We start from the raw sequence: 114,593 nt of genomic DNA, 5'->3' as shown, positions 1-114,593 counted from the left end.
GGACGAAAGCATATACTGCAAAATGCTCTGCACCAAACGCTGTAGATGAGACAGCTCGTGCGAAAAAATATTGCGAAATATATGGACTTGAACACATTGTCGTTGATGTGGATTGGGATGACTATATAGCTTGTATGGATGAATTGATGCTAAATGATGGTTGCCCTGTATTTGCGAATGAGCCCCAAGTATATGCATTAGTGAAGAGGATGCAACAGGATGGCATTAAAAAGATAATTTATGGTGATAATGCAGATATGGCATTTGGCGGAATGGATCGATTACTCTCTCGGGATTGGACATATGAGGAATGGAAAGAAAGATATACATTTGTACAGCCGCAAAAAGTATTAAAAGAACATGAAGATATGGATGCTGTGTATAGAAGATACCAGGTGGGTGATTATGTAGACTATATAAAGTTTTTAAATGAAGTATTTGCAAGTTCGTCCTCTGCAGCATATATTAATAGTTTTGAATATGCGAATATAAAATATTTTGACCCATATGCAAAATTAAAGATGGGAAAACCATTAGATTTGGAAAGAGTGCGCAATGGAGAGAGTAAGTATTTGATAAGAGCACTTTTTAAAGAGAAGTATCCACAGTTAGAAATTCCGGAAAAAATTGCTATGGCTCGTGCAACGGATTATTGGCTAAGGGATTGGGGTGGACCAAAACGCAGTGAATTTAAGGAAAATTGTATTGAGGGAATGACAGGAGAACAGAAATTCTTGATATATAGTCTAGAACGTTTTTTGAATCTGATAGATAACCACGATGGAGATAGTATGCGATGAAAAAAGTATATACATGTTTTTGCGTAGAAGTAATACATGAAGGACATCTTAATATTATAAACGAAGCTGCTAAATTAGGGGAGGTCACAGTGGGCGTTCTATGTGACGCTGAAATGATCCGATACAATCTATTTCCTATCAAATCGTTGGAAGAAAGAATGGAAATGATTAGTAAAGTTCCTAATGTAAAAAGAGTGATCGTGCAAAAATCCATTATGTATGATGATATATTTGAACAAGAGCGACCGGATATTGTTGTTCATGGAGATGATTGGAGAAAAGAACCCAAAAACTCTATTAGGGAAAACGTGCTTGAGAATATAGAAAAATATGGTGGAGAATTAGTAGAAATACCATATACATACAATGATAGGGTTGCTAAGATTGACAGACAAATTCAACAAAAATTGGCGATGCCAGAATTTAGAAGAGCGCGATTAAAGAAATTGTTGCATTTGGTTCCTGTTGTAAAAACCATAGAGGCACACAGTGGATTAACAGGTCTTATTGCAGAAAAAACGATTGTGGCATCTGAGCAAGGATTAGATCAATTTGATGCAATGTGGGTATCGAGTTTGTGCGATTCAACAGAAAAAGGAAAACCTGATATAGAGGTTGTTGATATAACATCTAGATTGCGTACAATCAATGATATTATGGAGGTGACAACAAAACCAATTATTTTTGATGGTGACACAGGCGGTCTGATTGACCATTTTGTATATACTGTCAGATCACTGGAACGAATGGGTGTATCTGCCATAATTATTGAAGATAAAATAGGTTTGAAGAGAAATTCACTGTTTGGGACTGAAGTGGAACAGGAACAAGATACGATAGAACATTTTTGCGAAAAAATAAGAGCTGGAAAAAAAGTTCAACTAACATCTGATTTTATGATAATTGCAAGAGTGGAAAGTCTGATACTTGAAAAAGGGATGGAGGATGCGCTGGACAGAGCGAAGGCGTATGTAGAAGCCGGTGCAGATGGTATCATGATTCACAGTAGAAAGAAAGATCCTACAGAGATTCTTGAATTTTGCACGAAGTTTAGAGAGATATATAAGGACATTCCGTTAGTTGTAGTCCCTACATCGTATAACAGTGTAACGGAAAAAGAACTTGGCGAATATGGTGTAAATGTTGTTATTTACGCAAATCAACTAATTAGAAGTGCATTTCCAGCAATGCAGCAGACAGCAATAGACATATTGAAAAACCATAGAGCGTTAGAGGTGGATGAGCGAATTATGCCAATCAAAGAAGTAATATCGCTGATTGATACATTATAGGGCAAAACCAGATAGTGCAAATTGAAATCTTCCCAGAACCATTATATAATGATTACAAAGGAGGTAAGCGATATGAACGGAATTTCAAATATTTCTACACAATCGGATTACAGAAATCTTGCGAGTGGAAAAAGAATAAATACGGCAGCTGATGGTGCAGCTGATTTGAGTATAATTGAAGAGCAGACGAAACAAATCAAGGGCTATGATGCTGGTTCGCGCAATATTGAATCAGGGAAAGATGCACTAAATATTTCTGATGCAGCGCTTGGCAACATCACAGATTATCTCCAGAGAATGCGCGAACTCGCAGTGCAGGCGAAAAATGGCTTTTTGAGTGATAGCGGTCGAAGCGCTATTCAAAAAGAAGTTGATCAATTAAAGCAGGGGATTGCAAATATTGCGGATCAGACGGACTACAATGGCAAAAAATTGCTAGATGGTTCTAATACAGCTTTTTCTATGGTGACAAGTTCAAAGGGGAATGAAGTTTCGATTAGTGCAGGCGATGCGACACTTGCTGCACTTGGCATAAAGGATTTTGATGTTACTGGGAATTTTAATTTGGATACGATAGATCGCGCATTAGATAAAGTAACCGAACAGAGAAGTAAAGGCGGAGCCGAGTATAATAGACTTGATTATGCGGCTAGATACAATGCGAATGTTTCTTATAATACAACAGCGTCAAAGAGCAAACTGGAAGATCTTGACTATGCAAAAGCTGTTTCGGAGCAAAAGAAGAAGCAAGCACTTCAGTCATATCAATTTATGATTCAGAAGAAAAAGCAGGAAAATGAAGCGAAAAGAATAAATAACTTTTTTATTTAATGATGTGTTCATGTTTTCGCCTTGCATTTTTAGAAAAATGAGAGTACAATCAATGGCACATAAGGCGGTGATTCTTCGGAGGGCGTGCTGATGAGCAGTTCACGTTTCAATTTTATCTTAGAGTAGTGTCATTTAGTTCATGAATTCTTGCCTTATACAATGTTCCCAAAGGAAATATGTATGAAAGGAGGAAGAAGTTATGACGAATGAGGAATTGCTGGTAGCGATGTCTAACATGATGGACCAGAGATTAGATGAAAAACTTGAGCCGTTGAAGAAAGATATGTCGGAAGTGAAAGATCGAGTAACGAACATCGAGCTTAACATCGAAAACGATATTCGACCAGGAATTATTACGTTATGTGATGCATATGGAACGCAGTTTGATAGATATAGCATTTCTATTGAGAGTCATGAAAAAATGAAGACAGATATAGAAGTGTTGAAGTCAATTGTGTCACGACATTTTGATCTTTTGCCGGAAGAACGGTGTGCTATAGGCCAATAGATATGAAATCGAGAGAAATACGCTAGATGTGTTAAGCGCTTTTCTCTCGTTTTTTCTATGCTTTATGCTAATTTATGGTAGAATTACAAAGTGGAAAATATAAAACAGAATGGAGCGTATTTATGACATATACATTGGCAAAAGATTTTTTTGTAGAAGACTTTATTGGAGATCGTGAAGATGTGTTGCGAAGCATCGAACTGCTGCAAATGGAATTAGACAATTTCGTAAATCAGCATACCGATGAGGATTTGCAGGAGGCAGCACCGGAAGTGCAAAATGAAGTTGGCTATCTGCTCTATACACTTGGAAAAAGTTTCTATATTATAGAGGATTATGCGACGGCTGCACAGTATTTTGAGACGGGCTTAGCATTCAACTTAAATACAGAGGACGAATTTGTTATTGAGATGGTGAAGGGCTACGGCTTATCTTTACTTAACAGTGGTCAGGGGAAGGAAGGCATCGTTCTCGAGGCTGTATATGACGATTTTAGTAAATATGCCGATTTTTGCATGATTATGGGATTGGTTTATTTTGAACAGAACCAATTTGAACAGGCCGTGATCGAGTTTGCAAAGGCCACAAATGAGCGCCCGGATGCGATTGAGGGAAGCAATGCTTTTCTTTCGTATTATTATGCCGGTCAGTGTCGTGAAAAGCAGCACCGTATGGATGAAGCAAAAGAATTTTACAGAAAAGCGGGTCATTATGAGCCGGCGAAGGAGCGATTGGAGCGTATTGGATGATTAGGGTTTGATTTTTGTTTAAAACATGAAGAAGAACGTAAAAAAATCGCCCGACGTGGGTATGAATGTGTAAAAACAGATCATACCTACATCGAGCGAATGAGGAAGATGTGTAACATTCTGAAAGAAGAGAATGTCTTATAGAGCCTGGTCAATGAGCATTCCGGCATAAGCACTTGGGGCATATGGTGCCACAAAGGTTTTGCCGGGATTTTTATATTCTACAATTACTTTGTTGATGTAGCGCATCGGATCAATAGAGATGCGGTTGACTTCACCGGACAACGCACTCTTAAACTGATTCAACGTGTTAAAATGCTCGGAAGCATCATTTCCTGAGATGGCAGCAGAGAACTGCTCTTGATTCAGCTGTAAATGTTTGCTTTCATTAGAGGAAATGCCAACAGCAGCAAGTGCATCAGAAAAATGGTTGCTGATGGCAGAAACCTCGTTTAACAGGCGGTGGCTGCCATGTAATGTGGCATATTTGCTTCCTACATCATATAACTTATTGTATGCGCTCAGTAAATTGTCAATGCCTTCTGTGATGGCAGCAGTGCTTGCCTGAAAGCCGATATGGACTGGCTTACCTGCATCAGCGGAAGTCTTATGCATTGTTACTTCAAAAGAGCGGTTGATGGTAAAGGTATTTGACAAAGACGAGTGTTCCTGTCCGTTTAAACGGAAAACAGAGTTGGTTGCAGGCGTCGTAATATGTGAAATACCAAGGGTATTGATTTCGTTCCAAGAACTTCCGGACTGAATGGAGAAAATGGATGTTTCATCTGCAGAAAGTCCGGTTTGTTTGGATTGGATGCTAAGGGCACTCTCGCCTCGGCGATTTAACTTTACTTCTGCAATCAGACCGATGTCGGACTGGTTGATCAAACGGGCGATTTTGCTCTGGACGTCAAAGTTGTTATCACCAGGATTGACATTGAACTGGAATTCATAGGAATTCGTTGGCATGTCCAAATCAAAGGAATAAGTTCCCTCTTCAAAGCTATAATCATTGCGGCGCAGATAATGACCTTCGTTGGTCTGTGGTCCGGCCAGAGAAATGACTTCCATGTCAAAGCCGCTTTGATCCGTATCATTATCATCTCCGACATAATGAACGGAAACGGTTGACTCGTCAGAGGAAACCGCCACTTTTTTGCGGAGCATAGAAGAAATGTCGTTGCCGTCGGCATTCAGTGAAGCAATGACATTTTGCATGCGATGGGCATTGGCCTTGATATCAATGGCAAATTCTTTGACATCCCCCGTCTGCGTAATCTTATATAGAGGGGATTCCTTGTTTGTCTTTATGATGTTGTTGTAAAGTGAGCGCAATTCACTCTTCTTATGGGAATCATAACGAGAACCTGTGGCCTTGCCATAGGTAGACAATAGATAATTGTAAGCGGCATCAATGCGTGCCATAAGACATCCCCTCCTTTCTTCCTTGAAATACGCTACAAAACAATAAGAGAAACAATCCATGTTTCTATGGCGTTTTGTAGGCAGGGTATAAAAATCCATTTATTCACTTATATTATAGTACGGAAATGCCGGCTTGTCATCCACAAAATATGGAAACTTCTTATTTATAATGCGGATATAAAGTGTTATGATCACATTACGAAGCCAAAGGAGTGATGGCGCGGATTTTTACGGAAAAAGCTTTCTGTGAAAAAACGCTTATGAAAAACAAAAAATATATTGACGGAAAAGCAAGGGCTATGGTATAGTTGTTAAGCGACGGAAGTAGGTCTTTTTTTTATGCCTAAATTTCTGGCATAGAAAAACACAAGAAAAATTTAAGTGGAGGTGGAAGTTGTGCGCACGAAAATAACATTGGCATGCACAGAATGTCAGCAGCGTAACTACAATACGACAAAAGACAAGAAAACTCATCCAGATCGTATGGAAACGAGCAAGTACTGCAAGTTCTGTAAGAAACACACTTTACACAAAGAAACCAAGTAATTGGGGTAAAGGAGAGTTGATATGGCAGACACAGAAAAGAAAAGCATGTCCCAGCGCTTTGCAGGTCTGAAGACAGAGTTCTCAAAGATCATCTGGCCGGACGGCTCATCGGTTGGGAGGCAGACGGTAGCAGTTGTTGCTACGTCAGTTGTAGTTGCATTTATCATCGTAATCCTGGATTACGTGATTCAGTATGGCGTTGATTTTCTAGTGAAATTATAATGGAGGCAGAAGTATTATGGCAGAGGCACACTGGTATGTAGTCCATACCTACTCAGGTTATGAGAATAAAGTCAAAGCGAATATTGACAAGACCATCGAGAATCGTCATTTGGAAGATCAGATTATTGAGGTTCGTGTTCCTATGCAGGATGTCACAGAATTGAAAGATGGTGTTAGAAAAACATCTTCCAAGAAGATGTTCCCGGGATATGTTCTGATCAATATGGTCATGAACGATGACACATGGTATGTGGTCAGAAATACCAGAGGCGTGACAGGGTTCGTTGGACCAGGAAGCAAGCCTGTACCACTTACAGATGCTGAAATGAGACCACTGGGGATCAAGACAGACAATGTGGTCGTTGACTTTGATGAAGGTGATACCGTTGCTGTTATCGGCGGCGTTTGGAAAGATACCGTTGGTGTTATTCAGACAATGAATCACAACAAGCAGAGCGTGACGATCAATGTAGAACTGTTCGGTCGTGAAACACCGGTCGAGATCAGTTTTGCGGATGTTAAGAAAATGAATTAAGGAGGAACAATCCAATGGCAAAGAAAATCGAAGGATATATTAAGTTGCAGATTCCTGCTGGTAAAGCTACACCTGCACCACCAGTTGGCCCTGCACTTGGACAGCATGGTGTAAACATTGTAGAGTTTACAAAGCAGTTTAACGCAAAGACAGCTGATATGGGAGATACTGTTATCCCTGTTGTAATCACTGTTTATGCAGACAGAAGTTTTAGTTTCATCACTAAGACACCGCCAGCAGCAGTTATGATCAAGAAGGCTGCTAAGATCCAGTCCGGATCAGGCGAACCGAACAAGAAAAAGGTTGCTAAGATCACAAAGGCTCAGGTAAAGGAAATTGCTGAGACAAAACTTCCTGACCTGAACGCAGCAACAGTTGAGGCTGCTATGAGCATGATCGAAGGAACAGCGCGCAGTATGGGCGTTGAGGTGACCGAATAGGCCGAAAGCAACTTAATGAGAGCGGGCGTAAGCACAGCTCGAATTTAGTGCGAGGTCGTTCTTTGAGATTAACGAGAGCGAGCGTAAGCGATGCTCGAGTTTAGCGAAAAGAACTTCCTTATTTGCGCGATTTAAAACAAGTTGAAACAGTGGGAGGGACCTCTCCCGATACTACCACAGGAGGTAAATAGAATGAAAAGAGGAAAGAAATACGTTGAGGCTGCAAAGTCATACGACAAGTCAGCTCAATTTGAAACAGCAGAAGCAATCGCTCAGGTAAAGAAGAATGCTACTGCTAAGTTTGATGAGACAATCGAGGCTCATATCAGAACCGGTTGTGACGGACGTCATGCAGAACAGCAGATCCGTGGTGCTGTAGTTTTACCACATGGTACAGGTAAGGCTGTCAAGGTTTTAGTATTCGCTAAGGGTGCTAAGGCTGATGAGGCTACTGCAGCAGGCGCAGATTTCGTTGGAGCAGATGAACTGATCCCAAGAATCCAGAACGATGGATGGTTGGACTTTGATGTAGTTGTTGCTACACCTGACATGATGGGTGTTGTAGGTCGTTTGGGACGTGTACTTGGACCTAAGGGCTTAATGCCAAACCCAAAGGCAGGAACAGTTACTATGGATGTAACCAAGGCTGTCAACGATATCAAGGCTGGTAAGATTGAGTACAGATTGGATAAGACCAATATTATCCATGTGCCAATTGGAAAAGCTTCCTTTACAGAGGAACAATTAGCGGACAACTTCCAGACCCTTATGGATGCCATTAACAAGGCTAAGCCAAGCAGTCTTAAGGGCCAGTACATTAAGAGCATTTCTTTGGCTCCTACAATGGGACCTGGCGTTAAGGTAAATGTTGCAAAAGTTGCACAGTAGTTATTGACATTCGTATAATACAATGATATAATGCGAAAGCATGTTGCCGAAGACAGTAGGTGCCGCAAGGCATAACGTATACGACCTACCGAGGACAGTCGATCGTTTTTAAACGATGTGATTATGATTTTTTGAGCCTCTTTGTCTAGCGCAGAGAGGCTTTTGTTTTGCCTGTTGGCAGGACATCAGATAAAATCTCCAAAGTCTAAGCAAGATGAAATAAAATAAGGAGGTACACGAAACGTGGCAAAAGTTGAATTAAAGCAGCCGGTCATTGACGAGATCTCAGCAAACATCAAAGACGCACAGTCTGTAGTTGTTGTTGATTATCGTGGATTGACGGTGGCAGAAGACACACAGTTACGTAAGGAATTAAGAGAAGCAGGCGTTACTTACAAGGTATACAAGAACACAATGATGAACTTTGCTTTCAAGGGAACTGACTATGAAAGCCTGGCTCCAGTGTTAGAAGGACCTAGCGCTATTGCTATTTCTACAGAAGATGCGACAGCTCCTGCACGTATCCTTGCTAAGTTTGCAAAGACAGCACCTGCACTTGAAATCAAGGCTGGTGTCGTAGAAGGTACATTCTATGATGCAAACGGAATGCAGGCAGTAGCAGCAGTTCCGTCAAGAGACGAATTGTTGTCCAAGTTACTTGGAAGCTTGCAGTCACCTATCACAAATCTGGCTAGAGTTCTTAACCAGATCGCTGAGCAGGGCGGCGAAGCACCGGCAACAGAAGAGTAATCACTTCATTAAAAAGAAATTATTAAATCAAATTTAAAACGGAGGAAATTATCATGGCAAAGATGACAACAGAAGAATTTATCGAAGCTATCAAAGAGTTAAGCGTATTAGAGTTAAATGACTTAGTAAAGGCTTGTGAAGAAGAGTTTGGCGTATCTGCAGCAGCAGGCGTTGTAGTAGCAGCAGCAGGCGGAGACGCAGCAGCAGCTGAAGAGAAGGACGAGTTCGATGTAGAACTTACAGAAGTAGGTCCTAACAAGGTTAAGGTTATCAAGGTTGTTCGTGAAGCAACTGGTCTTGGCTTGAAGGAAGCTAAGGAATTAGTTGATGGCGCTCCTAAGATCGTTAAGGAAGCAGCTGACAAGGCTACAGCAGAAGACATCAAGACTAAGTTAGAAGCAGAAGGCGCTAAGGTTACATTAAAGTAATTCCCGCCTGATGGCATAATTAGTATTGCAAGCAGAGACACCAGGGTTATTCGTGATCCTGGTGTCTTTTTGTGTAATGGGATTTTTCCGTGGGATACCCTATTACACAAAAGGCCCTAACGTGCCAAAAATCCGCGCAATGCAAAAAAATGGCAATTTGTCAAGTGAAAAGTGAAAAAAGTTCTTGCATCCTGAGAGAAATTGTTGTATAGTATAGGATGCTTTATTGTGGTGCAATGGGAATTTTATGCCCATTTTTCAATAGACTTAAAATATAAACGAGAGGTGAAACGTCAATGGAGAAAAACAGAATACGTCCAGTCAAGTCTGGAAAAAGCATGCGTATGAGTTACTCGAGACAAAAAGAGGTATTGGAGATGCCTAACCTGATTGAGATCCAAAGGGATTCTTATCAGTGGTTCCTCGATGAGGGATTAAAAGAAGTCTTCGATGATATCTCTCCGATCGCTGATTACAGCGGTCAGTTAAGCTTGGAGTTTGTTGATTTTACATTATGCAAAGATGATGTGAAATATACAATTCCACAGTGTAAGGAAAGAGACGCGACATATGCTGCTCCTTTGAAAGTAAAGGTTCGTCTTTACAACAAAGAGACCGACGAGATCAACGAGCACGAGATCTTTATGGGAGATCTGCCTTTGATGACAGAGACAGGTACCTTTGTGATCAATGGTGCAGAGCGTGTCATCGTCAGCCAGTTAGTTCGTTCCCCGGGAATCTATTATGCAATCGGACACGACAAGGTAGGTAAAGAATTGTATTCTTGTACCGTGATCCCGAATCGTGGTGCTTGGCTCGAGTATGAGACAGACTCTAATGACGTTTTCTATGTTCGTGTTGATAGAACCAGAAAAGTGCCGATCTCTGTATTGATCCGTGCACTTGGTGTTGGTACCAACCAGCAGATCATCGATCTGTTCGGTGAGGAGCCAAAACTCCTTGCATCTTTTGGCAAGGATCCATCTATTACGGAAAAAGAACCAAACGGTTCTTACGAAGGCGGTCTTTTGGAATTATACCGCAAGATCCGTCCGGGCGAACCGCTTACCGTGGAAAGTGCAGAAAGCCTGATTTCTGCTATGTTCTTTGACCCAAGACGTTATGACCTTGCAAAGGTAGGACGTTACAAGTTCAACAAGAAATTAGCACTCCGCAACCGTATCAACGGACAGATTCTCGCAGAGGACGTAGTGGACGAGACTACAGGCGAGATTCTTGCAGAGGCAGGTAAGGTCGTAAACCGTGAACTGGCAGATGCTATCCAGAATGCAGCCGTACCATATGTATGGGTACAGGCTGAGGAGAGAAATGTCAAAGTTCTTTCCAATATGATGGTAGATATCAGCAATTATGTTGACTTCGATACCAAGGCATTGGGCGTAAACGAACTCGTTTACTATCCGGTTTTGGCACAGATCTTAGAAGAGAATGAGACAGCAGAAGACCTTGCTGATGCAATCAAGAAGAATATCCATGACCTGATCCCGAAGCATATTACAAGAGAGGATATCTTCGCATCCATCAACTACAATATGCACTTAGAGTATGGCGTTGGTCATGATGACGATATCGACCATTTGGGCAACCGTCGTATCCGCGCGGTCGGCGAATTGTTACAGAACCAGTATCGTATCGGTCTTTCCCGTCTGGAAAGAGTGGTACGTGAACGTATGACAACACAGGATCTGGAAGGCATTTCACCACAGAGCCTGATCAACATCAAGCCGGTAACGGCAGCAGTGAAGGAGTTCTTCGGATCTTCCCAGTTGTCACAGTTCATGGATCAGAACAACCCACTTGGCGAGTTGACCCACAAGAGACGTTTATCCGCATTGGGACCTGGTGGTCTGTCAAGAGACCGTGCCGGATTCGAGGTTCGAGACGTACACTATTCTCACTACGGTAGAATGTGCCCTATCGAGACCCCTGAAGGACCAAACATCGGTTTGATCAACTCTCTGGCTAGTTATGCACGTATCAACGAGTATGGTTTCATCGAGGCACCATATCGTAAGATCGACAAGAGCGACCCACAGAATCCGCGTGTTACGGATGAAGTTGTATATATGACAGCAGACGAAGAAGACAATTACCATGTAGCACAGGCGAACGAGAAACTGGATGAGGAAGGACATTTTGTACGTAATTCCGTTTCCGGTCGTTTCCGCGAGGAGACCCAGGAGTACGATAAGCACATGTTTGATTACATGGACGTATCTCCTAAGATGGTATTCTCTGTCGCTACAGCATTGATCCCGTTCCTGCAGAACGATGATGCTAACCGTGCGCTGATGGGATCCAACATGCAGCGTCAGGCAGTGCCACTTCTTACTACAGAAGCACCTGTTGTCGGAACCGGTATGGAGCCAAAGGCAGCAGTCGATTCCGGTGTCTGCGTTGTTGCAAAGCACGCAGGTGTGGTAGAGCGTTCTGAGTCCAATCGCATCATCATCCGCACAGAAGATGGTGACAAGGATGAGTATATCCTGACAAAGTTCTCTCGAAGCAACCAGTCAAACTGCTACAACCAGCGTCCGATCGTATTCAAGGGCGATCATGTCGAAGAAGGCGAGGTTATCGCAGACGGACCTTCTACATCCAAGGGCGAACTTGCACTTGGTAAGAACCCTCTGATTGGTTTCATGACTTGGGAAGGTTACAACTACGAGGATGCGGTTCTTCTTTCAGAGAGATTGGTACAGGATGATGTTTACACATCTATCCATATGGAAGAATACGAAGTAGAAGCCAGAGATACCAAACTTGGACCGGAAGAGATCACAAGAGACGTTCCGGGTGTCGGTGATGACGCACTCAAGGATCTGGATGAAAATGGTATCATCCGTATCGGTGCAGAAGTCCGTGCCGGAGATATCCTGGTCGGAAAGGTTACTCCAAAGGGAGAGACAGAACTGACCGCAGAGGAAAGATTGCTCCGTGCCATCTTTGGTGAAAAAGCAAGAGAAGTCCGTGATACATCCCTTAAGGTGCCACACGGCGAATACGGTATTATCGTAGATGCCAAGGTCTTTACCCGTGAAAACGGTGATGAACTGTCACCGGGCGTAAACAAGGCAGTCCGCATCTATATCGCACAGAAGAGAAAGATCTCTGTCGGTGATAAGATGGCTGGTCGTCATGGTAACAAGGGTGTCGTTTCCCGCGTGCTTCCTGTAGAAGATATGCCATTCTTGCCAAACGGTCGTCCGCTTGACATCGTGCTGAACCCACTGGGTGTACCTTCTCGTATGAATATCGGTCAGGTCCTGGAGATCCATCTTAGCCTTGCAGCAAAGGCACTGGGCTTCAATATCGAGACACCGGTATTTGATGGCGCAAAGGAAATCGATATTCAGGATACTTTGGAACTTTCCAACGACTATGTAAACATGGAGTGGGATGAGTTCGAAGCAAAATATAAAGATCAGTTGCGTGATGATGTCATGCAGTATTTATCTGATAACAGAGAACACAGAGAACTGTGGAAGGGCGTTAAGTTAGGACGCGACGGAAAGGTACAGTTGCGTGATGGACGTACAGGTGAGGAATTTGATTCACCGGTAACCATCGGACACATGCATTACCTGAAGTTGCACCACTTGGTAGACGATAAGATCCATGCTCGTTCTACCGGTCCTTACTCATTGGTTACACAGCAGCCACTTGGTGGTAAGGCACAGTTCGGTGGACAGCGTTTCGGAGAAATGGAAGTTTGGGCACTCGAGGCTTATGGTGCTTCTTACACATTGCAGGAGATTCTGACAATGAAGTCCGATGACGTTGTAGGACGTGTTAAGACATATGAAGCCATTATCAAGGGCGAGAATATCCCTGAACCGGGTATTCCAGAGTCATTCAAGGTGCTCCTCAAGGAATTACAGGCTCTGGGTCTGGATGTCAAAGTCTTAGACGAAGACAGAAACGAAGTACAGTTGATGGAGACCAGCGAATATGGCAATACAGACATCAATGCTATCATTGCCGGAGATAAGAACTTCGCATTTGAAAGCAGCGAATCTTTTGCAAAGAGTGGATTTACCAAGCAGGAATTCGATGCAGACAGCGAAGAGTTAGTCAACATTGAGGATGAGGAAGAAGAGCCGGATATGGATGCTTTTTCTGATGATTTCGATGGAGACGATCTTGGCGACGAATAGTAAGAAGGGAGATTAGCAATGCCAGAAGCAATGAATAAAGAAGCAACAAATCAGCCAATAGAATTTGATGCAATTCAGATTGGCTTGGCATCACCGGAAAAGATCAGAGAGTGGTCCAGAGGCGAAGTAAAGAAGCCTGAGACGATCAACTACAGAACTTTGAAGCCGGAAAAGGACGGATTATTCTGTGAAAAGATCTTCGGACCGAGCAAGGACTGGGAATGCCATTGTGGTAAATACAAGAAGATTCGCTATAAGGGCGTAGTCTGCGACCGTTGTGGTGTTGAGATCACAAAGGCAAGTGTTCGTAGAGAGCGTATGGGACATATCGAACTGGCAGCTCCTGTATCTCATATCTGGTACTTCAAGGGTATCCCATCCCGTATGGGACTGATCCTTGATCTGTCACCAAGAACACTGGAAAAGGTATTGTATTTTGCATCTTATATCGTACTTGATGCAGGAGACACACCTCTTATGTATAAACAGGTATTGTCAGAGCAGGAATATCAGGATGCCAGAGAACAGTACGGCTCAACCTTCAAGGTAGGTATGGGTGCTGAGGCGATCCAGAAATTGCTCCGCGATATCGATCTGGAAAAAGATGCGGCTGAACTGAAAGCAGAACTCAAGACTGCTACCGGTCAGAAGCGCGCCAGAGTCATCAAGAGACTGGAAGTTGTAGAAGCATTCCGCGAGTCAGGCAACAAGCCGGAGTGGATGATCCTTACCGTTATCCCGGTTATCCCACCGGATCTTCGTCCGATGGTACAGTTGGATGGTGGACGTTTCGCGACATCCGATCTGAACGACTTGTATCGTCGTATCATTAACCGTAACAACCGTTTGAGAAGACTGCTTGAACTGGGCGCACCAGACATCATCGTTCGTAATGAAAAGCGTATGTTACAGGAAGCGGTTGACGGACTGATCGACAATGGTCGTAGAGGCCGTCCGGTTACAGGCCCTGGAAACAGAGCCCTCAAGTCTTTGTCAGATATGTTAAAGGGTAAATCAGGACGTTTCCGTCAGAACCTGCTCGGAAAGCGTGTTGACTATTCTGGACGTTCCGTTATCGTCGTAGGACCGGAACTTAAGATTTATCAGTGTGGTCTTCCGAAAGAGATGGCGATCGAACTTTTCAAGCCTTTCGTTATGAAAGAGTTGGTTGCTAACGGAACTGCACACAACATCAAGAATGCAAAGAAGATGGTCGAGAAGTTACAGCCAGAGGTCTGGGATGTACTCGAGGAAGTGATCAAAGAGCACCCAGTTATGTTAAACCGTGCTCCTACACTGCATAGACTTGGTATTCAGGCGTTTGAGCCAATCCTTGTAGAAGGCAAGGCAATCAAGTTACATCCACTGGTATGTACTGCATTCAACGCCGATTTCGATGGTGACCAGATGGCTGTCCATCTTCCACTTACTGCGGAGGCACAGGCAGAATGTCGTTTCATGCTCCTGTCTCCGAACAACCTGCTGAAACCATCTGATGGTGGTCCGGTAGCCGTTCCTTCACAGGATATGGTACTTGGTATCTACTATCTGACCATGGATCGTCTGGCAGATCATTCCAAGGAAGAGGGCATTACGACTGTTTCTGATAAGGTATATACTGACGCAGAGGACATCAAGGCAGACATTAATGCAGATGTCATCGACATTGATGATATGATCCATTTTGAGGATGTGACAGACGGTAACCGTCATGTCATCTGTAGAGCAAGAGACATACTTGGACATTATTACCCAAGTATGAACCAGGCACTGTTGGCATATGAAAATAAAGAGATCACATTGCATCAGGTCATTTACGTTCATAAGAGCGTGACACTTGCAGACGGAAGCGTTGTAGAAGGCAATGTAAAGACAACCTTGGGGCGTTTGATCTTTAATGAGATCATTCCACAGGATCTGGGATTTGTTGACCGCAGCAAGCCGGAAAATGCACTCCGTTATGAGATTGAGTTCCATGTTGGTAAGAAGGGATTAAAGCAGATCCTGGAAAAGGTTATCAATACACATGGAGCAACCAAGACGGCAGAAGTATTGGATGATATCAAGGCTATGGGTTACAAGTACTCTACAAGAGCAGCCATGACCGTATCTATTTCCGATATGACCGTGCCGCCACAGAAACCACAGATGATCGCTGATACAGAAAAGACAGTTGACCGTATCACGATGAAATATAAGAGGGGTCTTTTGACAGAAGAAGAACGTTACAGAGACGTTGTTGAGACATGGAAAAAGACTGATGATGAGTTGACAGAAGCCCTGCTTTCCGGATTGGATAAGTACAACAACATCTTTATGATGGCTGATTCCGGAGCCCGTGGTTCTGACAAGCAGATCAAACAGCTTGCCGGTATGCGTGGTTTGATGGCTGATACAACCGGTCGTACGATCGAACTTCCTATCAAGTCAAACTTCCGTGAAGGTCTGGACGTATTGGAGTACTTCATGTCAGCGCATGGTGCTAGAAAGGGTATGTCCGATACAGCCCTTCGTACCGCCGATTCCGGATACCTGACCAGACGTATGGTTGACGTATCACAGGAACTTATCGTTCGTGAATCTGATTGTAATGCCGGAAAAGATCGTGAGATCCCTGGTACTTACATCACAGCATTCATGGATGGTCGTGAAGAGATCGAGAGTCTGGAAGAACGTATCACAGGCAGATTTTCGTGCGAGACGATCTGCGATGCTGATGGCAATGTGATCGTTAAGGCAAACCACATGATCACACCAAAGCGTGCACATGCGATCGTTACAGTTGGTGTGGATGAGAACGGAAAAGAGATCACACGCGTGAAGATCCGTAACATCCTTACCTGCCGTTCACATGTCGGCGTTTGCGCTAAGTGTTACGGTGCCAACATGGCAACCGGTCAGGCAGTACAGGTCGGTGAAGCAATCGGTATCATCGCAGCACAGTCTATCGGTGAACCTGGTACACAGCTTACCATGAGAACCTTCCATAGTGGTGGTGTTGCCGGAAACGATATCACACAGGGTCTTCCTCGTGTCGAAGAATTGTTTGAGGCAAGAAAGCCAAAGGGACTTGCAATCATCACAGAATTTGCCGGTACAGCAGAGATCAAAGATACGAAGAAGAAGCGTGAAGTTATCGTTACCAATAAGGAGACCGGAGAAAGCAAGGCTTATCTGATCCCTTATGGTTCACGTATCAAGATCGTAGACGGACAGGAACTGGAAGCCGGTGACGAACTGACAGAAGGTTCTATCAACCCACATGATCTCTTAAAGATCAAGGGCGTGCGTGCCGTTCAGGATTACATGCTTCAGGAAGTACAGCGTGTATATCGCTTACAGGGTGTTGAAATCAGTGATAAGCATATCGAAGTTATCGTGCGTCAGATGTTAAAGAAGGTACGCATCGAGAACAACGGTGATTCTGAGTTCTTACCGGGAACACTTGTTGATGTTCTTGACTTTGAAGAAATGAATGAGAAACTTGCAGAAGAAGGCAAGGAAGTGGCAGAAGGAAAGCAGGTACTGCTTGGTATCACAAAGGCTTCCCTTGCAACCAACTCTTTCTTGTCAGCAGCATCCTTCCAGGAGACAACAAAGGTTCTGACAGAAGCAGCCATCAAGGGCAAGATCGACCCATTGATCGGTCTGAAGGAAAATGTCATCCTTGGTAAGTTGATCCCAGCCGGAACAGGTATGAAACGTTATGGCAACATCAAGTTGAATACCGATTACAATCAGGAGATCGAAGAACAGACAGAAGACTTCGGAGATCTTTATGATGATACGCCGGTCGAAGAAGCCGAGGCAGAAACAGAAGCAGAAGATACTGTTTCTATCGACTAAGGATAATAAATCATAATACAAGGCACCACGGAAAACAGATCATGCTTTCCGTGGTGCTTTTTGCTTGAGAAATCTCTTGACAGATGACGAGAATGTTTATATAATATTTTAGCGTGCATAAAACTGTGCACACTTATAAACTATACTACAGGAGGTGAAAATAATGCCAACATTTAACCAGTTAGTAAGAAAGGGACGTCAGACATCTGTAAAGAAGTCTACAGCACCAGCTCTTCAGAGAGGTTACAATTCTCTTAAGAAGAAGCCTACTGAGACATCTTCTCCACAGAAGCGTGGTGTATGTACAGCTGTTAAGACAGCTACCCCTAAGAAGCCTAACTCAGCGCTGAGAAAGATCGCCAGAGTTCGTCTTTCAAACGGAATCGAAGTAACATCTTACATTCCGGGTGAAGGTCACAACTTGCAGGAGCATAGCGTTGTATTGATTCGTGGTGGTAGAGTAAAGGATTTACCTGGTACTCGTTATCACGTAATCAGAGGTACACTTGATACAGCAGGTGTAGCTAACAGAAAGCAGGGTCGTTCTAAGTATGGTGCTAAGAGACCAAAGGACGCTAAATAAGACCTAGCAGACAATTGTATTTTCACAAAGAAATATGGTTAGTGTTGAAATTTATTTTCATTTGTCAGAATAAATTTAGCACGAACACATAACATGTGAGTACCGTTGAGTTAATCGAAAAAATAATATGATTAAGGAGGGAAGTAACGTGCCACGTAAAGGACATACTCAAAAAAGAGACGTTTTGGCGGATCCAATTTACAATAGCAAGGTAGTAACCAAGCTTGTCAATAACGTCATGTTAGATGGTAAGAAAGGTGTTGCCCAGAAGATTGTATACGGCGCATTTGCCAGAGTAGAAGAAAAAGCAGGAAAGCCTGCTCTTGAGGTATTCGAAGAAGCCATGAATAACGTTATGCCTGTACTTGAGGTAAAGGCTAGACGTATTGGTGGTGCAACATACCAGGTACCGATCGAAGTAAGACCAGACCGTCGTCAGGCGCTCGGACTTCGTTGGTTGACCATGTTCTCTCGTAAGAGAAGCGAGAAGACTATGGAAGAAAGACTCGCAAACGAGATCTTAGATGCAGCAAACAATACTGGTGCATCTGTTAAGAGAAAAGAAGATATGCACAAGATGGCAGAAGCAAACAAGGCTTTCGCACACTACAGATTCTAGTAGTTACTTATTACTTGTGTACAATAATATTAGGAGGAAAAAATCTTGGCTGGAAGACAATATCCACTGGATAGAACCAGAAATATTGGTATCATGGCTCATATCGATGCTGGTAAGACCACATTGACAGAGCGTATCCTTTATTATACTGGTGTAAACTACAAGATTGGTGAGACTCATGACGGTGCATCTACGATGGACTGGATGGAGCAGGAAAAAGAACGTGGTATCACGATCACATCTGCTGCAACCACATGTCACTGGACACTTGAGGATCATCATAAGCCAAAGGCTGGTGCATTGGAGCATCGTATCAATATCATCGATACCCCGGGACACGTTGACTTTACTGTAGAAGTAGAGCGTTCACTTCGTGTACTGGACGGTGCCGTAGGTGTATTTGATGCTAAGGCCGGTGTTGAGCCACAGTCAGAAAACGTATGGCGTCAGGCTGACACTTACAACGTACCTCGTATGGCATTTATCAACAAGATGGATAAGATGGGTGCAGACTTCTTCATGTCAGTACAGACTATCATTGATCGTCTTGGCAAGAATGCGATCCCGGTACAGATTCCAATCGGAGCAGAGGATGACTTCAAGGGTCTGATCGATCTGTTCGAGATGGATGCTTACTATTACAATGACGACAAGGGTGAAGACATTGAAATCAAAGAGATCCCGGATGATTTGAAGGATCTTGCTGATGAATGGCACACCAACCTTGTTGAAAAGATCTGTGACCTTGATGATGATCTGATGATGATCTACTTAGAGGGTGAAGAACCATCTGTAGAAGATATGAAGAAGGCACTTCGTAAGGCTACGATCGCATGTGAAGCAGTACCTGTTTACTGTGGATCAGCATACAAGAACAAGGGTGTTCAGAAGTTATTGGACGGCGTTATTGAGTACATGCCGGCTCCAACAGACATTCCTGACATCAAGGGTACTGACTTAGAAGGCAACGAGATCACAAAGCCATCATCTGATGATGAGCCATTTGCTGCTCTTGCATTCAAGATCATGACAGACCCATTCGTAGGAAAACTTGCATTCTTCCGTGTTTACTCAGGAACATTGAACTCAGGTTCTTATATCCTGAATGCAACAAAGGATAAGAAGGAACGTGTTGGACGTATCCTTCAGATGCATGCTAACAGCAGAACTGAGATTGACAAGGTTTACTCCGGAGATATCGCAGCAGCTGTTGGTCTTAAGATCACAACAACAGGTGATACAATCTGTGATGAACAGCATCCGGTTATTCTGGAGTCCATGGAATTCCCAGAACCTGTTATTGAGTTGGCTATTGAGCCTAAGACAAAGAATGATCAGGGTAAGATGGGCGAAGCTCTTGCAAAACTTGCAGAAGAAGATCCTACTTTCCGTGCTCATACAAACCAGGAAACAGGACAGACAATCATCGCCGGAATGGGCGAACTTCACTTGGAAGTTATCGTAGATCGTCTGCTTCGTGAATTCAAGGTAGAAGCAAATGTTGGTGCACCTCAGGTAGCATACAAGGAAACAATCACCAAGCCTGTTGATATCGACAGCAAGTACGCTAAGCAGTCCGGTGGTCGTGGACAGTATGGTCACTGTAAGGTTAAGTTCGAGCCAATGGATCCAAACGGAGAAGAGACATTCAAGTTCGAATCTACCGTTGTTGGTGGTGCTATTCCTAAGGAATACATCCCGGCAGTTGGAGAAGGTATCGAAGAAGCAGCACAGGCTGGTATCTTAGCAGGATTCCCTGTAATCGGTATTTCTGCTAACGTATACGATGGTTCTTACCATGAAGTCGATTCTTCCGAAATGGCATTCCACATCGCTGGTTCTATGGCATTCAAGGATGCTATGAAGCAGGGCGGTGCAGTTCTTCTTGAGCCGATTATGAAGGTTGAAGTTACTATGCCGGAAGAATACATGGGTGATGTTATCGGAAGTCTGAACGCTAAGCGTGGTCAGATCGAAGGTATGGATGACCTCGGCGGCGGTAAGATCGTACGTGCATTTGTTCCGCTTTCAGAGATGTTCGGTTACTCTACAGAACTTCGTTCTTCTACTCAGGGACGTGGAAATTACTCTATGTTCTTTGATAGATATGAGCCGGCTCCAAAGAGCGTTATGGACAAGGTTATCAGCGAGCATGCTAACTAATATTATTTCTTCGGAAATAGTTGAAAAAACCATCATTTCCATATATAATTGGAAATAGTTGAATTAAGAAATGACATCCCAAAGGATGTAAATTTAAGGAGGAAATTAAAATGGCAAAGGCTAAATTTGACAGAAGCAAACCACATTGTAACATCGGTACAATCGGACACGTTGACCACGGTAAAACAACTCTTACCGCTGCAATCACAAAGGTTCTTTCTGAAAGAGTAGAAGGTAACGCAAAGGTTGACTTCGAGAACATCGATAAGGCTCCAGAAGAGAGAGAAAGAGGTATCACTATCTCTACTGCTCACGTTGAGTATCAGACAGAGAAGAGACATTATGCACACGTTGACTGCCCAGGACATGCTGACTACGTTAAGAACATGATCACTGGTGCTGCTCAGATGGACGGCGCTATCCTTGTAGTAGCTGCTACTGATGGTGTTATGGCTCAGACAAAGGAGCATATCCTTCTTTCTCGTCAGGTAGGTGTACCTTACATCGTAGTATTCATGAACAAGTGCGATATGGTAGACGATGAAGAATTATTAGAGTTAGTTGAGATGGAAATCACAGAGCAGTTAGAGGAATATGACTTCACAGACTGCCCAATCGTTAAGGGTTCTGCTCTTAAGGCTCTTGAAGATCCAATGGGACCTTGGGGCGACAAGATCATGGAACTTATGGATACTGTTGATTCTTATATCCCAGATCCACAGCGTGATACAGACAAGCCATTCCTTATGCCAGTAGAGGACGTATTCACAATCACAGGTCGTGGTACTGTTGCAACTGGTAGAGTAGAGCGTGGTACACTTCATCTTAACGACGAAGTTGAAATCATCGGTATCAAGGAAGACGTTCAGAAGACTGTTATTACTGGTATCGAAATGTTCCGTAAACTTCTTGATGAGGCTCAGGCTGGTGATAACATCGGTGCCCTCCTTCGTGGTATTAACCGTGACCAGATCCAGAGAGGACAGGTTCTTGCTAAGCCAGGTTCTGTAACTTGCCATACAAAGTTCACAGCACAGGTTTACGTTTTGACAAAGGATGAAGGTGGTCGTCATACACCTTTCTTCAACAACTATCGTCCACAGTTCTACTTCAGAACAACTGACGTAACTGGTGTATGTAACCTTCCAGAAGGAACAGAAATGTGTATGCCTGGAGATAACGTAGAGATGACAATCGAATTGATTCATCCAATCGCTATGGAGCAGGGTCTTACATTCGCTATCCGTGAAGGTGGACGTACTGTAGGATCAGGACGTGTTGCTACAATCATCGAGTAATCAAATACTTTAAGAGTATCAATTGACTTGATTGGCTCAACCCTTTGTTGACAAGGGGTTGAGCCTTTTTATGTGCGTTCGGCGAAGCCGACGCATGGGCTTAAGTCATTCTTGTGGACTTGCTGTGGGCTTATTTTGTCCTTTGGACTTACGACTTTGAACCTTGTGTTCTGTGGTTGTGGGTCCTTTTCTGGCTTATCTGAGGTTTTAGATGCACCGGCAGTTACTGTTTCCAACTTGTGCTGGCTCTGCATCATATCCACCACTTCCTGATGCTTGTTTGGATACAGGTGGGAGTAGGTGCTTAAAGTAGTTTGTACCTTTTCGTGTCCTAACCGTTCCGATATGAGCAGTGGTGCGCATCCCAAGTTGATAAGATAGCTGGCGTGAGTTTCACGTTCTAAAGGATACTTCTAGAACACACAACAGTTTATCAATACAACCGGCTTATCTGTAAAAACGATGAAAGGACAAAAATGCTATGAAACTTATATATGCTACATATAATCAATACTGCAATAGTATTGATATAACCACCTTTGATAATATGATTTTACGCATTGACTGTAATAAGGCAGAGGATGGTTTAAAGACCACACCAAATTCACAATGTGCATTGAATGCACTTGCTATTGACAATCCTGTGGAATATGCTCGATTGGCTTTAGCGGGTGAGTTGCAGGCATGGGTGGATGCTGAGGATTGTTTAGATGTGTGGTAAATTAACAGTGAAAATTTCAGATGAATTAAGGATGAATATGTGGTAGAATAACGCATATGGTAGCCTTGTTCAAAAGACCATGTGGAGTGTATTTCTGTGGAGAAAACGATTGAACGGATGAAGGAGTAAGTACAGAATGGAAGAGGTTATTAGAAAATATTTTCAGTGCTGGCTGGATAAAGATATTGATGCTGTAAAGGGGATTTTTAGCGACGATATTATTTACAGCGAGTGTTACGGTCCGGTGTATAAAGGAATTGGACAGATAATCAGATGGTTTGAGGATTGGAACCGGAAAGGTACTGTTTTGCAGTGGGATATAAAACGTGTGGTTGTTTCTGGGAATACGGCTGTTGTGGAATGGTTTTTCCAGTGTGACTACGAGGGCAATGTGGATGGCTTTGATGGAGTGACCGTTGCTGAGTTTGATGCGGATATGAAGATTTGTGATTTGAAGGAGTTTCAGTCGAAGACAGAGCATTATTATCCGTATGAGAATGAGTAAATTCCTATGTAAAAGGGAGCGAGAATGTGAAAGAATTTGAGAATTTAGTTAGTATTAAGGAATTACAGCAACAGATTAATGCATCTAAGTTTTTTAGCATGTTTTTAAGCAAAGAGCAGCGAAAACAAAAGATATTGAAGAGCAATTGAACAGTTTGCTTAACCAAATGAGGTTGTTTTCTGAAAGATTTTCGCCATTGGGATGGTGTATGTATGATAGTATGAGTATGCCTCTGATTGAAAAAACTAATCAGGTTTATGAGGCAGAGGGAGCAGAAGTTGCTGAGTGTGTTTTAATAGACTATTACAAAGGGGAAGCAAAAGATAGGATACACCAAATACACCATAAGTCAAAAGAGTTGCTGTTACGTTACGAACAGATTAAAAATGCATTACTACTGTATATTTTCATTCAAATGATGCGAAGAATGAGCAAATTGCAAAGTTGAGATTGTTTGGGTTATGATAAAATTTATAGTATGCAGTTGACACAGCCAGTTAATTGTCATATTATGATGATAGAGAGGTCTCCATTAACCTTATGGTCTTGAACCATAGAAGAGATGAACATTAAAGAAGGTCTCCATTAACCTTCGGTAATCAATCCGTAAAGAGATGAACATTAACGAGTGGGAAGTTTAGTCTTCCCACATTTTTTAACTCAAAATACAAAGGATTAGTATTATGTTTACACTAGAGGGAAAGTTGACATTTATCAACATTGACCCGAGTTACCTCAAAAAGCTGCATGATGCATGCTCAGAGGTGTATTACAAGCCAAGCGGTTACGAGAATAAGCCATCCGCTTACAACTATATGGAGTACTGAATTTAGAAAGGTTCCAAACTATCCTCCGCATCCGTCCATGCCTGCATCTCGCCATCGAGCACAAGCCGGGCATATTCCAGTGGATTGTCAATCGCAAGAGCATTCAGGCACCGCTGTGAATTAGGAGTGGTCCGTATCCCGGATTCTGCCAGGTTGCAGTCAATCCGGAGGATGTAGCCGTCATAGTGGTTAATGGCGATACTGTTGTGCATCGGGTTATATTCCGCGTGTATCAATTTCATTGTTATCAGTCCTTTCATTTAAATTGGAGGTAAAAAGCCCATGGGCTTATTTGGGACTTGAAAAACTTTCGAAATAGATATAATAATCACAAAATGTACCATTATATAAAACAAAATATCATTAAAAATATTTAGAACAATACAAGTTGTGATATTAACAGTCGTGTTGCTACAATCATTGAGTAATCATAACTGATTATTTAAAAATGCAATAAAATCAAGGCTCTCGAGATTTTTTCTCAGGAGCCTTTTTGCATGTGTGAATAGAAAGAATGTCGAACAAAAATCTAATGCCATTAATATGTCCTTAAAATAGGAATTATTTTTCTACCAGAATAAAGCGATGTATTCGACATTTCATAAAAGCCCTCCCAATACACATTTTTATGTCATGGCGGGAATATTGATGCTCGGAAGAAATGAATCCACCCGATCGTTTTAAAGGTCAATAATATATGAGAGACCATTGTGACATTGATCTGGGCGAATGAAAAATTCTATATATTTCCCTTATTGCAGAGGCAGTTCTATTCTAGTACCATATAGACAAGCTGTTTTATATGAAAAAACAGTAGATATGCCGTAAAAATGAAAAAATATAGAAAAAGACTTGACCTTCCACTGGGTGGAAGTTGTATAAAGAGGTCACCAGACAGGAAGGGCGGAAACATGAAGATTAAACAAGTGGAAGAGTTGGTTGGAATTACCAGCAAAAATATCCGGTTTTATGAGGAACAGGGCTTGTTGCAACCGAGAAGAACAGAAAACGGATATCGCGATTACCGAACAGAGGATGTGGAACTGTTGAAAAAGATAAAATTGTTCCGCAAACTGGGCGTTCCGGTGGAACAAATTCATAGACTCTTTCAGGGACAGATCTCGGTGGACGAATGCCTTGAAAATCAGAAAGCAGTATTGCAAAAAGAGCAGGACAACATCGAAAAGATGTGTACGCTGTCGCAGGCCATGCTTGCCGGATCTCTTTCCATTGAAAAACTTGATTCTGATTACTGGCTGGACAAAGTAGAAAAAATGGAGAAGGAGGGAATAGATTTTGTGAATGTAAGCAAAGTCGATATTCATATGAAGAAGAAACTGGGTGTATTTGGTGGCGCAGGTATTATGCTCATCCTTATGTTACTTGTGATTGGGGTGTTGATTTATGGATATGTGGTAGATGCTGATATGCCATTATGGGCATTGACACTCGTCATAGTGCCGATCGTGGCCGTCATAGTAGGAACGATTGTCGCGATGGTAAGCAGAATAAAAGAAATTGACAAAGGAGAAGAAGATGAAGCTGCTAAGTATTAACTATATTCCTGGCTGTGAAATAGAAGCCTTGGGGATGGTAAAAGGAACGATTGTACAAACGAAGAATATTGGACGTGATTTTATGGCAGGCATGAAAACTCTTGTGGGTGGTGAGATTGTCGGCTATACGGAAATGTTAAATGAAGCAAGACAGATCGCAGTTAAGCGCATGGTGGATGAAGCTAAGGAACTGGGCGCCGATGCAGTGATCGATGTAAAATATGGTTCATCTCAGGTTATGCAGGGAGCAGCCGAGGTGATCGCCTATGGCACTGCAGTAAAAATCATTGAAAAATGATGCGGGAAATATGGGGAGTAATTATGTGTAAATGTCCTTCTATTGACAAACTTTTATCTCCATATTAAACTATATGTATATAGTTAGTAACAACTAACCGCACGAGAAAATGTAATTTACAAGTTTTACAAAACACTAAGTATCAGCCTACATATAGAAAGCGCAAACATATGAACACAAATCTTATCACAGGTATACTAATACCATTTGCAGGCACATCGCTTGGTGCAGCATGTGTTCTGTTCATGAAAAAAGGTCTGAATGAACGAATTCAGCGTGTGTTGACGGGATTTGCCGCAGGTGTCATGGTTGCAGCCTCAATCTGGAGTCTGCTGCTTCCGGCAATCGAGCAATCAGAAAGCATGGGAAAATTGTCCTTTTTTCCGGCGGTAGTCGGTTTCTGGATCGGTATTCTGTTTCTATTGCTTTTAGATCACATCATCCCACATCTGCACATGAATAGCACAAGTGCAGAAGGCCCACAAACAAACCTTGGGAAAAGTGCCATGATGGTTCTGGCAGTCGTATTACATAACATTCCGGAAGGCATGGCAGTAGGCGTCGTTTATGCCGGTTGGAATGCAGGAAACAGCGGCATCACATTGACTGGCGCACTGGCATTGTCTATCGGCATTGCGATACAAAATTTACCGGAAGGAGCAATCATTTCCATGCCCCTTCATGCAGAGGGAATGAGTAAAAGAAAAGCTTTTATCTACGGTGTTTTGTCTGGCCTTGTGGAACCGATCGGCGCGATCATCACGATTTTAGCCGCAGGTGTTATTATACCGGTACTACCATATTTATTGAGTTTCGCGGCCGGAGCCATGATATATGTTGTCGTGGAAGAACTGATTCCGGAAATGTCTGCTGGCGAACATTCCAACATAGGAACGATTATGTTTGCGGTCGGTTTTACGGTGATGATGATGCTTGACGTTGCGCTGGGGTAGAAAAATCGTTGATGAGTGCAACAAATATGAAGTGAGAAAAGAACCATAAAAGATGAAGTACAGGGCAAGGAATTTGCCCCTTTTTTCGTTGACATAAAGTGTATTTGAGCGTATCATTATATACAAGATCTAGTATGATTATTTGTGCAGTCATATATAATATTTCATTCACGACAAGGGGAAAAGTATGTTAGAGAAACTAGAGAAAATGAGGATTCAAAAAAGGTTGACAGTGAGTTCGCTGATCACTGTTTTGATTGCCAGTGTGGCAGCGATCATCGCAGCAATTCTCTTATTTGTGGTTGCATCGCAGTACAATAAAGTATTGACGAATTATGCATTCCCCCAGGGAGATATCGGACAGGCGATGGCAGATCTGGCAGATGTTCGAAGTGCAACACGAGGCGCGATCGGTTACAGCGACCAGAGTCAGATTGATCAGATGGTAGAGATTCATGATCAGGCAGTGGAGGACTTACAGGCCGCATTGCCGGAAATCAAGAAATCAATTGTTGCCAAGGCTGGCGAGAAAGATTACAATAATATTGTCGCAACATTGGATAATTACTTAGAAGTGGATGCCAAGATTCTGAAAATGGGTGCAACAACTGACGCAGAACAGTCAAAGAAGGCACAGGATGCTGCTTTTGATGAACTAGCACCTGCATATGCAACAGCCTCAGAGGCATTTCAGGGTTTGATGGATGATAACATCAGTTTAGGTGATAAGACACATTCATCTTTGCAAAAGATGGAACTTATCATGTTGTTGCTGATCATTGTGATCATTGTTGCAGCATGTATCCTTGCAACCAAGATCGGCGGCAAGATTGCCAAGGATATCGCACAGCCGATGGATGATCTGGCAAGGAGATTAGAGACATTCGCACAGGGTGATCTGACATCCCCATTCCCAGAGTATCGCAACGATGATGAACTGGGCGAAATGGTACAGTCTGTTACAGATACAACGACTAAGTTGTCTGTTATCTTCGCAGATATGGAGAACTTGCTGGGACAAATGAGCAATGGTAACTTCAATATCCAAACTTCCTGCGAAGAAGAATATACCGGAGACTTCCGTCCACTTCTGGATTCTATCCGTGAGATGAAGATCCAGATCGATGGAACTTTGAAGGAAGTCCGTGAGGCTTCTGAAATGGTATCTGCCGGAGCATTGAACCTGGCAGAGGCATCACAGGCTTTGGCTGAAGGTGCTACAGATCAGGCTGCTTCTGCACAGCAGATGCAGGCTACCATTGATGAGATTACCAATGGATTGAACAATACAGTAGATCAGACCAATGACGCATATGCAGAAGCAGAGCGTGTTGCCGGTGAGGCAGAGAGCAGCCGCAACGAAATGAGCGTCATGGTAGAGGCTATGAACCGCATCAGTGAGACATCTGAGAAGATCGGTTCTGTCATTACAGAAATCGAAGATATAGCAAGCCAGACAAACCTTCTGTCTTTGAATGCTTCTATTGAGGCTGCAAGAGCAGGTGAAGCAGGTAAAGGATTTGCAGTCGTTGCAGATCAGATCCGTACCTTGGCTGAGCAGAGTGCTAAGTCCGCTGTCAATACCAGAGAACTGATCGAGGAATCTATCCGTGAGATCGAAGTTGGTAACAAGGCAGCAGAGAGAACAGAAAAAGTCTTGGTTGAAGTAGTAGAGGCTATTCATCAATTGGCAGATAACTCTAAGGGCATCAGTGAGACATCCGTACAGCAGGCTGAGTCAATGGGACAGGCAGATGCAGGTGTTACACGTATTGCAGATATTATCCAGTCCAACTCAGCAACCGCAGAAGAGACTTCTGCAACCAGTGAGGAGTTGTCAGCACAGGCAACCAGCATGGATGAGATTGTTGCAAGATTTAGTTTGACAGAAGAATAAAAGAGTTACTATAATAACTGTTGGTGCATAAGCGCCAGCAGTTATTTTTTTGTGCGCAAAACTGCACATACTATATCTATGAAGTATAAGGAAGAAGAAATGAAATTTTTAAAACAATTTTTGATCATCTTAGTGATCACTTTTATGGGGGAAGGTCTCAAGTATCTCTTGCCCCTGCCAATCCCGGCAAGTATCTATGGCATGGTTCTCCTGTTTCTTGCTTTGATGACGAGAATCGTCAAATTGGAATCGGTGCGTGACGCAGGCAAGTTCCTGATTGAAATCATGCCGGTCATGTTTATCCCGGCGGGAGTCGGATTGATGGTGTCCTGGGGTGTGCTCAAGCCTATGTTGCTCCCGGTCAGCCTGATTACAGTCGTCAGTCTGATCACTGCTGCTGCGGCGACAGGATTGGTATCACAAACTGTGATCCGAAAAGAGCAGAAAAAGACCGAAAAAGCAGAAGGAAAGGAGCAGGCAGATGAATAGTTTTTTTCAGGAGTCTTTATTTGCGGGCGTGACTATCAGCCTGCTTGCTTATCTGGCAGGATCCTTTTTAAAGAAAAAGTTTAAACTCGGCATTCTAAATCCACTCTTGATCTCCATTGTGATCACGATCTTGGTCTTGGTGGTCGCGGATGTAGACTATGACACTTATGATGCAGGTGCCAAATATCTGAGTTGGTTTTTGACCCCGGCAACAGTCTGTCTTGCTATTCCTTTATATGAGCAGTGGCAGCTTTTAAAAAGGCATTGGCGGGCAGTACTTCTGGGTATCCTGGCAGGTGTTTTTACCAGCATGGGAACCGTATTTGTCCTGTCTCTTTTGCTTGGGTTGTCCCACCAGGAATATGTTACACTCTTGCCAAAGTCGATCACGACAGCGATCGGTATGGGACTATCGGAGGAGTTGGGCGGCTATGTGACGATCACGGTTGCTGTTATCGTGGTGACCGGAGTCTTGGGAAATATCATGGGCGAAGCCATTTGCAAGATCTTTCGCATTACAGATCCTATCGCAAAGGGATTGTCCTTTGGAGCATCTGCGCATGCCATTGGTACAGCCAAGGCAATGGAACTCGGAGAGGTCGAAGGTGCCATGAGCAGTCTTGCCATTGCAGTCACAGGTCTGCTTACCGTGGTATTTTCATCGGTATTTGCCGGATTATTATAGGAGGGAAAACGTATGATTATAACATTAGCGCGCGAGTGCGGCTGTCAGGGAGATTTGATCGGACAGGAACTTGCAAAAATGTATCAACTCCCGTTTTATGATCGGAAAAAAGTGAGCGATTTGATCCGTAGCAAGGGTACACTTGATCGTTTCCCGGATTTCTATGGTGAAAATCCGGTGGATACCTTGTCGTATAGTATTTTGTTGGCTGAGGATGATCAGGCACTTTACAAACGACCAAAGCAGGCGTTGAGTGAGATTATGCCTGAGGACGACTTTATTTTGTTGGGGAGATGTGGCAACTATGCCTATTGTGATAGAGAGGATGCGCTTCGCATTTTCCTGATGGGGCAAGTCGAGCAACGTGTAGAAACCATTGCAAAAAAACACGGTGTTTCTGTGCGCAAGGCAAAAGAAACGGTCAAAGAAACGGATGAGAGAAGACGTGCATATCATTTGCGCTATACCGGACAAGATTGGGGATACGCCGGTAACTACGACCTGTGCTTAAATGTTAGTCGCCTTGGCACCCAGGGGGTAATGGAAGCCATCCAGACGGCAGTTAGGACGATCACAGATCATTAGGATAGAGGCGCACTTGTGCGATTATGAAGTCTGTCACAAACGATCGCATCTGACATAAGCATGTGTCTGGGGTCATTCTTTATTTTTGTGCTTGCTGACAAAGTAGGCGCCAAGCCCTGCGGCGATCACAATGATGGCAAAACTAATAACCGCGATATGGTACTGGGCATTGCTCAGAGCATGTCCGCTGAGGACGGACAGGATAATGGCGGGCAGTCTGCCGACAAAACAAATAAAGAGCCAGTGGGAAACGGAGATATCCGTAAGCCCTACAAAGTAGGAGAGCAGATCTTTGGGCGTTCCTGGAATGAGGAACAAGAGAAAGAGGATGCTCTCCATTTTTTTGTGATCTTTTAAGAAAGTCAATTTTTCCAATTCTGTATCTTCAACGAACAGATGCAGGAATTTGTGTCCGAAACGGCGGACGAGGAAAAAGACAACCATACTGCCAAGGGTGGTACCGATGGCGCAGATCAGACTTCCCTTTACAATGCCGAAAGCATAGCCTGCTGCGATCTCAAAAGGACCACCCGGAATGATGGCGGCAAAGACCTGCAAGACCAGCATACCAAGAAAGAGGAGAACGCCGACAAAACCCTGTGCATCTACCCATGCCTGAAAGGCTCCCGGCTCGGATACAAAGGCAACCAGCGGTCGTCCCATGTAGTATGTGATAACGAAGAATAATATAATAGCCAGTATGGAAAAAAATCTTTGTACGTGTTTTTTCATGATGCCTCCCGTATAAACGTCTTATTATGGTATATTTTAGCACAGATTATGGGAAGTGTATGGCGAAATGAAATTCTTAATAAAGATTTTAGAAACACAAAACCCAAAGGCAATTGATGACAATATAAAGGTGTAAGGGAATCTTACATCGATGTGAGAAATAGACAAAAAGGATAATCAATATGAAGCAAGCAGAATTTGAGCAGTTTGTCGAGGCAGAGGGAAAAGATATCCTCCGCTTCTGCCGGATCTTGACAGCAAGCCAAAGACAGGCTTTGGAGGAGATCCTGAGTCAGGTTGTGATCGATTGCAGCGTAGAATATACGGATGGCTCCAGCGCATCCATGAGTGTATCACCTTCTGTAAGAATCGCGTTGAATACGCAGACAGCAGAAGATAGCGGAAGCGATTTCGAGAATGAATATCTGGAGGTAACCATACAAAAGCAGTAAAATAGTTCATAAAAATGCACGGGAAAACCTGGAAAAACTTTAAATTATTCACAAAATTGCAGATATCGTGGAATAATTATAAGAAAATTTGTTGACATTGAAAAAAACCGGTGGTAATTTAAGAACAAACAAAGAGTAAATGCAAGGAACAGAACAAGATCATGAGGACATCTCATACAGTGCAGAGACTTGTCGGTTGGTGCGAGACAAGGTATGGTTCTTTTGATTATCCTCTGCGAGCAGTGCGCTGAATACCTTCCTGGTCAGTAGGTGCCACCGGTTTCCACCGTTATATGGAGACTTATTTCTGCAAGATGGATTGCGGTGATGAGGTTGAGAGGTCACATTTTGTGGCAATTAAAGTGGTAACGCGGAAGCATAGAGCCTTCGTCTTTAGTGAGTGCTAAAGACGGAGGCTTTTTTAGTACATAGACTCTTTGCTAGAAATTTTTAGAAGGGAGCCGCGTGAGCGCGGAAAAAGACATGAATGGATTAGTTATTGTTTTAATCGGAATTGTAGCACTTGGCGCCGGCTATCTGTTTTATGGAAGATGGCTTGCAAACAAATGGGGGATCGATCCAAAGGCAAAGACCCCGGCGTACACACATGAGGATGGAGAGGACTATGTACCGTCATCTAAGTTTACGGTATTTTCCCATCAATTTTCATCCATTGCAGGTGCAGGTCCTGTCACCGGACCGATCTTAGCATCTGTATTCGGCTGGGTGCCGGTACTCCTTTGGTTGATTATCGGAGGACTCTTTTTCGGAGCAGTACAGGACTTTGGAGCCTTATATGCCTCTGTTAAAAATGAAGGAAAGTCCATGGGAATGATCATTGAAAAGTATATCGGCAAGACAGGAAGAAAGTTGTTTATGCTTTTCTGCTGGCTCTTTACCCTCCTCGTTATCGCAGCCTTTACCGATATGGTTGCCGGTACCTTTGTAGGCAAGGGTGTGGCTGACATGAGCGAAACGACAGCATATGCAGATTCTGCTGCCGCTTCTATTTCTATGTTGTTTATCGTAGTTGCCATCATTTTTGGCGTTATTCAAAAATGCGTCGGACAGATGAAAGAGTGGGTCAGAGCCGTTCTTGCTATCGCACTTTTGGTCGGCATGTTTGCACTGGGTATGCATTTCCCGATCTATGCAACCAAGACAGCATGGATCTACATCATCATGGCTTACCTCTTTTTAGCATCGGTTATGCCAATGTGGCTTTTGATGCAGCCGAGAGATTATATGACAACCTTTATGCTATTGGGCATGATCATCGGTGCGGTTGTTGGTGTCCTCGTCGCACATCCGACTATGCAGCTCAATGCTTTTAATGGCTTTAATGTAGACGGAAGTTATCTCTTCCCGACCTTGTTTGTAACGATCGCCTGTGGTGCTGTTTCCGGATTCCACAGCCTGGTATCTTCCGGTACATCTTCTAAGACGATCAGCAATGAAAAAGATATGCCGATGGTTGGCTATGGCGCCATGGTCGTAGAGTCACTGCTTGGTATTGTTGCGCTGGTTGTTGTAGGTGCCGTTGCCGTCAATGGTACAAAGCCGGAGGGAACACCATTTTCCATCTTTTCTACCGGCGTTGCAGGTTTCTTGGAAAAATTGGGATTGCCGGTACAGGTGGCAACCGTATTTATGACCATGTGCGTATCTGCACTGGCTTTGACATCTCTGGATTCAGTCGCAAGAATCGGTCGTATGTCCTTCCAGGAACTTTTCCTTGGAGATACCACAGATACGTCTAAGATGCCGGGATGGCAGAAAGTGCTCACCAATAAATATTTTGCAACCGTCATCACCTTATTCTTTGGTTATCTTTTGACACTGGGCGGATACAACAATGTATGGCCACTCTTTGGTTCTGCCAACCAGTTGTTAGCAGCCTTGGTTTTGATCGCGCTTTCTGTATTCTTAAAGACAACAGGAAGAACAGGCTGGACATTATACGCACCAATGTTTATTATGTTAGCAGTTACATTTACAGCACTGATCCAGAAGACCATTGCTCTGGTTCGTAATATCGCAAGTGGTCAGGCAACCTTCTTAGTAGATGGTCTGCAATTTATCGTTGCCCTCCTTTTGATGGTCTTAGGTGTCTGTGTTGCATTTTCTTGTTTGAAAAAATTATTTGGCGCAAAGGAAGAAGCGCAGGCATAATCCTTTGCAAAAGGAGACTGGTAATGAAAAAAAAGTGGTATCAGGCAGATTCTTCGGTCATGACAGGCGATGTATCGGTGGCAGAGGGTGTCAGCATATGGCATAATGCGACGCTTCGGGCGGATACGGCGCCGATCAGGATCGGGCGGAACAGCAATGTGCAGGATAATGTCTGCATACATGCAGGAGACGGGTACCCGGTAGAAATCGGAGAAAATGTTTCCATTGGACACGGTGCCATTCTGCATGGTTGCACGATCGCGGATAATACGATTATTGGTATGGGTGCAATTGTTCTGAATGGAGCACACATTGGTATGGATTGTATGGTGGGAGCCGGCGCATTGGTTACCCAGGGAATGCAGGTGGCGGATGGGAGTCTTGTGTTGGGAAGTCCTGCAAAACGACACCGGATGTTGACAGCAGAAGAAATAGAACACCAGCATGAAAATGCCTTGCATTATGTAAAGGCAGGTGAAGAACAATTGAGAGAAAAAGATGTGACGCAAAGAAATACCGGCAAAATGCAAGCAGGCTATGAACGCCTTGCAAAAAATCTCATGGACTTTATCTGGGAAGAACAGATCAAACTGGGCTATCGGCGGGAGGTCATCCGCCTCTATTTCCCCCTGACATCCCTTTGCCATTTCTTTGGCAGGCAGATGAGCGAGGAAGAAATGCTGGATGTCCTGCATGCCTTGCCGGAAACGGTGACCCGGACACTGGGAAATGTCCGTTGCAGCAGCAAACAGGGACGCTTTTGTATCGAGATCCCGGAAGAAGGTGTGGCATATGTGCATGCGAATATGCACGATGACGGATTTTTAGAGGAACTGGTCGCTCTGGTGCAGACGCATGATTGCAGTAGGGAGAAACTCTTGACTTTGTTTGGCAAATATAGTCAGGCGGTTGAGCTCCAGGATATGCAGGATGCAGACTTTGATTATGCCATCCATTGCAAAGACCGCGAGAACGATCCTTATTATTATTGTTTTCATGAGGAAGGCTGTCATATCATTTATCATCGTTTTACACCGGAAGACTATGCAGATCTGATTTCGTAAATGATCAATTGAGATTTGATGATCTGAATTCTATACAACACAACGCAATTCTTATAACTGCTCTTGTATCTTCACAAAAACAAGGGCAGTTAAATTTTCTCCCACTATTCCTATTGACACGATAGGAATAGTGGGATATAATCGGAAACATCGAAAAGAAAAGGAGGCAAAAACATGAAAGTGTTACATGAAAAAACAACGCGATGTATGTGCTACGCACGAATGCAGAACTCTCAAGCAGAATCAGAAATGGAGAGATGCGACTGTTGTTGTTGCTCTATTTTGATGTAAGACTTTTGCGGTTTTGCAAATTCGGTTTGAGAGGAAATACGCCGGCGCTTGAGACAGTCTGATAAGTTACGAGTCACAAGGCCAAAAATCGTGCGTAGTATAAGATATAGGAAGATAAAAGAGAAATTTACTAATTACAAAAAGGAGAACTTAAAATGAAGAATTTGAAAATAAAGAAATTATTAGCAGTGGCAGTAGCCAGTATCCTGACCGTAGGATTGGTAGCATGCGGAAGTTCCAATTCCGACAGTGCAAAATCAGATACAGCAAGCGGATCTGATGCAGCATCAGGAAGTTATCGTACCTTAGACGAGATCAAGGAAGATGGAACTATCAACATTGGTGTATTTTCCGACAAAAACCCATTTGGTTATGTGGATGAGAACGGCGACTATCAGGGATATGATGTTTACTTTGCAAACCGTCTGGCAAAGGATCTTGGCGTAAAAGTCAATTTCGTATCTACAGAGGCTGCAAACCGTATCGAATATTTGCAGACAGGCAAGGTTGACATTATCTTAGCCAACTTTACCGTTACCGAAGAAAGAGCACAGGAAGTTGATTTTGCACTTCCATACATGAATGTAGCACTTGGTGTTGTTTCCAGAGAAGACAATGTGATTAAGAGTCTGGATAACTGGAACAAAGATGATTCCATCATTGTTATTTCAGGAACAACCGCTGAGACATATCTGACAGAGAATTATCCGGATATCCCATTACAGAAATTTGATTCCTATGCAACTGCAAAAGAAGCCTTCCAGAACGGAACATCTGTTGCATGGGCAAATGACAACACAGAAGTTATCGCATTTGCACTTCAGAACAAGGGTTATACCGTAGGTATTTCTGAACTTGGCAACAAGGATACGATCGCTCCTGCAGTGACAAAGGGAAATGACAGCCTTCGTGAGTGGATCAACAGCGAGATCGAGACATTGGGACAGGAAAACTTCTTCCACAAAGATTACGAAGAGACATTAGTAGATACTTACGGAACAGATTATGAAGACAGCCTTGTAGTAGAAGGTGGCAAAACAGAGTAAGTAAGAATTTGAAAAATACAGGAAAGGAGAACGCGATACCATGGATATAGCATTTATGACAAAGTATTTACCAATGTATGAAAGAGCGGCAGTGCTGACAGTCAAGATCGGTCTGATCGGTATCGCATTCGCTATCCTGCTAGGTCTGATCTGTGCCATGATTCAGTATCATAAGGTGCCGGTCGCAAGACAGATCGTGGCCGTTTATATTGAGATCAGCCGAAATACACCGCTTTTGGTGCAGTTATTCTTTATTTATTATGGCTTTCCAAAGATCGGTATCATGATGCAGCCGGAGACTTGCGGTGTCGTTGGTCTGGCATTCCTTGGTGGATCTTATATGGCAGAGGCTTTCCGCAGTGGTCTGGAATCTGTAGCAAAGATTCAGAGCGAAAGCGCCCTCAGTCTTGGCATGAACCGTGCGCAGGTTATGCGTTATATCGTTCTGCCACAGGCAGTTTCCATCAGTATTCCGGCATTTGTGGCAAATGTTATCTTCTTATTAAAAGAGACAAGTGTATTCAGTGCCATCAGTTTGATGGATCTCATGTTTACGGCAAAGGATCTGATCGGACTTTACTATAAGACGACAGAGAGCCTTTTCCTCTTGGTAGTATTCTACCTGATCATCTTATTGCCGGTTTCTTTGCTTGGAACCTGGCTGGAAAGGAGAGTGCGCTATGCTGGATTTGGGGATTGATGTCCTTTTTAAGGGAAGCAATATGTTGCGCCTCCTGTCCGGTCTTTGGGTGGCAATGAAGATCAGTCTGGTTTCCATTTTGATCAGCCTGCCTCTGGGCGTCTTGGTTGGTGCGCTGATGACAGTAAAAAACCGTGTGGTAAAAGTAATTTTCCGTGTCTATCTGGAGATCATCCGTATCATGCCACAGTTGGTCTTGTTATTTATTGTATATTTCGGTACGACACGAGCCTTGGGCTGGAATTTATCCGGCGAGGTTGCATCCGTGATCGTATTTGTTCTGTGGGGAACGGCGGAGATGGGAGACCTCGTGCGTGGGGCGCTCATCAGTATTCCAAAGCATCAGTTTGAAAGCAGTGAAGCCTTGGGACTTACCAAACGTCAGACCTATATTTACATTATCATTCCGCAGACGATCCAGCGTTTGATCCCCTTGTCGATCAACCTGATCACGCGTATGATAAAGACGACCAGTCTGGTGCTGATGATCGGTGTTGTGGAAATGTTAAAAGTGGCACAGCAGATCATCGAAGCAAATCGTATGACCAGCCCGAATGCGGCATTTGGTGTCTTTTTGATCGTTTTCATTTTGTACTTTTTGGTGTGCTGGCCGATCAGTATGCTGGCGAGATACCTTGAGAAAAAATGGAACATAGCCTAGGCGTAAAGGAGGAAGTAAAGTGGCAGAAACATTACTTCAGGTAAAAGATCTGATAAAAGAATATGAGGGCAACCGCATTTTGGACGGTGTGAATTTAGAGATCGAACAGGGGCAGGTTGTCGTTGTGGTCGGACCGAGTGGTTGTGGAAAAAGTACCCTGCTGCGCTGCATCAATGCATTGGAACCGATCCAGGGAGGCCAGGTCATCTTAGAGGGCAAGACCGTAGGAAAAGACAATCTGGAAGAGTTGCGTCAAAAGATCGGCATGGTGTTCCAGAGTTACGATCTCTTTCCCCATTTGAGTGTTTTAGACAATATCACGATCGCACCGATCAAGGTGCAGAAAAGAAAAAAAGAAGAAGTACAGGCGGAAGCAAGAGAATTGCTCAAGCGTGTCGGTTTGGAAGATAAGGCAAACAGTTACCCAAGACAGTTGTCCGGTGGACAAAAGCAGAGAGTTGCCATTGTGCGTGCGCTCTGTATGCACCCGGAAATCCTGCTTTTTGACGAGGTGACAGCGGCTCTGGATCCGGAAATGGTACGCGAGGTCTTGGATGTTATGCTGGATCTGGCAAAGCAGGGCAGGACGATGATCATCGTGACACACGAGATGCAGTTTGCCAAGGCAGTTGCGGATAAAGTTGTATTTATCGACCAGGGAAAGATCTTAGAAGAAGCAGCGCCGGAAGAATTTTTCACCAATCCAAAGACGGAACGTGCAAAGCAGTTTTTGAATGTCTTCCAGTTTGATTAAATAGAAATTAAAATATTATGTATGCCAATAAAAAAGAGTTACAGGTTGGCAGATATCTTGTGAAAGAATCTGACTAGAACCGATAACTCTTTTTGCATATGAAGATTTTATTTCAGGACGTTAATTCCGACTGCGGAGAGCACTCCGATGATGACGCCGGCAAGAAGAACGCCGCCCATAACGGAGATCGTGCTTTTTTTGAAATCCATATCAAGGAAAGAGGCTGCCAGTGTACCTGTCCATGCGCCTGTGCCCGGAAGTGGGATACCTACGAACAAAAGCAGGGCAACATAGAGTCCGCGTCCGGCTTTTGCCTGTAACTTTGCACCACCCTTGTGGCCTTTTTTCAGACACCAGGTAAAGAAGCCGCCGATGATCGGCTTATCTGCGCCCCACTCCAGCACCTTTCTTGCAAAGAAGAAAATGATCGGAACCGGGAGCATATTACCGATGATCGAGATAATGTATGCCTGAAGAAGCGGAACCGGTGGGTTACATAACAGTGTACCATAGGGAATCGCGCCTCTGAGTTCCACGATCGGAACCATGGAAATAAAAAATGTGATCAGATAACTTTTTAACATTGTATCCTCCTAAAAATGCTTAACTATGTAAATGATATATGATAAGAGGAAAGTTTGCAATGGTTTTTATCTTGGATTTGAAGCATAGATCTAGCTATAATTACGCCCGATCGTGCTTCCACCATCCACTAATACATCGACACCGGCAAGATAGCCGTTACGTTCATCAGCAACAGAAGCGATCGCAAAGCCGAGTTCTTCCGGCGTACCCATGCGTTTTTCTGCAGCCGTTTCTAGGAGTGAGCCGCCTTCTTTGGCTTCCAGATTTCCCATATCCGTAGCAATTAGTCCCGGACTCAAAGAGCAGACACGGATGCCTTTTGATCCGTAATCAAAAGCGCATTTGGCAGCATACCAGATGACGAATTTCTTGGACAGACCGTAAGCCAGACCGGAAGACTTGTAATCATCTTTTAGCATCTTAGGTAGTTTCAGACATTTTTTTAAGAAGAGATCTTCGTCGGTATCAGCCAGAGTGAAAGTCTTTTTATTTGCCAGAAATCCCGGGATCATATAGGCGGAATTGGAGGAAATGTCAACGATCACGCTACCTGCTTTCATATATTTTGAAAACTCCTGATTGATATAGACGGTGCCAAGTGCATTGACGCGGAGCAGTTTCTCAGGATCTGCCATGGCAGGGGAAAGCCCGGCGGCATGGATCACATTTTTGATTTCGCCCAGTTCGGCGGCATATGCTGCTAACTCCTGCACCTGAGAACGAACTGAGGTGTCGCAGGTCTTGGCATAGGCTTCGTATCCTGCTTCCTGTAATTCTGTTACGGCACGTTCCAATTTTGCCAATGTTCGCCCTGTTACAAGGATGATCTTTTCCTTAGGCATATATTTTGCAGCAGCCAGTCCCATGCCACTGCCCCCACCGGTGATCACACATACTTCTTTTTTCATGATAAATTCTCCTTATAATACGGCATGCGGTATGCCGTTTGTTATCTTTCTATGCCCTAGCATAGAACTTTTATGTTTAAAAAATGTTAAACAGATTTTTTATATTATGAGATTTTTTCCGCAATCTGCTGTCTAATATATGTAAGGCGAAAACGAAGGACGCTTCGCACACGCTTTATAGAAGCGCGCGAAAGGACTGTGAAATGTCAAAGATAGAAAATGGATATTTAATTGACCAGGCAAAGGGACGAGACCCGGATGCATTCGCGGAATTGATGCAATTATACATGCAGGATATGTACCGCGTCGCACTTGCGATCCTGATGAATGATGAGGATGCGGCAGATGCCATACAAGATACGATCCTTGCCTGCTGGGAGAAGATACATACCTTGCGAAAACGGGAATTTTTTAAAACATGGCTGACGCGGATCTTGATCAACAAATGTTATGACATCCGAAAGAAAAGGCGAAATTGCGTGGAACTGGAAGAATACGCAGAGCCCATCACAGAAGATAAAGGTGATCTGGAATTTCGGGAGGCACTGGAATCTTTGGATGAAAAATACCGCATCATCATGACCCTGTTTTACAGTCAGGGCTACCGGATCGATGAGATCGCGGATATGTTAAAACTCCCAAAGAGTACCGTACAGACAAGGCTGCAAAGAGGCAGAGAACGACTGGCGGTCTACTATCGCAAATATGGATAAGGGCAGCAATGGAGTGAAAAGAAAGGAGTCCGGAATGGAGAGAAAGATAGAAGAAATCTTTAAGGCGGATGTGGAACTACCGGAAGTAGTACAAAAAAAAGCCGAGGATGCCTTTTGCCAGATCAGGGCGAAAGGAGAAAGGAAAATGCCAAAGAATCATAAAGTCGTACCATTTCAAAAGAAGAAAAAAATGCATAAAAAGGCAGCTGCTGTGGCATGCATCTGTCTGCTGGCAGTAGGAGGCACCACTGTGGCGGCAGCAGCACATCATTATTGGAGCCGTGGCATGGAAGGACTCTTGCAGGCGACGGATGAGCAGCAGGCGAAACTGACCGATCAGGGCTTGGCAACCAGTGTGGAGGAGGAGCCAAACCTTAAGGCTATGGCGGTGACAAATAATGGCGTGACGGTGACACCGACGCAGATGATTGTAGATAAGTATGTTGCCTTTATCACGTTTTCCGTGACAGGTTATGATCTGGAGGACGGAAAAGAGCCGGGCTTTGAAGATGTGCGCATAGATAACACGGAATTTAATGCCAGCAGTGGTTTTTATGATGGCTTGATCGCGGGCGAGGATGGCTTTGTAGTATATGCAGACGGCTCGCCTTATGAAGAAGATGCGGACGGCAATATCATCGGTCGCTATAAGGCGGACGATGGATCTCTGACTTATCAGATGCAGTTACAGTTGAATGATCCAAGCGATACGATCAAGGGCAAGGAATTGAAAGTTTCCTTTAAAAATCTGGGAACCCTCTATAAGACAGAGTACACCGGTGTCCTGACCGGAGAATGGGATTTCACCATTCCGCTGACTGGTAAGGATGTGGCAAAGACCTATCAGACCGCCCAGAAGATCGGCGATACCGGTATTGTGGTAGACTCAGTTGAAATTTCCCCGATCTCTATTCATCTGACCTATGATCTGAGCAAGAAGGATAGCAAGGCGGATCTGGGAGAGGCAAATGAAGACAATGCGGTACCGACCTTCTTTGGGGTAAAATTAAAAGATGGCAGTCTCTTATACCCATTGGCAAATGGCGGAAATTACGGCTATACGGATGACAGTCAGACTGCCTATGAAAGCCTGTTTGCTTTGGATCGGGTGATCGAAGCAGATCAGGTGGAGGCAATCCTTTTACAAAAGAATTATCCGAAGACAGATGCCGATGGCGGGGCGCATTATGAAGAAAGTGATTTCTTCGTGATTCCGCTACAATAACAGAAGAAAGGAAATCTTTACAAACATTGCAATTTCAGGCGCTTTCGTATATCATAAAACTAGATTTTTATGGTATGCGGAGGCGTTCTTTTTATGGCAGATAATAAGTGGGATGATTTGGGCGAAGAATTAAAAGATGCGGTCAATGATGCGATCAACAGTGGAGACTTTGGAGATTTGGCGGGTTCCATCGGTGATATGGTCAATGGCGCACTCTACTCATTTAGCAAAGGGGTATCTTCCTCTATGCGCGATGCCTCCCAAAGAGCAAATGACAGAAATCGTATGGCGGGTGATATGGGACGCATGGCTGGAGATATGGGACGTATGGCAGGCAATATGGGGCGCATGGCTGGTGGCATGGGCAGAGCCTTTGGGCAAGCCGCAGCCCAGATGGCAGGCGGTGTGGCGCAGATGGCAAATGACATGAGCGCACGTCAGCGCGCGGATATGGCAGCAAGTCAGGGACTTCCTCTTTATGACAAGAGCCCGGCAAAGGCATCCTGTGTCCTGATGATGGCGATCGGTTATCCCCTCATGGGTCTTGGTATTTTCTTTTCAGCCGTGATGGCATTCGCATTTGGCGTTGCCGGATCCTATTTCCTGGCACCGCTGATCTTATTCCTTGCCATGGCAGTCGGCGGTACGGCATTGGGGATCGGTGGCACCAACAGGTTTAAAATGCTCAGCCGTTTTTCAAAATATACCTATCGTTTGGAGGAACATGCTTACATATCCGTGGAGGAACTGGCAAAAAAGGTTGGCAAATCCGTAGACTATACCATGAAGGATCTGGAGAAGATGATCGGACAACATCTTTTCTATCAGGCACATCTGGACTATGATAATAAATATCTGATCTTATCAGACCGTACTTATGAGCAGTACCAGATGGCGCGTGAGGACTTCAAAAAAGAGCAGGCAGAGAAGAAAGCAAAAGAGGCAGAAGAAGACAAGTTGCCGGAAGAATGTCGCAAACTCATTGCGGAGGGACAGCGTTATGTTGCCCATATCAGAGAGTGCAACGATGCCATTCCGGGTGAGGAGATCTCCCGCAAACTGGATAAGATGGAGCAACTGGTACAGCGTATTTTTGAAGAAGTCAAGATCCATCCGGAGGTGGCAGGAGATCTGCACAAGATGATGGAATACTATCTGCCGATGACGGAGAAGTTATTAGACTCTTACCGCGAACTGGATGCACAGCCGGTAGCCGGTGAGAATGTGACCAAGACCAAGCATGAGATTGAAGATGCCGTAGATTCATTGAACGTGGCATTTGAAAAATTGCTGGACTCTTTATTTGCAGACCGTGCATGGGATATTTCTTCCGATATCTCGGTGCTCAACACTATGTTGGCGCAGGAAGGTCTGAAAGAAGACGATTTTTCAGCAAAGAAATAGATCATAAATAAAAAGGACAAGGAGAAGAGACATGGGAGAAGAATTTAAGGATTTTACGACAACGCCTACACTGACATTTGGAGAGACACCGGACACGCAGGAATTGCCGAGCACAGTCGCAGAGGAGACAGAACTTGTGGCAGATTCTGCATTTAACGAGAACAATCTGACAGCAGAAGAAAAGAAGATGGTCGAGGACTTTTCACAGAAGATCGATCTGCACAACTCACAGGCTATCTTACAGTATGGCGCAGGAACCCAGAAGAAGATGGCTGATTTTTCCGAAAATGCACTGAAAAATGTACGCACCAAGGACATGGGCGAAGTCGGAGATATGTTATCCGGTCTGGTCGTGGAACTCAAGAGTTTTGAGATCACAGAGGAGGACAAGGGAATTTTAGGACTCTTTAAAAAGTCTGCCAACAAAGTGACCGGACTCAAGGCAAAGTATGACAAGACAGAGACCAATGTCAACAATGTATGTCAGGCATTGGAGAAGCATCAGGTAACACTGATGAAGGATATTGCACTTTTGGATAAGATGTATGATGCCAACCTTTCCTATTTCAAGGAATTATCCATGTATATCATTGCCGGCAAGCAGAAACTGGAAGAAGTCAGAAATGGGGAACTTGCAGAAGCCAAGGCAAAGGCACAGGCAAGCAATCTGCCGGAGGATGCACAGGCAGCCAAGGATATCGAGGCTATGTGCGATCGTTTCGAGAAGAAACTGCATGATCTGGAACTGACTCGTATGATCTCGATCCAGACAGCACCGCAGATCCGCTTGGTACAGAACAATGACACCATGATGGCAGAAAAGATCCAGTCAACATTGGTCAACACGATTCCTCTTTGGAAGAGCCAGATGGTACTTGCCCTTGGTATCGAACATTCCAATCAGGCAGCCAAGGCACAACGCGAAGTAACCGATGTTACCAACGAACTGCTCAAGAAGAATGCAGACCTCTTAAAGACGGCATCTGTTGAGACAGCCAAGGAGTCCGAACGTGGTATCGTGGATATGGAGACTTTACAGCATACCAATGAGACCCTGATCTCAACCTTTGATGAAGTCATGAAGATTCAGGAGGATGGACGTGCAAAGAGACAGGCGGCTGAGCAGGAAATGCAGCGTCTGGAGACCGAACTCAAGAACAAGATGTTGGAAGTTCGCGGATAATATAGTATAGGATGTAAATGCCATGCGCAAGACTTTTTGCGCGTGGCATTCTTGTTTGTCTAAAACGAAAAAACAGGCATAGTTTTTACAAATGACAAGAAAGAAGGGACACAAGATGCTTACTGTTTTAAAAGTGATAGGAATTATCATCTTAGTTATTGTTGTACTTTATTTACTCATGATCATGCCGCGCATGATAAACCGTCCGGATTTTACACCTTTTCAAGGGCGCTTGTATGCCCACCGTGGTTTACATGACAATGAGACCAACGCACCGGAAAATTCCCTGAATGCTTTTCAAAAAGCAGTGGATGCCGGATACGGGATCGAACTGGATGTGCAGTTGACCAAGGATGAGAAGATGGTCGTATGCCATGATTTTGACTTGAAGCGTATCTGTGGGGCAGATGTCAAGGTGCGCGACCTGACTTTTGAGGAGTTGCAGGGCTATCATATCTGCAAGTCTGATCAGACCATTCCGACCTTTGAGGAAGTTCTGCGCCTGATTGACGGCAAGGTGCCGCTCATTATTGAATACAAGGTGCCTGGCATGAGCGCCAAGGTATGCGAGATGGCAGATGCTCTGTTACAGGACTATAAGGGGCTTTACTGCGTCGAGTCTTTTCACCCTTTAGCCGTGCTCTGGTATCGCCGCAATCGCAAGGAGATCGTGCGTGGTATCTTATCCGACTCCTATATAAAGGAGGGCATGACTGACATGCCAAAGGTTGTTTATGGCATTACCCATCATATGCTGGTCAATTTCCTGATCAGCCCGGATTTTATTGCCTACCATCATAAGTATTATAAGGATCTGTCGCGCACTTTATGTCGCAAACTCTATCACGCACCGGCAGTGGCATGGACGATCAAGAGCCAGCAGCAGTTGGAAGATCGTAAGGATGATTTCGACATCTTTATTTTCGACTCTTTCCTGCCAAAAGACGGACCGGTCTTTAAAAATTAGGCAAAGATAAGCAATATTCCGACAGAAAAACAAAATATCTAAAAGCACAGGACTTGTGGACTCCTATAATAAACTTATCGTATCAGAAAAATGACGAGTTTCGTTAGAGATAAGCAAAAAAGGAGACAAGTATGAAAGCAATCAGATTACGTTGTGAACAAATGGAAAATCCATTGGGGATTGATGTGCAAAAGCCATGTCTTTCCTGGATCTGTCAGGATGGTATTCATCAGACTGCCTATGAGATCGAGGCAAAGACCGGTGAAGATGTCATATACAACAGCGGCAAGGTAGCAAGTGACAGCATGAATGTCATGCTGGATGCAGATCTTGCAAGCAAGCAGCAGGTTGTCTGGCATGTGCGCCTGTGGGACGAAAAGGATGTCTGCGGCGAGTGGAGTCAGGATGCTCATTTTGAGATGGGGATTATCAAGGCAGATCAGTTTGTGGCAAAATGGATCAACCCGGAGGGACAGATCAATACGGACGAGATGCAGCCGGTATCTTATCTGCGCAAGACCTTTACTTTTGACGGAAATGCCAAAGATGCAAGAGCCTATGTCAGCGCACATGGTATTTATGAGGTCGGGATTAACGGCAAGCGAGTGGGCGATTTTGTCCTTGCTCCGGGAACATCTTCTTATGACAAGCAGATGCCATATCAGACCTATGATGTGACAGAACTTTTGGAAAACGGAGAAAATACCATTACAGCAGAAGTGGCAGATGGCTGGTATCGCAGTTATTCCGGCGTTGATGGAGACAGAAATCTTTTCGGTACCGAGCTTGCCTTTTTCTTCCAGTTGGAAAATGCCGGACAGGTCATCTGTATTTCGGATGAGACATGGGAGGTTTCCCAGGCAGGACCGCTTCGTCAGGCAGATATGCAGATGGGCGAGGTCTATGATGCAAATAAGGAAGACATTACGGATTGGCATGGCGTAAGTGTAGTGGATGCAGACAATAGTCTATTTAAGGCGACCAACAGTGTCCCGGTGCAGGAACATGAGCATTTTGAAGGAAAGATCATGACAACTCCAAATGGCGAGACCGTGATCGATTACGGACAGAATTTGGCAGGTTATATCTGCTTTACCTTAGAGGCGCATGAAGGCGATCGTCTTGTCCTGACACACGGCGAGGCACTGGATGAGAACGGCAACTTTACGGCAGAGAATTTTCAGGATCGCAAGCGTCATAAGGGCGGCGGAACCGAGCAGAAGGTTACCTTCATTTGTAAAGAGGGAACGAATACCTATCATACCAAGTTTTCTATCTGGGGATTCCAGTATGCTAAGGTGGAGACTGATATCGACCTGAGTACCGCACATTTTGAATCCATTGCCGTGTATTCCGCTATGGAGCAGATCGGACATTTCTCCTGTGGCAATGCAGATGTCAACCAGTTGGTGCACAACAGTATCTGGAGCCAGAAGTCCAACTTCTGTGATGTGCCGACGGATTGTCCGACCAGAGAGCGTGCCGCATGGACGGGGGATGCCGGCGTATTCGTAGATACCGGTATTTTCCTTGAGGACTGTTACAGTATCTTCCGCAAGTGGCTGGGCGAGTGCCGCCTTATGCAGTACGATGACGGAAAGATTGCAAACATTGCACCGCTGAACAGTAAGCCAAGTTTCTTCTCAGGACTTTTGTCAGGTTCGACAGGCTGGGGCGATGCTTGTATCATCGTGCCATATGCTCTTTACAAGCGTTATGATGATGTGCGTATTTTGGAAGAAAATTACGATATGATGAAAAAGTGGTACGCTTTCCTCGAAGATCGTGCCAAGAAAAAGGACATCAAGAAGATCTTTAAGAAAAAGAGCCCATATCGCGATTATACGATCGAGACAGGTATCGACTATGGCGAGTGGTGTGAGCCAGGCGTAGACTCTGCTTCCTTGATGGGAAAGACACCGGTTGACTCTGCTACTGCATATTTTGCACATTCCGGTAAAATGTTATCCGAGATCGCACAGATCTTAGGGCATGAGGACGAGGCAAAGCATTACGCAGAAGTTTCCGAGAAAGCGACCCTTGCTTTTCGTGATGCGGCAACAGAGAATGGTAAGATCATAGGTGAGCGTCAGGCACCATATGTCAGAGCCATTGCCTTTGATCTTTTGACGGAGGAAGACAAGAAGCAGGCAGTCGAAGACCTGAATGCTCTTGTAGTAAAGAATGATTATCATTTGAACACCGGCTTCCTTAGTACGCCATTCCTTTGTCAGGTCTTGGCGGAAAACGGACATACCGACACGGCTTATCGTCTGCTCTTGCAGGATACGGCACCAAGTTGGCTTTATGAGGTGAAAAAGGGTGCCAATACCGTCTGGGAGACATGGGATGGTATCAACGAAAAAGGGGAAGTGCATGCTTCTTTGAACCATTATTCCTATGGTGCGATCTGTGGCTGGCTCTTTGGTGGTGTCTGCGGTATCCACTTAGAGAATAAGCATGTTACTATCCATCCATACCCGGATGCATCCTTGGGGTATGCGCATGCGGAGTATGTCTCTCCGGTTGGAAAGATCGTCAGTGCTTGGAAGTATGAGGGAGATAACATCCATTACACCTTCGAGATCCCGGCGAACGTGACAGCGGAGGTCTACTTAGAGGACGGGCAGAAAGTGACCTTGGAAGCAGGAAAACATGAGATTGTATCAAAGTAGGATTGCTTCACAAGAGTATAGAGAAATGATAAAAAGGCTGTAGCGTTTTGCTACAGCCTTATGTTTTGTTTACGGTATTCACCCGGTGCGATTCCGGCAATCTTTTGGAAAGAGTCCGAAAAATAAGATCTGGAATTAAAGGATAATTCAATACTGATATCCAAAATGCTCATATTGGTCGTACTGAGGAGCACCTTGGCGCGTTCAATCTTTTCACGCATGATGTACTCGGTAATGGTACAGCCCATTTCCTGCTTGAACTTGCGGGAAAAATAGTATTCGGAATAACCGGCGCGCTCTGCCAGATCACCAATGGAAAGTTTCTCATTGATATGCACGCCGATATAATCACAACAGTTTTTGACGATCGGTGAGATGCCGTCGGTGTGTTTGGCTTCGCAAACTTTCTGGAAATAGACTGTTTGCATTTCTTCTATAACAGTACCGTTATCATCCAGAGAAACGGAGTCTTCAATGCGCTGCCCGTAAAAGTCACAAAGATCATAGGCTACGTTTGGAGAGACACCACCCTCAATCGCGGCGCGCGAGATCAGGGTCAAAAGCACAAAGGCATTGTTTTTGGCGGCACGTAGACTGTTTTTGGGATTGTGCTTGACCCCATTACTCAGATGAGATGAGTTCTGCAGAGCCTTGCTATAGTCCGGGTTTCCATCCTTGAAAAGACGCAAAAATTCCTGCTCGGAGGCCCAGATGCCGTGATGCTGTTGCGATGATGGAACAATGGAAGGATTTTCGTAGTTTCCTTTGTTCTGTACGCTCTCGATGGTGTTTATATCAATGGCTGTTCCGCTGATCAGATAGTGCAATTGACTAGCATAACTCATCATGACATTGCTTGCAACAATGGGAAGAGAGGTCAGCAGTTTGGAGACGTTTGCCTTTGTCTTGATGGACAGGTTGCGCTGATCCATAGCCTTTACCAGTTCGTTGTAGGAATTTTCTCCGGTAAAGGTTGGCCCTAAGACATAGAATTTTTTTAATTGGTTGTCAACAATCTCAAAGTCAATCAGCCAGGCAAGGTTGAAAAAGGAATAGATAAAGCGAGGATGGGAGGGCAATCCACCGTTTAATGCAGGGGGAACCTGCAGTTGGAACAAGGCATCAAAACCCTGATAGTCATCCCCGGGATAGGTGGTAAAAAGCATCTGCATATGCTCATCATAGATCCAGCCAAAGAGATTGTTGGTATGTAAGAGCAAATCCATATAGGACTTGATCTGTTCGTCCTTGGTCATGCTTAGTCCTCACATAAAAAATCGGCCAGAAGGCTATAATCTTCCTCATTTACACAACGGACAGAGCCGTTTTCCAATATACTTTCTTTTCCTGCAATGGAGCAGAAGACATACTGACTCAGTGTAGATGCAAGATTCAGGATATCTCCCTCATTAGAATCAAAAAACACGTCGTTTTTGCATGCTTTTACTGCGATCAGAAACTTGGCTAAATCGGTATCTTTTTTTAATTTTCTCATGATAAAATCCTCCTATCAAAAAGAATGCACATAGGTGCAACATGAAATCATTATGATTTTAACACAGATCAGAAAAAACGTGAAGAAAAGATGACGAATTTTCTGATAGGAAATACAAAATCTGGTCGAAACAATGTAAAGAGGCAGATAAGATAGTATAGGTAAAAAAAGATTTATAGATTTTTGGAGGAAAGGAATATGGCAATAAAAGCAATACAGCAGTTTCAGTTGCGCACCGTGATCGGTACAGAGGCAAAGGCGAAAGAGACTTTGCGCCTGATGGAAGAGGCAGGATACGATGGCATTGAACTCTGTAGTTATATGATAAAGCATATGTCGCTTACCATCCGCGCAATCACACGTCTTGCAGGCATGCCGATGGGAAAGAGTGGAAATCTGGACTGGCATGCGCTTCTGGCTGATACAAATTTAAAGGTAGTCAGCATCCATCAGGATCTTGGCACTTTGAAGCGTGTTCCGGAGGAAGCCATCGCAGAGGCAAAATCCTATGGAACAAAATATATCGTTATCACCGGAATGCATCATTTTGATTATTCTGACAAAGAGGCTGTGGATGGACTGATCGCAGATCTGAATGCCTGCGGGAAACGTCTGAAGGCGGATGGTATCGAACTCCTTTATCACAATCACAACTGTGAGTTCCGTAAGATTGATGGTCAGACGGCTTATGATCGCATCATTGAAAACACGGATCCGGAATACGTTAATTTTGAGTTTGACTCTTACTGGCCGACAGAGGCAGGTGTTAATACCGTAGAACTCATGCGGCGTCTGGGAAGCCGTATCAAGTTGTATCACATCAACGACAGAGGCAGCCGTGTAGAGGGAAAGACTTCCTCTATTCTGACCTCAGACAGTATGGAACTGGGTTACGGCAATATGGATTTAAAGACCATGGTCGATATTGTGAAGGAAAATGGTGTGGATGCTGTTGTTCTGGAAAGTCATAAGAATTGGGTAGATAAATCTCCGATCAAGTCCTTCCAGTTGAGTGCCAAGTTCATGAATGAGAATGTCTAAACTTTAGTTGCCTATCACACGAAAAGTTGTTAAAATAAATCTATATGAGTTCGTGAGGTAGGGGATATATGAAAAAGGTTTTATTCGTTGGACATTTTAATGACCAGACAAAGCAGATACAAAAGGAGTTGTCAAAGTTTGTCTCTATCCAGTTATGCTCGGACAATGTGACGATCGCTGAGAGCATGATGGGCATTTATGAGCCGGATCTGGTGTTGGTAAATGTCGAGGGATTTACGGACAGTCATCTGGAATTTTTCCAGATCTTAGCAGAAAAATATGTGATGACTCCTGTTGTTATCATTGGCAGTGAGGCGGCATATCGCCGCTATGCTCTTTATGATATGTCAGGGCAGGTATCTTACGTGGATCCGCAGGATATGGCGGAAAATGGTGTCTTGGAGGCGCTGATGGCACGCGTGGACATTGATGCGGAGGTCTTGCCGGATGGCTCGATCGTATCCAAGGATGACCGAAAGATCGTCTTGGTGGTGGACGACAGTCCGATGATGCTTCGCAGCATGAAGCAGATGTTAGAGGAACGTTATCAGGTGACACTTGCCACTTCCGGCCAGCAGGCACTTACCATGATTGATAAGCGCCAGCCGGATCTGGTTGTTTTGGATTATGAGATGCCGGATTGCGACGGTAAGGAGACCTTGGAGTTGATCCGCTCAAAGGAAGCGACCAAGGATATACCGGTTGTTTTTCTGACCGGACATGGAGATGCGGAGCATATCCGTTCTGTCTTGGATCTCAACCCAAGTGCATATTTCCTGAAACCGCCAAAGGCAGACAAGATCCTGGAGGTCTTAGGACAATTATTATAAATATGACAGGCTGTATTCCCCGAGAGGAAGTACAGCCTTTTTCTGCGTTGTAAAAAGAGGAGAGAAAGGAAATCAGTATGAAATGCTTGAGTTGCGGTAAGAATTTTGATGGCGAAAAATATTATTGCATATGTCCTAAGTGTGGAACTTACAACAAGCCGGAGGATAAGACAAGTCAAACTTCGCCAGAAGCGGATTTTATATATGAGGAGCCACAGGCAGAGGCTGATAGGGAGGATGCGGTAAAAAGCCCTGATGTTGATATCACAAAGACTGCTGCCTCTGTGCCGGACGCACAAGAAACAAGGGAAAAAAAGGCAAAGCGGAATCTTCTGATATTGATCGTGATTTTCCTTGCCTTATCCTTTTTGTTTACCATAGTAAAAAACATTGTTGTGGGATATCTGGGAACGGATAATTACAAGGCGTCTCATCGAGAGGATGTAACGGAGGTGGCTGTTTCAAAAGGCAAAGTAGGGCAGGCATACACGGTGGAAAAAGATTATGGCCGCACCTTGACCGTTGCAAGTGCCGAGGTTTTGGCTGAGGCAGATACAGTTGAAGGTCTTCCAAAGGGGCAGCGCCTGATCGCAGTGCGTCTGGAATCCAATCAAGTGGATAGCATAGACTACGACAGTTATGAAAATGCTCCGGTAGATGATTTTTATATTTCATATGATGGAAGTTTTAGGTCAGAAGTGGGGACATACCAATTTGATAAGGGTGGATATGATGATCTGATCGGCAATCGTCAGTCAATCAGTCCGTATGATTTCATGGGATCCGGTGCGCATGCAGGATATGTCTTTTTCTTTGTACCAAAGGAGGCAGAAAATATTGCATTTTTTTATAGTATTGCAGATACAGACAGCGGAGAAATTCAAAAGTATGTGAGCGTGCCGTTGCATTTGGATGTGACAGAGTAAGAGGAGGGGATGACATGGAGACAGGAAAGCAGAATAAAAAGATCATCGTCCTTCTGGTGGTGATTCTTATCATTGCAATCAGTACTTTCGGCAGCACTTTAATGGATTTTATTGATTCCGTACAATATAGTCTGAGCGGAGTCTCTACCAGCAGCCGAGCAGTTCTGGATGGGGAACCGACGATTGCCTATCTGGGCAAGACCTACAAGGACAATGCGACAAGTGGATATTCTTATTATGCGATCGATCTGCCGGTGTATAACAATGGCAGGTATGAGATGGGAACGGATTATGAGGTGCCCATGCAACTGGTAGCGGAAGACTGGGAGGATGTGGACAGTTTTTACGAAACAGATGACAGCGATTTCGCCTATTCCTATGAAGACGTGATCCCATCCGGTACGACTGGCATTGCCCGTAAGATTTATCTGATCAAGGATGGCGTAGATCAGGTAAAAGTTATCTGTTATGAGACGAGTGATGATTACTATGATGAGAAGAATGGCGTAGAATTTAATTTGAAAGTACCAACAGAAGAGATGAAAACACAGGAATAAAGACCACAGTTTTTCAAGGATGTGATCTCGGGTATTATTGTGGCGATTATCGCTCTGCCCCTGTCGATTACCTTGGCACTGGCTTCCGGTGTGACACCGGAAAAGGGAATTCGCCTGATTTTATCGCACACTAATGAACAGCCTATGCATATGATGGAAAAGGCAGGATTTGACAAGCGCATCGGCAAGGAATATTTCTGCAAGCATATTGATGATGCACTGGCTCTGGCAGAGCGGATTGCAGCCAAATAGAATAGAGATATATCATAGGACCTATGTCGTTGGAAAACGGATGACATGGGTCTTTTTTTAACACAATTTTTACAGAGACCATACCTTTCATTTTACAAAAGCACCTTATGATAGATCCTGTAAAGAAAATGAAAAGAAAAAAGTCTATCAGACGAAAAGGAGATCAAAAATGAAATTGAAGGAAATCGCCGCAACACTTCTTGTTGCAACATTAGCACTGGGTACCATGGTAGGATGCGGAAGTAAAGGAAATGACAATACAGCCGATAGCGCAGATCAGACAGGAGCATCCGGGGATATCACCATTCTTTCTCGTGAAGATGGATCCGGTACAAGAGGTGCATTCGTAGAACTCTTCGGTATCGAGGAAAAGGATGCAGACGGCAACAAGGTTGACATGACAACCGAGGATGCAAAGATCACAAACTCTACCTCTGTTATGATGACAACTGTTGCAGGAGATGTAAATTCTCTTGGATATATTTCACTGGGTTCTTTAAATGACACGGTAACAGCTGTAAAGATCGATGGCGTTGAGGCGACCGCAGACAACGTTTCCAACGGTACATACAAGATTGCCCGTCCATTCAACATCGCAACCAAGGGCGAGGACTTAAGTGATGCAGCACAGGATTTCGTAAACTATATCTTGAGCAAAGACGGACAGCAGATCATCACAGACAATGGCTACATCAGCGTAGGCGAGGGTAAGGAATTTACATCCAACAATGCATCCGGAAAACTCGTGATCGCTGGATCATCTTCTGTAACACCGGTTATGGAAAAATTAGTAGAGGCTTATAGCAAGGTCAATGCAAACGTTGAGATCGAGGTACAGGAAAGCGATTCTTCAACCGGTATGCAGTCAACGATCGACGGCTTGTGTGACATCGGTATGGCATCCAGAGAACTAAAAGATTCTGAAACTGAGGCAGGACTTGTAGCAACAGAGATCGCAAAAGACGGAATCGCAGTTATCGTAAACAACGAAAGTGGAATCACAGATTTAACATCTGATCAGGTAAAGCAGATCTACACAGGTGAGATTCTTACATGGGATGAAGTGAAATAGAAAATCCCGATATTCAAGGAAATGAGAAAGGTCAGAACATGAAACATTTGAAAGAACAGATAATGAAGGTCATCTTTTTCATAGCGGCTTGCACTTCGGTGTTAGCCGTTGCCTTGATTTGTATCTTTTTATTCGCTAACGGACTTCCGGCGATGGGAAAGATCGGACTTGGCAAGTTCTTAACCGGCGTGATATGGAAACCTTCAAATAATATATTTGGTATATTGCCTATGATCATGGGCAGTATCTATGTGACAGCCGGAGCCATTATCATCGGTGTGCCGATCGGACTCTGTACGGCTGTTTTTATGGCGCATTATTGTCCGAAAAAGATCTACGGTATCTGTAAGGCGGCAGTCAATCTGATGGCAGGCGTGCCATCCGTAGTCTATGGCTTCTTCGGACTGGTATGTATCGTGCCGCTCATGCAGGACTTGACCGGACACGATGGCTCTACCATGCTGACAGCATCCATCTTACTTGGCATCATGATCCTGCCGACCATTGTCAGCGTCTGTGAAGCCGCTATCCGCAGTGTTCCGACACCATATTATGAAGGAGCACTTGCCCTGGGTGCGACCAAGGAGAGAAGCATTTTCCTTACGGTCATCCCGGCGGCAAAGTCCGGTATCGTGGCAGGTATCGTGCTGGGCATCGGCAGGGCGATCGGAGAGACGATGGCAGTTGTCATGGTTGCGGGCAATCAGGCCCGTATGCCAAAGGGCATCACACGAGGTGTGAGAACCCTGACCTCCAATATCGTATTGGAAATGGGCTATGCAGCAGATCTGCATAGGGAAGCCCTGATCGCGACCGGCGTTGTCTTATTTGTATTTATTCTTTTGATCAACTTATGCGTGGCGGCACTCAAACGTCAGGACGCAAAGTAAGGAGGCAAGGCAATGAAACAAAATTTAAAAACAGCATTAAAGCATCCCCTGTCGTTTTTGCTTCGGATCTTCATCTTATTATCCGCAGCAATTACCATGGGCGTCTTGCTCTATATCATTATTTTTATCGTGGCAAAGGGGGCTCCCCATCTGTCATTAGATCTTTTTGCATGGGAATATACTTCGGACAATGTTTCCATGATGCCGGCAATCATCAATACCCTCATTATGACAGGATTATCCCTCGTGATCGCCGTGCCGCTTGGTATTTTTGCAGCCATCTATCTGGTGGAATATGCAAAGCGCGGCAGCAAATTGGTAAAAGTCATCCGCATGACCGCGGAGACCCTATCGGGTATCCCATCCATTATTTATGGTCTGTTTGGTCTTCTTTTCTTTGCAACCTATTTGCATTGGGGATACTCTATGTGGTCCGGGGCATTGACCTTAGTTATTATGATCTTGCCACTTGTTATTCGTACGACTGAAGAAGCCCTTATTGCCGTGCCGGATATGTATCGGGAAGCCAGTTTTGGACTGGGCGCAGGAAAACTGCGAACCATCTTTCGGATCATCCTGCCGGCAGCCGTACCGGGCATTTTATCCGGTGTCATTCTTTCCATTGGGCGAATTGTCGGAGAGACAGCTGCCCTGATCTATACTTCAGGAACCGTGGCACAGACGGCGACCGATCTGACAAAGTCCGGGCGAACCCTTGCTGTGCATATGTATAGCCTTTCGCGTGAAGGGCTGCACATGGATGAGGCATATGCGACAGCGCTTGTCCTACTGATTCTTGTTGTATTGATCAATGCCATATCCGATGGCATTGCAAAAAAAGTTTCAAAAGTGTGAGAAAGATAAAAAGGAGTCAATAAAACATATGGAGAACAAAGCAAAAATTTCCATTCAGGATCTGAATTTATATTATGGCGATTTCCATGCCCTAAAAGGCATTAACATGGAATTGCCGGAAAAAGAAATCTCTGCCTTTATCGGACCAAGTGGCTGTGGTAAGTCTACTTTGTTAAAATCTATCAACCGTATGAACGATCTGGTAGAGGGTTGCAAGATCACCGGGCAGTTGAGATTAGATGAAGAAAAAATTTATGGTGATATGGACGTCAACCTTCTGCGCAAGCGTGTCGGCATGGTGTTCCAGAAGCCGAATCCTTTCCCGATGAGCGTCTATGACAACATTGCCTACGGACCGCGTACCCATGGAGTGCACAGCAAGGCGCAGTTGGATGAGATCGTGGAGACCTCTCTGCGCCAGGCGGCGATCTGGGATGAGGTCAAGGACCGGCTGAAAAAGAGCGCACTGGGCTTGTCCGGCGGGCAGCAGCAAAGACTCTGCATCGCAAGAGCACTTGCCGTCAAGCCGGAAGTTCTGCTTATGGATGAGCCGACTTCTGCACTGGATCCTATTTCTACGTCAAAGATTGAAGATCTGGTGATCGAACTGAAAAAAGATTTTACCATCATCATGGTAACGCACAACATGCAGCAGGCAGTGCGCGTATCGGATAAAACAGCCTTTTTCTTACTTGGAGAAGTCATTGAATACGGAGAGACGGAGCAGATCTTCTCTATGCCGAAGGAGAAAAAGACAGAGGACTATATTACAGGTAGATTTGGTTAAGGAGGAAGTATGAGAAATCGATTTGACAGACAGTTGGAAGAACTGCACGTAGAACTGATCGAAATGGGAAGTATGTGTGAGGATGTGATCCGCAAGACCTCAAAACTCTTGCAGTCCGGGGATGCAAAAGTGGCAAAGGAGATCCGCAAGGAGGACAGCAATATTGACGAACAGGAGCGTCTGGTGGAGAGCCTTTGTTTAAAACTTCTCTTGCAGCAGCAGCCGGTAGCGAAAGACCTGCGCAAGGTTTCCGCAGCCTTAAAGATGATCACGGACATGGAGCGTATCGGCGACCAGGCATCCGATATTGCGGAGATCATTGAAACGACAGACTTTAGTGTACCGACAAATGATGTAAAACTGGCAAAAATGGCAGAAACGACCATAGCCATGGTGACGGAGAGCATTGACGCCTATGTTAAGCAAGACTTGGAACTGGTGCGTGAGGTCATTGCCCGAGATGATGAAGTCGACGATCTTTTCCTGGAAGTCCGTCAGGAGATCGCAGACGATATGGTAGAAGCCGGGGATCCGATGAGCAGTCTGGATCTTCTTATGATCGCAAAATACTTTGAGCGTATTGGTGACCATGCGACCAACATTGCAGAATGGGTTGAATTTTCTATCACAGGAACCCACAAGGATGCAGATATTTTATAAATTTTATTTGCAAGATCGCCCACGGTGCAATACTATGATAGTGATATAAGACACAGGAAACGCGAGTTGGAGATCATGGAGAAGATCATATGATTTATTATGTAGAAGATGAAAAGAATATCCGGGAACTGGTTGAGTATGCACTTCTGGCAAATGGATTTGAGATCAAATGTTTTTCGGAGGGGGCGGCTCTTTGGCAGGAACTGCGAAAAGATGTCAGACCGGAGTTGATCCTTTTGGATATCATGCTGCCGGGAGAGAATGGTCTGGAAATCTTACATCGCTTAAAAGGTGATGGCAAGACCAAGGATATCCCGGTTATCATGGTGACCGCAAAGGGAAGCGAATACGATAAGGTCCTGGGGCTTGACAGCGGGGCAGATGATTACATAGCAAAGCCTTTTGGCATGATGGAAATGGTATCGCGCATCAAGGCGGTCTTGCGCCGCACCAAAAAGGAAGATGCAGGGGATGATCTGGTCTATGAGGATATCCGGGTCTGCAATGCGTCCCACAAGGTCTTTGTGAAAGATCGGGAAGTGGAACTGACCAAGAAAGAATATGATCTTTTGTCCCATCTGATCCGCAATCAGGGCGTGGTACTGACCAGAGATCAGTTATTAAACAGCATCTGGGGTTATGATTTTGACGGCGAAACGCGTACTGTGGATGTCCATGTCAGATCCCTGCGGCAAAAGTTAGGATCGGCAGGAGACTATGTGACAACCGTCCGCGGGATTGGCTATCTAATAGGGGAATGATATGAGAAAACGCATTTTTAGAAGCACGGCAATTCTGGTGACATTGGCGATCCTTGTTACCTTTGTCACTGCTTTTTTCTTTATGTATAACAAATTAGAAGAAAATATGACGGAGCGCGTGGATAACGAGGTGGATTATCTGGCAAAGGCTGTGGATGAACTGGGAGGAACTTCCCTTGAAACAGGTCTGGCAGATGGTGTGACCGGGCGCATTACCTTAGTCGATGCCGTCGGCAATGTCTTGTATGACTCTTATGAGGATGCAGCAGAGATGGAAAATCACGCATCCCGACCGGAGATAGCCCAGGCGATGAAAGAGGGCAGGGGGAGTGCCAGCCGCTACTCGACGACTTATGCCAAGCGCAGTTACTATGCAGCCGTTCGTCTGGATAATGGACAGATCCTGCGCGTGGGGGATACGATCGACAGCGTCTATGGGACCCTTTTTCCGGGCGTTTTCATGTTGCTGCTGCCATTGGTCTTACTGCTGATCCTGAGTTTTTATCTGATCGACCGGACAACAAAGCGCATGATGGAGCCTTTGGAGGCAATCGACCTGGATCATCCGCTGGAAAATGTCGCCTATGATGAACTGGTGCCTTTTCTGCGTCGTATCGCAGACCAGAACGAAGCCTTGAAAGAACAGGTGCAGGAGCGCAACAAGCAGCAGCAGGAATACGTAGCCATTACGGAAAATATGAAGGATGGTCTGATCGTGACCAACCGTCACCATGTGCTTTCCATCAACCGGGCAGCCCAGCGTATTTTTGAGATCAAACCGGAAGAGTGTATGGGACAGAATATCATTGTCGTAAACCGCAACCAGAAGTTGAAGGAAGTGGTGGACGGCGCGCTTGCCGGAAAAGACATGGTCAAACATATGACCATTGATGATGTGATCTATGAACTGCATGGAAATCCGGTCATTCAGGACGGCACAAATACCGGTGTTGTCATCTTCATTATGGATGTGACCCAGAAAAAGCAGTTGGAGAATATGCGGCAGGAGTTTTCGGCAAATGTATCTCACGAATTAAAGACACCCCTTATGTCGATCTCCGGCTATGCGGAACTTTTAAAGGATGGGATCGTGCGGCCGGAAGATCAGAAGAAATTTGCCGGTAGGATCTATCAGGAGGCAGCCCGCCTGACAACACTGGTACAGGACATCATACGCCTGTCAAAACTGGATGATGAAAATCTGGAACTGGAAAAAGAGACGATTGATCTGTTTGAGATGAGCAAGGAGATCATTGAGACTTTACAGCCTGCGGCAAAGAAACGGCATATCTCCATTTCTTATCAGGGCAAGCGTTTGTCTATCAGTGGCATGCCGCAGATCATTTATGAAATGCTTTACAATGTATGTGACAATGCCATTCATTACAATAAAGATGAGGGAACGGTGGTTATCACGACCGAAAAGACAGAAGAAGGCATCTGCTGGAGCGTGGCAGATACGGGAATCGGTATTCCACTGGCAGAGCAGGAACGTATTTTTGAAAGATTTTACCGCGTGGATAAGAGCCATTCGCGTGCGACCGGCGGCACGGGTCTTGGACTTTCCATTGTAAAGCACGGCGCAGAATTACATGGAGCGAGTGTCCGTGTGGACTCCGCCCCGGATCAGGGAACCACGATCACCATCGTATTCCCTGCCTAAATTTATTTTTGTCTGTTGTGGCGTTTCTCGTCGATCATGGTGCGCATACGCTGGCGCAATTCATTGCCATCTTTACTGCGCTTGAAGCCTTGGATACTGAGCAGGGTACTTTTCTGTGCAGCAGATGAGGATAGGAAAAGACTTTCCAGACGCTCTTTGGTCAGACGTTCGCGCAGGGCGGCAGCCTTTTCTTCTGCCAGTTCCTTGCGGACAAAAGCGCTCTCCTGGATCTGTTCGGACTTCTCGATCATGTTGCCGATGGCATCGGCTGCCTTGGTATCCAGTTTTTCGTAGGCACTTGCGATCTGCTCGTTGATCTCGCTTTCGATCCGGTTGAAGTTCTTGGCAAAATTGGTCAGGGCGGAAACCGTCAGAGCCATATCCATGCCAAATAAAAACATAAAGACCAGCGACAGGGCTTCCATCAGATAGACATTGGTATCGTGTGTCATGCCGCTGACAAAAGGATAAATGACGCGGACGACCAGAATGCCTGCCAGCCCAAAGCCGATGGATGCCGGCAGGCAGACACGACCATTGATATTGCAGATAACATTGCTGTAGTCCCACCAGTAAGCGTGAAAAAGTTTTTCCAGCGCCCAGGAAGTCGTATATTCCAAAACGATACTGCCAAAGAAGCAGATCAAAAAGATCTTTAAGTTGCTGGCTTCCTGCATACCGGAGATGGGAAACTCCGAAAAAAGGATGGAGGCAAGCAGGGCACCGACTCCGTAGATGGGAACGATGGGACCGTGCAAAAATCCGCGGTTTTCCCAGTGATGCTTGCGGATGGTACAGTAGGTGGATTCATAGATCCAACCCATGAAACTGTATATGATGAACCAGACAAAATATTTGCTTACTAACATAGAATTATCCTTTCTTTGAGCTGCTACCGGTGCTAAAGATTATACAAAAATAAGATACTATAAGAAATACTAATAGTCAAAATAGAAATATGTAATTTTAATTTGACAAAGATTAAACAATCTTTTATTCTGAGTAAGGAAAAGTTATAAATAAGACAAGTTAAAGGAGAAGTTATCATGAATGCACAGGCAAAAACAACAGCACTTCGTACCGTAGACATTGCGTATATCGGACTCTTTGTTGCAGTTATGGCAATCTGTTCTTGGATTTCCATTCCGGCAACGGTTCCATTTACCTTACAGACATTTGCAGTCTTTATGGCAGTAGGTCTTTTAGGAGGAAAAAGAGGCACGATCGCAGTTTTAACATATGTATTATTGGGAGCCATTGGCGTTCCGGTCTTTGCCGGATTTTCCGGTGGTATTGGCGCCCTGCTCGGCAATAGCGGCGGTTATATCGTTGGCTTTGTTTTCTCTGCCCTCGTTATGTGGGCTATCACAGCAAAATTTGGCGAAAAGACATGGGTATTAGGTCTTTCTATGGTATTAGGTCTGATTGTATGCTATGCTTTTGGAACCATGTGGTTCATGATCGCTTACACTGCAAATACAGGTGCTGTCGGCATCGTAGCCGTACTTGGCTGGTGTGTTATCCCGTTTATCATTCCGGATCTCTGCAAGATCGGTATTGCTTTGATCCTTACCAAGCGTCTGAAAAGACATGTAAAATTATAAGAGAAACGGTTCGCTGTCAGGAAGCACATCCTTTGGGGTGTGCTTTTTTATTTGTGTATTCTTACTGGTAAATCAGAGGAATTTGTGTAAAATAAAATGGAAAAGAGGTTATATTTATGGAAAAGGAAATCAGATCGGACAATCCTTTGGGATATGTCCCGGAAAATAAACTGCTGCGCCAGTTTGCCATACCAAGCATCATCGCCATGCTGGTATCGTCCCTTTATAATATCGTAGACCAGTTCTTTATCGGTAATGCGGTAGGGGAGTTGGGAAATGCGGCGACCAATATCGCCTTCCCCCTCAACACGTCCTGCGTGGCGATCGCGCTTTTGATGGGTATCGGCGGTGCGTCTACCTTTAATCTTTCTATGGGGCGGGGAGACTCTAAGGGCGCCGGAAAATACATTGGCAATTCGGCTACGGTCATGCTGGTATTAGGCGTTGTCTTATCCGCGGTCACACTTTTATTCTTAGCGCCGCTTTTGCGCTTTTTCGGTTCGCCGGAAGAAGTCCTGCCTTATGCTATGGAATATACGAGGATCACGGCATTGGGCTTTCCGTTTTTGATCCTGTCTACCGGAGGCGGACATCTGGTGCGTGCAGACGGCAGTCCTAAGATGACCATGGCGATCAACATTGTCGGTGCTGTGGTAAATACAGTTCTGGATGCCATCTTTGTCTTTGGTTTTGGCTGGGGTATGACAGGAGCCGCGGCTGCAACCGTGATCGGACAGGTCATTGCCAGTATCATGGTTATTGTCTATCTGTCACATTATAAGACTTTGCCATTGCATAGGGACGCTTTTTTGCCAAAGGCAGAGGTCGTCCTTTCGGTTGTATCGCTTGGCGCGGCACCTTGCTTTAACCAGTTGGCAATGATGCTGGTACAGATCGTGCTCAACCGTACCCTTAAATACTACGGCGGTCTGTCCATCTACGGCGAGTCTATCCCGATCGCCTGCTCCGGTATCATCGCCAAGGTATCCATGATCGTCATGGCATTTGTCATCGGTATTTCCCAGGGCTTGCAGCCGATCGTCAGTTTCAACTATGGGGCAAAAAAGTATGGCCGCGTGAAGAAATCCTACTTTATGGCGATTCGCATTTCTGCTGTCATCTGCGTGATCTCCTTTGTCCTTTTTCAGGCATTTCCGAGACAGATCATTTCCATCTTTGGTAACGGATCGGAACTTTACTTTGATTTTGGCGTGAATTTCTTCCGCAAGTACCTGTTTTTTATCTGCCTGTGCTTTATGCAGCCGATTTCAGCCAACTTTTTCACGGCGATTGGTAAACCGAAAAAGGGTATTTTTATGTCGTTGACAAGACAGATCATCTTTCTTCTGCCACTGCTTCTGATTCTGCCGCGTTTTATGGGGATCGACGGAGTCATGTATGCGGGACCGATCGCGGATCTGGTAGCGACGATCGTCTGCACAATACTGGTTGTTCTTGAGATGCGCAGACCGGAGTTTGCAAAGAATTAAATGATTTTGGGGGATTTTACATGATACGAATCGCAATCGTAGAGGATGAAAAAGAATATCAGGATACCATGCTTTCCTATATCAAGCGGTATCGCGAGGAGCATTTTGCTGACATTGCCACAAGCGTCTTTTCGGATGGGATGGATCTGGTTGATGATTATCACGGTGGCTTTGACATCCTGCTTATGGATATCAAGATGAAGCATTTAGATGGGATGAAAGCGGCAAGAAAGATCCGCAGTATGGATCAGGCAGTCGTCATCATCTTTATCACGACTATGGCGCAGTACGCGGTAGCGGGCTATGAAGTGGATGCTCTGGATTTTATCTTAAAGCCGATCGATTACGGCAGATTTGAGCCAAAACTTACCAAGGCGATCGGCGTGGTGGAAAAGCAGGGCAAAAAGAAATATGTCATGCTACAAAAGGACGGACGCAGGGAAAAGGTGTCCTCGGATGATATTTTGTATATCGAAGTCCGCAATCACAATGTCTATTATGTGACCGCCCACGAGACCTATACCATGCGTTCTTCCATGGCAGAAGCGGAAAAGGAGTTCGCAGACTATCATTTCAGCCGTTGCAACCAGGCGTATCTGGTCAACCTAAAAAATGTGATCAGTGTAGATAAGGATGATGTGCAGGTCGGCACCTATCATCTGCCTTTTTCCAGATCCAGAAAAAAGCCTTTCTTACAGGAACTCAGTCAGTTTTTGGAAGCCGGTTACGATAGGTAAGGAGGATTCATGTTAGCATTTCTACATCAATTTATTTTTCCAATGGAATTGTTTCTGGCAATCCTGATCTATGTACTGCCGCTGCGAATCAGAAAGGGTGGAGGCTGGCGCTGTCTTTTGACCGGTCTCGTACTTTTGATCGTTGAGGCGGTCTGGATGCAGTTTTTCCCACAACTGGCTGGCCTTATTCCGATCCCGGGACACGGAGATCTGGCGGCATTGACCTCTTTGCTTGTCTATGCCCTGCTCTACGCTGTCCTGCTCGTGGCAATGTTGCTGGCAATCCTCTTTTGCTATGAAGTGACGCTCAAGGAAGCGGTCTTGTGTATCATGATGGGCTATGCGACCGAGCATGTGGCATATTGCATCCGTCTTCTGGTCAACAGTGCGACCCATAGCCAGATCGCGGAAAGCCCCCACCTTTGTTATCTGCTTATTCATCTGGGAGTTTATGTCTTTTTTTACTTCTTCTTCGCCAAGAAGATGGTGCAAAATCATCACTATGAGACAGATGCCATCACTTCGCTTTGGATGACGCTGGTCACGCTCTTTATCGTGCTTGTGATGAGTCTGGCCTCCTCTTTCTGGGGATTTCGGACGTTGCACGGGATCTATGGATTGGTCTGCTGTCTCTTTGTCATGATCAACCAGCGAAACTATATGGGACAGTGGCATCTGCAAAAAGAGATGTCGGCGCAGGAACAACTCTTTATGATGAATAAGGCGCAGTATGAACTCTCCAAGGAGAACATCGAACTGATCAACCGTAAGTGCCATGACCTGAAACACCAGATCGCAGGACTTCGCAACATCACGGATTCCGAGGAGCGTAGGCAGGTCGTAGACTCCATCGAGAAATCTGTCATGATCTATGACTCCATCCTACATACCGGCAATCCTATCCTCGATACCGTCCTGACGGAAAAGAGTCTGGTCTGTCAGGAAAACGGCATCCGCATGCATGGGATCATCGATGGCAAACTCCTCTTTTTTATGGATGCCATAGACATATACACCCTCTTTGGCAATGCTCTGGACAATGCTATTGAGGCGAACCGCAAGGTGGAGGAAGAAAAGCGCTGTATCAGTATTCTGATCCATGAAAAGGTCAATCTGATCTTTATCCAGATCGAAAACCCATACAGCGAGGCACTGCACTTTAAGCATGGTCTGCCCCAGACCTGCAAGGAAGATAAGGATTATCACGGCTTTGGCATGGAGAGTATCCGCACCATGGCGGAAAAGTATGGAGGCTTTCTAACCTTAGAGACCGGGCAGGATATCTTTGTCCTGCGTATTACCATTCCACGGAGCCGATAGACCGATTACGACACAAAAATGACAGAACAGGACACACATTGTTCACAAAAAGAAAAAGTATGCTAACCTCTTTTTTACAAAGATGGGGTAGCGCTTTGTGCGTTACCGCAAAATGTAAGAAGGAGGTTTTTCGTTATGAGGAAAAAGGAAAAAAAGCAGCCGACCAGACGAAGCAAGATCATCAAGACCGTCATATCATTGATCCTGATTGCGGTCATGGTCGCAGCGATCGTGGCTGCTAACACACTTTTGACGGATAACAATCGTATGGTAAATGCCATGATGGGAGCCAATGACTCTGTGATCGACAACTCCGGCGTGGATACTAAGGGATTGGATCTGGATTATAACAAGAGTGATTATTCGGAGGATGAGATCGGAGCGGCAGAAGATGCTCTGGCAGACCAGATCGCGGATGAGGGTATTGTGCTTTTGAAAAATGAGGACAATGCACTTCCACTTTCCAAGGATACGCCGATCAGTTTCTTTAGCAGAAACTCCGTTACCGTCACAACACATGCCGGTATCATGGGACATGGCAGCGGCAGTCTGAAAGAGGATTTTGAAGCAGACGGCTATACCGTCAATAAGACTCTTTGGAAGTTCTATGACAAGGGCGACGGATCATCTTATGGACTTGGCACAGGCTCTATCAGTTTTGGTGATGAAGAAGACTTTGCCATCAATGAGTGCCCGTTGGAAAAGATCACGGCAGACAACAAGGTGGTAGACAGTCTTTCCGGTACGACCGCAGTCTATGTCTTAAAGAGAGTGGCTGGCGAAGGTCGTGATATGCCGCGTTCTATGTATAATCACACAGACAAGGCAGAAGACCAGACCAAGTCTTATCTGGAGCCGGATTCCGTAGAGTTGGAAATCTTATCTTATTTAAATGATAACTTTGACAATGTGGTACTGGTGGTCAATTCCAATGCAGCCTTAGAACTGGACTGGGTTAATGACTATGCTAATATCAAGTCGATCGTTTTAGCACCGAGTGGTCTTTCTTCTTTGCCAGAGATTTTGAGCGGAGAGGTCAATCCATCCGGCAGAACCGTAGATACCTTTGCAGCAGATGCCCTTGCCTCACCGGCTGCACAGAACTTTGGTGATTACCAGTATTATGATGAAAATGGCGATGCAACCAAATATAACTATGTTAGTTATGAAGAAGGTGTCTATGTCGGTTACCGCTACTATGAGACACGCTATGAGGATGTTGTATTAGGACAGGGCAATGCAGGAGATTATGACTATGCTTCTGAGGTATGCTATCCGTTTGGTTATGGACTTTCCTACACGACTTTCTCTTGGAACGCACCACAGATCACCTGGAAAGATGGAAGCGCAACCGCTACGGTTGAAGTGACCAATACAGGATCTGTCGCAGGAAAAGATGTCGTAGAACTTTACGCACAAAGTCCATATACCGATTATGACAAGGAAAACGGAGTAGAGAAGCCGTCCGTAGAACTGTTGGCATATGGAAAGACATCTGTCTTGGAGCCGGGCGCATCTGAGACTGTCACCATGACCTTTGATGAAGAACAGTTTAAGGCATATGATGCCAATGGCGCAAAGACCTATATCCTGGATGCCGGCACATATTACATCACAGCAGCAAAGGATGCACATGAAGCCATCAACAATATTTTGACCGCAAAGGGCAAGACGACCGCAGATGGCATGACAGAGGAAGGGGATGCATCCATGGTAACCACGTACGAGCCGGAGAATGCAGACACTGATCTGACAACTTATGCCAAGGATACCTATAGTGGTGCAGAGATCACCAACCAGTTTGATGATGCCAAGGGTGATGTGAACTATCTGACCAGAAATGACTGGACCGGAACTTTCCCGACACATGATGGGGAGCCGACAGATGAGATCAGTACCTGGGGCAATGAGATCAACGGTAGTGACAAGGATGGCAATCCTGCATCTTATGTTTACAGCAAGACCATTGATGCAGGTGGCTTAAAGGCATTAGATTCCTTTGAATCCGGATCACCGGTCGATGCATCCGAGTTTGAAGACAAGATCGTTTACGGAAAGAAAAACGGTTTGACCCTGATCCAGATGCGTGGACTTGATTTTGATGATCCACAGTGGGATGACCTTCTGGACGAATTGACTTATGAAGATTACTACAACACGATCGGACTTTCCGGTTATGGTATTGAGTATATTGATTCCATTGATATGCCATTCTGTACCGATGCGGATTCTGCAAACGGACTGATCTATGGCGGAACCGGGAAATATTATCCGAACTCTATGACACTGGCACAGACCTGGAATCAGGAACTGGCAAGAGAAATGGGAACCATGATCGGTAATGAGGCGATCATCGGTGGCATGGACGGCTGGTATGCACCATCTATGAATATCCATCGTACACCGTTCTCAGGACGTAACGGTGAGTATTATTCCGAGGATCCTTACCTCTCCGGTGCTGTTGCATCCAACCAGGTTTACGGTGCAGCAACCAAGGGTGTATATGCTTACATCAAGCACTTTGCCTTTAACGATCAGGAAGATCACCGAGGCGACCGTGACGGACAGTACGGACTTGCAACATGGCTCAATGAGCAGTCTGCAAGAGAGATCTACTTAAAGCCATTTGAAATGTGCATGAAACTGGGCGATGTGGAACTCAACTATCTGGAGCAAAAGAGCGATGGCACTTATGAGAACGAGACCAGACAGATCCGTGCATGTCAGGCAGTCATGACCGCATTTAACCGTATCGGTTATACCTGGACCGGCGGAAGTTACAATCTTTTGACCGGCATTGCCAGAAATGAATGGGCATTCAACGGCATGATGATCACAGATAATGCCAATACTGGTGTATTCATGGATGGCTACCAGATGATCGAGGCAGGCGGAGACATCAAGTTGACCTACTTAGCAGATTCTGCACGATTTGATTTTGATAAAAATGATACAGCAACCTATCACTACGCGAGAGAGGCTATGCACCGTGTCCTTTATACGGTTGCAAATTCCAAGGCAATGCTTGGTGCAATGCCGGGAACCGATTTCGTGGATGGACCTTCTGATACAGAGAAGATCACAATGGCAGTGGATATCGTATGCGGTATTCTGATCGCACTCCTGGCAGTGACGACCGTGCTTCGCTTTGTACCGAGAAAGAAAAAGCAAAAGTAACAGCATATGAAAGAATAGAGAAGGCAGGGACGATCTGTGGATCGCCCTTGTCTTTTTTTGTCGGAAACTATATAATAAAACATCATAGATAATACATAGTGAGAAGGGGCTGTATTATGGAAAAAGAACGTGTAGAAAAGACAAAAACGAAAGAGGAAAAGAAACTAACAGAGGAGAAGACTGCCAAGGTTCGCGGCAAGAAGGCTGAGAAAGCAAAGAAAAAGCCGGGCAAGTTACACAAGACCAGTATCGGTATGAAGATCTATTCTTGTATGGCGGTCATGGGGATCTCCTTTTTGATCGTTGTTTTTGCTAATATCTCCATCCTTGGCACAGTTGAGAAGAATAACGACAAACTGGTCAACGTCTATATGGAGTTGGAGCAGGCAAAGAGCGTGACTGCAGAGTCATATCAGCAGACGGCAAAGTACGCAGAGTCCTGTGTCAACCGTCCAAAGGATGTCAACTTCTCCGGACTGGAATCAGCGATCCAGACCGTGCGTGACAATATGGATACGACCAAGAAATGTGTCAAGAAGACAGGAGACAAGAACTTGATCTCCCGCGTGGATGCATGGGAAGTCAAGATGGAAGATTTCCTGGATTCCGCAGAGTTGATCCTGACCAAGTGTCAGCAGGGGGATATCGAGGCGGCTTCCAATACTTTGTCTGCCCTGGGTGGACCATATACTTATGTGCAGATCGCACAGGGTGACTTCGAGGAATTATTTAACAGTGAATTAGCCAATATCGAAAGGACTAATACACAGGCGATCAGCCGTATCCGTCAGATCAACTATATCTGCTCCGGTGTGGTTGTATTTATCATCCTCGTTATGGTTCTGATCGTTTATAAGACCATCGTTCGTCCGACCAAGAAGTCCGGTGAGCAGATCCGTCAGATCTCTGATAAGATCTCCAAGAACGAGGGTGATCTGACCGAGCGTATCATGGTGCGTTACGGTGATGAAGTCGGTCAGATGGCAATGGGCATGAACGGATTTTTGGATCAGTTGCAGAATGTTATGCAAAACCTCAAGTCTGAGGCAGACAATATGACATCTTCTGCACAGGCTGTTCTGGATTCTGTAGATTCTTCCACAGCCAATGCAGACAATGTATCTGCCGCTATGCAGCAGATGGCAGCCAGCATGGAGGAGATCGCTGCAACACTTAGTACCATCACTTCCGGTAGTGATGCTATCCTTGCAGAAGTACAGAACATGGTAGACAGTGCCAGCGGCGGTGTCGATCTGGTACATGAGATCAAAGACAGAGCACAGAATCTGCATGCAGAGACAATCTCAGGCAAGAACGAGACCAGCGGACGTATCGTAGAGATCCGTGGCATGGTAGAAGATGCCGTGGAGGAGAGCCGCAGTGCAGAAAAGATCACAGAATTGACCGGCGAGATCTTAGATATTGCCAGCCAGACCAACTTACTCGCTTTGAATGCATCCATTGAGGCTGCAAGAGCAGGCGAGGCAGGCAAGGGATTTGCCGTTGTTGCGGATGAGATCCGTCAACTTGCAGACAGCAGCCGTGAGACTGCCAACAACATTCAGGAGATTTCCAAACTGGTTATCGGTTCCGTTGAGAAACTGGCATCCAATTCACAGAATATGCTTGCCTTTATCGACGAAAAAGTTATGCAGGACTACGATGGATTTGTTAAGGTTGTGGAGCAGTACGAGGCAGATGCAGACAGCATCAATGAAGTATTGGGACAGTTCGCAGCCAAGACAGACGAGATCCGCAATACCGTTGAGGATATGAACAATGGTATCAACGATATCTCTACTGCCATTGATGAGAACGCACAGGATGTGACAGGTGTTGCACAGAATGCCGTATCTTTGGTAGAGGCTATGAACAAGATCCAGGCAGAAACAGAAAACAATCAGGCGATTTCCCAGCAGTTGAATGAGCAGGTAAACCGCTTCAAGAGAGTATAATGGAAAAGAATTACAAATTAAAGATCAGTTATGACGGTTCGCGTTATTTCGGCTGGGAACACCAGCCGGATCGCGAAACCATCCAAGGAAAAATAGAGACAGTCCTTGCCCGTATGGTGGATAAGGACATGGTAGACGTGATTGGCGCGGGGCGTACAGATGCAGGTGTACATGCCCGCGCCATGATTGCTAATGTGCATCTGGATACGCAGATGTCACCGGAAGAGATCCGTGATTATGCCAACCGTTATCTGCCGGACGATATTGCCATGTTGGAAGTGCGGGAGGCGGCTGACCGCTTCCATGCCAGGTATAAGGCAGTGGGAAAGACTTACCAGTACACCTGTTTTGACGGTCCGGTCAAACCAGTCTTTGACCGCAAGTATTATACGCCCCTGGATCAGGAACTGGACGTGGAAGCCATGCAGGAAGCGGCGCATTTTCTGGAAGGCAAACACGATTACAAGAGTTTTTGCGGCAACAGCCGTATGAAAAAGTCGACCGTCCGTATCGTAGACACGATCACCGTGCGCCGGCGTAAGGGATATGTTTATCTGACCTTCCATGGCACCGGCTTTTTACAGAATATGGTGCGTATCATGTCAGGAACGTTGATCGAAGTCGGTCTGGGGCGAAAGAGACCGGAAGAGGTCGGGGAGATTTTGGAGGCATGCGACCGTAAGGTGGCAGGTCCGACAGCACCGGCAAAGGGGCTTTGCCTCTTGAAGGTGGACTATTAAAGGAGAGCAGAATGAAGGATGAGTGAAGGTTTTTCAGACCTTCGCTCTTTTTTTGCCCCGTTTTTTGTATAGAATGTCGGAAATTATGGATAATATACAAAAACGATATGGAAAATTTGTTGAAGTTTATGACTGAAAATGATTGAAAATGACGGAATGTGATTGTATAATACGAACATCAAATGAATGATTTTGAATGAAGTTGAACGGAAGTGAATTTATGTTAGCAGAAGAAAGATTTGCAAGAATATTGTCCATACTAGAAGAAAGCGGTTCTGTGACGGTCGCAGAATTGATGGAACGTCTGGATGCGTCAGAGTCGACCATCCGCCGTGACCTCAACAATCTGGATGCCAGAGGACAACTCATCAAGGTGCATGGCGGTGCCATGATGAAGGACGCTGCTTCTTACCGGACGCAGGATGATGACGTCCAGTTACGCAAGGAGCGCAACGTAGAGCAGAAAGTAGTGATCGCCCGCTATGCGGCGCATTTGATCTCTGATTATGATGTGGTCTATCTGGATGCAGGCACGACGACAGAGTTGATGATCGATCCCATGCTCAACCGCAATGCCATGTATGTGACCAATGCCATCGGTCATGCGAGAAAACTGGCAGCCTTAGGCTGTACCGTCTATCTTCTGGGCGGTGAGTTCAAGGGAACGACGGATGCCATCGTCGGTGAGGAGGCAGTGCTTTCCATCGCTAAATACAATTTTACCAAGGGCTTTTTCGGAACCAATGGCGTGACGGTAGAACAGGGATTTACCACACCGGAGGTCAAAGAGGCTTTGATCAAGCGCAGAGCACTGGCACAGACCAAGGATGCCTACATCTTAGCAGATGCCAGCAAGTTCGGAGAGATATCCACCGTGACTTTTGGGGACTTTGCGGATGCAACCGTTTTAACGGATCAGATAAACAAAAAGTATAGAGATTTTTCAAATATTAAGGAGGTGGGAGAATGATCTATACAGTGACCTTTAATCCTTCTTTGGATTATATCGTGTCAGTGGATGATTTTATGCTGGGGCGTGTCAATCGTACCAGGACGGAGATCATTTATCCGGGAGGCAAGGGGATCAATGTTTCCATGGTGCTGAAAAATCTGGGGCATGATAGTCACGCACTTGGCTTCATGGCAGGATTTACCGGACAGGAGATCGTAAGACTCTTGGATGAATGGGGCGTACAGTCAGATTTCATCCGGGTAGAGCAAGGGATTTCCCGTATCAACGTCAAACTCCGTTCCAATGAGGAATCCGAGATCAACGGACAGGGACCTGCGATCGCCGAGGAACATATCAGACAGTTGTATCAACAGTTGGATCGTTTGGAGGACGGCGATGTCTTAGTGCTCGCCGGAAGCATACCGGATGTCATGCCGGATGACATCTATATGGATATCATGAAGCACTTATCTTCCAAGAAGTTGCATATCATTGTGGATGCGACCAGAGATCTGCTGGTAAATGTATTGCCTTATCACCCATTTTTGATCAAGCCAAATAACCACGAACTTGGTGAGGTCTTTGGCGTGGAATTGGAGGATAAGGAAGAAGTCTTTACCTATGCCGCAAAGTTACAGGAGCGTGGGGCACGCAATGTCCTGGTTTCTATGGCAGGGGACGGAGCAGTCCTTTTGACAGAGGATGGACAGAGATTTGAAAGTATGCCGCCGAAGGGCAAGGTCGTCAATTCGGTCGGTGCCGGGGATTCCATGGTAGCAGGATTCCTCGCAGGATATATGGAAGAACATGATTATGCCAAAGCATTTTATATGGGACTGTGTGCGGGAAGCGCATCCGCATTCTCAGAGGAACTGGCAACCAGGGACGAAGTCCTCGCTTTGATGCATAGTATCGGGAGGTAATGTGTCAAACATTATTTTATAGGAAAGGTAAAAGGAGGAATCACACATGAAAGTGAGAGATTTGCTTGGTGTAGAAAGCATTCAGTTGCAGGGGACACCAACAGGCAAGGAAGATGCCATCAGACAGATGGTAGACTTGATGTGCAAACGCGGCAACATCGCGGATCCGGACGCTTATCTGCAGGGGGTTTTTGCAAGAGAAGAAGAAGGAACGACAGGTATCGGAGAGGGGATTGCAATCCCACATTGTAAGTCGGATGCAGTATCGGCACCGGGGCTGGCAGCCATGGTCGTGCCACAGGGCGTAGAATACGATGCACTTGACGGAGAACCGGTGCATATCATCTTTTTGATCGCAGCACCAAATACAGAAGACAATGTGCATTTGGAGGTACTTAGTCGCTTGTCCGTCCTTTTGATGGATGAGCAGTTTACAAAGGATCTGATGCAGGCAAAGAGCCCGGAGGACTTTTTGCATGTGATCGATCTGGCTGAGGCGGACAAGGAAGAAAAAGAGGAAGCCAAGGCAGAGGCAGAAAAAGCAGAGGTCGGAGAGGAGACTTTTGTGGTTGCGGTTACCGGATGTCCTACCGGAATCGCACATACTTATATGGCAGCAGAAGCCTTAGAAAAGGCAGCAGCCGCAGCAGGATGCCGGATCAAGGTAGAGACCAGAGGATCCGGAGGAGCCAAGAATGTAATTACGGATGCAGAGATCGCCTCTGCAAAGGCAGTTATCGTTGCCGCAGATACCAAGGTGCCAATGGATCGTTTTGATGGCAAAGCATTGATCGAGTGTAAGGTGGCAGATGGCATCAGCAAGGCAGCAGAACTGGTTGACCGTGCTATGAGAGGGGATGCTAAGGCATACCATGCAAGGGCCGCTAAGAAAGAGAGCAAGGTCGAGACAGGAAAGACAGACAGCGTAGGACATCAGATCTATACACATCTGATGAATGGGGTATCGCACATGCTTCCGTTCGTTATCGGTGGCGGTATCTTAACAGCGATCGCCTTTTTGATCGATACTTTGATGGGCTATGGTGCGATCGGTGGCGGAAGTTTCGGTTCCTGCACACCGGTATCCGCATTCTTTAAATATGTAGGTGGTCTTGCTATGGGACTGATGGTTCCGGTACTTGCGGGCTACATTGCTTATTCCATCGCAGACCGTCCGGGTCTTGCGGTTGGTTTTACCGGAGGCCTTCTGGCATCCAATGGTAATGCTCTCTTTACCGATTATGATTGGGGCAATCTGTCCGGCTTTAGCGATTTTGTTGGACGTTTTGCTTTCCAGGGAGAGCATGGCGGTACGACCGTTTCCGGTTTCTTAGGCGGTATTCTGGTAGGTTTCCTTGCAGGATACATTATCTTGGGACTCAAGAAACTGTGCGAGAAACTGCCGGATTCTTTGGAAGGCATCAAGCCGACCCTGATCTATCCGGTCGTAGGTATGTTTATCGTGAGTGTCCTCATGTGCTTTATCTTTAACCCGATCATCGGATTGATCAACACCGGACTCTCTACCATGCTGACAGCCCTGGCAAAGGCAGGACTGATCACCTTACTGGGATGTCTCTTGGGAGCCATGATGGCGATCGATATGGGAGGCCCGATCAACAAGGCAGCCTATGTCTTTGGCACAGGAATGCTTGCAACGGCATCTGATCTGATGGCAAGCGGCGCACAGTCAACAGACCCGGCAGTCCAGGCATGCTACATTGCAATGGCATCCATCATGGTCGGTGGTATGGTGCCACCAATCGGTATTGCCCTTGCCTGTCATTTCTTCCCGAAGAAGTTTACCGAGGCAGAGCGTGCGTCTAAGGTTTCCAACCTTGTTATGGGATGTTCTTTCATCACAGAAGGTGCCATTCCATTTGCAGCAAGTGACCCGGCACATGTGATCCCATGTACTCTGGTTGGTGCAGGTGTCGCAGGCGGACTCAGTGCATTCTTTGGATGTACCCTGATGGCTCCTCACGGTGGTATCTTCGTATTTGCAACCGTTGGCAAGCCTTTGCTTTACATCCTTTCATGGATCATCGGTTCCATTGTTACGACCGTCATGCTTGGTTTTATCAAGAAGGACGCACAGGAAGTTTAAAAAGGAATATAGATGGGCGGAAGCAGAAAAGCAGTATGCTTCCGCTGCATCTAAAATATAAAAAGAAAGATCATTAGGAGGAAAATATCATGAAAGAAATCACATACACGATCACAGATCCGGAAGGAATCCATGCAAGACCGGCAGGTGTCTTAGTAAAAGAGGCAGCAAAGTTTACAAGCAAGGTTATCATCGCAAAGGATGGAAAAGAAGTGGATGCCAAGAGAATCTTAGGCCTTATCGGACTTGGTGTAAAATGTGGACAGGAAATCGTTTTAAAGACCGAGGGTGAGGATGAGGACGCAGCCATCGAAGCACTTGGCAAGTTTTTGGAAGAAAATCTGTAAGACAGGATAGCGGGTAAGCGCTCGTAGTAGTTTAGCACAGTAACGAAGAGAGGGCGATGAATATGAAATTAGAAGGTAAAAGCGTTTTTAGCGGAATAGCAATCGGAAAGTGCAAGATCTTTGGAAAGAAGGATCAGGTCGTAAAACGTAGCAAGGTCACAGATACGGATCTGGAGATCAAGCGTTTTACCCAGGCAAAGGAGCAGGCAAAGAGCCAGTTGGCAGCCCTTTACGAAAAGGCATTAAAAGAAGTGGGCGAGGCAAATGCCGCCATTTTTGAAGTGCATCAGATGATGCTGGATGATCTGGATTATGTGGAGTCTATCACCAATATGATCTCATCCCAGGGCATCAATGCAGAGTATGCCGTGGCAACGACAGGCGATAATTTTGCCGAAATGTTTGCAGCCATGGATGATGATTATATGAGAGAGCGGGCAGCAGATGTCAAAGATATTTCCAATCGCGTCATCCATATCTTGCAGGGCGGCAGTGAGCAGGCAGGACTGGGAGACCAGCCGGTCATCGTTTTGGCAGATGATCTGGCACCAAGTGAGACCGTGCAACTGGACAAGTCCAAGGTGCTTTCCTTTGTGACCCGTCATGGATCCACCAATTCGCATACAGCGATCCTGGCGAGAACCATGAATATTCCGGCGCTTATTGGAGTAGATTATCCCGAGGATGCAGAAGGTCATATGGCTGTCGTGGATGGCAGAAACGGTGTCTTTCTATTGGATCCGACGGAGGAAGAATTGACAAAGTATGAGGCACTTCGCCAGGAAGGAGTAGAAAAAGCAAGACTTTTACAGGAATTAAAGGGCAAAGAGAATGTCACGAAAGCCGGCAGGAAGATCGCCCTTTATGCAAATATCGGTGGTGTTGGCGATGTGGCAAGTGTACTTGCTAATGATGCCGGCGGTATCGGACTTTTCCGCAGTGAGTTTTTGTATCTGGAAACAGAGGATTATCCGAGCGAGGAACAGCAGTTTAAGGCGTACCGGACAGTCGCAGAGAACATGGCTGGCAAAAAGGTCATTATCCGAACCCTTGACATCGGTGCGGATAAGCAGGTAGATTATTTTGGACTGGAACATGAGGAAAACCCGGCGATGGGATATCGTGCCATCCGTATCTGTCTGGATCGCAAGGAGATCTTTAAGACGCAGTTGCGCGCGATTTACCGTGCATCTTATTATGGCAATATTTCCATCATGTTTCCTATGATCATCTCTGTGGATGAAGTCAAGGCTGCCAAAGAGATGTGTGCGACCGTGCAGGAGGAGTTAAAGAGTGAGGGCATTCCGTATGGAAAGGTGGAACTCGGTATTATGATCGAGACACCTGCGGCGGTCATGATCTCGGATCTTCTGGCAAAGGAAGTTGACTTCTTTTCGGTTGGAACTAATGACTTGACCCAGTACACACTGGCGATCGACCGTCAGAACCCGAAACTGGATAATATCTATGATGCACATCATCTGGCAATCCTTCGGATGTTGCAGATGATCATTGATAATGGACATAAGGAAGGCTGCTGGGTCGGCATCTGCGGTGAACTTGGTGCAGATGTGACTCTCACAGACACATTCATTAAAATGGGCATTGATGAACTTTCGGTCAGCCCGTCTATGATCTTAAAGGTCAGAGAACAGATCCGAAATAGCGATGCCAAATAATTTGATAAGCAGATGGCGGATGTTTGTTATGCTATCCGGACATTCGTCTGACTTTTGCCCCGTCGTCCCTGACTGCGCTGTGGGATGACGGTATATAGAAACCACCTTTGTAAGACAGAGGTGGTTTTTTTTCTTGCCTGCCTGTGGTAAGATAGGAACGTGAAGAAAGAAGGTAAACAAAAGATGAAATACGATATTGTTTTATTTGATTTGGATGGAACGCTTTTGAATACATTGGAGGACTTGGCGGACAGCGTGAATTACGTGATGATGCAGATGGGATATCCGGTGCATCCGTTGGAGAGTATTCGGCAGTTTGTTGGAAATGGTATCCGCATTCTCATGGTCAAGGCAACCCCACAGGGAGAGGAAAATCCACGTTTTGAAGAAGCCTTTGCCATGTTTAAGGCTTATTATCTGACCCATAATCAGATCAAGACCAGACCTTATGATGGTGTGATGGAACTTTTGCACGATTATGAGGAGCAGGATATGCCTATGGCGATCGTGACCAACAAAAATCAGGAGTCTGTAGATGTGCTGGTGCGTGATGTTTTCAAGAACCATGTGCGTGTTGCGGTGGGCGATGACGGTATCCGTCCAAGAAAACCGGCAGCAGCCCCGGTGGAAGAAGCACTACGCAGACTGCGTCAGGTCTACGCCGACCGGTCATGGGCGCGCATGGGCGTAGAGGATGCCTTATCCGAGGAAGACTGGCTGGAATGGATCAAGCCGCACGTCCTGTATGTAGGTGATTCGGATGTGGATGCAGCGACAGCAGAAAACTCCGGTGTGGATTGTGCCCTGTGTGCATGGGGATTTCGCGAGGAATCTCTGCTTGAGACCTTGCCACATGTGGTCTTGTTACATAAACCATTAGAATTAGAAGCATTCGTGAGAGGTTAAATATGGGTTTAAAAAAGGCATATTGCCGTGTATATCAATGGATTTATAATATTGGAATGAAAGTGGTCAAATGGAAGGAGCCAGAGCGCTTGGAGGGCGTGGATAGTTTTCACAGTATCCCGGAGATCTTGGAGCAAGCAGGTGTCTGGGCGCCTATGATCGTCACCGGACCCCGCATTGGCAAGACCGGATTTTTGAAAGATCTCTACAATGATCTCTCCGAGCGATCGGTCATCTATGATCAGGTGCATCCTGATCCGACGATCTCACAGATCGAGGAAATGTATCAGATCTATCAAGACCATGACTGTGACAGCATCATTGCGATTGGCGGTGGTTCCAACATGGATGCGGCAAAGGCACTGGCGGCGCGTGTTGCCCGCCCGGATAAGTCTTTGCAGGACATGAAGGGACAATTAAAGGTCGGCCGGCAGGTTCCTTTTTTTGTCGCTGTTCCAACCACAGCCGGAACCGGTTCGGAGACGACCATTGCAGCAGTTGTGACGGATGATGCCGAGAACCACAAGTATGCCATCAATGATCCGGTATTGGTGCCGGATTATGCCGTGATGGATCCAAGTCTTACTGTATCCCTGCCTGCAGATATTACGGCAGCGACCGGTATGGACGCGCTGACGCATGCGGTGGAAGCCTATCTGAGTTGGACTTACCGCACGGAAGAGACTATCGAATATTGCGAAGAGGCGGTCACGGCGATCATGGGATTTTTGCCGGAAGCCTACGAACAGGGAGATTCTCTGGAAGCCAGGGAAGAAATGCTGATCGCATCCTTTAAGGCGGGGGCAGCCTTTACACGAGCCTGCGTCGGAAATGTGCATGCCATTGCGCATACGATCGGAGGGCTTTATCATGTGCCGCATGGTCTGGCGAACGCGGTGGTCCTGCCGATCGTCTTAGAAGACTACGGATCGGCGGTCTATGGAAAATTAGCGCGCCTTGCAACCCTTTCACAGGTGGCTTGCGAAGGAAGCGAGGCAGAACGTGCCAAAGAATTTATCAGACATATCAGACAAATGAATGAACACATGGGTATCCCGGAGCATCTGCCGCAGATCCGCGAGGAAGATATTGCACAGATGGCAGAGTGGGCAGATCAGGAAGCCAATCCCCTCTATCCGGTGCCTGTGATTTACGATAAAAAGCATTTTGAGGAAGCGATCCGAAAAGTTGCTGGAAAGTAGGAGGTAGACAGAATTGATAAACATTTACAGAACGGACAACCGTATCATCTCCGAAATAGATCAGTTCGATACCGGTGCATGGGTAAAACTTACCGCACCGTCACTGGAAGAATGTGCAGAGATCAGTGATCGTTTTCATATGGATATCGCAGATGTGCGGGCGGCCCTCGATGATGAGGAGAGTTCCCGTATCAATCTGGAAGATGAATATACACTTATTCTGGTGGATATCCCATCAGCAGAAATGCGTAACAACCGCCATTCCTATACCACAATCCCGCTGGGGATCTTGATTGCAGAAGATGTGGTGATCACGGTATGTGCGGAGGAGACTGCCGTACTGCGTTCCTTTGTGGAACAACGTGTGCGCGATTTCTCCACCAAAAAACAGATGCGTTTTACCTATCAGATCTTATACAATGCCTGCATGGTCTATCAGAGCCTGCTGCGCAGTATTGACAGAAAGCGTACTGAGATCGAGGAAAGAATCGATCAGAATACCGAGGATGTTGACTTGATCGACCTGCACGAATTGGAATCCAATCTGGTCTACTTTGCTACGTCACTGCGTGCAAATGGTGTGGTGTTGGATCGTTTGACACGTTATGGGAGGCTCCGTCAGTATTCGGAGGATCAGGAACTATTAGAGGATGTGATCATTGAGAACAGACAGGCGATCGAGATGACACAGATCTATCGTGACATCATCAATGGTACCAGAGAACTGATGTCGACGGTCATCAACAATCGCCTGAATAATGTAATGAAATATCTGGCAGCGATCACGATCGTTATGTCCATCCCGACGATCATATCAGGACTCTGGGGCATGAACGTCGGTGGCAAATGGATGCCGTTTTCGTCCACACCGCATGGTTTCGCGATCATCTGTGTGATAACGCTGCTGCTTTGCATCGTGGTTATGCTTTGGCTTCGGAAGAAAAAGATGCTTTAGCCTGAGCAAACTCGTCTGTGATTTGACGAAAGACCTGCATGATACGAGGATCAAAAGAAGTGCCGTCTTCATCTAAGAGAATGGAGACGGCTTTTTCATGCGAAAAAGCGTCTTTGTAACTGCGCTGGCTGGTCAGAGCATCGTAGACATCCGCGACAGCCAGAATACGTGCGCTGAGGGGTATATCTTCGCCGGCAAGTCCTTTTGGATAGCCGGATCCGTCCCATTTCTCGTGATGGTAATATGCCATGTCTCTGGCATCGCTTAAGAAACTGTCCTCGCCAACGATCTCAACCGCATGGGTAAGCGCCTGACCGCCAAAGGTGGAGTGTTGGCGCATAAATTCCATTTCCTCCGGGCTGAGACGTGAAGGCTTTAAAAGGGTGTTGTCGGAAATACCGACCTTGCCCAGGTCATGCAGTGGAGCACCGCGAAGCAATCTTACCTTGTAGTCCGGTGTGATCGCATCCGGGAAGGTATGTGCCTTGTCTAAGGCATTCAAGAGTATCTCGAAATATTTTGCCGTGCGTCTGACGTGGGAGCCGGTCATACCGTCACGGATTTCCAACAGGTCATTTAAACTGGCGACCAGTGCCGTCTCTACGCGTGCGACCTGCTCTGTCTTTTGCATGATGATCTCTTCCAGGTGATCCTGATAATGTGCCAGATCCAACTGGGTGCGGATACGCATGCGCATGATCTGGGGCTGCAAGGGCTTATGGATGTAATCGACTGCGCCCAGTTCCAGTCCGTGGATCTCATCGGCAACATTGTCCTGTGCTGTCAAGAAAATGATAGGTGTGTCCTCGGTCTGTGGCAGGGAACGGATGGCTTTCAATGTCTCGAAACCGTCCACTTCCGGCATTTGGATATCGAGCAGGATGATGTCTGGTGTATGTTTTTCTAAATAACGAAGAGCCATTTTGCAGGAATTGGCTGTGACGACATTGTAGTAGTCATCCAGTGCTTCCTTGGCGGTACGCAGGTTGATGCCGCTATCATCTATGATTAAAACTGTTTCCATACTGTCAAACTCCTTGTGGTGTTTATAATGAGGTCGGAAGATCCTGACCGGCAAATCTGCCGCTGGCTCCGCAAGGGAGGGTAAGTCCGTTGCAGGAAACAGGAAGACCGATTTCTTCTGCGGCTACACTTCCCGGATAGCCTTTTAAGGCGGTTGAAATCATATAGTGCAGTACAGCAGGCTGCAAGCCTGTGGTGTATGAGTTTACAAGGAAGAAAAGTGGCTGGTCGGTCAGCAGTTGCGCACACAATTCTATGAGCGGATAGATGGCATCCTCGATCTTCCAGATCTCACCCTTAGGACCACGTCCGTAAGATGGCGGATCCATAATGATGGCATCGTAGTGATTGCCGCGTCGGATCTCGCGCTCTACGAACTTTTTGCAGTCATCCACGATCCAGCGGATCGGGGCATCGGCAAGACCGGAGGATACGGCATTTTCCTTTGCCCAGGTGACCATGCCTTTGGACGCATCTACATGTGTGACTGCGGCACCGGTTGCTGCCGCGGCGATCGTTGCACCGCCGGTATAGGCAAAGAGATTTAATACTTTGATCGGGCGATCCGGGTGCTCTTTCTTCCTATTATATATAAGTGTGGAAAACCAATCCCAGTTGACTGCCTGTTCCGGAAAAAGACCGGTGTGTTTAAAACTGAAAGGTTTCAGATGAAAAGTCAGGCTGCCGTTATGGTTGACATAGAGATTGTCGTTATCGGTGTGGGGCAGTTGATAAGTGATGCTCCACTGCTGTGGCAGATCAAAGAACTCCCACTCGCCACCACCTTTTTTGCTGCGGTGATAGTGCCCGTTTAGTTTCTTCCATTCGCTGACCTTCTTTGGGGTGTTCCAGATGACCTGTGGGTCCGGGCGGAGCAGGGTGTATTTTCCCCAGTGCTCCAGTTTCTCACCGCCGGAGCAGTCGATGACTTCGTATTCTTTCCAATGGTCTGCTATCCACATAATGATTCCTCGCATTCTATCTATCGTATCGTTCGATTTGTATTCTTCTTATTGCTTCTATATTATATATGAAGAAAGACTAAGATGCCACTGAAAATATTGTATGCGAAAAAATACAATATTTATTCAAAAAACCTTGCAAGTATTGATTTTATCATGTATATTAGATGTTGCTGTGACATTGATAGCGTTGAAGCGTGAGGTTGCTGCCGATTATCACCATAGTAATCTGGCAGGTTTTCCGTGGAGCGAATGTCAAGTTAGGAAACTGGCGACAAGTCACTGTACAAAATATAGTCTACCATTGTGTAGAGACACGTGTGTTAATCTTTAGGACACACACGGAGAAGTGTACAGTCACCGCTTGTCGTACTATTGAAATAAGTGCGAAGGAGGCGACTTTTTTTATGGCAACTCAGGTTATGAGAATCACACTCAAGGCATATGATCACGAATTAGTTGATGCATCTGCTAAGAAAATCATCGAGACTGTTAAGAAAAACGGATCACAGGTGAGTGGACCGGTACCACTTCCGACAAAGAAGGAAGTTGTTACTATCTTAAGAGCGGTACACATGTACAAAGATTCCAGAGAACAGTTCGAGCAGAGAACTCATAAGAGACTCATCGATATCATGACACCTACCCAGAAGACAGTTGATGCATTGCAGAGACTCGAAATGCCAGCTGGTGTTTACATCGATATCAAGATGAAGTAAGAAGTTAACAAGGTTAACGATCCGGTATAGGTTTATATAGAAGCAACATTTATGTTCCACTTATATTGCCTGTTCTAGGATGATCGCTACGGCGATCCGCTGTAGAAAAACAGGAGGAAAGAAAATGAAGAAAGCTATTTTAGCAACAAAAGTCGGAATGACTCAAATCTTCAATGCTGATGGAGTTTTAACTCCTGTAACTGTTTTACAGGCTGGTCCTTGTGTAGTAACACAGATCAAGACTGTTGAGAACGACGGTTACGAAGCAGTTCAGGTTGGTTTCGTTGACAAGAAAGAAAAGGTAGTCAACAAGGATGCCAACGGCAAGAAAGAAATCAGAAACAGACATGGCGTCAACAAGGCTGAGAAGGGACACTTCGATAAGGCTGGTGTTTCTGGAAAGAGATTCGTAAGAGAATTTAAGTTTGAAAATTGCGCAGATTACAATCTTGCAGATGAGATCAAGGCTGACATCTTTGAAGAAGGTGACAAGATCGATGCTACAGCAATTTCAAAGGGAAAAGGATTCCAGGGTGCTATCAAGAGACTTGGTCAGCACAGAGGACCTATGGCTCATGGTTCTAAGTTCCATCGTCATCAGGGTTCCAACGGTGCTTGTTCTTCACCAAGTAAGGTATTCAAAGGAAAAGGAATGCCTGGACACATGGGAAGCGTTAAGGTTACAATCCAGAACCTTGAAGTTGTACGCGTAGATGCAGAGAATAACCTGCTTTTGGTAAAGGGTGCTGTTCCAGGACCTAAGAAGTCTTTAGTTACAATTAAAGAGTCTGTAAAGTCAGGTAAGTAATCGATAGTAGGAAAGGAGGAACTTTACGATGGCTAAAGTATCCGTATACAATATGGAAGGCAAAGAAGTTGAGACAATGGAACTTGACGATGCTGTTTTCGGTGTTGATGTAAACGAGCATTTAGTTCACATGGCAGTTGTCCAGCAGCTTGCAAATAACCGTCAGGGAACTCAGAAGGCAAAGACACGTTCTGAAGTTCGTGGTGGTGGTAGAAAACCATGGAGACAGAAGGGAACAGGTCATGCAAGACAGGGTTCTACAAGAGCTCCACAGTGGACAGGTGGTGGTGTTGTATTTGCACCAACTCCAAGAGATTATTCATTCAAGTTGAATAAGAAAGAGAAGAGAGCAGCACTTAAGTCTGCATTATCTTCCAGAGTAGCAGAGAATAAGTTTGTTGTAGTTGACGAGTTGAAGTTCGATGCGATCAAGACAAAGGATTTTGCAAAGGTAATGAGCAACCTTGGTGTTGAAAAGGCGCTTGTTGTTATCAATGACAACGACACAAATGTTGTTATGTCAGCAAAGAACATTCCTACTGTTAAGACTGCTTCAACAAGCACGATCAACGTATATGACATCTTGAAGTACAACACAGTTGTTGTAACAAAGGATGCTGTTAATACAATTCAGGAGGTGTATGCATAATGGCTAACGTACAATATTATGATGTAATCCTCAAACCTGTAATCACAGAGAAGAGCATGAATGCAATGGCTGAAAAGAAGTACACATTTCTTGTTCATCCAGAAGCAAACAAGACAATGATCAAGGAAGCAGTTGAAAAGATGTTCGAAGGAACAAAGGTTGCTTCCGTTAATACAATGAACAACGATGGCAAGGAAAAGAGACGTGGCAGAAGCGTAGGCAAGACTGCTAAGACTAAGAAGGCTATCGTTCAGCTTACAGCAGATAGCAAGGACATCGAGATCTTCGCAGGGCTGTAAGTCGAAAGCAAGATTATGCGTCATGTTTAGACGCGATAAGTAAAACGTAAAAGTAGCGAAAGGAGAATTACAATGGGAATTAAAACTTATAACCCATATACACCTTCCAGAAGAAATATGACTGGCTCTGATTTCTCCGAGATCACAAAGAAGACTCCTGAGAAGTCTCTTACAACTTCTTTAAAGAAGAACGCTGGTCGTAACAATCAGGGTAAGATTACAGTTAGACACCAGGGTGGTGGAAACAGAAGAAAATATAGAATTATCGATTTCAAGAGAAAGAAAGATGGAGTTCCTGCAACTGTTATCGGTATCGAGTACGATCCAAACAGAACAGCAAACATCGCATTGATCTGCTACGCAGACGGCGAGAAGGCTTACATCCTTGCTCCTGAAGGACTTGCTGATGGCATGAAGGTCATGAACGGACCGGAAGCAGAAGTACGTGTTGGTAACTGCCTTCCGCTGGCAAACATCCCGGTTGGTACTTTAGTACACAACATCGAGATGTATCCGGGCAAGGGTGGACAGTTAGTTCGTTCCGCTGGTAACAGCGCTCAGTTGATGGCTAAAGAAGGCAAGTATGCAACTCTTAGACTTCCATCAGGCGAAATGAGAATGATTCCTTTGAACTGTAGAGCATCTATCGGTGTTATCGGCAATGGTGATCACAACCTTGTTAAGATTGGTAAAGCTGGTCGTAAGCGTCACATGGGTATCCGCCCAACTGTTCGTGGTTCTGTTATGAACCCTAATGACCATCCACATGGTGGTGGTGAAGGTAAGGCACCAATCGGACGTCCGGGTCCATGTACACCTTGGGGCAAGCCTGCACTTGGTTTGAAGACCAGAAAGAAGAACAAACAGTCTAACAAGCTTATCGTAAGAAGAAGAGACGGTAAGGCTATCAAATAAGGAGGATCATTATGGCTCGTTCATTAAAAAAAGGACCATTTGCTGATGAAAGCTTATTGAAGAAGATTGATGCAATGAACGCATCAGGCGACAAGAGTGTTATTAAGACATGGTCACGCCGTTCAACAATCTTTCCACAGATGGTAGGACATACAATCGCTGTTCATGACGGAAGAAAGCATGTGCCTGTATATGTTACAGAAGATATGGTAGGACACAAGCTTGGTGAGTTCGTTTCTACAAGAACTTACAGAGGTCATGACAAGAACGAAAAGAAATCAAGAGTACGCTAATTAATTTTTGAAAGGAGGTTTCACATCATGGCAAAAGGACATAGATCCCAGATTAAACGTGAGAGAAACAGTCAAAAAGATACTAGACCTTCAGCAAAGTTATCTTATGCTAGAATGTCAGTTCAGAAAGCTTGCTTCGTATTAGACGCTATTCGCGGTAAGGATGTTCAGACAGCTCTTGCTATCGTAACTTATAATCCAAGATACGCTTCAAGCATTATAGAGAAGTTATTAAAGTCAGCAATCGCAAATGCTGAGAACAATTACCCAGACAAGAACTACAGCCTGGAAAACCTTTATGTTGCAGAGTGCTATGCAAATAAGGGCCCAACAATGAAGAGAATTAGACCAAGAGCACAGGGTAGAGCTTACAGAATCGAAAAGAGAATGAGCCACATTACTGTTGTGCTTGATGAAAGATAGGAGGCAATCATGGGACAGAAAGTTAATCCTCACGGCTTAAGAGTCGGTGTGATCAAGGATTGGGATTCTAAGTGGTATGCTGAAGGTGAATTCGCTGACTACTTGGTTGAAGATTACAATATCAGAACATTTCTTAAGAAAAAGTTATATGCAGCTGGCGTATCTAAGATCGAGATCGAAAGAGCAGCCGGAAGAGTTAAGGTTATCGTTTACACAGCAAAGCCTGGTGTTGTAATCGGTAAGGGCGGCGCTGAGATCGAGAAGGTTAAGGCTGAACTTCAGAAGTTGACAGACAAGAAGCTTGTTGTTGACATTAAGGAAGTTAAGAGACCTGACAAGGACGCTCAGTTAGTTGCAGAGAATATCGCAGCACAGTTGGAGAACCGTGTTTCTTTCCGTCGTGCTATGAAGTCTTGCATGTCAAGATCTATGAAGACCGGTATCAAGGGTATCAAGACAAGCGTTTCCGGACGTCTTGGTGGTGCTGATATGGCTCGTACAGAGTTCTATTCAGAAGGTACTATTCCGCTTCAGACACTTCGTGCAGATATTGATTATGGATTCGCTGAGGCTGACACTACTTATGGCAAGGTCGGCGTAAAGGTTTGGATCTACAAAGGAGAAGTACTTCCTACAAAGGGAAATAAGGAAGGAGGAGCCAAATAATGTTAATGCCTAAGAGAGTAAAACATCGTAAGCAGTTCCGTGGATCTATGACAGGAAAGGCTTTACGAGGCAACAAGATCGTAAACGGTGATTTCGGTATTGTTGCTATGGAACCATGTTGGATTCGTTCTAATCAGATTGAAGCAGCCCGTATCGCTATGACACGTTATATCAAGCGTGGTGGTAAGGTCTGGATCAAGATTTTCCCTGATAAGCCTGTTACAGCAAAGCCTGCTGAAACTCGTATGGGTTCCGGTAAGGGAGCTTTGGAGTACTGGGTAGCTGTTGTTAAGCCAGGTCGTGTATTATTTGAAATCTCCGGGGTACAGGAAGATGTCGCTAGAGAGGCTCTTCGTCTTGCTACACACAAATTGCCTTGCAAGTGCAAGATCGTTTCTCGTGCGGATTTGGAAAGCGAGGTTGCAGCAAATGAAAACTAAGGAATATGTTAACGAATTAAAGAATGCATCTGTTGCAGATTTGAATGCACAGTTGGTGGAAGCAAAGAAGGAACTTTTCAATTTAAGATTCCAGAACGCAACCAATCAGTTAGAGAATACAGCAAGAATCAAAGAAGTTAGAAGAAACATTGCACGTATTCAGACAATGATTACTGCAGCTGATAACAAGTAAGCAGTTCGGAATTTTAAAGGTAGAAAGGAGACAATATCGTGGAAGAAAGAAATCTTAGAAAAACACGTGTAGGTATTGTTGTAAGCGATAAGATGGATAAGACAATCGTTGTTGCTGTTAAGGATAACGTAAAGCATCCACTTTACAACAAGATCGTTAAGAGAACTTATAAATTAAAGGCTCATGACGAGAACAACGATGCACACATCGGTGATACCGTCAGAGTTATGGAAACAAGACCATTATCTAAGGATAAGAGATGGAGACTTGTTGAAATCATGGAAAGAGCAAAGTAATTAGAAGGAGGCTACAAACATGGTACAGCAGGAAAGTAGATTAAAAGTAGCTGATAATACAGGTGCTAAAGAAATCCTTTGCATTCGTGTTATGGGCGGTTCTACAAGAAGATATGCAAATATCGGTGACGTGATCACCGCTACTGTTAAAGATGCAACACCAGGTGGTGTTGTTAAAAAGGGCGATGTCGTTAAGGCAGTAGTTGTACGCTCCAAGAAGGGTGCCCGTCGTAAAGATGGTTCTTATATTAAGTTTGACGAGAATGCTGCAGTTATCATCAAAGATGACAAGACCCCAAGAGGAACTCGTATTTTTGGACCTGTAGCTAGAGAGCTTCGTGAGAAACAGTTTATGAAGATTGTTTCCCTTGCTCCGGAAGTATTATAGGAGGTAGTACGATGGCAACAATGAAGATCAAAAAGGGCGATACCGTTAGAGTAATCGCTGGTGCAGATAAGGATAACGAAGGAAAAGTTATCGCTGTAAATCAGAAAAATCATACAGTTTTGGTTGAAGGTGTGAACATGATCAAGAAGCACACAAAGCCTAGCATGGCAAACCAGAACGGTGGAATCATCGAGCAGGAAGGACCAATCGACATTTCAAATGTTATGCTTCTTGTTGATGGTAAGACAACCAGAGTTGGTTTTCAGATGGACGGAGACAAGAAAGTCCGCGTAGCAAAAGCAACTGGTAAAGTGATCGATTAATATAACGAGAGGAGGCAAATCAGTTGAGTAGACTTAAAGAGCAGTACCAGAATGAGATCGTAAAGGCTATGATCGAAAAGTTTGGTTATAAGAATATTATGGAAGTTCCAAAGCTTGACAAGATCGTAGTCAATATGGGTGTTGGCGAAGCTAAGGAAAACGCAAAGCTTTTAGAGGCAGCAGTTAAGGACATGGAGACAATCACAGGTCAGAAGGCTGTTACAACAAAGGCAAAGAACTCTGTTGCTAACTTCAAGATCAGAGAAGGTATGGCAATCGGATGTAAGACAACACTTAGAGGCGAAAAGATGTATGATTTCGCTGATCGTCTTATCAATCTTGCACTTCCACGTGTACGTGACTTTAGAGGTGTTAGTGCTGATTCTTTCGACGGAAGAGGTAACTACGCACTTGGTATCAAGGAACAGATCATCTTCCCTGAAATCGAGTATGATAAGGTTGACAAAGTAAGAGGTATGGACATTATTTTTGTTACTACTGCTAAGACAGACGAAGAGGCTCGTGAATTACTGAGATTATTCGGTATGCCTTTCGTAAAGTAATTTAGGAGGGAATTTTAAGATGGCAAAGAAATCTATGAAAGTTAAGCAGCAGCGCAAGCAGAAATTCTCTACTAGAGAATATAGCCGTTGTAAAATCTGTGGTCGTCCACATGCTTATTTAAGAAAGTATGGCATCTGTAGAGTATGTTTCCGTGAGTTAGCATACAAGGGACAGATCCCTGGCGTAAAGAAGGCTAGTTGGTAAGCCGGAAGGAGGAAATTTAATCATGACAATGAGTGATCCAATCGCAGATATGCTTACAAGAATCCGTAATGCAAATACTGCAAAACATGATACAGTTGATATCCCAGCATCTAAGATGAAGATCGCAATCGCTGATATCCTTGTAGATGAGGGATATATCACAAAATATGACATCGTAGAAGATGGTAACTTTAAGAGCATCCGCGTTACATTAAAGTATGGCGCAGACAAGAACGAGAAGGTCATCACAGGCATCAAGAGAATTTCTAAGCCTGGTCTTCGCGTTTATGCTGGTAAGGATGAGATCCCAACCGTTCTTGGCGGACTTGGTATTGCAATCCTTTCTACAAACAAGGGAATCGTTACTGACAAAGAGGCTAGAAAGCTTCAGGTCGGTGGAGAAGTGCTTGCTTTCGTTTGGTAATTATCCGAAAGCAAGGACATTGGAACATTTCACGTAATGTATAAACCGTCCCCGAGGCGGACATACAATATAGCACCCCGCGCATAGCGGAGAAATTATAGGAGGTACGGGCATGTCACGTATAGGAAGAATGCCAATCGCAATCCCAGCAGGAGTTACTGTTGAAATTGCAGAAAATAATCATGTGACTGTAAAAGGTCCAAAGGGAACTCTTGAGAGAACACTTCCATCAGAGATGGATATCAAGTTAGAGGGTTCTGAAGTAATCGTTACAAGACCAAACGACTTAAAGAAGATGAAGTCTTTACATGGTCTTACAAGAACACTGATCCACAACATGGTAGTTGGTGTTACTGATGGTTACGAAAAAGTCTTGGAAGTAAACGGTGTTGGATATAGAGTCCAGAAGTCAGGAAAGAACCTGACATTACACTTAGGCTATTCTCATCCGGTTGAGATGGTTGATCCAGAAGGACTTGAGTCCACAGTTGATGGTAACAAGATTATCATCAAGGGTATCGATAAAGAAAAAGTTGGCCAGTACGCAGCAGAAATCAGAGACAAGAGAAGACCTGAACCATACAAGGGCAAGGGTATCAAGTATGCTGATGAAGTTATCAGACGTAAAGTTGGTAAAACTGGTAAGAAATAATTAAAGGAGTGACGAGAAATGGTTAGTAAGAAATCAAGAGAAGTAGTTCGCCAGACAAAGCATAGAAGACTTCGTAATACTCTTTCTGGAACAGCAGACAGACCACGTCTTGCAGTATTCAGAAGTAACAATCATATGTATGCTCAGATTATTGATGATACAGTTGGTAATACACTCGTTTCCGCTTCTACGCTTGATAAAGAGGTAAAGGCTGATTTAGAGAAGACAAATAATGTTGAAGCAGCAGCCAAGTTAGGTACTGTCATTGCTAAGAAGGCATTAGATAAAGGTATTTCCACAGTTGTATTTGACAGAGGTGGATTCATTTATCAGGGCAAGATTGCAGCATTAGCTGACGCAGCTAGAGAAGCTGGATTAGAATTTTAGGAGGAAATAACACATGAGACATGAAATTATTGATGCTAGTCAATTAGAGTTAAATGAAACAGTGGTATCAATTAAACGTGTAACAAAGGTTGTTAAGGGTGGACGTAACATGCGTTTCACAGCCTTAGTTGTTGTCGGTGATGGCAATGGTCATGTTGGTGCAGGACTTGGCAAAGCAGCTGAAATCCCAGAAGCGATCCGCAAGGGAAAAGAAGATGCAATGAAGAAGTTGATTACTGTAAAACTTGATGAGAACAACAGTATTACACATGATATTTCTGGTAAGCATACTGGTGCTTCTGTATTACTGAAGAAGGCTCCGGAAGGTACAGGTATCATCGCTGGTGGTCCAGCCCGTGCCGTTTGTGAGTTAGCAGGTATCCAGAACATCCGTACAAAGTCATTAGGTTCTTCTAACAAGCAGAACGTAGTACTTGCTACAATCGACGGACTCCGTCAGTTGAAATCCCCAGAAGAAGTTGCAAGACTTCGTGGTAAGACTGTAGAAGAGATTCTCGGTTAAGGAGGAAATAGATCATGGCAGAAAAGAAGTTAAAGATTACACTTGTTAAGTCTCCTATCGGAGCAGTTCCAAAGAACAAGAAGACTGTTGAAGCATTAGGCCTCAGAAAACTCAACAAGACTGTTGAGATGCCTGATAACGAAGCAGTTCGTGGAATGATCAGACAGGTAAGACATTTAGTTAAGGTAGAAGAGATTTAATCAAATAATTAAGGAGGTGTCACAATGGATTTATCAAACTTACAGCCGGCAGAAGGCTCAAAGCACAGTGATAATTTCAGAAGAGGACGTGGACACGGTTCAGGCAATGGCAAGACCGCTGGTAAGGGTCATAAGGGACAGAAGGCTCGTTCAGGAGCTCCAAGACCTGGTTTTGAAGGTGGTCAGATGCCTTTATACAGACGTATTCCTAAGAGAGGTTTCACATGCAGAAACTCTAAGGAAATCGTTGGTATCAACTTATCTTATCTTGAGAGATTTGAAGATGGTGCAACTGTAACAGTTGAATCATTGGTTGAGGCTGGTATCGTAAAGAACACCAGAGACGGTGTTAAGATTCTTGGTAACGGTGAACTTACTAAGAAGTTGACAGTCCAGGCTAATGCTTTTAGTGCAAGCGCTAAGGAAAAAATCGAAGCCCTTGGTGGTAAAGCAGAGGTGATCTAATGCTAGAAACACTCCGCAATGCATTTAAAATTAAAGATTTACGAAAAAGAATCGGATTTACATTTTTAATGCTCATTGTAGTGCGAATTGGAAGTCAGCTTCCAATTCCCGGAGTGGATCCGGATGTATTTTCACAGTTATTTGCAAACAATGGCGATGCGCTGAATTTCTTTGATGCGATTACTGGTGGATCTTTTGAAAATATGTCTATTTTCGCTCTGAACATTACACCATACATTACATCTTCTATTATCATCCAGTTGCTGACCATTGCATTCCCAAAGTTAGAGGAAATGCAGCGTGATGGGGAGCAGGGAAGAAAGAAGATTACACAGATTACCCGTTATGTTACGGTTGGATTGGCGATCATCCAGTCTGTTGCTATGGCAATCGGATTTGGACGTTCCGGTTATCTGACTGAGTTCAACGCCCTGTATGTTATCATGACAGTCGCTGCTCTTACAGCGGGTTCATCTGTACTTATGTGGATCGGTGAAAGAATTACCGAAAAGGGTATCGGTAACGGTATCTCTATCGTACTTGTAATCAATATTCTTTCACGTATTCCGAGTGATCTGACTTCATTATTTGAGCAGTTCATCTCAGGAAAGACCATTGCAAAGGGTACACTTGCAGGTGTGATCATTGCAGCAATCATTGTTGCTATGGTTGTTCTGGTTGTATTCTTGCAGGGGGCTGAGCGTAGAATCCCGGTTCAGTATTCAAAGAAAATTCAGGGAAAGAGACAGGTTGGTGGTGCCAACTCCGTGATTCCAATGAAGGTCAATACGGCCGGTGTTATTCCGGTCATCTTTGCACAGTCATTGTTACAGACACCGGTTATCATTTGCACCTTGCTTGGTAAGACAGGCGGTACAAGTTTCTGGTACAAGATTCTTCGCGGTATGTCACAGTCAAACTGGTTCGATCCGGATAATTGGATTTATACCATTGGTGCTGTAGTGTATGTGCTGCTGATCATCGGCTTTGCATATTTCTATACGTCAATTACCTTTAATCCGCTTGAGATCGCTGACAACTTAAAGAAGCAGGGCGGTTCCATTCCGGGTATCCGATCAGGCAAGCCTACGAGTGATTACCTACAGGCAGTCCTGAACAACATTATTTTTATCGGTGCTATCGGACTTTCCATCGTGGCGATCATCCCGATCGTATTTAATGGATTATTTGGTGCAAATGTGTCCTTTGGTGGAACATCCATCATCATTATTGTTGGTGTTGTCATCGAGACACTGAAGCAGGTGGAATCCCAGATGCTCGTCAGAAATTACAAGGGATTTTTAAATGATTAATGAATAGACATCCATATGGAGATACTGGCCTAGCCGTATCTCCTAAGGTGTTATAAGGAGGTTTTTATCGTGAAGATTATTATGTTAGGTGCTCCCGGTGCCGGCAAAGGCACACAGGCAAAGCAGATCGCAGCAAAATATCAGATCCCTCATATCTCAACAGGAGATATTTTCCGTGCGAACATTAAAAATGGCACAGAACTTGGAAAAAAGGCAAAGGAATATATGGATCAGGGACTTTTGGTGCCGGATGAACTGACCTGTGATCTGGTTATGGATCGTATCGGTCAGGAGGATTGTGCAAATGGATTTGTACTGGATGGATTTCCACGTACCATTCCACAGGCAGAGAGTCTGGATGCAGCACTTTCTAAGATCGGACAGAAGATGGATTTTGCCATTGATGTCGATGTACCGGATTCCCATATCGTAAAGAGAATGTCAGGTCGTCGTGCCTGCCTTTCCTGTGGAGCAACATATCATATCGTTGCTATTCCGCCAAAGAAAGAAGGTATCTGTGATGCCTGCGGTAAGGAATTAGTCTTAAGAGACGATGATAAGCCTGAAACAGTACAGAAGAGACTGGATGTTTATCATGAGCAGACCCAGCCTCTGATCGATTATTATAAGAAGCAGGGTATCCTGCATTCTGTAGATGGAACGCAGCCGATGGAGGATGTATTCGCCAATATCGACGCGATCATAGGAGTCTAGCCCATGTCAGCAGTTACCATTAAATCTGCCCAAGAATTAGAGTATATGCGGGAGGCAGGCAGGATCCTTGCAAGTGTGCATCAGACCTTAGGGGATGCCCTTTGTGAGGGAATGTCAACGCTGGAGATCGATACTTTGGGAGAAGAGATCATCCGTAGTTTCGGATGCGAGCCTTCCTTTTTGAACTATATGGGATATCCGGCATCTGTGTGTGTTTCCGTCAATGATGAAGTCGTACATGGGATCCCGAGAGAAGATCATATCATTACAAATGGCGATATCGTCAGTCTGGATATTGGCGTGATCTATAAAGGATATCATTCCGATGCGGCGAGGACTCATGGCGTGGGAGAGATCTCACCGGAGGCACAGGCGCTCATTGATGTGACGCGCGAGAGTTTCTTTGCCGGGATAGAGCAGGCGACAGCCGGACGGCATTTGAATGATATTTCAAGTGCGATCGGAGATTACGCGACCAAGCGCGGTTATGGCGTGGTCCGGGATCTGGTAGGTCATGGCATTGGCACACACCTGCACGAAGAACCGGAAATACCAAATTACCGTAAATGGCGGCGCGGCATCAAGTTGCAGCCGGGTATGACCTTTGCGATCGAGCCTATGATCAATATCGGTAGTCCAAATGTCGTATGGATGGATGATGAGTGGACGGTTGTGACGGAGGATGAATCCTTATCTGCACATTATGAAAACACCATTATCATTACAGACGGTCGACCGGAGATACTGACACTGACAGAAAGTGAGAAGCATCTATGGACGAATTGATCTTAGCAAAATCCAAGGCAGGACATGATAAGAATCATATCTATCTTGTAATGAAACGGCAGGATGACATCGTCTATCTGGTCAATGGAAAGACCAGAACTTGCGATAATCCCAAAAAGAAAAAAGAAAAACATATACAGCCGATCAAGCATTTGCCACAAGAGATCTTAGATCTGGCAAAGGGCAAGACGATGAATGATGAGTTGGTCGGTCAGATTTTGGATCTTTATGTAGGAGGAATAAAATAAATGTCTAAGGCAGATGTAATCGAAGTAGAAGGTGTTGTAGTAGAAAAATTACCAAATGCTTTCTTTAAAGTGGAACTGGAAAATGGTCACCAGATCTTAGCAACGATCAGCGGAAAACTTCGTATGAATTATATCCGTATTTTACCGGGTGACAAGGTTACGATCGAGATGTCACCATATGATCTGACAAAGGGCAGAATCATTTGGAGAGATAAGTAAAAAGTTGTTGACAAGAGTTTGATACTTTTGCTATACTATCAAGTGCGTTTATGGGCATTTCTTTTCGCGCGCCTATAAATGCAGTAGATAAAAGACTTGTACATGCGTACAAGGAACACGAAAATGATGAGAAGGGAGGCATTTCCTACAATGAAGGTAAGATCATCAGTAAAACCTATTTGCGAAAAGTGCAAAGTAATCAAGAGAAAAGGTAGTGTTCGTATTATTTGCGAGAACCCGAAACACAAACAGAGACAGGGCTAATTCATAAGGATTAGTGTTATTTGTATATGTTATGTGCGGCTGATGTTCCCGATGATTAGTAAATAATTAGGCAACATTTTCATAATATATGCGGATCACCCTACATACCGAGGGTGGTTAGTTTCGTGGATTCGGAACTCTTCCTTACTATATGTTTAGGAAGAAAAGAACCAAATAAGGCATATACACACATTTCAGGCCGGCAACGGAGCTGTATAGGTTCTATTTGGGGATGGTAGTAGTTAATCAGAAAATTTTATGGAGGTGTAAACACACATGGCTCGTATCGCAGGTGTAGATTTACCAAGAGAAAAACGCGTAGAAATTGGTTTAACTTACATTTACGGAATTGGTAGAGTAAGTTCTAACAAGATTCTTGAAGCAGCAAATGTTGATCCTAGCACTCGTGTTAAGGACTTGACAGACGACGAAGTTAAGAGAATCAGTGCTGTCATTGACGAAACAATGATGGTAGAAGGTGATTTGAGAAGAGACGTAGCTCTTAATATCAAGAGACTGCAGGAGATTGGATGCTATCGTGGTATCCGTCACAGAAAGGGACTTCCGGTTCGTGGTCAGAAGACAAAGACCAACGCTAGAACAAGAAAGGGTCCTAAGAGAACTGTAGCAAACAAGAAGAAATAATTTCAGAAAGTAGGTTAGTTTAGATATGGCTAAAGTTGCAAAGAAAGTAACAAAAAAGCGTGTAAAGAAAAACGTTGAACACGGACAGGCACATATTCAGGCATCTTTCAACAATACAATTGTAACAATTACAGATGCACAGGGAAATGCTTTATCATGGGCAAGTGCCGGTGGTCTTGGATTTAGAGGTTCAAGAAAATCTACTCCATATGCTGCACAGATGGCAGCTGAAACAGCAGCAAAGGCTGCTCTCGTTCATGGATTAAAGACAGTAGATGTTATGGTTAAGGGACCAGGATCAGGTAGAGAAGCAGCAATTCGTGCACTTTCTGCATGCGGAATCGATGTAACCAGCATCACAGACGTAACTCCAGTACCACATAATGGATGTCGTCCACCAAAGCGTAGAAGAGTTTAATAGGAGGGATAATCTAAGATGGCAGTAAATAGAACCCCAGTTCTTAAAAGATGCAGATCACTTGGTTTGGATCCTGTATATTTAGGAGTGGATAAAAAATCAAATAGACAGTTAAAGAGATCAGGAAGAAAGACTTCCGAGTATGGTCTCCAGTTGAGAGAGAAGCAGAAGGCTAAGTTTATCTATGGCGTATTAGAGAAGCCTTTCCATAAGTATTTCGACATTGCAGACAGAAAGAAGGGTATGACTGGTGAAAACCTTATGACTATCCTTGAGAGCCGTCTGGACAATGTTGTATTCCGTATGGGATTTGCCAGAACACGTAGAGAAGCTAGACAGGTTGTAGACCACAAGATGTTCTTGGTTAATGGCAAGCCTGTAAACGTACCATCATACTTGGTAAAGGCTGGCGATGTTATCGAAGTTCGCGAAGCAAAGAAGAGCCTTCAGAGATTTAAGGATATCGTTGAGGTAACAAACGGCAGACTCGTTCCGGATTGGATCGATGTTGACCTTGAGAAGTTACAGGGAACTGTAAAAGAGTTACCTACAAGAGAGCAGATCGACGTACCAGTCGATGAAATGCTTATCGTCGAGTTGTACTCTAAGTAATTAGACACAATTTAGCAAGGTAAACCAGTATAAGGAGGGCCACCTAGTGTTCGATTTCGAAAAACCAAACATTGAGATTGCTGAAATCTCAGAAGACAAAAAGTATGGAAGATTTGTTGTAGAACCTTTAGAGAGAGGCTACGGAACTACACTTGGTAATTCACTTAGAAGAATCATGCTTTCTTCATTGCCAGGTGCGGCAGTAAGTCAGGTGAAAATCGAAGGCGTATTACATGAGTTCTCATCTATTCCTGGTGTTAAGGAAGATGTAACAGAGATCATCATGAACATCAAGAATCTTGCAATCCGCAACAACAGCGCAAGCAACGACCCGAAGATCGCATACATTGAGTTCGAGGGCGAAGGTGTTGTAAGAGCAAGTGATATTCAGGTGGATTCTGACATTGAGATCATGAATCCGGATCTTGTGATCGCTAATTTAAATGGTGGTGCTGACAGCAAACTCTACATGGAGTTGACCATTACGAAGGGTAGAGGATATATCAGCGCAGATAAGAATAAGTCAGAGGACACACCAATCGGTGTTATCGCTGTTGATTCTATCTACACACCAATCGAAAGAGTAAATCTGAAGGTTGAGAATACTCGTGTAGGTCAGATTACTGACTATGACAAACTTACCTTGGACGTATATACAAATGGTACAATTCAGCCAGACGAGGCAGTAAGTTTAGCCGCTAAGGTATTAAATGAGCATTTAAGCCTCTTCATCGATCTTTCTGATCGTGGAATCGAGGCTCAGGTTATGGCTGACAAGCCAATGGATCCAAAGGGCAAAGTCATGGATATGAACATCGATGAATTAGAGTTATCTGTTCGTTCTTACAACTGCTTGAAGAGAGCAGGCATCAACACTGTTGAGGAGTTATGCAACAAGACAGCAGATGATATGATGAAGGTTCGCAACCTTGGACGCAAGTCTTTGGAAGAAGTATTAGGTAAGTTAAGCGAGTTAGGACTCCAGCTTAGAACTGGAGACGAATAAAAGTCACATAGGGAGAACCGGTAAGACCAAAAGGCACGGAACTCTCATAATATCATGGATGGCATACCATGCACCTCGCGAATAAGACCAAAAGGCATCGCGAAGTGAGCCATCACATAAGGAGGAAAATGAAATGGCAAAGTATAGAAAGTTAAGCAGAACATCTTCACAGAGAAAGGCATTACTGAGAAATCAGGTAACAAACCTTTTATATCATGGAAGAATCGTTACAACAGAGGCTAAGGCAAAGGAAGTTCAGAAGATCGCTGAAGGAATCATTGCTATGGCTGTTAGAGAAAAGGACAACTTCGATGAAGTTACCGTACAGGCTAAGGTTGCCCGCAAGGACAAAGACGGCAAGCGTGTAAAGGAAGTTGTTGATGGCAAGAAGGTTACTGTATATGATACAGTAGAAAAGAAGATCAAGAAGGATCAGCCATCCCGTCTTCATGCAAGAAGAGAAATGCTTAAGGTATTATATCCTGTAAAGTCTGCTGGTAAGACTAAGAAGGAGATCAAGGAAGTTGATATGCCTAAGATGTTATTCGAGGAAATCGCTCCTAAGTATGCTGACCGTAACGGTGGTTACACAAGAATCGTAAAGATCGGAACTCGTAAGGGTGACGGTGCTTTGGAAGTAGTTCTTGAGTTAGTATAATCCATTTATGAACGTAGAAAACCTCCCGTAGTTTGAAATGCTGCGGGAGGTTTTTTGTCGTTAAACCAAGTTATTTGAAAGTAACGATGGTGACACCGGCATCGCCCTCACCAAATTCGGCGAGATGGAATTCGTCGACGATCTTTTGTTTTCTTAAATATTGATGTACTGCCTTACGCAGAGCACCGGTTCCCTTGCCGTGGACGACACGGACCGATTTTAAATGCGATACATAGGCATCATCCAGATACTTATCCAGTTTGGCTACGGCTTCGTCGCCGTTGAGTCCTAGGAGGTTGATCTCCGGGGAGATGGTAGCAGCCTTGCTAAAGCCACCATTGCCTGTGTAACGGCTCTTTTTGCCGGTTGTCTTAGCGGCTGTATCGTTGTCCTCCAAAAGGATCAGATCATTGATATTGACCTTGGATCGCATAATGCCCATCTGTACCTGCAGATCGCCTCTGGCGTTTGGCAGGGAGTAGACGGTTCCGTTGATGTTCATGGAGAGCACCTTGACTGGATCCCCTACGCGCAGATTCTTTGGTACTTTGTGGTTCTTTGGCTTGTCGTTATCCTTGGCAGCAACAGAGGCCTTCTTTCGGCTGTCTGCCAATTTCTTACCGACAGCAGCACGCTTGGCTTCCATCTTGGCAATGTCCGGGTTGGAATGACTGTATTTGTTGAAGTCGCGGATGGTTTCGTCTGCGATCTGCTTGGCTTCCTGTAAGATGTGGGAAGCGTCCTCATTTGCCTGACGCAGGATCTTATCCTTGGAGGCATTCAGACGATCTTCGCGCTCTTTTAGTTTCTTTTGCAGGTCTTCCATTTCTCTTTTCTGCCGGGCAATTCCCTCACTGTCACGCATCATAGAGACCCGTCTTTGTTCCAGATCGACCATGAGGTCTTCAAAGTTCTGATCATCTTCCGTGACGTGAGTCTTAGCGTCTGCGATCAAGTCGTCGGACAGACCGAGTTTTTTGGAAATGGCGAAAGCATTACTTTTTCCCGGAATACCGATGAGCAGATGGTAGGTCGGGCTCAGGGTCTCTACGGAAAACTCACAACAGGCGTTTTCTACGCCCGGTGTGGATAAAGCATACATTTTCAGTTCACTGTAGTGGGTAGTTGCCATGGTGAGGACACCGCGCTCATGTAAACTGGATAAGATGGCAGTCGCAAGGGCTGCGCCTTCTTTTGGATCCGTACCGGCACACAATTCATCGAAAAGACAGAGATAATGTCCACTGGATCTTTCCACTTCCCGCAAGATATGCACAATGTTGGTCATATGTGAGGAGAAAGTCGAGAGGGACTGTTCAATACTCTGTTCATCTCCAATGTCAGCAAAGACATCATCAAATATAGATAACTGGCTTCGATCCTTGGTCGGGATATGCAGTCCTGCCTGCCCCATCAGGCTGAGAAGTCCGCAGGTCTTGAGGGAGACCGTCTTACCACCGGTGTTTGGACCGGTCACGATGAGAAGATTGTAATCCTTGCCCAGTGTCAGATCGATCGGTACGACATGTTTGGGATCCAAAAGCGGATGTCTTGCCGCGCGCAGATGGATGATGCCATCGGTATGAAACTCCGGCTCAACGGCGTTCATCTTGCGGGCGAGTTCTCCCTTGGCAAAGATGAAATCCAGTTCTGCCAAGATCATAAAGTCCTGTGAGATCTCCTCTGTATGTTCTGCGACAAGATTGGACAAGTCGGCTAAGATCTTTTCAATCTCCTCTGCCTCCTGCAATTCCAGTTCACGCAGGGAGTTGTTGAGATTGACGACGGACATAGGCTCGATAAATAGGGTAGAGCCACTGGAGGACTGGTCATGTACCATGCCGGGAACGTAGTTCTTGTACTCTGCCTTGACCGGCAGACAATAGCGCCCGCCACGGACTGTGATCACGCCATCCTGTAAGTAAGAACGTGTCGTATTGTTGTTTAACATGGTATTCATCTGGGTGCGGATACGCTCGCCGATGACATTCTTTTGCCTGCGGATATTTTTCAGCCCAGGACTGGCATCGTCCGCGATGCTATCTTCCGATAAGATACAGTGGCGGATCTCCTGACAGACCGGTGTGAGTGGTTCCAGATTGTTAAAGAAATGAGCCAGATGATCGCCCTCGATCGACAGATCATTTTCACTGCGTCCATAGGTCTTGACCCGCTTGGCAACCTCTAAAAGAGAGGCAATCGCCAATAGTTCCGAAATCGTCAAAGAAGACCCGATCTCCAGATGTTTTAGGAAAGGACGTACATCCGTAATGCCGGAGAAAGAGACACTTCCCCGTTTAAAGATACGGCTGAGAGCATCCTTGGTCTCTGCCTGCATGCGTTTGATCTGTGAAAGATCGGAAACGGGCAGAAGTTCACGGCAATAAGCCTTTCCCTGTGTACTGCCAGCACATTGCTCCAACAGAGCGATTATTTTGTTGTATTCGAGTGTTTTTAATGCTTTCTTATTCATAAAATGTATTATACACAAAAATATATTGAAAGACCAGTCATTCAACCGTATAATAAAAACTGCATGAATGTAGTAAAGATAGGGCGTAAGGGCATATAGAGGTATGGCGCAAGAAGACGCTCTGCATAGAAGAGGAGAATGTAATGAGATTTATCAAAGACCTCACAGAGGGAGAAAGAATCAATGAAATATATTTGTGCCGCAAAAAGCAATCGGCACTGACCAAGGCAGGAAAGCCATACGAAAGCCTGATGCTGCAGGATAAGACCGGGACACTGGATGCCAAGATCTGGGAACCGAGTTCCATGGGAATTGATGACTATGACGAATTGGATTATATCTGGGTGCAGGGAGATATCACATCTTTCCAGGGCGCATACCAGTTAAATATCAAGAGACTGCGCGTTGCGCAGGAGGGCGAATACATACCGGAGGATTATCTTCCGTGTTCTGATAAGGACGTGGATCTCATGTATGAGGAATTGCTGGGATTTATCGGGACGATCAAGGCACCATATATGAAGCAGTTGCTTTTGAGTTTCTTTGCAGACGAGGAGTTTGCCAAGCGTTTTAAATTCCATTCCGCTGCCAAGAGCGTGCATCATGGCTATGTTGGGGGACTTTTGGAACATACACTGGGTGTGACAAAGAATTGTGATTTTTATGCACAGACTTATCCGATTTTAAATCGTGATTTACTTTTAACTGCGGCTATTTTCCATGATATCGGAAAACTGGATGAACTTTCCTCGTTTCCACAGAATGACTATACCGATGAGGGACAGTTGTTGGGACACATTATGATCGGGGCTACCAAGGTGCAGGAGCGCATCAATACGATCGAGGGATTTCCGGAGGTCAAGGCGAGAGAACTGATCCACTGTATTTTGGCACATCACGGCGAGTTGGAATTTGGTTCGCCAAAGAAGCCTGCGATCGCAGAGGCAGTGGCACTTAGTTTTGCGGATAATATCGATGCCAAGATGGAGACCATGAAAGAGGCTTTGGGCAATGTGGCAGAGGGCGATCTCAAGTGGCAGGGATTCAACCGTTTGTTTGATTCCAATATCAGAAAAACCAGTACAGAGGAATAATATGAAAAAGAATGATACCTTTATTCTGAAAATCGAAGATATGGGCATCGGCGGTGAAGGCATTGGCAAATATGAGGGGATGACCTTTTTTGTCAAAGATGCCGTCATTGGAGACGAGATTCTTGCGGGCGTGACTAAGCTGAAAAAAGGCTATGGCTACGCCCGCCTTGTTGAAATTGTGAAACCATCGCCGAAGCGTGTGGAGGCTCCCTGCAAGATAGCAAGACAGTGCGGGGGATGTCAGATCCAAAATCTCTGTTATGAGGAGCAACTGGTTCTCAAACAGAAAAAAGTCGAAAATAACTTAAGGCGGATCGGCAGCTTTTCACAGGAACAAGTGGAAAAGGTCATGGAGCCAGTGGTCGGGATGGAGGATCCGTTCCGCTATCGCAATAAGGCGCAGTTTCCTTGTGGATATGATAAGGACGGCAATATCGTCTTTGGATTTTATGCGGCAAGGAGCCATCAGGTCATCCCGATCGATGACTGCCTGCTGGGGGTCAGTGAGAATGCAAAGATCCTGGTTGTCATCAAAGAGTACATGGAAGCCTGCCATATCAAGCCTTATGATGAGACGACAGGGCAAGGTCTGCTGCGTCATGTCTTGATACGCAAAGGTTTTCATAGTGGACAAGTCATGGTCTGCCTGATCATCAATGGGGATAAATTGCCGCAGGCAGATCGATTGGTGGAGAGTTTGTCGGAAGTCCCGGGCATGCACAGCATTTCTTATAATGTAAATAAGGAAAAGACCAACCGTATTCTTGGTGATAAGGTGCAGCTTTTGTGGGGAGATCTGTGTATCCGTGATACCATTCATCGGGTCAGAGAAGAAGAGTCTGGGGGATTTACCAGGACAGATGAGAGCGTGACTTTTGCTATCTCGCCAAAATCTTTTTATCAGGTGAACCCGGTGCAGACGGAGAAATTGTACAGTCTTGCTTTGGAGTATGCGGGACTGACAGGCAAGGAGATCGTCTGGGATCTTTACTGCGGTATCGGAACCATTTCTTTATTTTTGGCACAGGCGGCAAAGCATGTGTATGGTGTGGAAATTGTGCCGGAAGCCATTGCGGATGCCAGAGAAAATGCCAAGAATAATCAGATCGAAAATGCAACTTTTTATGTGGGCAAGGCAGAGGAAGTGCTGCCGGCATGGGTAGAAGAACATGCAGATGATGGTGATGCAGGTCTGCACCCGGATGTGATCGTTGTGGATCCGCCGCGCAAGGGTTGTGATGAGAAGTGCTTGGAAACCATGGTTGCCATGGCACCGGAGCGGATCGTTTATGTCAGTTGCGATTCCGCTACTTTGGCAAGAGACTTGAAGTACTTACAGGGAAAGGGGTATGAGGTGCTGCGCGTGCGACCGGTCGACCAATTTTGCCATTCCATGCATGTTGAGACGGTGTGTTTATTGTCCAAACTTAATGCAAAGCAACATATCGAGGTAGACATCCACATGGACGAACTTGATCTCACCGATGCAGAGAAGAAAGCCACCTATTCGGAAATCAAGGAATATGTGCTGGAGCATACCGGACTCAAGGTCAGCAGCTTGTATATCGCTCAGGTGAAGCAGAAATGCGGTATCATCGAGCGAGAAAATTACAACAAACCGAAGTCCGATGATGCAAAACAGCCCCAATGCCCGCCCGATAAGGAAAAAGCAATCAAGGAGGCGCTCAAGCACTTCGGCATGATCTAAGGAGGGCAAAATGAAGCGTTTACTTTCTTGTGAGTTCAATATGGATACTGCCTGTGTGGAGCTGAAATTTGCAAATGGCAGCATGATTGCCATTGATACGATTGCGGTAGAGAATGAGGTTGCCGATAATATATATCAGCGGTCAGAGCTGGACTGGCTGATTTACAACGATCCGGCAGCCTATGCAGATTTAGTTCTCAACGGCGACCCGGAAACATACCTGAAAACTGTTACAGAATATAAACCTTTGGACTGATTACCAGAGATAAAGCAAGCCGCCTGTGCGGGCATATCAAATGCTCATACAGGCGGCTTTTCCTTTTTGTACTGTGACTTTATCAGTTCTCCGAAATGGACCGCTTAAACAATATCCATGTACTTATGAAGTAGCATATCAGCAGTAAGAAAAGAATACCAATGATAATCCCTACTTGTACCATCAAGGCTCCGCAGCCAATATAAGCTGAGATTTCAGCAGAAACACTTTGAAGAAAATAGCCAATCACAATAATTGCTACAACGATTGCCGCTGTGATCGGCATCCCAAACCAAACACCAAGCTGTTTTAGAACCAAAGTATGCAGGTCCTTCTCTTCCACTCCCATTTTTCGCAGAACCGAAAATCTGTAGTTGTTTTTTTCTGCATCCAGGAGCTGCTGAAGAGCCAGCACGGTAAGACACATCACCATCAGAACAATTGCACCATAGATCAAGGACGCTTTTAGGATAAAGTTAAGGGCGATTATACGGTTCACTTCCGTAGTATGGACAGTTGTACTGTATCCTGCCAGATTGTCTTTATCAGGATCTTCTGGATAAGAACGCCCAAGAAGCTGTTCCAGCATTTCTGCCGTTTTGAAGGGAAGCGGATATTGGGTCATCACAAATCGGTTGCGCTGTACCGGAAGCAAGACTTGCGCTATTTCGTCAGGTATGATATACACCACATCTGTATAAAGATTATAGATGGATTCCCCCACAGGCTCCTGAAACACGGCGTTCTCACTGAGTTTCAGGGTGCCTGCGTCAGTTTCCAATAAGGTATGCTCAGCAATGTAGTTTTCAATATCCTTGTCCTCTGCTGCACGATGCCAGTGGGTAGCAAATTCATCCGTTTGTAAGATAATAGGTTCATATCCCAACATTTTCCGAACAGCGTTATAATCCTTCAGTGCGATCGCCAAGGGAGGAAAATTGTACTTTACTCGCTGGTGAAAGTCGCTTTGCTTGGGAAGATATTCCGAAAAAGTCAAATCGTCCTTTATCGCTATTTTGTTTTGTTCTATGAACGCAGTAATTTCTCCATAGTCTGTATCCGGAAGATTTTCCACTTCATAAACATCGTTGTAGCGGCTTGAAATTTGAATATCATAGACAGCCCGACTGTCCAAATAGCCCAGACTCCATCCCGTTAAAACCGGCGCAATGACAAACAAGCAGATAGAAAAAGTCAGGGTCACACAAATGATCGTCATCGTTTTCGTATTGGTAGCCAGCTTAGAGGAAAGCTGTCCAAACAGAAATAAACTCGTATTATGATATTTGCGGGACACTTTAGACTCCTTCCAGTATAGGAGCGCCGCATTCGATAAATACATGACTGCGGAAATGATAAACAAAATATCCGCAACCCCAAACAGCAAATATTGATTCAGAGTTGGAGCGTCAAATCCAAGGAAGTAGGCTTTTTCCAGTTCTGCGATGGAAAAAATCGGGATAGCGGTCAATACAGCACCAGCCAGAAGTCCGCAAAGATATCGGGAAAACCCTATTTTTCTGTGTAAAACAGCACCTGCGATTGCCCAAAGCAGCGTCAGTGCAGGGAAAAGGACATTCCCCCAATACATGAGCTTTACAGGAAGCGGATGTCTGGAATCGAAGTAAAAATGATATTTTACAGTACCTACCTCCAGCATCCACAGCAGCAGAATGCCATAGAAAATACAGATCATCGGCATCCATCTGCTTTTATGAAGCGGTTTTTCATTCTGACGGTTTGCCGTCATAAGCTCAATAATCCTGCTTTTGTTGAGAATTCTGACATTCCCGACTCCAACCAGAATCTGGCAAACAACAAAGAAGCCCACGGTCAACAGCACAGTATCCGGGAAAAACGACCAAGAAAAAGCGTAGGGTTCCCCAAAAGAAGCAAGCAGCATAGCCGTAATGACCTGAGAAACGACCATCCCCAGAAGGATTCCCACCGACACAGAGAATATGAGCAGGAAAAAAGTCTCTCCAAAAAAGAGCAGGCCTATGGTTTTTTGCTCCATTCCCAAGGTTGCCTCAACGGCAAACTCCTTTTGCTTTTTTCTCAGCATGAAACGATTGACATAGTGGATCAGAAACAACAAAAGCAAACTAATCCCGCAAATTGCCAGTTTCATACCTCCAGCCAGCAGGGAAATATTATATTCCGCACCAATGGTCGGATGATAATGGGTGCTGCTGATAGACAAAAACGCATAGAACAGGGTGACACAGAGTGTCATGGTCACAATATAAATCAAATAGTCCTTCACAGACCGCTTTGCATTTTTGAAAATAAGTTTAGCGTACATCGCTCATGCCCCCTCCCATCATGGTAAGGACATCCAGGATTTTTTCAAAGAAAGTCCTGCGGGAATCACCCCCCTTACGGATTTCCGTAAAGATTGCCCCGTCCCTCATAAAGAGAATACGATTGGCATAGCTTGCCGAGAAAGCATCGTGTGTCACCATCAGAATCGTGGCTCCGAGATCTTCATTGATACTCTGGATCGTCGAGAGCAGCATCTGGGACGAGTGACTGTCTAACGCACCGGTGGGTTCATCCGCCAAAATCAGCTTAGGCTGATTGATAATGGCTCTGGCACAGGCGCACCGCTGCTTCTGGCCGCCGGACACCTGATAGGGGTATTTGTCCAGAATATCCGTGATATTCAGCTTTCCGGCCATTTCCCGCACCCGCCCATCAATCTCGCCTGCTGGAACCTTGTTGATGGTCAGCGCCAGGGCTATGTTTTCCGAAATGGTCAGCGTGTCCAGCAGGTTAAAATCCTGAAATACAAATCCAAGATTCTCCCGACGAAACCGGGCAATCTGTTTTTCGTTGATTTCCGTCACATCGGTTCCGTCCAGATAGATATGTCCCGCACTGACGGTATCAATGGTGGAAATACAGTTGAGCAGGGTAGTCTTGCCGGAGCCAGATGCTCCCATGATTCCTACAAATTCTCCCTCTTGAACGGAAAAGCTGATGTCCTGAATTGCTTTTGTAACATTTCCGCCATTTCCGTAATATTTTTGGATATGATCCAGTTTCAAAATTTCTTTCATTGTTATCACCTCTGATCTCTATTGTAAAATAAGAGTGGCTTCGTTTGTATCAAGTTTTCTTACAAAGTTCTAACAAAAATGTAAGAAGTGCAGAACGCTTTTCAGTTCTGCACTTCATGAATCAGACAGTTAATGTGAAAAGAAAGGGAAATGGCTGTGCCATGTTCCGACGACTCCGCCGTAATGCCAATGCCCAGCTTTTCACAGAGCCGTTTGCACAGATACAGACCAATGCCCGTGGACTGCTGAATCAGACGACCATTCTGACCGGTAAATCCCTTTTCAAAGATACGGGGCAGATCGGACGCAGCAATCCCGATTCCATTGTCCTCCACGACAAGGACAACCAGATCCTGCCATTTATGAGTAGAAATGCGGAGAACCGGCTGCTTCGTACGATACTTGACCGCATTGACAATCAGTTGATTTAGGATAAAACGCACCCACTTTTCATCTGAATAAACCGTATCCTGCATTTCCTCCACTTCCAGGCGCATACCACTTTGGAGCAGCAGATATTTGTTATCTGCAATCGCCTGATGCACCACTTGGGACAGTGCCATTTCCCGGACAGAATAATCTTTCTCTGTATGCTCACTGCGGGCATAATAAAGAGCCTGTTCCGTAAAGCGGTTGGTCTTTTCCAGTTCCAGCAGAAGTTCTTTTGTCCAGTTCGTCCGATGGTTTTCACATAGGAGTTTCATGGCAGTAATGGGCGTTTTGATTTCGTGAATCCATTGTTCAATGTATTCCTTGTACTCCAGGCGTTCCCGCTCGACCTCCCCAATCTGCTCCAACATGGATTTTCCAGCCATTTTCAAAATCTGATAGTAAACCTGATCCTCGGCCTGTTCCGGCAGTTCCATCACTTCAGAAATAAGGTATCTCTCGGAGAGCTGCTTCGCCATATCCAGAAGTTTTTTCATCTGCCGCTTTCGTTTCCAGTAAGTGAGGACAAGTCCCATCAGCAAAATCAATGCCCATACGATCAGGATCAATACTACTGCGGAAGCCGAATTGCCGCACACCAGCAAAAATACAGTGAGCGCAGCCATGCAAACAAGGTTCGTCAGCAGAAATGGAAGCCTGTTTTTCCAATACCGTTTGCTGTTCATATCGTGTACCCCTGGCGATGCTTTGTCTTGATAAAATCCGTCAGGCCAATGCCCGCCAGTTTTTCCCGGATGCGGTTGATATTGACGCTCAAAGCATTGTCATCCACATATAGCTGATTGTCCCATAGATAATCTACAATATCATTACGGGAACAAATCTTTCCTGCGTGTTTGAAAAGATAATATAATATTTTCAATTCATTCTTTGTCAGTTCTGCTTGGTTACCGTCATATTCAATCGTGCTACTTTCTAAGTGAAGAATCGCTCCTTGCCAATTCAGACGCTCAATTTGTTCTATCGGGTAAGCTCGTTTCATCAAGGATGAAATCTTTGCCAGCAGAATTGCTGTGTTATAAGGCTTGGTGATAAAAGCATCTCCACCCAGCAAAATACTGTTCAATTCATCCATGTCCGTATTGCAGCTTGTTACAAAGATAATCGGTACATTGGAAAAACTGCGGATTTGAGAACAGATTGAGTAGCCGCTTTCTTGTGGCAGCTTTATGTCCAGCAAAATCAAATAGGGATGAGTATTTTTGACCGCTTGCATAACTGATGTAAAGTCAGTAACTGCGGATGCCTCATATCCGTTTCCGTTTAACAGAACTTGTAATTCAGTTTGAATGATTGGGTCATCTTCGATGATGAGTATTTTATATTTTTCCATGATTACATGTCCCTTTCTTTGAATATTTAGTACCACCAAGGCAGTTCCAGCCAGAAGTTATCCAGAGCCAATTTCTCCGTGGACTTTGCTCTGCTCTCTGACAGATGGAAGTGCTTCGCCGTTTCGCTCAGAGGATGGAGGACATCGTCCTCAAAGCCAAAGCGATACCAGAGATAGGCTTTCTCTCGCTCATCAATCATTTCCAGAGCCGTATGGATTTCTTCGTGGGTTTCCTTTGCAATGAAAATCTGCTCTGGGTTCTGTACTCTGGAATCTGCTATAAATTCATGTTGTCCCTTATTCTCGCCCTTTTTGACCTCATCCAGACGAATGATACAGTCCAGATTTTTGGCTTCAAAGGTAGGATTCAGCCTGCGGATGTAGTCCAGCATGGCATTATGAATAGCCGGGGCAGCATAGGTCAAAAACTTGTTCCCGTAGTCGGGTTGAAAGCTGCTTATGCAGCCCAGAAGCCCCAATGAACCCTCCTGCACCAAATCGTTCAGTTCAATGCCGAGGGCAACGTTCAGCTCCCGCTGTGCGCTCCATATCTCGTATGCCGTCTTTCGGATAAACCGCAGATTGTTCTCTACAAGGGCGTTTTCTGCCCATTTGTCACCGCTCTGCGCCGCAATACAGAGCTGCTCGTTAGTTATCTTGTCCATCATCTTCCGGCAGCACCATCGTCTGCATCAGCCCCAGCAAGGCTTTGTTAAAGTTGTCCAGAGCTTCCTGATTGACTCCATCGACACCGGAAATGCTGCCTGTAATAGCATCAACAACTGCTTCCGGCGTGATGGTCGGATTCTGCATATCCTGCCCCTTGGTCAGCTCGGCAAACATCTTTTCGGTGGCTTCCTTGCTGATTGCCTTGGCTGCGACCAAATCGCTGCCTGCTTCTTTCTTGATTTCCTTAACCACCGTCATAAAGGTGTTTTGAATCGTGGTCTGGTCTGCCTGATAAGCGGGAATTTTCATGGCATTAGCGGTTCGGGCTGCCTGTACTGCTTCGGGAGCTTGGTTCTGTCCCAACAGCAGAGAGCCAACGGTAGCAAACATCTGGTTTTGTGCGGCATATCCTCTTGCAAGGGTATCATCCATATACTGTGCAATCATATAAGTAACCATGGCAAAGCGGGGATTTTCCAGCAGACGGTTGACTACATCATTGTTGACCTTTCCGGTATAAAGATTCTTTGCAGCTTCAACAGATAATCCCAGTTCTGAAATATCGTAGTTCTTTTTATCCGGGATTACGGTCGTACCCAAGATAAAGTCCGTGGACACATTGAACACTCTGGCGATGCGGATAACGCTTTCTTCGCTCAGCTTTTCGGTCTTTCCGCTAAGGAAGCGGCTGATGGTGCTTTCATTCACATCAATCCGAAGTGCCAGTTCTCGCTGGGTCATCTTGCGTTCTCTCATTACATCAACGATTCTTTTCCGAACATCGGCGGGTAAATAAGTATCAGCCATTATGCTTCCTCCCCTCTGTCTGTTTTCTGTTTGATATATTTTCCGCTTTTAATGCGGGCATCTGTCGGCTTTTCAGCGTCCTCCGGGATGATCCAGCGGCTTCCTGCCCGCTGTGCGCCCGGTATGCGGTCATTGTTGCAGAGGATACCAACTCTTCGGGGAGAGATACCCCATTTCTCGGCAACTTCAAATGTAGACAGGTATTTCATTTCTGTATCATCCCTCCTGATTCATATTAACTTCAATTATATTCTATTTACGGAACAATATCAACCAACTTTGTGTGAACACTGCCGTCTCGAAACTTGCATTTTTTCAAGTTTTCGGGGCGGCTTTTTGCTTTGCTTGCGGAAGTGCCTGATTTTTCGGTTGAAAGCGTTTTTCTGCGTATATTCAGGCAGATGAAAAAATCATCGAGAAAAATCAAGGAGGTTATGCAAATGAACATTTTTGAAACAGTCAAGGCGGCGGTCACGGTTAGGCAAGCCGCCGAACACTACGGGCTGAAAATCAATCGCTCCGGGATGATTTGCTGCCCTTTCCACGATGACAGACACCCCAGCTTGAAGCTGAACGAGGATTACTTCTATTGCTTCGGCTGCGGTGCCAAGGGAGATGTGATTGACTTTGTGGCAAGGCTGCTTGACCTGTCTGCCTATGAAGCAGCGCAGAGACTGGCTGCGGATTTCGGACTGGACAGGCCGCCGTCCGTGGTGGCACAGGTAAAGAAGTACCGTCCCCGTGTGAATCAGTCGAAACAGGACGAGCTTTTCTGCATGAATGTGCTGTCCGGGTATCTTCATCTTTTGGAGGACTGGAAAGAGCGATATGCTCCCGAAGCACCGGAGGACGAGCCGGATGAGAGGTTCGTGGAAGCTTGCCACAAGCTGGAATATGTGGAGTATCTGAACGATTTGCTCCTTATGAGCGATCAGGAAGAAAGGACTGATACCGTCAAGGAACTTTTGACAGACGGAACGATTGCAAGAATGCAAACACGACTGGACGAGCAGAAAAAGGAGGTGCGCTGCCATGTCAGAGAACAGGAAATTGCTTGAGATGAATGTGCCGATGTGGTTTGACGGCAAGAGTATCAATGAAGCTCTGTTTTGTGAAGATTTTCTGAGAACCCGTCAGATTATCTTTGCAAACGGAGCTTTTTTCACACCTGATGGTCGAGTGACGGACGACCTGCCGCTTCGTGGCGAAATCTTTGAAGAATTGAAATATTGTGCCGTGAACAACATTCCCCGCAAAATCAGCAACATCATTGAGATTATGAAGCTGGCGGCTCATGTGGAGGACTTCCCGCCGGAGCAGGACAGGATTCATCTGGCAAACGGTACGCTCATGCTGGACGGCACTTTTACAGAGGGGAAGCCGGATATTGTGAGAAACAGGCTCCCGGTTTTCTATCGCCCGGATACTCCGAAACCTGTGCTGTGGCTTTCCTTTCTGAATGGTCTGCTTTACCCGGAGGACATCCCTACCTTGCAGGAATTTATCGGCTATTGCCTGATTCCCTCCAATAAAGGACAGAGGATGATGGTCATTAAGGGCAATGGCGGCGAGGGTAAATCCCAAATCGGTGCGGTGCTGGGGCAAATGCTGGGCAGTTCCATGAAGGACGGAAGCATTGGTAAAATCTCTGAGAACCGATTTGCCCGTGCCGATCTGGAGCATATCCTCCTATGCGTGGATGATGATATGCGAATGGAAGCCTTGCGCCAGACCAATTATGTGAAATCCATTGTGACAGCTCAAGGGAAAATGGATTTGGAGCGCAAGGGCAAACAGAGCTATCAGGGCTGGATGTTCGCCCGTCTGCTGGCTTTCTCCAACGGAGATTTACAGGCATTGTATGACCGAAGTGACGGTTTCTACCGCAGACAGCTTGTGCTGACCACAAAGGAAAAGCCTGCCGGAAGAATGGATGACCCTGACCTCGCCCAGAAGATGAAAGCTGAGGTGGAGGGCATTTTCCTCTGGGCGTTTGAGGGATTGCAGCGTCTGGTTGCCAACAATTTCAAATTCACGGAAAGTGAGCGCACCAAAACCAACCGAGAGTCCGTCAAGCGTGACAACAACAATATTTTCGACTTCATGGAGTCTGAGGGCTATATCCGGCTGAAAGCGGATGCTTCCATCAGCTCCAAGGAGCTGTACGAAATTTATCGGATGTGGTGTGAGGAAAATTCTCTGCCGCCCCTGAAATCCCGCAGCTTTAGTGACAGTGTGGTGGCAAATTTAAGTCGCTACAATCTGGAACACACCAACAAAATCACAAACTCTGCCGGGCGCAGGGTGTGGGGATTCATGGGAATTGAAGCCGTAGCCCGTCCGAATATAAATGGGTTTTACGACGTTTCGCCGTGTACGTACGTACCGGAGGAATGGCGGGATTGATTTTTTGGTACGTACGTACACAGCGTACGAGCGTAAATCACTCCTGTATAAAACCTTCGTGACGTACCCAAATGACAGGAAAAAGTCAGTCTTTTTTCTGTCAACGGACGGGGCGGTTTCGCAAAACAGCAGCCGTCCGTGCCGGACATTGGAAAGAGGAGCAGACAACTTTCTGATGTTCGGCAGAGGTCGCCGCAGCGACCGCATTACCCTCGGAGAGCCCCTCGGGAGAGCCCACGGCACTTTGCAGCCAGTATGGATGAAAGTGTCATAGTGGGTTATTACACTTCCGCAGAAGTGCCTCTCCAAAGCTACCTGTCTGCAAATCCCAAAGAAAGGAAGGAAAAATATGGCAAGAAATGACGGAGTTGACCGTACCTGTGCAAGAAATATGGATGTCACAGATAATGACATCGGAGATGCACAGGCACACAATGAGCGTGAAAAAGAAATATACAGTAACGAAGATATTATCCCGGAAAGAAGTTCCCTCAACGTACACTTCAAAGAACCTACCGGGAGCTACGCTGAAATGTTTGAGCAGATGAAAGCTGACAACATCATTTCCACCAGAGGTCTGAAGGCGGATGCCGTCCATTTCAACGAAATGGTCTTTGATGTGAACTCTGCGTACTTCGACAATCACGGCGGTTATGAATACGCCAGACAGTTTTATGAGGAAGCCTATAAATCCGCTGTGGAGATTGTTGGCGGTGAACAGTATATCCTCTCGGCAGTCATGCACGCTGACGAGATTAACCGGGCGATGTCCGAAGCACTTGGCAAGGACGTGTTCCATTATCATCTTCATGTGGTCTATGTCCCTGTGGTGGAGAAACAGATTTTGTGGTCGAAACGCTGCAAGGATGAAGCTCTCAGAGGAACGGTAAAGGAAACCATTATGCAGGTCAGCCGCAGTAAAAAGTGGCTGTCCAAACCTGCTGTGGACAAAGATGGAAAACCAATTCTGCAAGTCAATGGTAAGCCTGTTCTCCGAAAATCCTATTCTGTTTTACAGGATGATTTTTTTCAGCACATGAGAGCTGCCGGATATACCGATGTGGAACGTGGAGAGCGTGACAGCACCGAGGAACATCTGACTGTGACCCAGTTTAAGGTGGCAAAGGAAAAGCAGCGACTGGAAGCTGTGACGGCGGAACTGAACCAGAAAGAAGCACAGCTTGACGATACTACACAGGCTGCGGAGAAGAAAAAGCAGGAGCTTAAATCCCTGCAAGCACAGACTAAGGCGGCAACCGGAATAGCGGTGACGGTTCAGGAGCTGGAGTCGATGGGTAAGAAATCTTTTACCGGGAACATCGTCTTGACACCCGATGAATGCCGTACTCTCAAAAATTATGCTGTCAGCAGCTTTGCTGAAAAAGCGGAGAAATTAAAATACCAGCAAAAATATGAAACAGCCAAGAAAGATGCTGGGGTATGGAAAAAACGATATGAGAAACTTCTGGAACAGGCTCAGCCGTATCTGGATGCTGTCAAGCTCGCACCTGAAAGGGTACGGGCTTTTCTTAATGCCGTTTTGACCAGAGGAAAAGAGAAACAGGACATTCCGCAGGAACGTGGACGAAAAAGAAAGGAGAGCA

124 protein-coding genes, 2 pseudogenes and 2 other annotated features (2 of these 128 cut by a window edge) are annotated in these 114,593 nt (G+C 45.1%); of the genes and pseudogenes, 108 read left to right on the top strand and 18 right to left on the bottom strand.

Going from position 1 to position 114,593, the window contains the following annotated elements; translation table 11 throughout:
• The 6 genes and pseudogenes from DW183_RS01840 to DW183_RS12915 all read left to right on the top strand — a co-directional run.
• Positions 1–800: the 3' portion of an asparagine synthase-related protein gene (locus DW183_RS01840; RefSeq protein ID WP_118280372.1), read on the top strand. 259 nt of this gene lie to the left of the window's left edge; the window shows 800 of its 1,059 coding nt (coding positions 260–1,059); its start codon lies off the left edge, out of view; it ends in the stop codon at positions 798–800.
• On the top strand, positions 797–2,092 hold the full coding sequence (gene aepX, locus DW183_RS01835; protein ID WP_118280371.1) for a phosphoenolpyruvate mutase: 1,296 nt from the start codon (positions 797–799) through the stop codon (positions 2,090–2,092). The genes DW183_RS01840 and aepX overlap by 4 nt, the downstream gene beginning before the upstream one ends.
• 72 nt (positions 2,093–2,164) lie before the next feature.
• Positions 2,165–2,923: a flagellin gene (locus DW183_RS01830; protein ID WP_118280370.1), complete on the top strand. Its 759-nt coding sequence runs from the start codon at positions 2,165–2,167 to the stop codon at positions 2,921–2,923.
• 199 nt (positions 2,924–3,122) lie between these two features.
• Positions 3,123–3,431, top strand: coding sequence for a hypothetical protein (locus DW183_RS01825; protein ID WP_118280369.1), 309 nt, complete (start codon positions 3,123–3,125; stop codon positions 3,429–3,431).
• Positions 3,432–3,553: 122 nt separating this feature from the next.
• Positions 3,554–4,180, top strand: coding sequence for a tetratricopeptide repeat protein (locus DW183_RS01820; protein WP_158572992.1), 627 nt, complete (start codon positions 3,554–3,556; stop codon positions 4,178–4,180).
• Between the two features lie 21 nt (positions 4,181–4,201).
• Positions 4,202–4,324: pseudogene (locus tag DW183_RS12915) on the top strand (glycosyltransferase family protein); the annotation flags it as partial.
• Here DW183_RS12915 and DW183_RS01810 read toward each other — a convergent pair.
• Positions 4,319–5,605, bottom strand: a complete 1,287-nt coding sequence (locus DW183_RS01810) for a flagellar capping protein (RefSeq protein ID WP_118280367.1) — start codon at positions 5,603–5,605, stop codon at positions 4,319–4,321. The pseudogene DW183_RS12915 and the gene DW183_RS01810 overlap by 6 nt on opposite strands.
• 396 nt (positions 5,606–6,001) lie before the next feature.
• On the opposite strand from DW183_RS01810, the gene rpmG reads away from it, so the two are divergent.
• From rpmG to DW183_RS01720, 17 genes are all read left to right on the top strand, one after another.
• The gene (rpmG, locus tag DW183_RS01805) at positions 6,002–6,151 is read left to right on the top strand and encodes a 50S ribosomal protein L33 (protein ID WP_118280366.1); all 150 of its coding nucleotides are present in this window, start codon (positions 6,002–6,004) and stop codon (positions 6,149–6,151) included.
• Between the two features lie 21 nt (positions 6,152–6,172).
• A complete protein-coding gene (gene secE, locus DW183_RS01800) occupies positions 6,173–6,373 on the top strand; it encodes a preprotein translocase subunit SecE (protein WP_118280365.1) in 201 nt (66 codons plus the stop codon).
• Between the two features lie 16 nt (positions 6,374–6,389).
• Positions 6,390–6,908, top strand: coding sequence for a transcription termination/antitermination protein NusG (nusG, locus tag DW183_RS01795; RefSeq protein ID WP_118280364.1), 519 nt, complete (start codon positions 6,390–6,392; stop codon positions 6,906–6,908).
• Between the two features lie 14 nt (positions 6,909–6,922).
• On the top strand, positions 6,923–7,348 hold the full coding sequence (rplK, locus tag DW183_RS01790) for a 50S ribosomal protein L11 (protein ID WP_118280363.1): 426 nt from the start codon (positions 6,923–6,925) through the stop codon (positions 7,346–7,348).
• Positions 7,349–7,540: 192 nt separating this feature from the next.
• Positions 7,541–8,236 (top strand): 50S ribosomal protein L1, encoded by a 696-nt coding sequence (gene rplA, locus DW183_RS01785; protein WP_118280362.1) that lies wholly within the window; start codon positions 7,541–7,543, stop codon positions 8,234–8,236.
• Between the two features lie 28 nt (positions 8,237–8,264).
• Positions 8,265–8,411, top strand: a sequence feature (ribosomal protein L10 leader region).
• Between the two features lie 68 nt (positions 8,412–8,479).
• Positions 8,480–8,986, top strand: a complete 507-nt coding sequence (rplJ, locus tag DW183_RS01780; protein WP_118280361.1) for a 50S ribosomal protein L10 — start codon at positions 8,480–8,482, stop codon at positions 8,984–8,986.
• Positions 8,987–9,039: 53 nt separating this feature from the next.
• Entirely contained in the window at positions 9,040–9,414 is a 375-nt protein-coding gene (rplL, locus tag DW183_RS01775) for a 50S ribosomal protein L7/L12 (protein ID WP_118280360.1), read from the top strand.
• 296 nt (positions 9,415–9,710) lie between these two features.
• A complete protein-coding gene (rpoB, locus tag DW183_RS01770) occupies positions 9,711–13,592 on the top strand; it encodes a DNA-directed RNA polymerase subunit beta (RefSeq protein ID WP_118280359.1) in 3,882 nt (1,293 codons plus the stop codon).
• Between the two features lie 18 nt (positions 13,593–13,610).
• Complete coding sequence (gene rpoC / locus DW183_RS01765; RefSeq protein ID WP_118280358.1) at positions 13,611–17,438, top strand: DNA-directed RNA polymerase subunit beta'; 3,828 nt, start codon at positions 13,611–13,613, stop codon at positions 17,436–17,438.
• 163 nt (positions 17,439–17,601) lie between these two features.
• Positions 17,602–18,021, top strand: a complete 420-nt coding sequence (rpsL, locus tag DW183_RS01760; protein ID WP_118280357.1) for a 30S ribosomal protein S12 — start codon at positions 17,602–17,604, stop codon at positions 18,019–18,021.
• A 148-nt stretch (positions 18,022–18,169) separates the two neighbouring features.
• Positions 18,170–18,640 carry a 30S ribosomal protein S7 gene (rpsG, locus tag DW183_RS01755; protein WP_207662838.1) on the top strand — a complete coding sequence of 157 codons (471 nt, stop codon included), beginning with the start codon at positions 18,170–18,172 and terminating at the stop codon, positions 18,638–18,640.
• 45 nt (positions 18,641–18,685) lie between these two features.
• A complete protein-coding gene (gene fusA, locus DW183_RS01750) occupies positions 18,686–20,803 on the top strand; it encodes an elongation factor G (RefSeq protein WP_118280355.1) in 2,118 nt (705 codons plus the stop codon).
• A 110-nt stretch (positions 20,804–20,913) separates the two neighbouring features.
• Positions 20,914–22,101, top strand: a complete 1,188-nt coding sequence (tuf, locus tag DW183_RS01745) for an elongation factor Tu (RefSeq protein ID WP_118280354.1) — start codon at positions 20,914–20,916, stop codon at positions 22,099–22,101.
• 481 nt (positions 22,102–22,582) lie between these two features.
• Positions 22,583–22,822, top strand: coding sequence for a DUF6061 family protein (locus DW183_RS01735; RefSeq protein ID WP_118280353.1), 240 nt, complete (start codon positions 22,583–22,585; stop codon positions 22,820–22,822).
• A gap of 136 nt (positions 22,823–22,958) precedes the next feature.
• Positions 22,959–23,327 carry a nuclear transport factor 2 family protein gene (locus DW183_RS01730; RefSeq protein WP_118280352.1) on the top strand — a complete coding sequence of 123 codons (369 nt, stop codon included), beginning with the start codon at positions 22,959–22,961 and terminating at the stop codon, positions 23,325–23,327.
• Between the two features lie 208 nt (positions 23,328–23,535).
• Positions 23,536–23,775 carry a hypothetical protein gene (locus tag DW183_RS01725; RefSeq protein ID WP_118280351.1) on the top strand — a complete coding sequence of 80 codons (240 nt, stop codon included), beginning with the start codon at positions 23,536–23,538 and terminating at the stop codon, positions 23,773–23,775.
• Positions 23,776–24,010: 235 nt separating this feature from the next.
• Positions 24,011–24,154, top strand: coding sequence for a hypothetical protein (locus tag DW183_RS01720; RefSeq protein ID WP_199649393.1), 144 nt, complete (start codon positions 24,011–24,013; stop codon positions 24,152–24,154).
• Between the two features lie 2 nt (positions 24,155–24,156).
• On the opposite strand, the gene DW183_RS01715 is transcribed toward DW183_RS01720, so the two are convergent.
• Positions 24,157–24,396, bottom strand: coding sequence for a DUF6061 family protein (locus DW183_RS01715; protein WP_118280350.1), 240 nt, complete (start codon positions 24,394–24,396; stop codon positions 24,157–24,159).
• A 669-nt stretch (positions 24,397–25,065) separates the two neighbouring features.
• On the opposite strand from DW183_RS01715, the gene DW183_RS01710 reads away from it, so the two are divergent.
• The 7 genes from DW183_RS01710 (at position 25,066) to DW183_RS01680 (ending at position 30,617) form a co-directional block, all read left to right on the top strand.
• A complete protein-coding gene (locus DW183_RS01710) occupies positions 25,066–25,710 on the top strand; it encodes a MerR family transcriptional regulator (protein WP_118535129.1) in 645 nt (214 codons plus the stop codon).
• The gene (locus DW183_RS01705; protein WP_118280348.1) at positions 25,691–26,008 is read left to right on the top strand and encodes a YbjQ family protein; all 318 of its coding nucleotides are present in this window, start codon (positions 25,691–25,693) and stop codon (positions 26,006–26,008) included. Before DW183_RS01710 ends, DW183_RS01705 begins: the two co-directional genes overlap by 20 nt.
• 170 nt (positions 26,009–26,178) lie before the next feature.
• Positions 26,179–26,961 (top strand): ZIP family metal transporter, encoded by a 783-nt coding sequence (locus DW183_RS01700; RefSeq protein WP_118280347.1) that lies wholly within the window; start codon positions 26,179–26,181, stop codon positions 26,959–26,961.
• Between the two features lie 187 nt (positions 26,962–27,148).
• Positions 27,149–28,858, top strand: a complete 1,710-nt coding sequence (locus DW183_RS01695) for a methyl-accepting chemotaxis protein (RefSeq protein WP_118280346.1) — start codon at positions 27,149–27,151, stop codon at positions 28,856–28,858.
• 99 nt (positions 28,859–28,957) lie between these two features.
• On the top strand, positions 28,958–29,347 hold the full coding sequence (locus DW183_RS01690; RefSeq protein WP_118280345.1) for a CidA/LrgA family protein: 390 nt from the start codon (positions 28,958–28,960) through the stop codon (positions 29,345–29,347).
• On the top strand, positions 29,340–30,032 hold the full coding sequence (locus tag DW183_RS01685; RefSeq protein WP_118280344.1) for an LrgB family protein: 693 nt from the start codon (positions 29,340–29,342) through the stop codon (positions 30,030–30,032). The genes DW183_RS01690 and DW183_RS01685 overlap by 8 nt, the downstream gene beginning before the upstream one ends.
• Positions 30,033–30,044: 12 nt before the next feature.
• The gene (locus DW183_RS01680; protein ID WP_118280343.1) at positions 30,045–30,617 is read left to right on the top strand and encodes a cytidylate kinase-like family protein; all 573 of its coding nucleotides are present in this window, start codon (positions 30,045–30,047) and stop codon (positions 30,615–30,617) included.
• Positions 30,618–30,689: 72 nt separating this feature from the next.
• Here DW183_RS01680 and DW183_RS01675 read toward each other — a convergent pair whose 3' ends face one another.
• Complete coding sequence (locus tag DW183_RS01675; RefSeq protein ID WP_118280342.1) at positions 30,690–31,349, bottom strand: TVP38/TMEM64 family protein; 660 nt, start codon at positions 31,347–31,349, stop codon at positions 30,690–30,692.
• A 182-nt stretch (positions 31,350–31,531) separates the two neighbouring features.
• On the opposite strand from DW183_RS01675, the gene DW183_RS01670 reads away from it, so the two are divergent.
• From DW183_RS01670 to DW183_RS01635, 7 genes are all read left to right on the top strand, one after another.
• Positions 31,532–31,801: a hypothetical protein gene (locus tag DW183_RS01670; protein ID WP_118280341.1), complete on the top strand. Its 270-nt coding sequence runs from the start codon at positions 31,532–31,534 to the stop codon at positions 31,799–31,801.
• A 135-nt stretch (positions 31,802–31,936) separates the two neighbouring features.
• Positions 31,937–32,199: a binding site (T-box leader), on the top strand.
• Positions 32,200–32,284: 85 nt separating this feature from the next.
• Positions 32,285–33,973 (top strand): carbon starvation CstA family protein, encoded by a 1,689-nt coding sequence (locus DW183_RS01665; protein WP_118280694.1) that lies wholly within the window; start codon positions 32,285–32,287, stop codon positions 33,971–33,973.
• 23 nt (positions 33,974–33,996) lie between these two features.
• Positions 33,997–35,037 carry a DUF3877 family protein gene (locus DW183_RS12600; protein WP_243069489.1) on the top strand — a complete coding sequence of 347 codons (1,041 nt, stop codon included), beginning with the start codon at positions 33,997–33,999 and terminating at the stop codon, positions 35,035–35,037.
• Positions 35,038–35,483: 446 nt separating this feature from the next.
• Positions 35,484–36,374 carry a transporter substrate-binding domain-containing protein gene (locus tag DW183_RS01650; RefSeq protein WP_118280340.1) on the top strand — a complete coding sequence of 297 codons (891 nt, stop codon included), beginning with the start codon at positions 35,484–35,486 and terminating at the stop codon, positions 36,372–36,374.
• 40 nt (positions 36,375–36,414) lie between these two features.
• Complete coding sequence (locus tag DW183_RS01645) at positions 36,415–37,074, top strand: amino acid ABC transporter permease (protein ID WP_118280339.1); 660 nt, start codon at positions 36,415–36,417, stop codon at positions 37,072–37,074.
• On the top strand, positions 37,055–37,735 hold the full coding sequence (locus DW183_RS01640) for an amino acid ABC transporter permease (protein WP_118280338.1): 681 nt from the start codon (positions 37,055–37,057) through the stop codon (positions 37,733–37,735). Before DW183_RS01645 ends, DW183_RS01640 begins: the two co-directional genes overlap by 20 nt.
• 19 nt (positions 37,736–37,754) lie before the next feature.
• Entirely contained in the window at positions 37,755–38,489 is a 735-nt protein-coding gene (locus DW183_RS01635) for an amino acid ABC transporter ATP-binding protein (RefSeq protein ID WP_118280337.1), read from the top strand.
• 107 nt (positions 38,490–38,596) lie between these two features.
• Here the strand turns inward: DW183_RS01635 and DW183_RS01630 are convergent, their stop codons facing one another.
• Positions 38,597–39,073: a COG2426 family protein gene (locus DW183_RS01630; RefSeq protein WP_118280336.1), complete on the bottom strand. Its 477-nt coding sequence runs from the start codon at positions 39,071–39,073 to the stop codon at positions 38,597–38,599.
• A 90-nt stretch (positions 39,074–39,163) separates the two neighbouring features.
• Entirely contained in the window at positions 39,164–39,982 is an 819-nt protein-coding gene (locus DW183_RS01625) for an SDR family NAD(P)-dependent oxidoreductase (RefSeq protein ID WP_118280335.1), read from the bottom strand.
• A gap of 203 nt (positions 39,983–40,185) precedes the next feature.
• Here DW183_RS01625 and DW183_RS01620 point away from each other — a divergent pair, with 203 nt between their 5' ends.
• The 6 genes from DW183_RS01620 (at position 40,186) to DW183_RS01595 (ending at position 48,149) form a co-directional block, all read left to right on the top strand.
• A complete protein-coding gene (locus DW183_RS01620; RefSeq protein ID WP_118280334.1) occupies positions 40,186–40,695 on the top strand; it encodes an RNA polymerase sigma factor in 510 nt (169 codons plus the stop codon).
• Between the two features lie 34 nt (positions 40,696–40,729).
• The gene (locus DW183_RS01615) at positions 40,730–41,920 is read left to right on the top strand and encodes a DUF4179 domain-containing protein (RefSeq protein WP_158572991.1); all 1,191 of its coding nucleotides are present in this window, start codon (positions 40,730–40,732) and stop codon (positions 41,918–41,920) included.
• Between the two features lie 93 nt (positions 41,921–42,013).
• Complete coding sequence (locus DW183_RS01610; RefSeq protein ID WP_158572990.1) at positions 42,014–43,324, top strand: 5-bromo-4-chloroindolyl phosphate hydrolysis family protein; 1,311 nt, start codon at positions 42,014–42,016, stop codon at positions 43,322–43,324.
• A 31-nt stretch (positions 43,325–43,355) separates the two neighbouring features.
• A complete protein-coding gene (locus DW183_RS01605) occupies positions 43,356–44,507 on the top strand; it encodes a toxic anion resistance protein (RefSeq protein WP_118280331.1) in 1,152 nt (383 codons plus the stop codon).
• A 115-nt stretch (positions 44,508–44,622) separates the two neighbouring features.
• Positions 44,623–45,474, top strand: coding sequence for a glycerophosphodiester phosphodiesterase family protein (locus DW183_RS01600; RefSeq protein ID WP_118280330.1), 852 nt, complete (start codon positions 44,623–44,625; stop codon positions 45,472–45,474).
• A gap of 131 nt (positions 45,475–45,605) precedes the next feature.
• Complete coding sequence (locus DW183_RS01595; protein ID WP_118280329.1) at positions 45,606–48,149, top strand: family 78 glycoside hydrolase catalytic domain; 2,544 nt, start codon at positions 45,606–45,608, stop codon at positions 48,147–48,149.
• Positions 48,150–48,199: 50 nt separating this feature from the next.
• Here the strand turns inward: DW183_RS01595 and DW183_RS01590 are convergent, their stop codons facing one another.
• Positions 48,200–49,405: an AraC family transcriptional regulator gene (locus tag DW183_RS01590; protein WP_118280328.1), complete on the bottom strand. Its 1,206-nt coding sequence runs from the start codon at positions 49,403–49,405 to the stop codon at positions 48,200–48,202.
• Positions 49,406–49,407: 2 nt separating this feature from the next.
• The gene (locus DW183_RS01585; protein WP_118280327.1) at positions 49,408–49,644 is read right to left on the bottom strand and encodes a hypothetical protein; all 237 of its coding nucleotides are present in this window, start codon (positions 49,642–49,644) and stop codon (positions 49,408–49,410) included.
• 198 nt (positions 49,645–49,842) lie between these two features.
• On the opposite strand from DW183_RS01585, the gene DW183_RS01580 reads away from it, so the two are divergent.
• The 12 genes and pseudogenes from DW183_RS01580 (at position 49,843) to DW183_RS01530 (ending at position 59,938) form a co-directional block, all read left to right on the top strand.
• Positions 49,843–50,685: a sugar phosphate isomerase/epimerase family protein gene (locus DW183_RS01580; RefSeq protein ID WP_118280326.1), complete on the top strand. Its 843-nt coding sequence runs from the start codon at positions 49,843–49,845 to the stop codon at positions 50,683–50,685.
• A 68-nt stretch (positions 50,686–50,753) separates the two neighbouring features.
• Positions 50,754–51,515, top strand: coding sequence for a response regulator (locus tag DW183_RS01575; RefSeq protein WP_118280325.1), 762 nt, complete (start codon positions 50,754–50,756; stop codon positions 51,513–51,515).
• Positions 51,516–51,592: 77 nt separating this feature from the next.
• Positions 51,593–52,441 carry a hypothetical protein gene (locus DW183_RS01570; RefSeq protein ID WP_118280324.1) on the top strand — a complete coding sequence of 283 codons (849 nt, stop codon included), beginning with the start codon at positions 51,593–51,595 and terminating at the stop codon, positions 52,439–52,441.
• Positions 52,442–52,455: 14 nt separating this feature from the next.
• Positions 52,456–52,998 carry a hypothetical protein gene (locus tag DW183_RS12595; protein ID WP_243069488.1) on the top strand — a complete coding sequence of 181 codons (543 nt, stop codon included), beginning with the start codon at positions 52,456–52,458 and terminating at the stop codon, positions 52,996–52,998.
• Positions 52,999–53,109: pseudogene (locus tag DW183_RS12910) on the top strand (SulP family inorganic anion transporter); the annotation flags it as partial.
• Between the two features lie 310 nt (positions 53,110–53,419).
• Positions 53,420–54,322, top strand: a complete 903-nt coding sequence (locus DW183_RS01560) for a substrate-binding domain-containing protein (protein ID WP_118280323.1) — start codon at positions 53,420–53,422, stop codon at positions 54,320–54,322.
• Between the two features lie 38 nt (positions 54,323–54,360).
• Positions 54,361–55,212 (top strand): phosphate ABC transporter permease subunit PstC, encoded by an 852-nt coding sequence (pstC, locus tag DW183_RS01555; RefSeq protein WP_118280322.1) that lies wholly within the window; start codon positions 54,361–54,363, stop codon positions 55,210–55,212.
• A 12-nt stretch (positions 55,213–55,224) separates the two neighbouring features.
• The gene (gene pstA / locus DW183_RS01550; protein ID WP_118280321.1) at positions 55,225–56,067 is read left to right on the top strand and encodes a phosphate ABC transporter permease PstA; all 843 of its coding nucleotides are present in this window, start codon (positions 55,225–55,227) and stop codon (positions 56,065–56,067) included.
• A gap of 28 nt (positions 56,068–56,095) precedes the next feature.
• Positions 56,096–56,854 carry a phosphate ABC transporter ATP-binding protein PstB gene (gene pstB, locus DW183_RS01545; RefSeq protein ID WP_243069486.1) on the top strand — a complete coding sequence of 253 codons (759 nt, stop codon included), beginning with the start codon at positions 56,096–56,098 and terminating at the stop codon, positions 56,852–56,854.
• 9 nt (positions 56,855–56,863) lie between these two features.
• Positions 56,864–57,514, top strand: coding sequence for a phosphate signaling complex protein PhoU (gene phoU, locus DW183_RS01540; RefSeq protein WP_118280320.1), 651 nt, complete (start codon positions 56,864–56,866; stop codon positions 57,512–57,514).
• Between the two features lie 89 nt (positions 57,515–57,603).
• The gene (locus DW183_RS01535; protein WP_118280319.1) at positions 57,604–58,275 is read left to right on the top strand and encodes a winged helix-turn-helix domain-containing protein; all 672 of its coding nucleotides are present in this window, start codon (positions 57,604–57,606) and stop codon (positions 58,273–58,275) included.
• A 1-nt stretch (position 58,276) separates the two neighbouring features.
• Entirely contained in the window at positions 58,277–59,938 is a 1,662-nt protein-coding gene (locus tag DW183_RS01530) for a sensor histidine kinase (protein ID WP_118280318.1), read from the top strand.
• 2 nt (positions 59,939–59,940) lie between these two features.
• Here the strand turns inward: DW183_RS01530 and DW183_RS01525 are convergent, their stop codons facing one another.
• Positions 59,941–60,807, bottom strand: coding sequence for a putative ABC transporter permease (locus tag DW183_RS01525; protein WP_118280317.1), 867 nt, complete (start codon positions 60,805–60,807; stop codon positions 59,941–59,943).
• A 177-nt stretch (positions 60,808–60,984) separates the two neighbouring features.
• On the opposite strand from DW183_RS01525, the gene DW183_RS01520 reads away from it, so the two are divergent.
• The 15 genes from DW183_RS01520 to DW183_RS01450 all read left to right on the top strand — a co-directional run bounded on the left by DW183_RS01520 (position 60,985) and on the right by DW183_RS01450 (position 80,032).
• A complete protein-coding gene (locus DW183_RS01520) occupies positions 60,985–61,542 on the top strand; it encodes a biotin transporter BioY (RefSeq protein WP_118280316.1) in 558 nt (185 codons plus the stop codon).
• Between the two features lie 116 nt (positions 61,543–61,658).
• Complete coding sequence (locus DW183_RS01515; protein WP_118280315.1) at positions 61,659–63,032, top strand: MATE family efflux transporter; 1,374 nt, start codon at positions 61,659–61,661, stop codon at positions 63,030–63,032.
• 20 nt (positions 63,033–63,052) lie between these two features.
• Entirely contained in the window at positions 63,053–63,769 is a 717-nt protein-coding gene (locus DW183_RS01510; protein WP_118280314.1) for a LytR/AlgR family response regulator transcription factor, read from the top strand.
• A gap of 9 nt (positions 63,770–63,778) precedes the next feature.
• Positions 63,779–65,089 carry an ATP-binding protein gene (locus DW183_RS01505; protein WP_118280313.1) on the top strand — a complete coding sequence of 437 codons (1,311 nt, stop codon included), beginning with the start codon at positions 63,779–63,781 and terminating at the stop codon, positions 65,087–65,089.
• 135 nt (positions 65,090–65,224) lie between these two features.
• Positions 65,225–68,266 (top strand): glycoside hydrolase family 3 N-terminal domain-containing protein, encoded by a 3,042-nt coding sequence (locus DW183_RS01500; protein ID WP_118280312.1) that lies wholly within the window; start codon positions 65,225–65,227, stop codon positions 68,264–68,266.
• A gap of 116 nt (positions 68,267–68,382) precedes the next feature.
• On the top strand, positions 68,383–70,221 hold the full coding sequence (locus DW183_RS01495; RefSeq protein WP_118280311.1) for a methyl-accepting chemotaxis protein: 1,839 nt from the start codon (positions 68,383–68,385) through the stop codon (positions 70,219–70,221).
• A complete protein-coding gene (gene truA / locus DW183_RS01490; protein ID WP_118280310.1) occupies positions 70,221–70,961 on the top strand; it encodes a tRNA pseudouridine(38-40) synthase TruA in 741 nt (246 codons plus the stop codon). The genes DW183_RS01495 and truA overlap by 1 nt, the downstream gene beginning before the upstream one ends.
• A 220-nt stretch (positions 70,962–71,181) precedes the next feature.
• A complete protein-coding gene (locus DW183_RS01485; protein ID WP_118280309.1) occupies positions 71,182–71,931 on the top strand; it encodes a DeoR/GlpR family DNA-binding transcription regulator in 750 nt (249 codons plus the stop codon).
• Positions 71,928–72,836 carry a 1-phosphofructokinase gene (gene pfkB, locus DW183_RS01480; protein ID WP_118280308.1) on the top strand — a complete coding sequence of 303 codons (909 nt, stop codon included), beginning with the start codon at positions 71,928–71,930 and terminating at the stop codon, positions 72,834–72,836. The genes DW183_RS01485 and pfkB overlap by 4 nt, the downstream gene beginning before the upstream one ends.
• Positions 72,837–72,882: 46 nt before the next feature.
• Positions 72,883–74,943, top strand: coding sequence for a PTS fructose transporter subunit IIABC (locus tag DW183_RS01475; RefSeq protein WP_118280307.1), 2,061 nt, complete (start codon positions 72,883–72,885; stop codon positions 74,941–74,943).
• An 89-nt stretch (positions 74,944–75,032) separates the two neighbouring features.
• Positions 75,033–75,290 carry an HPr family phosphocarrier protein gene (locus tag DW183_RS01470; protein ID WP_118280306.1) on the top strand — a complete coding sequence of 86 codons (258 nt, stop codon included), beginning with the start codon at positions 75,033–75,035 and terminating at the stop codon, positions 75,288–75,290.
• Between the two features lie 62 nt (positions 75,291–75,352).
• Positions 75,353–76,969, top strand: a complete 1,617-nt coding sequence (ptsP, locus tag DW183_RS01465; RefSeq protein ID WP_118280691.1) for a phosphoenolpyruvate--protein phosphotransferase — start codon at positions 75,353–75,355, stop codon at positions 76,967–76,969.
• Between the two features lie 183 nt (positions 76,970–77,152).
• Positions 77,153–77,875 (top strand): HAD family hydrolase, encoded by a 723-nt coding sequence (locus tag DW183_RS01460; RefSeq protein ID WP_118280305.1) that lies wholly within the window; start codon positions 77,153–77,155, stop codon positions 77,873–77,875.
• A 2-nt stretch (positions 77,876–77,877) separates the two neighbouring features.
• Complete coding sequence (locus tag DW183_RS01455) at positions 77,878–79,077, top strand: iron-containing alcohol dehydrogenase (protein ID WP_118280304.1); 1,200 nt, start codon at positions 77,878–77,880, stop codon at positions 79,075–79,077.
• A gap of 13 nt (positions 79,078–79,090) precedes the next feature.
• The gene (locus DW183_RS01450) at positions 79,091–80,032 is read left to right on the top strand and encodes a magnesium transporter CorA family protein (protein WP_118280303.1); all 942 of its coding nucleotides are present in this window, start codon (positions 79,091–79,093) and stop codon (positions 80,030–80,032) included.
• On the opposite strand, the gene DW183_RS01445 is transcribed toward DW183_RS01450, so the two are convergent.
• Both DW183_RS01445 and DW183_RS01440 read right to left on the bottom strand, forming a co-directional pair.
• On the bottom strand, positions 79,998–81,056 hold the full coding sequence (locus tag DW183_RS01445) for an HD domain-containing phosphohydrolase (protein ID WP_118280302.1): 1,059 nt from the start codon (positions 81,054–81,056) through the stop codon (positions 79,998–80,000). The two genes, DW183_RS01450 and DW183_RS01445, sit on opposite strands and share 35 nt — an antisense overlap.
• A gap of 22 nt (positions 81,057–81,078) precedes the next feature.
• Complete coding sequence (locus DW183_RS01440) at positions 81,079–82,017, bottom strand: class I SAM-dependent methyltransferase (RefSeq protein WP_118280301.1); 939 nt, start codon at positions 82,015–82,017, stop codon at positions 81,079–81,081.
• 407 nt (positions 82,018–82,424) lie between these two features.
• Between DW183_RS01440 and rpsJ the strand changes: the two genes are divergently transcribed.
• The 32 genes from rpsJ to DW183_RS01280 all read left to right on the top strand — a co-directional run bounded on the left by rpsJ (position 82,425) and on the right by DW183_RS01280 (position 98,731).
• Positions 82,425–82,736, top strand: coding sequence for a 30S ribosomal protein S10 (gene rpsJ / locus DW183_RS01435; RefSeq protein ID WP_118280300.1), 312 nt, complete (start codon positions 82,425–82,427; stop codon positions 82,734–82,736).
• 124 nt (positions 82,737–82,860) lie between these two features.
• Positions 82,861–83,544: a 50S ribosomal protein L3 gene (gene rplC, locus DW183_RS01430; RefSeq protein WP_118280299.1), complete on the top strand. Its 684-nt coding sequence runs from the start codon at positions 82,861–82,863 to the stop codon at positions 83,542–83,544.
• A 28-nt stretch (positions 83,545–83,572) separates the two neighbouring features.
• On the top strand, positions 83,573–84,193 hold the full coding sequence (gene rplD, locus DW183_RS01425) for a 50S ribosomal protein L4 (protein ID WP_118280298.1): 621 nt from the start codon (positions 83,573–83,575) through the stop codon (positions 84,191–84,193).
• Positions 84,193–84,492, top strand: coding sequence for a 50S ribosomal protein L23 (gene rplW / locus DW183_RS01420; protein ID WP_118280297.1), 300 nt, complete (start codon positions 84,193–84,195; stop codon positions 84,490–84,492). The genes rplD and rplW overlap by 1 nt, the downstream gene beginning before the upstream one ends.
• Positions 84,493–84,564: 72 nt before the next feature.
• Positions 84,565–85,407 carry a 50S ribosomal protein L2 gene (gene rplB, locus DW183_RS01415; protein WP_118280296.1) on the top strand — a complete coding sequence of 281 codons (843 nt, stop codon included), beginning with the start codon at positions 84,565–84,567 and terminating at the stop codon, positions 85,405–85,407.
• An 11-nt stretch (positions 85,408–85,418) separates the two neighbouring features.
• The gene (rpsS, locus tag DW183_RS01410) at positions 85,419–85,700 is read left to right on the top strand and encodes a 30S ribosomal protein S19 (RefSeq protein WP_118280295.1); all 282 of its coding nucleotides are present in this window, start codon (positions 85,419–85,421) and stop codon (positions 85,698–85,700) included.
• Positions 85,701–85,727: 27 nt separating this feature from the next.
• Positions 85,728–86,123 (top strand): 50S ribosomal protein L22, encoded by a 396-nt coding sequence (gene rplV / locus DW183_RS01405; RefSeq protein WP_118280294.1) that lies wholly within the window; start codon positions 85,728–85,730, stop codon positions 86,121–86,123.
• A gap of 9 nt (positions 86,124–86,132) precedes the next feature.
• Positions 86,133–86,789 carry a 30S ribosomal protein S3 gene (gene rpsC, locus DW183_RS01400; protein ID WP_118280293.1) on the top strand — a complete coding sequence of 219 codons (657 nt, stop codon included), beginning with the start codon at positions 86,133–86,135 and terminating at the stop codon, positions 86,787–86,789.
• Positions 86,789–87,229 (top strand): 50S ribosomal protein L16, encoded by a 441-nt coding sequence (rplP, locus tag DW183_RS01395; RefSeq protein ID WP_118280292.1) that lies wholly within the window; start codon positions 86,789–86,791, stop codon positions 87,227–87,229. The genes rpsC and rplP overlap by 1 nt, the downstream gene beginning before the upstream one ends.
• Positions 87,219–87,422: a 50S ribosomal protein L29 gene (rpmC, locus tag DW183_RS01390; RefSeq protein WP_118280291.1), complete on the top strand. Its 204-nt coding sequence runs from the start codon at positions 87,219–87,221 to the stop codon at positions 87,420–87,422. The genes rplP and rpmC overlap by 11 nt, the downstream gene beginning before the upstream one ends.
• Before the next feature lie 38 nt (positions 87,423–87,460).
• Positions 87,461–87,718 (top strand): 30S ribosomal protein S17, encoded by a 258-nt coding sequence (gene rpsQ, locus DW183_RS01385; protein ID WP_118280290.1) that lies wholly within the window; start codon positions 87,461–87,463, stop codon positions 87,716–87,718.
• Between the two features lie 19 nt (positions 87,719–87,737).
• Complete coding sequence (gene rplN, locus DW183_RS01380; RefSeq protein ID WP_118280289.1) at positions 87,738–88,106, top strand: 50S ribosomal protein L14; 369 nt, start codon at positions 87,738–87,740, stop codon at positions 88,104–88,106.
• An 11-nt stretch (positions 88,107–88,117) separates the two neighbouring features.
• Entirely contained in the window at positions 88,118–88,429 is a 312-nt protein-coding gene (gene rplX / locus DW183_RS01375; protein WP_118280288.1) for a 50S ribosomal protein L24, read from the top strand.
• Positions 88,430–88,452: 23 nt separating this feature from the next.
• Positions 88,453–88,992, top strand: a complete 540-nt coding sequence (gene rplE, locus DW183_RS01370; RefSeq protein ID WP_118280287.1) for a 50S ribosomal protein L5 — start codon at positions 88,453–88,455, stop codon at positions 88,990–88,992.
• A 19-nt stretch (positions 88,993–89,011) separates the two neighbouring features.
• The gene (locus tag DW183_RS01365; RefSeq protein ID WP_118280286.1) at positions 89,012–89,197 is read left to right on the top strand and encodes a type Z 30S ribosomal protein S14; all 186 of its coding nucleotides are present in this window, start codon (positions 89,012–89,014) and stop codon (positions 89,195–89,197) included.
• A 22-nt stretch (positions 89,198–89,219) separates the two neighbouring features.
• On the top strand, positions 89,220–89,621 hold the full coding sequence (rpsH, locus tag DW183_RS01360; protein ID WP_118280285.1) for a 30S ribosomal protein S8: 402 nt from the start codon (positions 89,220–89,222) through the stop codon (positions 89,619–89,621).
• 112 nt (positions 89,622–89,733) lie between these two features.
• Complete coding sequence (gene rplF, locus DW183_RS01355) at positions 89,734–90,273, top strand: 50S ribosomal protein L6 (protein ID WP_118280284.1); 540 nt, start codon at positions 89,734–89,736, stop codon at positions 90,271–90,273.
• 18 nt (positions 90,274–90,291) lie between these two features.
• Complete coding sequence (gene rplR, locus DW183_RS01350) at positions 90,292–90,660, top strand: 50S ribosomal protein L18 (RefSeq protein WP_118280283.1); 369 nt, start codon at positions 90,292–90,294, stop codon at positions 90,658–90,660.
• Positions 90,661–90,673: 13 nt separating this feature from the next.
• Complete coding sequence (gene rpsE / locus DW183_RS01345; protein ID WP_118280282.1) at positions 90,674–91,183, top strand: 30S ribosomal protein S5; 510 nt, start codon at positions 90,674–90,676, stop codon at positions 91,181–91,183.
• Positions 91,184–91,197: 14 nt separating this feature from the next.
• Positions 91,198–91,383 (top strand): 50S ribosomal protein L30, encoded by a 186-nt coding sequence (gene rpmD / locus DW183_RS01340; RefSeq protein WP_118280281.1) that lies wholly within the window; start codon positions 91,198–91,200, stop codon positions 91,381–91,383.
• Positions 91,384–91,407: 24 nt separating this feature from the next.
• Entirely contained in the window at positions 91,408–91,848 is a 441-nt protein-coding gene (rplO, locus tag DW183_RS01335) for a 50S ribosomal protein L15 (protein WP_118280280.1), read from the top strand.
• A complete protein-coding gene (gene secY / locus DW183_RS01330) occupies positions 91,848–93,161 on the top strand; it encodes a preprotein translocase subunit SecY (protein ID WP_118280279.1) in 1,314 nt (437 codons plus the stop codon). Before rplO ends, secY begins: the two co-directional genes overlap by 1 nt.
• Positions 93,162–93,230: 69 nt before the next feature.
• Positions 93,231–93,875, top strand: coding sequence for an adenylate kinase (locus tag DW183_RS01325; RefSeq protein ID WP_118280278.1), 645 nt, complete (start codon positions 93,231–93,233; stop codon positions 93,873–93,875).
• Between the two features lie 3 nt (positions 93,876–93,878).
• A complete protein-coding gene (map, locus tag DW183_RS01320) occupies positions 93,879–94,661 on the top strand; it encodes a type I methionyl aminopeptidase (RefSeq protein ID WP_118280277.1) in 783 nt (260 codons plus the stop codon).
• Positions 94,649–94,909: a KOW domain-containing RNA-binding protein gene (locus DW183_RS01315; protein ID WP_118280276.1), complete on the top strand. Its 261-nt coding sequence runs from the start codon at positions 94,649–94,651 to the stop codon at positions 94,907–94,909. Before map ends, DW183_RS01315 begins: the two co-directional genes overlap by 13 nt.
• Positions 94,910–95,128 carry a translation initiation factor IF-1 gene (infA, locus tag DW183_RS01310; RefSeq protein WP_118280275.1) on the top strand — a complete coding sequence of 73 codons (219 nt, stop codon included), beginning with the start codon at positions 94,910–94,912 and terminating at the stop codon, positions 95,126–95,128.
• 150 nt (positions 95,129–95,278) lie between these two features.
• A complete protein-coding gene (gene rpmJ / locus DW183_RS01305) occupies positions 95,279–95,392 on the top strand; it encodes a 50S ribosomal protein L36 (RefSeq protein WP_005339020.1) in 114 nt (37 codons plus the stop codon).
• A 276-nt stretch (positions 95,393–95,668) separates the two neighbouring features.
• Positions 95,669–96,037, top strand: coding sequence for a 30S ribosomal protein S13 (gene rpsM / locus DW183_RS01300; RefSeq protein ID WP_118280274.1), 369 nt, complete (start codon positions 95,669–95,671; stop codon positions 96,035–96,037).
• A 25-nt stretch (positions 96,038–96,062) separates the two neighbouring features.
• Positions 96,063–96,455, top strand: coding sequence for a 30S ribosomal protein S11 (gene rpsK, locus DW183_RS01295; RefSeq protein WP_118280273.1), 393 nt, complete (start codon positions 96,063–96,065; stop codon positions 96,453–96,455).
• An 18-nt stretch (positions 96,456–96,473) separates the two neighbouring features.
• Positions 96,474–97,067: a 30S ribosomal protein S4 gene (gene rpsD / locus DW183_RS01290; protein WP_118280272.1), complete on the top strand. Its 594-nt coding sequence runs from the start codon at positions 96,474–96,476 to the stop codon at positions 97,065–97,067.
• 46 nt (positions 97,068–97,113) lie between these two features.
• Positions 97,114–98,073: a DNA-directed RNA polymerase subunit alpha gene (locus DW183_RS01285; RefSeq protein WP_118280271.1), complete on the top strand. Its 960-nt coding sequence runs from the start codon at positions 97,114–97,116 to the stop codon at positions 98,071–98,073.
• A 133-nt stretch (positions 98,074–98,206) separates the two neighbouring features.
• Positions 98,207–98,731, top strand: coding sequence for a bL17 family ribosomal protein (locus tag DW183_RS01280; RefSeq protein ID WP_118280270.1), 525 nt, complete (start codon positions 98,207–98,209; stop codon positions 98,729–98,731).
• A gap of 70 nt (positions 98,732–98,801) precedes the next feature.
• On the opposite strand, the gene DW183_RS01275 is transcribed toward DW183_RS01280, so the two are convergent.
• On the bottom strand, positions 98,802–101,204 hold the full coding sequence (locus tag DW183_RS01275; protein ID WP_118280269.1) for an endonuclease MutS2: 2,403 nt from the start codon (positions 101,202–101,204) through the stop codon (positions 98,802–98,804).
• A 143-nt stretch (positions 101,205–101,347) separates the two neighbouring features.
• Here DW183_RS01275 and DW183_RS01270 point away from each other — a divergent pair, with 143 nt between their 5' ends.
• The 3 genes from DW183_RS01270 to DW183_RS01260 are packed head-to-tail and all read left to right on the top strand — an operon-like array spanning position 101,348 to position 104,262.
• Positions 101,348–102,298, top strand: coding sequence for a 3'-5' exoribonuclease YhaM family protein (locus tag DW183_RS01270; RefSeq protein ID WP_118280268.1), 951 nt, complete (start codon positions 101,348–101,350; stop codon positions 102,296–102,298).
• Between the two features lies 1 nt (position 102,299).
• Complete coding sequence (gene rlmD, locus DW183_RS01265; RefSeq protein WP_118280267.1) at positions 102,300–104,006, top strand: 23S rRNA (uracil(1939)-C(5))-methyltransferase RlmD; 1,707 nt, start codon at positions 102,300–102,302, stop codon at positions 104,004–104,006.
• A 10-nt stretch (positions 104,007–104,016) separates the two neighbouring features.
• Complete coding sequence (locus DW183_RS01260; protein WP_015538088.1) at positions 104,017–104,262, top strand: DUF6061 family protein; 246 nt, start codon at positions 104,017–104,019, stop codon at positions 104,260–104,262.
• 82 nt (positions 104,263–104,344) lie between these two features.
• Here DW183_RS01260 and DW183_RS01255 read toward each other — a convergent pair whose 3' ends face one another.
• The 7 genes from DW183_RS01255 to DW183_RS01225 all read right to left on the bottom strand — a co-directional run bounded on the left by DW183_RS01255 (position 104,345) and on the right by DW183_RS01225 (position 110,792).
• Positions 104,345–106,567, bottom strand: a complete 2,223-nt coding sequence (locus DW183_RS01255) for an FtsX-like permease family protein (protein WP_055149786.1) — start codon at positions 106,565–106,567, stop codon at positions 104,345–104,347.
• Complete coding sequence (locus tag DW183_RS01250) at positions 106,557–107,324, bottom strand: ABC transporter ATP-binding protein (protein WP_015538086.1); 768 nt, start codon at positions 107,322–107,324, stop codon at positions 106,557–106,559. The genes DW183_RS01255 and DW183_RS01250 overlap by 11 nt, the downstream gene beginning before the upstream one ends.
• Before the next feature lie 101 nt (positions 107,325–107,425).
• The gene (locus tag DW183_RS01245; RefSeq protein WP_118280266.1) at positions 107,426–108,439 is read right to left on the bottom strand and encodes a sensor histidine kinase; all 1,014 of its coding nucleotides are present in this window, start codon (positions 108,437–108,439) and stop codon (positions 107,426–107,428) included.
• Positions 108,436–109,107 (bottom strand): response regulator transcription factor, encoded by a 672-nt coding sequence (locus tag DW183_RS01240; RefSeq protein ID WP_015538084.1) that lies wholly within the window; start codon positions 109,105–109,107, stop codon positions 108,436–108,438. The genes DW183_RS01245 and DW183_RS01240 overlap by 4 nt, the downstream gene beginning before the upstream one ends.
• 26 nt (positions 109,108–109,133) lie before the next feature.
• Complete coding sequence (locus DW183_RS01235) at positions 109,134–109,775, bottom strand: sigma-70 family RNA polymerase sigma factor (RefSeq protein ID WP_082419129.1); 642 nt, start codon at positions 109,773–109,775, stop codon at positions 109,134–109,136.
• Positions 109,756–110,583 (bottom strand): helix-turn-helix domain-containing protein, encoded by an 828-nt coding sequence (locus DW183_RS01230; protein WP_055149782.1) that lies wholly within the window; start codon positions 110,581–110,583, stop codon positions 109,756–109,758. The genes DW183_RS01235 and DW183_RS01230 overlap by 20 nt, the downstream gene beginning before the upstream one ends.
• Positions 110,583–110,792 carry a helix-turn-helix domain-containing protein gene (locus DW183_RS01225; protein WP_015538080.1) on the bottom strand — a complete coding sequence of 70 codons (210 nt, stop codon included), beginning with the start codon at positions 110,790–110,792 and terminating at the stop codon, positions 110,583–110,585. Before DW183_RS01225 ends, DW183_RS01230 begins: the two co-directional genes overlap by 1 nt.
• 192 nt (positions 110,793–110,984) lie before the next feature.
• On the opposite strand from DW183_RS01225, the gene DW183_RS01220 reads away from it, so the two are divergent.
• From DW183_RS01220 to DW183_RS01210, 3 genes are all read left to right on the top strand, one after another.
• Positions 110,985–111,641, top strand: coding sequence for a CHC2 zinc finger domain-containing protein (locus tag DW183_RS01220; RefSeq protein WP_330416281.1), 657 nt, complete (start codon positions 110,985–110,987; stop codon positions 111,639–111,641).
• On the top strand, positions 111,616–112,989 hold the full coding sequence (locus DW183_RS01215) for a DNA primase family protein (RefSeq protein WP_015538078.1): 1,374 nt from the start codon (positions 111,616–111,618) through the stop codon (positions 112,987–112,989). Before DW183_RS01220 ends, DW183_RS01215 begins: the two co-directional genes overlap by 26 nt.
• A gap of 349 nt (positions 112,990–113,338) precedes the next feature.
• Positions 113,339–114,593: the 5' portion of a plasmid recombination protein gene (locus tag DW183_RS01210; RefSeq protein WP_015538077.1), read on the top strand. Its footprint extends 14 nt past the window's final position; 1,255 of the gene's 1,269 nt are visible here — the first part of the coding sequence; its start codon is at positions 113,339–113,341; the stop codon falls past the right edge of the window.

Origin of the sequence: Roseburia sp. AM16-25, from assembly GCF_003473825.1 — a bacterium.
Classification (GTDB): domain Bacteria; phylum Bacillota; class Clostridia; order Lachnospirales; family Lachnospiraceae; genus Pararoseburia; species Pararoseburia lenta.
This window is presented reverse-complemented; position numbering and strand designations above follow the sequence as displayed.

What these genes read in the sequence shown, in the direction of transcription:
- aepX (WP_118280371.1), top strand. Translation starts at nt 797, where the DNA reads ATGAAAAAAGTATATACATGTTTTTGCGTAGAAGTAATACATGAAGGA.
- DW183_RS01830 (WP_118280370.1), top strand. Translation starts at nt 2,165, where the DNA reads ATGAACGGAATTTCAAATATTTCTACACAATCGGATTACAGAAATCTT.
- DW183_RS01825 (WP_118280369.1), top strand. Translation starts at nt 3,123, where the DNA reads ATGACGAATGAGGAATTGCTGGTAGCGATGTCTAACATGATGGACCAG.
- DW183_RS01820 (WP_158572992.1), top strand. Translation starts at nt 3,554, where the DNA reads ATGACATATACATTGGCAAAAGATTTTTTTGTAGAAGACTTTATTGGA.
- DW183_RS01810 (WP_118280367.1), bottom strand. Translation starts at nt 5,605, where the DNA reads ATGGCACGCATTGATGCCGCTTACAATTATCTATTGTCTACCTATGGC.
- secE (WP_118280365.1), top strand. Translation starts at nt 6,173, where the DNA reads ATGGCAGACACAGAAAAGAAAAGCATGTCCCAGCGCTTTGCAGGTCTG.
- nusG (WP_118280364.1), top strand. Translation starts at nt 6,390, where the DNA reads ATGGCAGAGGCACACTGGTATGTAGTCCATACCTACTCAGGTTATGAG.
- rplK (WP_118280363.1), top strand. Translation starts at nt 6,923, where the DNA reads ATGGCAAAGAAAATCGAAGGATATATTAAGTTGCAGATTCCTGCTGGT.
- rplA (WP_118280362.1), top strand. Translation starts at nt 7,541, where the DNA reads ATGAAAAGAGGAAAGAAATACGTTGAGGCTGCAAAGTCATACGACAAG.
- rplL (WP_118280360.1), top strand. Translation starts at nt 9,040, where the DNA reads ATGGCAAAGATGACAACAGAAGAATTTATCGAAGCTATCAAAGAGTTA.
- rpoB (WP_118280359.1), top strand. Translation starts at nt 9,711, where the DNA reads ATGGAGAAAAACAGAATACGTCCAGTCAAGTCTGGAAAAAGCATGCGT.
- rpoC (WP_118280358.1), top strand. Translation starts at nt 13,611, where the DNA reads ATGCCAGAAGCAATGAATAAAGAAGCAACAAATCAGCCAATAGAATTT.
- rpsL (WP_118280357.1), top strand. Translation starts at nt 17,602, where the DNA reads ATGCCAACATTTAACCAGTTAGTAAGAAAGGGACGTCAGACATCTGTA.
- tuf (WP_118280354.1), top strand. Translation starts at nt 20,914, where the DNA reads ATGGCAAAGGCTAAATTTGACAGAAGCAAACCACATTGTAACATCGGT.
- DW183_RS01735 (WP_118280353.1), top strand. Translation starts at nt 22,583, where the DNA reads ATGAAACTTATATATGCTACATATAATCAATACTGCAATAGTATTGAT.
- DW183_RS01730 (WP_118280352.1), top strand. Translation starts at nt 22,959, where the DNA reads ATGGAAGAGGTTATTAGAAAATATTTTCAGTGCTGGCTGGATAAAGAT.
- DW183_RS01725 (WP_118280351.1), top strand. Translation starts at nt 23,536, where the DNA reads ATGTATGATAGTATGAGTATGCCTCTGATTGAAAAAACTAATCAGGTT.
- DW183_RS01720 (WP_199649393.1), top strand. Translation starts at nt 24,011, where the DNA reads ATGTTTACACTAGAGGGAAAGTTGACATTTATCAACATTGACCCGAGT.
- DW183_RS01715 (WP_118280350.1), bottom strand. Translation starts at nt 24,396, where the DNA reads ATGAAATTGATACACGCGGAATATAACCCGATGCACAACAGTATCGCC.
- DW183_RS01710 (WP_118535129.1), top strand. Translation starts at nt 25,066, where the DNA reads ATGAAGATTAAACAAGTGGAAGAGTTGGTTGGAATTACCAGCAAAAAT.
- DW183_RS01705 (WP_118280348.1), top strand. Translation starts at nt 25,691, where the DNA reads ATGAAGCTGCTAAGTATTAACTATATTCCTGGCTGTGAAATAGAAGCC.
- DW183_RS01700 (WP_118280347.1), top strand. Translation starts at nt 26,179, where the DNA reads ATGAACACAAATCTTATCACAGGTATACTAATACCATTTGCAGGCACA.
- DW183_RS01695 (WP_118280346.1), top strand. Translation starts at nt 27,149, where the DNA reads ATGTTAGAGAAACTAGAGAAAATGAGGATTCAAAAAAGGTTGACAGTG.
- DW183_RS01690 (WP_118280345.1), top strand. Translation starts at nt 28,958, where the DNA reads ATGAAATTTTTAAAACAATTTTTGATCATCTTAGTGATCACTTTTATG.
- DW183_RS01685 (WP_118280344.1), top strand. Translation starts at nt 29,340, where the DNA reads ATGAATAGTTTTTTTCAGGAGTCTTTATTTGCGGGCGTGACTATCAGC.
- DW183_RS01680 (WP_118280343.1), top strand. Translation starts at nt 30,045, where the DNA reads ATGATTATAACATTAGCGCGCGAGTGCGGCTGTCAGGGAGATTTGATC.
- DW183_RS01675 (WP_118280342.1), bottom strand. Translation starts at nt 31,349, where the DNA reads ATGAAAAAACACGTACAAAGATTTTTTTCCATACTGGCTATTATATTA.
- DW183_RS01670 (WP_118280341.1), top strand. Translation starts at nt 31,532, where the DNA reads ATGAAGCAAGCAGAATTTGAGCAGTTTGTCGAGGCAGAGGGAAAAGAT.
- DW183_RS01665 (WP_118280694.1), top strand. Translation starts at nt 32,285, where the DNA reads ATGAATGGATTAGTTATTGTTTTAATCGGAATTGTAGCACTTGGCGCC.
- DW183_RS12600 (WP_243069489.1), top strand. Translation starts at nt 33,997, where the DNA reads ATGAAAAAAAAGTGGTATCAGGCAGATTCTTCGGTCATGACAGGCGAT.
- DW183_RS01650 (WP_118280340.1), top strand. Translation starts at nt 35,484, where the DNA reads ATGAAGAATTTGAAAATAAAGAAATTATTAGCAGTGGCAGTAGCCAGT.
- DW183_RS01645 (WP_118280339.1), top strand. Translation starts at nt 36,415, where the DNA reads ATGGATATAGCATTTATGACAAAGTATTTACCAATGTATGAAAGAGCG.
- DW183_RS01640 (WP_118280338.1), top strand. Translation starts at nt 37,055, where the DNA reads ATGCTGGATTTGGGGATTGATGTCCTTTTTAAGGGAAGCAATATGTTG.
- DW183_RS01630 (WP_118280336.1), bottom strand. Translation starts at nt 39,073, where the DNA reads ATGTTAAAAAGTTATCTGATCACATTTTTTATTTCCATGGTTCCGATC.
- DW183_RS01625 (WP_118280335.1), bottom strand. Translation starts at nt 39,982, where the DNA reads ATGAAAAAAGAAGTATGTGTGATCACCGGTGGGGGCAGTGGCATGGGA.
- DW183_RS01620 (WP_118280334.1), top strand. Translation starts at nt 40,186, where the DNA reads ATGTCAAAGATAGAAAATGGATATTTAATTGACCAGGCAAAGGGACGA.
- DW183_RS01615 (WP_158572991.1), top strand. Translation starts at nt 40,730, where the DNA reads ATGGAGAGAAAGATAGAAGAAATCTTTAAGGCGGATGTGGAACTACCG.
- DW183_RS01610 (WP_158572990.1), top strand. Translation starts at nt 42,014, where the DNA reads ATGGCAGATAATAAGTGGGATGATTTGGGCGAAGAATTAAAAGATGCG.
- DW183_RS01605 (WP_118280331.1), top strand. Translation starts at nt 43,356, where the DNA reads ATGGGAGAAGAATTTAAGGATTTTACGACAACGCCTACACTGACATTT.
- DW183_RS01600 (WP_118280330.1), top strand. Translation starts at nt 44,623, where the DNA reads ATGCTTACTGTTTTAAAAGTGATAGGAATTATCATCTTAGTTATTGTT.
- DW183_RS01595 (WP_118280329.1), top strand. Translation starts at nt 45,606, where the DNA reads ATGAAAGCAATCAGATTACGTTGTGAACAAATGGAAAATCCATTGGGG.
- DW183_RS01590 (WP_118280328.1), bottom strand. Translation starts at nt 49,405, where the DNA reads ATGACCAAGGACGAACAGATCAAGTCCTATATGGATTTGCTCTTACAT.
- DW183_RS01585 (WP_118280327.1), bottom strand. Translation starts at nt 49,644, where the DNA reads ATGAGAAAATTAAAAAAAGATACCGATTTAGCCAAGTTTCTGATCGCA.
- DW183_RS01580 (WP_118280326.1), top strand. Translation starts at nt 49,843, where the DNA reads ATGGCAATAAAAGCAATACAGCAGTTTCAGTTGCGCACCGTGATCGGT.
- DW183_RS01575 (WP_118280325.1), top strand. Translation starts at nt 50,754, where the DNA reads ATGAAAAAGGTTTTATTCGTTGGACATTTTAATGACCAGACAAAGCAG.
- DW183_RS01570 (WP_118280324.1), top strand. Translation starts at nt 51,593, where the DNA reads ATGAAATGCTTGAGTTGCGGTAAGAATTTTGATGGCGAAAAATATTAT.
- DW183_RS12595 (WP_243069488.1), top strand. Translation starts at nt 52,456, where the DNA reads ATGGAGACAGGAAAGCAGAATAAAAAGATCATCGTCCTTCTGGTGGTG.
- DW183_RS01560 (WP_118280323.1), top strand. Translation starts at nt 53,420, where the DNA reads ATGAAATTGAAGGAAATCGCCGCAACACTTCTTGTTGCAACATTAGCA.
- pstC (WP_118280322.1), top strand. Translation starts at nt 54,361, where the DNA reads ATGAAACATTTGAAAGAACAGATAATGAAGGTCATCTTTTTCATAGCG.
- pstA (WP_118280321.1), top strand. Translation starts at nt 55,225, where the DNA reads ATGAAACAAAATTTAAAAACAGCATTAAAGCATCCCCTGTCGTTTTTG.
- pstB (WP_243069486.1), top strand. Translation starts at nt 56,096, where the DNA reads ATGGAGAACAAAGCAAAAATTTCCATTCAGGATCTGAATTTATATTAT.
- phoU (WP_118280320.1), top strand. Translation starts at nt 56,864, where the DNA reads ATGAGAAATCGATTTGACAGACAGTTGGAAGAACTGCACGTAGAACTG.
- DW183_RS01535 (WP_118280319.1), top strand. Translation starts at nt 57,604, where the DNA reads ATGATTTATTATGTAGAAGATGAAAAGAATATCCGGGAACTGGTTGAG.
- DW183_RS01530 (WP_118280318.1), top strand. Translation starts at nt 58,277, where the DNA reads ATGAGAAAACGCATTTTTAGAAGCACGGCAATTCTGGTGACATTGGCG.
- DW183_RS01525 (WP_118280317.1), bottom strand. Translation starts at nt 60,807, where the DNA reads ATGTTAGTAAGCAAATATTTTGTCTGGTTCATCATATACAGTTTCATG.
- DW183_RS01520 (WP_118280316.1), top strand. Translation starts at nt 60,985, where the DNA reads ATGAATGCACAGGCAAAAACAACAGCACTTCGTACCGTAGACATTGCG.
- DW183_RS01515 (WP_118280315.1), top strand. Translation starts at nt 61,659, where the DNA reads ATGGAAAAGGAAATCAGATCGGACAATCCTTTGGGATATGTCCCGGAA.
- DW183_RS01510 (WP_118280314.1), top strand. Translation starts at nt 63,053, where the DNA reads ATGATACGAATCGCAATCGTAGAGGATGAAAAAGAATATCAGGATACC.
- DW183_RS01505 (WP_118280313.1), top strand. Translation starts at nt 63,779, where the DNA reads ATGTTAGCATTTCTACATCAATTTATTTTTCCAATGGAATTGTTTCTG.
- DW183_RS01500 (WP_118280312.1), top strand. Translation starts at nt 65,225, where the DNA reads ATGAGGAAAAAGGAAAAAAAGCAGCCGACCAGACGAAGCAAGATCATC.
- DW183_RS01495 (WP_118280311.1), top strand. Translation starts at nt 68,383, where the DNA reads ATGGAAAAAGAACGTGTAGAAAAGACAAAAACGAAAGAGGAAAAGAAA.
- truA (WP_118280310.1), top strand. Translation starts at nt 70,221, where the DNA reads ATGGAAAAGAATTACAAATTAAAGATCAGTTATGACGGTTCGCGTTAT.
- DW183_RS01485 (WP_118280309.1), top strand. Translation starts at nt 71,182, where the DNA reads ATGTTAGCAGAAGAAAGATTTGCAAGAATATTGTCCATACTAGAAGAA.
- pfkB (WP_118280308.1), top strand. Translation starts at nt 71,928, where the DNA reads ATGATCTATACAGTGACCTTTAATCCTTCTTTGGATTATATCGTGTCA.
- DW183_RS01475 (WP_118280307.1), top strand. Translation starts at nt 72,883, where the DNA reads ATGAAAGTGAGAGATTTGCTTGGTGTAGAAAGCATTCAGTTGCAGGGG.
- DW183_RS01470 (WP_118280306.1), top strand. Translation starts at nt 75,033, where the DNA reads ATGAAAGAAATCACATACACGATCACAGATCCGGAAGGAATCCATGCA.
- ptsP (WP_118280691.1), top strand. Translation starts at nt 75,353, where the DNA reads ATGAAATTAGAAGGTAAAAGCGTTTTTAGCGGAATAGCAATCGGAAAG.
- DW183_RS01460 (WP_118280305.1), top strand. Translation starts at nt 77,153, where the DNA reads ATGAAATACGATATTGTTTTATTTGATTTGGATGGAACGCTTTTGAAT.
- DW183_RS01455 (WP_118280304.1), top strand. Translation starts at nt 77,878, where the DNA reads ATGGGTTTAAAAAAGGCATATTGCCGTGTATATCAATGGATTTATAAT.
- DW183_RS01445 (WP_118280302.1), bottom strand. Translation starts at nt 81,056, where the DNA reads ATGGAAACAGTTTTAATCATAGATGATAGCGGCATCAACCTGCGTACC.
- DW183_RS01440 (WP_118280301.1), bottom strand. Translation starts at nt 82,017, where the DNA reads ATGTGGATAGCAGACCATTGGAAAGAATACGAAGTCATCGACTGCTCC.
- rpsJ (WP_118280300.1), top strand. Translation starts at nt 82,425, where the DNA reads ATGGCAACTCAGGTTATGAGAATCACACTCAAGGCATATGATCACGAA.
- rplC (WP_118280299.1), top strand. Translation starts at nt 82,861, where the DNA reads ATGAAGAAAGCTATTTTAGCAACAAAAGTCGGAATGACTCAAATCTTC.
- rplD (WP_118280298.1), top strand. Translation starts at nt 83,573, where the DNA reads ATGGCTAAAGTATCCGTATACAATATGGAAGGCAAAGAAGTTGAGACA.
- rplW (WP_118280297.1), top strand. Translation starts at nt 84,193, where the DNA reads ATGGCTAACGTACAATATTATGATGTAATCCTCAAACCTGTAATCACA.
- rplB (WP_118280296.1), top strand. Translation starts at nt 84,565, where the DNA reads ATGGGAATTAAAACTTATAACCCATATACACCTTCCAGAAGAAATATG.
- rpsS (WP_118280295.1), top strand. Translation starts at nt 85,419, where the DNA reads ATGGCTCGTTCATTAAAAAAAGGACCATTTGCTGATGAAAGCTTATTG.
- rplV (WP_118280294.1), top strand. Translation starts at nt 85,728, where the DNA reads ATGGCAAAAGGACATAGATCCCAGATTAAACGTGAGAGAAACAGTCAA.
- rpsC (WP_118280293.1), top strand. Translation starts at nt 86,133, where the DNA reads ATGGGACAGAAAGTTAATCCTCACGGCTTAAGAGTCGGTGTGATCAAG.
- rplP (WP_118280292.1), top strand. Translation starts at nt 86,789, where the DNA reads ATGTTAATGCCTAAGAGAGTAAAACATCGTAAGCAGTTCCGTGGATCT.
- rpmC (WP_118280291.1), top strand. Translation starts at nt 87,219, where the DNA reads ATGAAAACTAAGGAATATGTTAACGAATTAAAGAATGCATCTGTTGCA.
- rplN (WP_118280289.1), top strand. Translation starts at nt 87,738, where the DNA reads ATGGTACAGCAGGAAAGTAGATTAAAAGTAGCTGATAATACAGGTGCT.
- rplX (WP_118280288.1), top strand. Translation starts at nt 88,118, where the DNA reads ATGGCAACAATGAAGATCAAAAAGGGCGATACCGTTAGAGTAATCGCT.
- DW183_RS01365 (WP_118280286.1), top strand. Translation starts at nt 89,012, where the DNA reads ATGGCAAAGAAATCTATGAAAGTTAAGCAGCAGCGCAAGCAGAAATTC.
- rpsH (WP_118280285.1), top strand. Translation starts at nt 89,220, where the DNA reads ATGACAATGAGTGATCCAATCGCAGATATGCTTACAAGAATCCGTAAT.
- rplF (WP_118280284.1), top strand. Translation starts at nt 89,734, where the DNA reads ATGTCACGTATAGGAAGAATGCCAATCGCAATCCCAGCAGGAGTTACT.
- rplR (WP_118280283.1), top strand. Translation starts at nt 90,292, where the DNA reads ATGGTTAGTAAGAAATCAAGAGAAGTAGTTCGCCAGACAAAGCATAGA.
- rpsE (WP_118280282.1), top strand. Translation starts at nt 90,674, where the DNA reads ATGAGACATGAAATTATTGATGCTAGTCAATTAGAGTTAAATGAAACA.
- rpmD (WP_118280281.1), top strand. Translation starts at nt 91,198, where the DNA reads ATGGCAGAAAAGAAGTTAAAGATTACACTTGTTAAGTCTCCTATCGGA.
- rplO (WP_118280280.1), top strand. Translation starts at nt 91,408, where the DNA reads ATGGATTTATCAAACTTACAGCCGGCAGAAGGCTCAAAGCACAGTGAT.
- secY (WP_118280279.1), top strand. Translation starts at nt 91,848, where the DNA reads ATGCTAGAAACACTCCGCAATGCATTTAAAATTAAAGATTTACGAAAA.
- map (WP_118280277.1), top strand. Translation starts at nt 93,879, where the DNA reads ATGTCAGCAGTTACCATTAAATCTGCCCAAGAATTAGAGTATATGCGG.
- DW183_RS01315 (WP_118280276.1), top strand. Translation starts at nt 94,649, where the DNA reads ATGGACGAATTGATCTTAGCAAAATCCAAGGCAGGACATGATAAGAAT.
- infA (WP_118280275.1), top strand. Translation starts at nt 94,910, where the DNA reads ATGTCTAAGGCAGATGTAATCGAAGTAGAAGGTGTTGTAGTAGAAAAA.
- rpmJ (WP_005339020.1), top strand. Translation starts at nt 95,279, where the DNA reads ATGAAGGTAAGATCATCAGTAAAACCTATTTGCGAAAAGTGCAAAGTA.
- rpsM (WP_118280274.1), top strand. Translation starts at nt 95,669, where the DNA reads ATGGCTCGTATCGCAGGTGTAGATTTACCAAGAGAAAAACGCGTAGAA.
- rpsK (WP_118280273.1), top strand. Translation starts at nt 96,063, where the DNA reads ATGGCTAAAGTTGCAAAGAAAGTAACAAAAAAGCGTGTAAAGAAAAAC.
- rpsD (WP_118280272.1), top strand. Translation starts at nt 96,474, where the DNA reads ATGGCAGTAAATAGAACCCCAGTTCTTAAAAGATGCAGATCACTTGGT.
- DW183_RS01280 (WP_118280270.1), top strand. Translation starts at nt 98,207, where the DNA reads ATGGCAAAGTATAGAAAGTTAAGCAGAACATCTTCACAGAGAAAGGCA.
- DW183_RS01275 (WP_118280269.1), bottom strand. Translation starts at nt 101,204, where the DNA reads ATGAATAAGAAAGCATTAAAAACACTCGAATACAACAAAATAATCGCT.
- DW183_RS01270 (WP_118280268.1), top strand. Translation starts at nt 101,348, where the DNA reads ATGAGATTTATCAAAGACCTCACAGAGGGAGAAAGAATCAATGAAATA.
- rlmD (WP_118280267.1), top strand. Translation starts at nt 102,300, where the DNA reads ATGAAAAAGAATGATACCTTTATTCTGAAAATCGAAGATATGGGCATC.
- DW183_RS01260 (WP_015538088.1), top strand. Translation starts at nt 104,017, where the DNA reads ATGAAGCGTTTACTTTCTTGTGAGTTCAATATGGATACTGCCTGTGTG.
- DW183_RS01255 (WP_055149786.1), bottom strand. Translation starts at nt 106,567, where the DNA reads ATGTACGCTAAACTTATTTTCAAAAATGCAAAGCGGTCTGTGAAGGAC.
- DW183_RS01250 (WP_015538086.1), bottom strand. Translation starts at nt 107,324, where the DNA reads ATGAAAGAAATTTTGAAACTGGATCATATCCAAAAATATTACGGAAAT.
- DW183_RS01245 (WP_118280266.1), bottom strand. Translation starts at nt 108,439, where the DNA reads ATGAACAGCAAACGGTATTGGAAAAACAGGCTTCCATTTCTGCTGACG.
- DW183_RS01240 (WP_015538084.1), bottom strand. Translation starts at nt 109,107, where the DNA reads ATGGAAAAATATAAAATACTCATCATCGAAGATGACCCAATCATTCAA.
- DW183_RS01235 (WP_082419129.1), bottom strand. Translation starts at nt 109,775, where the DNA reads ATGATGGACAAGATAACTAACGAGCAGCTCTGTATTGCGGCGCAGAGC.
- DW183_RS01230 (WP_055149782.1), bottom strand. Translation starts at nt 110,583, where the DNA reads ATGGCTGATACTTATTTACCCGCCGATGTTCGGAAAAGAATCGTTGAT.
- DW183_RS01225 (WP_015538080.1), bottom strand. Translation starts at nt 110,792, where the DNA reads ATGAAATACCTGTCTACATTTGAAGTTGCCGAGAAATGGGGTATCTCT.
- DW183_RS01220 (WP_330416281.1), top strand. Translation starts at nt 110,985, where the DNA reads ATGAAAAAATCATCGAGAAAAATCAAGGAGGTTATGCAAATGAACATT.
- DW183_RS01215 (WP_015538078.1), top strand. Translation starts at nt 111,616, where the DNA reads ATGTCAGAGAACAGGAAATTGCTTGAGATGAATGTGCCGATGTGGTTT.